Raw genomic sequence first — 115,343 nt, 5'->3', positions numbered from 1 at the left:
CCCGGCAGCGTGCTGGCGGATCTCATTCTACCCGCCGCGACTTCGTTGGAGCGCGAGGCTCTTATTACCGCCAGCAGTTGTCAATACCGTGGTGTGGTGCAGCATCGGCGGGTGGTAACGCCACCCCAGGGCGAGGCCCGCCCCGATGCGCAAATTGTGCTGGATCTTGGCTGTAAGCTGGGTATGGCAGAGCAGTTCTGGCACGGTGATCTGCACGCCAGTATCGAAGAGCAAGCCCAGGGGTTGACCCCCCATCTTTGGCAACGGGTGCAGCAAGAGCCCGGTGGCCTGACCGTATTTGGTACCGCGGTTATGGATGACGATGTGGATGAGGTGACGGAAAAACTCTATGAGGTGAGGGGCTTTCCCACCCCCAGCGGCAAGATTGAGTTTGATGCCGAGGAGTTGCGTCAGGCGGGTTATGATGGGCTACCCACCTACAAAGAGCCGGTGGAGAGCCCCCTTGCTACCCCCGCTTTGGCCCAAGCATACCCCCTGGTGCTCACCACGGGGGGGCGGTCGGTGGCCTACACCCACTCACAACAGCGCCGCTTTGCCTCTTTACTGGCGCGAGATCCCCTACCACGGGTGCAGATCCACAGCCATGAAGCGGCCAAACGGGCCATTGCCCATGGTGATACAGTCACCCTCTCCTCACCCCGAGGGGCCATTACCATGGTCGCCCAGGTTGATGACACCATCCGTCCCGGCATTGCCCATGCCTATCATGGTTGGGCCCAGGCCAATGTCAACCGCCTGACCGAGGATGATCTTTCCCTTGATCCCATCAGCGGCTTTCCGGCCTTTAAATCTTCGCTCTGCCAGATTGCCAAGGCCGACTAGCCGCCGCAAACGCCCCCTTAACCATCCAGCCACCGGTTAAGGGGGCTCCTGGGCAATCCCCCCTAGCGTGCCCCCCTTCCCTTCGCCCTGGTGCGGGCTTAACCATTGCGCCAGAGCACAATCCTATGCATAGTTGGCACGGGTCATCTTGGGCAATCCCCACAACCAAACAGGCCGAGAAAGCAAACCACTATGGCTGGCAATCCGCAACCACACGAAAACCTCTCATGGGGCATAACCCTATTGGCCGTGCTGCTGCTGGCTCTATTATCGGTGGCGCTCAATCTCTATTTTTGGCAACCCCCGGTGGGCTCGGATGATCTACACTATTTTCAGCGGGCGATGGGGGCATTACCCCTCACCCAAGAGCCGGTTCAGCATGGTGCCCTACGTCTCTTTTTAACCCTGTTAATTCAACTGCCCAACCTATTATTAGGGCATGGTTACACGCTGGAAGCCTTTTATACCGCCATCGGTTTCCAATCTGTGCTGGGATTTTGCGGGGTGGCCCTGTTTGCCTTTGCTGCGGCACCCAGTCGCACTGCCGCCCTGCTCACCCTGCTGTTTTGGGTCACCAGCTATGCGGCGCTCCTCACCCAAGCCAAGCTGGTACCCGATGGCTTTGGCACCGCCATCGCCTTTTTTGCCACCGGCCTACTCTATGGGCTGGCCCTGCGCTGGCCCGTGTCACCCACCAGCCACCTGTTTCGACTAGGGGTCATGACGGCGGGCTTACTGCTGTGGGGGGCATTTTCCATCCGCGCCACCTTTGCCCCTTTTATTCTCAGCGCTCTGTTATTGGGCCTTTTTAGTTACCATCGCCGCTATCTTATGCCCTATCTGCTGTTAGGGCTGCTGCTGGGCAGCGCCATTGAGCTCTTTGCCCTGTGGCAGATTTTTGGTGATCCGCTCATTCGTCTGCACACCCTGCTTGGTTATGGCACAGGCGGCATCGAGGGCACCATCTTTGCCCAACAAGACCAAGCGTCCCTCTCCACCGGTCAAGCTCTATGGTTGTTGGCATTGCGTTTTCCAAAACTGCTTTACAACACGGGCTCAGCAGAAGTTTTTTTCTTTTTATTTGGTGGCTTAGGAACTTTAACATGGCTGCTACGCCGCCCAGGCCGTGCGCCATTAAGCAAGGCTATGTTGCTGCTGTTGGGTTTTGGCGCCCTCGCTTTTGCGGTAAAGGGTGGCGATTTTTCCCGCCCTTATCTGCGGGAGAGCCTTCGCTACTATCTGCAATGTTTACCCCTTTTTCAATTAGCCACCGCAGAATTGCTATTACTGGCAACCCCGTGGTTACTGAACCGTTGGCACCCCCGCATCGGCTTTAAGCCTGCGACCTTGGCTACTTTCGCGGTTGCCATGGGATTGATTGGGCTTAACCTGTGGACGCTCAATCAATCCACTCATCTGGCGAAAAATGGTAACACCGGCCAGTTGACCATTCTGCACCGCCTCAACCAGTTACCCACCCCCCCAAACCCCACCCTCTATGGGGATGGTACCAACCTGTTTCCGCTGTTTTTCCCAGCGGGCAGCCCATGGCAGCATCAAAAACAGTTTACCCAGCATAGCCAACCGGGTTATTTGCTTATCGACTGGCGCAAACGTAACTATATGCTTAAGCTTGGTTATGCCTATGGCAAAAACACCCACCAGCTCTATGACACCATCGCCCACTCCCCCCATCTTTACCGCCACCAAAGCGGGCGCTGGCTTTACGATCTTTTTTTGGTAGAGATCCCCCCCATCCAGCGGGCCAGCACCCCCCTACCCACCGATGGTTTTACCCTCACCGATGCCAAAGGCGAGCAAAGCCCTTGGTCGCAGCCCTTGCAACTTACCCAAAACCAGTCGGTTCACGCTTCGGCCCTGGCCATTGCCCTGCCTGGGCAACAGCTACTGCGCCTCCATTTTCGCGCAAAAACCCACATGACCTCAGCCACCCTCCAGGTCATGTTACGCTACACCCACGCCGATGGCCAAACACACCAGCAATTTATGGGGGAGTCGGTAGCCGACAAAACGTGGCACGATTTTTCCCTCTGGACCTACCTACCCGTGGCAGGCCACAGCCCCGATCTCTTGCTCAAGCTCAGCCATGGCTCAGCGGAGATTCAACTGCAAGCCCTGGAGCTTTTAGAACGCCACCCTCTAGACCAGCTGGAGAACAATCAACCTCAGTGGCAAAGCACCTGGCAGCCCTAAACACGAGCGGATCTTTCCAAGCAAACCGGTGAGCATAAGGTGGGCGGCCCAAACACCAAGGCAGCCCAACCTTGGCCTACGTCATACAAAAAAAAGTGGGCCTGTTTGCCCCCCACACTGCACACTGTGTTTGATACAGAACAGACCAATTTGTATGAAAATGAGCTTACCGGGGCTTCGCCCCAGACCCCACGGGGGCTTCGCCCCTCGACCCCACCAGAGGCAGCGGCCCCTGGACCCGCAATACTCCATAAAAAAAGAGAGCACATCGGCCCCCTACCCTTTTTTATAGCCTTCGGTAAGTTAATCCCCCCTTTGGATCTTTTCAAATGTCGCTAACCAGCTATCAAAAAGCGGGCATTTTTGGCGTATTTTATCAATGCCAATCTCTTCGGCCACCGAAATTCCTGTCGTTGTCTTGAGAAACTTTCTAGTTCCGCACCAATCATCCAGTCGTTTAGAGGGAGCGGTCTGGGGACTATTGTTGATCGCCTCGGGAGATCCACATGCTGAAATAACCTTCGAAACGACAGAGACATCTTTGCCCAAATACTTTGCAAGGATAGCCGCATCGCTAAACAGCAACGCCTCGAACTCATGAACCGCCACAAAAGGTATAAATCTTCGTTCTACCTGTTGCGCTGCAAAAAGCGAAAAAACCTCTAACTTGGTCGCCTCATTGATCGTTTGCGCAATGACGGCGGGAGGAGCCTGTGCTGGCACGTCATCAAGGCCCGGCCACTCTTTTGTTCCATAATAATCTATCAGCGTTGTCACATAGGTGTCCGGTCGTTGCTTAAGGTGGATACCCAGATCCCCCTTAACCCGAGAAAAACGAACATCTCCACCCTTTTGCCCGGGCTTGGAACACTGTTGCGCATGCATGTAGATTTCTTTACACCCAAGATAAGGCGCTAAAATTTTTTCTATAAAGAGCTGTTCCGTCTTCCCTTCAACAAGGGCGTAAACCTCAATAAAATCACTCATAAACCGGACCTCCAACAATCACGTTTTTGGTCCAGAGTTCCCCAACTGAATACGCTTCCAACCAAGCTGTGAACGCCTCTTCTTTCAGACGCTGGAATGTTGATGCGCCATCTTTACGATTGACAACGATAATATCTTCAATACCAAATTGATCAATCAATGCAGGGGATTGTGTCGCCACAATGACCTGAGTTCGTTTAGCTGCTGCCTGAATCAACTCCGCAAGAACCACGATTGCAGCAGGATGTAGACCCAATTCCGGTTCATCAATGATAATGGTAGAAGGCGGTCTCGGTTGCAACAGTGCCGTGGCAAGGCAAATAAAGCGGATGGAACCATCTGAAAGATGGTAAGGCTGCATGGGGAAATCCGATCCTTTCTGGCTCCAGCTTAGACGGACTTTTTCAGCCTCACCCAGTTTCTGCACATCGAGTCGGAAGTCATCAAAAAAAGGCATGACTAAGCGGACTGCATCCACAATTTGCTTATAACAATCTGGAAAATAACCATCATTTTTAAGGCGCAGAAGAAATGGTGCAATATTCGCAGCATCGCCTCTAAGATTTTGATCATCCTCAATGATCTCTGAACGACGCATCGACGAAGTGGCGCTGGTATCATGAAAGTGGTAAACCATCCAATGCGAGATGGCATCATAGACAAAATGGCCTATTCCACTCCCCGCTCCACGTGAGGCTCGCTCATTACGCTCATCATATAAACGGCTTTCTTCCGATGCGCTGCCGTATGAACGCCAATTATTCGTTAAATAATTTCGTTCTTCACAAATCAGGAACTTTTCGTCCGCTGTTGGGGTAAGCTCAAACCTATACCAATTACTCCCCTTTGCATGATTACTACGCGATGCAAACTCAAACTGCATGTTGATCTTTGGGGTAACTTTGGGACCATTGAAAAGGAAAGAGTCCGCTCCACCACGCTCAAGAATAAACTTACTGAAATTTTTCTGTGTCATCGCCATCAGCATACGAAAGATCTGTACAAAATTACTCTTCCCCGCGCCGTTCGCACCAATAATCACATTAAGGTTGCCTAACTCAAATTCATTAAGATCCTTGATGGATTTAAATCCCTTTACGGTCAATGTCTTTAAAGCACCCTGCATAGCACGAGTCCCCTGAAAAAAGCCGGTATGGGCTTGTCTGCCTACCACGAACATTCGACCGTTGCATAGGCGAATCCTGCCAAACGGCCCTAAAATCTATTCTGATCCGAGAAACACCCTAGAAATAGTACCCGACCACCGTCGCCCATCAAAGGGGGGGCGCGTCTCGCTCCCCAGGATAACCCTCGCAAGGGGCACAAACAAGCTTACCGGGGCTTCGCCCCAGACCCCACGGGGGCTTCGCCCCTCGACCCCACCAGAGGCAGCGGCCCCTGGACCCGCAATACTCCATAAAAAAAGGGAGCACATCGGCCCCCTACCCTGCCTAACAACGGGGAGCCATGGCTCCCCGCTTACAATCACTTCAATTTGAGCAGCTTCAACGCCGCAAAAGGGCTATCCTGGGGTCCATCATCGCAACCACACGGACCCTCATTCAAATTGGCCCCACACTGCGCACAAATCCCCTTACACCCCTCCCCACAAAGGGGCACCATGGGCAGATGCAACAACAACTCCTCATCCGCCAACGGCGCAAGCGTAAAGAGGTCATCCTCTAAATAGACCGTCTCATCGGTCACCGCCAACTCACCCATACTGCCGTTGTTGGGATCCACCCCCGTGGCGTACCAACGCTCCACATCCCCCTCCAACAGACGCTCAAAATCCACCAAACAGCGGGAGCAGTTCATAGAAACCGTGGCCGTCACTGTGCCGGTCACATGCAGCTTGCCTCGTTCAATCTGAGCCTTTAAATCACAGTGAGCATCCTGCACCTGCGTGGTCTCCACCGCCTCTTGCAGCCCCTCCAACAAGACCGCAGGTACGATACCCTGATAGTGCCGCACATGATGACCCGCCGCACTGATGGGCAGCTTAATATGACTGAGATCCTTATCCATGGGGACGCGCTCCAACAAGCCGGAACTGAGAGACAAGGTTAAGCAGGGACACAACGCCCCCGCTTAACCCCTTACCAGATAGATAATCAACAGGCCGACGATCATCAGCGTCAAACCCGTCTGCCGCAACATCGCGTCGGGCAACGCCATCATACGCTCAACCCAAGAGCGCATCTGCCCCGGTGCCAAAAAATAGGGAATGCCCTCGATGATAAAAACAAGCCCTAGCGCGGTTAACAGATCGTTCACTGCATACCCATGGGGTCTTTAGTGTTAAAGCCTTCCCCCTTTAAACCCCCAAAAAAACCATCGGGGGGGAGAACCAACGTGGTGTTGCCCTCTAAAATGGAGCGTTTATAGGCATCCAACGTACGCAAAAAGCGGTAGAACTCAGGATCCTTATTAAAAGCATCCGCATAGATCCGGGCCGATTCTGCATCACCTTCACCACGCAACGCTTCCGATTTCTCATAGGCCTTTGCCAAAATCACCTCACGCTCACGATCTGCCTGGGAGCGTATCTTACGGGCCTCTTCCTCCCCTTCCGCGCGATACTGCTTGGCCTGCCGCTGACGCTCGGTCTGCATGCGCGAAAAAACCGACTCCTCGTTCTTTTTCGGCAAATCGGTGCGTTTAATACGTACATCAGCAATGGTAATACCAAACTGTACCGCCTGCTTATTGGCTTCATCCGCAATGGCGGTCATCAATTTGCTGCGCTGTCCAGAGACGATCTCCATCATATCGTACTGACCCAACACCTTACGCAGGCTCGAATCAATAACATCCTTCAAGCGTTTGTTGGCCTCGTACTCATTGCCCACCACCTGATAATATTTCAATGCATCGGTAATACGCCACCGGGCATAGTTATCCACAGTCAGGTTTTTCTTGTCCTTAGAAAGCACGCTGGTAGGATCTTGATCGTAGTTGAGAAGCCGCGTCTCCATACGTTTAACATTTTGAATAAGCGGCAATTTAAAATGCAAGCCCGGCTCTGTTATCACCGCCACTGGACGCCCTAACTGCAACACCAGCGCCTGCTCCGTCTGGTGCAGCGTATAAGCCGACATCGACAGCACAAACAGTAGGCCCGCCACCAACAACAGCACACCACCGGTTAGTGTATTTTGATCTTTAACATTCATGATAGATCCTCCCTCAAGGCTGCTGCTGCGGTGTTTTGCCGCTGCCAAAAATGCGTGAATCCAGGGGGAGATGCGGTAATACCCCTCGCCCGGCTTCAGGAGAGATGATCACTTTATTGGCCCGCGCCATAACCTCTTCCATGGTCTCAAGATAGAGACGCGTACGGGTTATGTCCTTGGCCTTTTTATACTCGACATAGAGGTTGTTAAAGCGCTCAACATCACCACGCGCCCGCGCCACCTTGGACTGCTTGTAAGCTTCGGCCTCGTTGATCAACTGGGCCGAAGTACCCATCGCCTTGGGTAGAATATCCGCACTGTACCCTTGCGCTTCGTTGACCTTACGCACTTTATCCTCGCGTGCACTGGCCACATCTTTAAAGGCGTCAATCACCTCTTCAGGGGGCTGTACCTGCTGCAACTGCACCCCCTCAATCTGATAACCCGAGCGGTAGCTATCCAAGATTTCTTGAACAAGTTCCCGTGTTTGCGTCTCAATCTGCTCCTTACCACTGGTTAGAGCTTCATCAATCTTGTTTTTACCCACCACCTCACGCAGTGCGGTTTCCGAGGCTTGCCGGATCAGCAGCGAAGGATCACGAATCTCCCGTCCCCGCGTACCGCTGACCACATCCGAAACCTGAAACAGCGAATCCGCTGCATCCTTGATTTTAAACTGCACCGACATGTTGATATCGATAATGTTCTCATCACCGGTCAACATTTTAGACTCTGCCGGCACGTCGATCTCACGGCTGCCATTAGAGCGAAAACCAATCTCAATGCGCTGGTTTTGCAGAACTTTAGGCTTTCCTTCCACACTTTCGATGGGCCAGGGTAGGTGCATGTTTACACCGGGACCTGTTGTCTCAACATATTTCCCAAAACGCACCACCACCGCCTGCTCATTGGGGCCCACGGTATAGATTCCGGTGGCAAACCACCCCACCAGGACAACCCCCAAGATAAAGATTAGACTGAGTTTTCCACCCGGGAGATTGCCACCACCAAAACGATCTTTAGCGGCACGCAGTATCTGCTCCAGGTCGGGCTGTTGCGGATTGTTGGGACGTTGACCCCATGGGCCTTGGTCGCCACCGTTTCCGTTCCAGGACATATCGAACTCCTCACGATGAAGGGTCTAAAAAGGGATAATGAGACGGGCTCTACAACCAACAAAATAGCACGCCAGTTGAGGATTATTTCCCAGCCTCGCCGGGATGTAAAGGGTTGTCTGCTGCGGCAATCCAAGAGAGTGCCATCAGCGCGGCGGTTTCGGTGCGCAACAAACGCGGCCCAAGATTGCGTGGTGCCACCCCTCTTGCGCGAAAAATCGCCAGATCCTGCTCACCCCACCCCCCTTCTGGGCCCACAAACAGTTGCACAGCCCCCTGTAGAGGCTCCCCCAGCAAGGGGGTTGGCGACAGATCCAGATACCACTGGGCCATGCCCACGCCCTGTTCGATGGCCTGCTCCAACGTCAGGGGTTCACCGACCCTAGGCAAAACAGCGCGTCGACACTGGCGGGCGGCACGCTGTAGAATACGCACCCATCCCCCCTGTTTTGCCAATGCCGGGGCATCTTCATGGTAGGATTTTTCGGTGATCACCGGATAGATAGCCGTCGCACCCAGCTCAACCCCCTTTTCCAAGATCCATAAAAAGCGTTCTCGGTTGGGCATGGCCTGCATCAACACACGGGGGGCTGGCGGTTCGGGAGAGTAGCTCAGGGTTGCAAAAACCCGCATAGAGTGCCCATCAGCCAGCAAACGCGCCCGATAAAAACACCCCGCATGGCAGACGGTAAAGAGCTCCCCCACCCGCGCCTGCCAAGCCAGCAGAGCCTGCGCCGCCGATGGGTGTAAGGGCACATCACACTCCATAGCGGTGGGGGCATGCGCCAGTTTAATTAACGTTGCAGAGCCGAAATCTTGCGTGCGCAATGGTGGATAACCTCTGTAAGTATACCCCGTAGAATGGTGATTTCTCGGCGATCCAGCGCCGCTCGGTTAAAGAGCGCCTTGAGGGTACCCATCATCTGTTTGTAGCGGTCCGGTTGGATAAAGTCGATCTGCATCAAAACATCCTGCAAATGGTCAAAAAACCGCACCATCTCATCTTGGCTTGCCAAGGCATCATCCCGCTGCGGATCGTGCACAGGAACCTCCCCTAGCCCCTGCCCAAGCATCAATTCATAGGCGACCAACATCACCGCCTGCGAAAGATTTAAGGAGCCCTTCTCCCCATGGGTGGGGATGGTGCAGATCCAGTGGCACCGCTCCACATCCGCTGTTTCCAGACCGGTACGTTCGGTGCCAAATAAAATGCCCACCCGGCTACTGGCAAGCTGCTGTTTTGGGTCTAAGCGCACCCCTAACTCACGAGGGCTCATGACTTGATGCCGTTGCCCACGTCCCCGCCGGGTGACGGCGACCAGATGGTTAAGATCGGCCGTGGCCGCATCCAACGAATCAAACACCTGAATGGTTGGGATGCGCGCAGCGGTACCCGCCGCCCAAGCCTCCACGTCAGGATGGGGAAAAAATCGTGGTCTGACCAAACGCAAATGCTCAAACCCCATATTGGTGATCGCCCGCAATGCGGCACCTACATTTCCCCCGTGGGAGGGGTGATCCAAAATAAACACCGGACCGGATAATGGTTCATTCATGCGATTTTCAACCACATTTAATCGACACCCTTCAGCCAATCTGCGATCAGGCACTCACCCGGATCTTTCATGAATCCCAGACGCTCTTGCTTGATTTTCGAATTTTAAAGAACTTTTTAGCGCTTGAAAATATCAATAACTATTCTTTTGCGACCTAAAAAGTCCTTTAAAATACAAATCTATTCGCGATCATCAAAGGGATTCATGAAAGATCCGGGCTGGGTGATGTTGATAACAAAACGGGATGATCCATGGATCATCCCGTCACGATCTGGCTGCCCGCGTTGGCGCAGCCTTAATCTTCGTGCAACAAGCAATCTAGGCCACCCTTGCCCCCTTTTCGTTTGCAGCGGTCCACCATGTTTTTGGCTATCGAGAGGGACATCCACACCCCTAACAGCGGCATAAACACAGATAACAGCACCTGCAACCCGCCTAACACCGTCTCACCATCATGGCCCGTCGCCAAACCATCCATGGCCATCCGCGCACCGGTACTGGTCCCCACCCAAAACAGCAGGACGATCATTCCACCCAGCACCAAGGCACTCAATAATTTAAACGCTTTCATCGCTGTCCACACCTTAATAGTTAATGCCCCCGGCGTAGACAACGCAGGTGACGGATATAGGCTGAACCGCCGAGCATACACAATTGGACACATTTCTCCTATGTCTCTTTTGTAAAAGGCGCTTCCGGCGCGCCAGACAGCACCACGCCAACCCCTGTCGCCGGAGCGAGCCCAACCCCTTGGGCGAGCCCCATATCTGCCCCCGGCACCAGCGCATCCTCAGCTGCTGCGGTCGGCTTTGTTATGGCGGCAGACAAGCTCCACGATCCAATAAATCCTGGCTGCCACTCACAGCTCAGGGCATGACCTAGCAACATGCGGGCTGTCTCTTTTGGGTAGTTCACCATCGCTTTAATGGGTAGATCGTCCAGCATGTGCGCTTCACCCTGGTGGGTGGCCGTGGTGACAATAACGGGATGGTCGCAAACACGGGCCACGGCTTTACCGATCAGTCGTTTGCTCTTCTCATCCCCCACCGTGATAATGACTGCGGCGGCGTCATTGACATGGGCCATTTTAAGCAGATGATCCTGAGCGGCATTACCAAAAATAATGGCGTGTCCCTCATCCACCCCCTGCCCCACCAGCGATTGCTGGTGTTCAATGCAGACGTAGGGATAACCCGCCTCTTGCAGCTGAATCACCACCTCCCGCCCAACAGGTCCATAACCACACACTACCACATGGTTTTTTTCCAAGGTGATGGGCACACAACGGTGGTAGCCACACACCACCAAGCGATTATGCGCCTCGCCCTTGAACGGACCCGTCGGGTCATCCGCCCCAGCATCTTTGGCCAGACGACCGCCATCCTTATGGATACCCTTCAACATAAACGGCGCAACCAGCATCGAGCATACTAAGGTGGTCACCATAAACTGGTGGACCTGGGGCTCAAGCAGCTGCAACCGCAACGCCAGTTCCAGGATGGCAAATGAAAAACCCCCGCCTTGGGCAATCGCCAACGCCGATTTTAATGCCACCTCACGGCTACCGGTAAGCCGCACCACCGCAAAGGTGATCGCAGTTTTAAAGACAATCAGCAGCAGTGTGGCCATCAAAATCCAGTGTAAATTCTGCACCGCAAAATTCAGGTCAACCTGCATACCCACGGTAATAAAAAACACACCCAGCAATAAATCCCGAAACGGCACCAAATCTGCCTCCACCTGGTGCTTGTACTGTGTTTCGGCCAGCATCATACCCGCCAGCAATGATCCCAAAGCGTAAGAAAAGCCCAAGGCATGGGTCAGCAAGGCCGCCGAGACCACCACCATTAAAATAGAGGCGACAAAGGCTTCCTGAGAGCGCATTTCACTCACGGCGGCCAACAAGCGTGTCACCCCAAAACGCCCTACCACATAAATAATCGCAAACGCGACCAACGCCCCAACCACCGTCTCCACCAGCAGCAAGGCTATGTGCGTTTGTGTATGCATACCCAAAAAACCCACCAGCAGCAACATCGGCACCACGCTGATCTCTTGAAACAGCAAAACCCCTACCGTGACTTGACCATAGGGCTTACCGATGTCCTTATTTTCATAAAGGGTCTTGAGCACAATTGCCGTAGAGGAGAGCGCCACACTCAAACCAATAACCAAGGCGCTTGGCATGGCCATGGTATACATAGAGATCGCCCCAAAACAGACAATGAGCGCGGTCAGCCCCACCTGTAGGCCACCCACCAAAAAAACGGCATGGCGCATCTGCCTAAGGCGCTGCAAGGAAAACTCCAACCCCACCGTAAACAGCAGGAACACCACCCCCATCTCCGCCACATCCCGCAACAGACCCGATTGGTCATAATGAAAACCAAGGGCTCCTGAAACCACCATCCCTGCCAGCACATACCCCACCAACAGTGGCAAGCCAAAGCGCCTAAGCAGCAGCGCCAGCCCCACCGATATGGCAGAGGTCAAGGTTATAAGAAGCAGATAATCGTGCATCACAATCCTGTACTCACCAAAAAAAGCCCACTACGTCCGATTGTACGGGCTATGTCTATAAGACCTCAAATTTTTCATATGCTCCCTTGTTTTCAAATGCTTGTCCAGTAGCTTTAAGCATAAGCTTGGCATTTATCCCATGGGATCCTCAAAAAAAACGAGGTTTTGTAAATTTTTGTTAAAGCTCCGCCCTGTGATGCCGAAAAGAACCCCATAAAGATCCTGGATGGATGAGTACCTATAAAGGGCCGTCGCCCCCATGGAAGGTGAGAGATAACGGTCTTCAGGTGAAGGACGAAATCGATGAATACCATCCAAAACATGCCCGCAGGAGTATCTGGTTCAACATCGCAGCAGGTTGCACGCTCCCCTAAAGCCCAAGTTGCCCAGGGAAGCGGCAAATCTGGTCAGGAGCAAGTAAAGGCGTTTATCAGTCGACAAACAAGCCAGGCGGCTAAGCAGGCTGCACAGAGTGGGAAACAAGCGTTTCAGCGCATCATGCCTGAACCCCCCTCACCGGGAGAGATGCAGCAAGCCCGCGACGAAGCAACACGGGTAGCACGGCGTATCTACGCCAACAACCCGGTTCGCCAGTTCACTGAAGGTAGTCGCGTTGCCGACGCCTATAAACGCCAGCAGCAGGGTGTGAATATAAGCGCTCCCCCACCCTCGCTTGCAGATGCTTTCGCCTAACAAATAGTGAAAAGGCAGGCTTAACAGCCTGCCTTTTCTCGTTTCACACCCTAAAATAGCCTGCCGCCAACCTGCGTGCCGCTCAACGCTACCCTTAGGTGATCAATTGAAAATGGTCACTGCCCTCACCCGACACCATAATACGCTCCTCCTCGGGGATTGGATCGGGTTTGGGCCAACGTCCAGGCACCGGTTCTGACCGGCATAGAATCGACTCCTCAGGCTGATCATCACGCAAATCAGGCCGATCAAGCACATTTAAACCCGGTGCGTTGCAGGTAAACTCAATGGGAATACCGTTAGGGTCATACGAGTAGATCGAGTGAAAATAGCCATGGTCAATCAGATCACTACAGGGTATCTCAGCCCCCTCCAAGCGACCCATCATATCCCACAAGCGGTTATCGTTCTCAACCCCAACAGAGATATGGTCAAAAGCAAACGGCCCATCCACCGGATCACCATGGCGACGTAGGGGTAATTTTTTTACTTCAGGCCACTCAAAAAAGGAGATCCGAGAATCCCCTGACACTTCAAAAAAGTACTGCCTGTAACCTGGTCGGCCATAGGCATAGACCAAGCGCATGCCTAACAGATCCCGCCAAAAGCGCACCGTTGCCTCGATATCCTGCGTCGCAAATGCGACATGATGCAAACCGGTATATTCATACAGACTCATTGTTCCAACTCCAAGCAAGCTCACTTGTAACAGAGACGAACGACCCATAACCTGCACAAGGGCTTTGAATGCTTATGGATAGATAAAGTTGCCTTAAAAAAAGTACTCATTCACTACCTATTTAATCAACCCCTTATTTTCAATAAAAAAACCCGGCAGCCATAGACTACCGGGTTTTTTATTTAACACACCCTATGGATCAAGCAGCGTGAATAGGGATCACGCCATTGTTCTCATAATTTTCAATTTCATGGAAATTGAGGTAACGGTAGAGATCGGCCGCAAAGGGATCAATACGATCCTTAGAGATGGCCAGATACTCGGCAACGGTGGGTAATTTACCCATCATTGCCGTCACCGCGGCCAGCTCAGCGCTGCCCAGGTAAACCTGCGCACCTTTGCCTAAGCGGTTGTCAAAGTTACGGGTCGAGGTGGAGAAAACCACCGAATTATCCCGCACCCGCGCTTGGTTGCCCATGCACAGGGAGCAGCCGGGCATCTCCATACGCGCACCTGCTTTGCCAAAGATGCTATAGACACCCTCATCAATAAGCTGCTGCTCATCCATACGGGTGGGAGGCGCGACCCACATGCGACCGGGCACCTGGGGCTGACCATCCAGCACCTTTGCCGCCGCACGGAAGTGACCAATGTTGGTCATGCAGGAACCCAAAAACACCTCATCGACAGGATTACCCGCCACTTCACTGAGCAGTTTCACATCATCGGGGTCATTGGGACAGCAGACCACGGGCTCTTTGATCTCGCTTAGATCAATTTCAATGATCTTGGCGTACTCGGCATCGGCATCGGGTTGCAACAGTACCGGATTGGCCAACCAAGCCTGCATCGCCTCAATCCGTGCCTGTAGGGTCTCTCTATGGCCATAACCCCGCTTGAGCATATTTTTGATCAACACCACGTTGGAGCTGATATACTCGATCACCGGGGCTTTATCCAGATGTACGGTACAGGCCGCAGCGGAACGCTCTGCGGAGGCATCCGCCAATTCAAAAGCCTGTTCCACTTTAAGATTGGGCAGACCTTCAATCTCCAGCACACGTCCGGCGAAGATATTTTTCTTACCCTTTTTCTCAACCGTCAGCAGCCCTTGCTGGATGGCCGCCCAAGGAATGACGTTCACCACATCACGCAGGGTAATACCGGGTTGCAGCTCACCTTTAAAGCGCACCAGCACCGATTCTGGCATCACCAGCGGCATGGAGCCGGTGGCGGCGGCAAACGCCACCAGACCAGAGCCCGCAGGGAAAGAGATCCCAATGGGGAAACGGGTGTGGCTGTCACCGCCGGTACCCACCGTGTCTGGCAGGCAAAAACGGTTTAACCAGCTATGGATCACGCCGTCACCCACGCGCAACGCCACCCCACCACGATCTTCAAAAAACTGACCCAACGTATTGTGGGTTTTAATATCCACTGACTTAGGGTAAGCCGCCGTGTGGCAGAAGGACTGTACCGTAAAATCAGCGGTATATTTTAGACACGCCAGTTCTTTGATTTCGTCGCGGGTCATGGGGCCTGTGGTATCCTGCGAACCCACCGTGGTCATCTTGGGCTCACAATATTCACCAGGACGCACACCCACCTTACCCACCGCCTTGCCCACCATCTTTTGCGCCAGGGTATAACCCTTGCCGCTATCGGCGGGCTGCTCTGGATCGGTAAACAGCTTGATGGGACCCAAGCCCAGGGCATCACGGGCTTGCGTGGTCAATTTACGGCCGATAATCAGGTTAACGCGGCCACCGGCACGTACTTCATCGGCCAAGGTGTTAGGCTTGAGCTCAAAGGTGCTCAGCACCGCACCATCGCGTGTGATTTCGCCGGTTTTGGTGTTGATGGTGATCACATCACCGGTGTTCATGCCGGTCACATCACACTGGATCGGCAACATGCCCGAATCTTCTGCTGTATTGAAGAAGATCGGTGCAATGGTCCCACCAATCACCACCCCACCGGTACGCTTGGCCGGTACATAAGGGATGTCGCTGCCGGTATGCCAAATCACCGAGTTGGCCGCCGATTTACGGGATGAACCGGTCCCCACCACGTCGCCCACATAGGCAACGGGGTAGCCCTTGCTCTTGAGCTGCGCGAGCTTATCTAGGGCATCGGGCATGCGCGCCACCAGCATCGCTTTGGCATGCATGGGGATATCCGGACGGCTCCAAGCTTCTGAAGCGGGAGAAAGATCGTCGGTATTGGTTTCACCTTCCACCTTGAAAACCGTTACCGTAACCTCTTCGGGCATCTCGGGGCGGCTGGTAAACCAAGTAGCATTGGCCCAATTTTCCATGACTTGACGGGCACTGGCGTTGCTCTTGGCCTTGGCGGCTACCTCTTCAAAACCATCGTAGACCAGCAGGGTGACAGAGAGCGCCTCAACGGCACCGGCCGCCAGCTCGGCATCATCCAGCAGATCCACCAAGGGTTTAACGTTATAACCACCGATCATGGTGCCCAACAAGCGGGTAGCCTCGGCACGATCAATCAGTGAACAGGCCACACTACCCTTAGCCACCTGACCCAAAAACTCTGCCTTAACTTTAGAGGCATCATCCACCCCAGGAGGAATCTGATTTTTAATCAGCTCCAACAGGGTATCTTCTTCTCCAGCAGGGGGATTTTTTAGCAGTTCCACCAGTTCCGCGGTCTGCTGGGCGTCCAAGGGAAGCGGGGGCACCCCTTCGGCTTCACGTTCGGCGACATGTTGGCGATAAGCTTCAAGCATTGAAAACCTCCATTGTGGCGCGTCCATACGCGCCGGACACTGGCTTTGGAATGCAATATGCATCCCTGTTTAACCCTACCCTCGTTTTCATCACCATGATGAATGGCAGGGATTTTTTCCGGATAGCTCTATATAGGCAACTTAACCCCGGATGTAAAGCCCCGTTTCTAACGGAGTCGCAATCTTCCTGCTCACCCCCAGCGGGAGCGGGCAAACATTACCAGCCTAAGTAGGGTTGCTGCTGGCTTAATTTCATAAACAGAGTACCGGTGCTGCTGGAGATCTCTTTAAAAAAGCGATCTGACCAATGCCGGTTTTGGTGATACTCCATCACCTCGGTGATTTTGATCTTTTCCCGTGCCAACCAATCCACCGAACCCAAACCGTCCACCAAACCCAGGGTCACGGCTTGCTCACCGGTCCAGATGAGCCCGTTAAACAGCTTGTCGTCGTCCGCCTTCAAGCGCTTACCCCGACCTTTTTTTACCACCTCAATAAACTGCGCGTGAATCTGGTTAAGCAACCCTTGGGCGTGGGCCTTTTCAGCGCTATCCACTGGAGCCAGGGGGTCCAAAAAGGCTTTATGGTTACCAGCGGTAAGCGTGCGATTTTCCAGCCCCACCTGTTCGGCCAGTTTTTCCAGACCAAACCCCTTCATAATCACTCCAATAGAGCCAACCAGGGTTGCTTTATCGGCGTAGATCTCATCCGCAGCGGCGGCCACGTAGTAACCCCCGGAGGCACACAGATCCTCCAAAGCGGCATAGACCTTAATCTCTTTATGTTCAGCCCGGAGCCGCACGATTTCATCGTAGATCATGCCCGCCTGCACAGGACTGCCACCTGGACTATTAATACGCAAAACCACCGCTTTGGTATTTTCGTCCTTAAAGGCCTCTTGCAGATTTTTTATGACCTCATCAGCATCCAGATCCGACTCTGGCATGATGGCCCCCACCATTTTAACCACCGCCACATGGGGTTCACTGGCGCTGGCGCTGCTGCCCTCTTCAAAGTCACCCCGGTTGAGCAGCGCCATGGTCGCCACCAAATAAAGAACAATAAACAGTCGAAACAGATTTTTACTGCGCCGCCCCCGTTTTTGTTCATTGAGCCCCTCTTTAACCAAGCTTTCCAACATGGCCCGCTCGGCAAAACGGCTCTCCTCCATAGACTTTAGCATCTGGTGAAGATGACTCTCTGGCTCCGCAGCGCTGGGCCGAGTCGGTTGTGCCTGATCTTCCAATGATGGTTCGTGCCAATCAGCCATAATAACCCATACAATCTGTTTATGAGGGAATGCGTAAAAACCGGAAGCAGTTTACACGGTTTGTGCCGCACTTCAAACGGCTTTCAACCATGTTGACCGTTTCCATTTAATTACTAGAAAAATATGTTATTCGACACGTTCCTTGAATTGTTCGCATTTAACCACTAAGCCAACCCCAAATTTTATCGACAATCAATTGATTTTAAACACCCTCGCGCACAACGACCGACCCTTGAATCAACCGCCATGCCCAGCAACACCAAAATAATTTGGCGCTGACCCCACAAAAAGGCACCCATCGTGGTCAATGGGTGCCTTTTTTTTGATACGCCGGCTTATCATAGGGGCGTTATCGGCATCAAGCGCGCCCCACCAGTCTTAACTCATCGCCCGCATCATCCTTGAATCGTATATCGATATAATTTTTCAGTTTACTCACACAGAAGCGCATTTCGTAAACCTCGCACTCCCGGCACTCCTGACCCGAGTGATCACACAGATTATCTTTATTGGCCCAACAAGGCAGCTGGTTATCCTCAATCACGGGGCAGTTATGCTTGTTATGAAACGAGCATTTTTTACTTTCCCAACATGGGATTAACGACATCAAACGACGGATGCCCGCAATGCTGATACCGGTTTTAATCAGTTTTCGTACTTCCAGCAACCACTCCACATCCCGCTCATTAAAATAACGGGTACCAGCGTTGTTCTTGTAGGCAATAAATAGCCCTTCACGCTCATACATGTGGATTGTACGAATAGAGACCCCCAAACGCTTAGCCACCACCCCGATCTTAACCATCTGATCGGGTGGAATGCGTTCATCCGCCGACTCTTCCGCACCTACATACTCAAGTTTCGCAGTTCGTTTCGGCCAGAATTTGACGTTGTGAACCAAGGGGATCGAGCATCAATGCCTTGCTGAGCCAAGCCTCGACCTCCTGTTCAAAGAGTTCAATTACCTCGTTTTTTTGGTGATTTTCAAGAATGGATGTTCGGCCAAGGGCATCATTGAAGATGGCGCGGAAGGTATGCCAGAGCTTTCGGGCATAGGTCAAAGCGGCCAGATTGTGGGCGAGTTGATCCCGCTGGCTGCCTTTGATCGCCACCATGCTGGAGAGAACAGCATGGCGCATGGCAGCTAGGTGTAGGCAGGCGATGACTGCTTCGAAGGATCGGACGGATTCATTAAGGAAACCAAGGTGCTGTTTGGATTCCTTGTAGAAAACTTCGATTCCCCAGCGGTTGGCGTAGTGCTCGATCATATTTGACAGCCCCATTGACCGGTCTGTGGTCAGAAAGACGGCCCACTCCTTCGAGCCGGTTTTCGGATCGATCAGCCGGACGAAGAACAGACGTATAAGGCCGATTTCGGGGTGCTCTGCATCTAGGAAGGTTCCTTTGAAGCGCTTGGACCCCTTAGCTTTCCTGATCTTGCCCTTGGCAAACCGGGTGTAAAGTTCGGCACTGGTCAGTCTCTCGCCCTGGAATAGGAACTTGGTGTTGTTGCGCTTCCATCGGATCAGGGGGACCACGCCCAGATCCAGGATTTTCTTGACGAACTTAACCGATGAGTACCAAGCATCGGCGAGAAAATACTGGGCCGGAATCCCAGCTTGAATGGCTCTGGCAACCATGTCGACAGTCTGATCAAGCTTAGACATCTTGGCCGCCTCACGGTAACGCCGTCCAAGATGTGAGCGACAATCGAACCGGTAACTGAGGATGTGGAGCAGATTGCTGATCAGAGGCCGCTTTGAAAAACGCAAAGCGGCATCCAGTGGCAAGGTTCCCTGCTTGTTAACCCAGACCAAGTGGGCTGCTTCAAAACCTGCAACTGAGCGGCCGGTATTGTGGTCATGATGCCAGCAAACACCTTCAATACGATCACCACGCTTCTCTTTGACGGTGGTATCGGCAACAAGGTAGCCGGGGCCGAGATCCAGCGTTCGCCACTGGGGTAGTAACTTTTTGATTAGCGCCCAATGCGCATTCCGCCATGGAAATTGGCGTTGGAGCAACCGGTAGAAGGTATCCTTGCCTACCGCGAAGACCGACAGAAAGTGGTCGCGGCAAAAAAGGTGAATGGATGGCACCTTCAACAGAGGATGCAGGATCAGTAACATGATCAGCGTCGGAAGATCCTTCCCCGTTCGTTTGCTCCATCCGCGCCGATTGAATATCGCCTGGAAGCCAATTTCCTGGAGAAAATCGACGATAGCGTTATCTACGCCGAATACTCCAAAGGATTGGGTTTTGATCTCGTCAATCATGGGGGTAGGCACAGTAGCCTGTTCCCTGTTATGCTGATTCATGAAGCTGGCCTCGTCCCTGAGCTATCTGACTGATTCGACACCAGAATTATAGCATACACGAGGCAGCTTTGCCCTTGACTTGGTTGGCAAATATCAGTCCAATTGATCGGTCAACGAACTGCGAAACTTGAGCTACATAGTGTTGTAACATAAATAATCCCTCCAACCCCGTTGCTTTGGTCATGGGTATCACCCCCCCTTTCACACCTGTTCCCCAACAGGATAAAGGGGGTCAGCCACCGACCGCCCCCCTCTCTCAACGAATGGGAGCCAGCGCGGCCTTGTATACAATTGTAAATTTTGTAAAACAATTGATACTTTACCCTAGCAATATCAATATGCCGCTTCAATATAAATTTTCAACCTTGCGCCATTATTAGAAGATACCTATATATTAATACGTTGCCGCATATCCTTCTGTTCAAAAAAAATCTGTTTATTCACAAATTGATAGAGATTTTTCATGATCTTTTGTTGCCAAGGCCGTTTTCCCTCATTTGATTTGTAACACTATCTGTAACAAGGGCGGGTAAAAACTCTTTTTGGCTTAAAAAAAAGGGAGACCCCTACAGGGGGTCCCCCTTTTTTTCTTAATCCCTGGCAAAATGGCGCTAACGGCCACCCTTAGCGCAGGTTGTAAAACACCTTCATACCCTCAAAACGGGCCATGCCGCCCAACTCCTCCTCAATGCGGATCAGTTGGTTATATTTGGCAATACGGTCCGAACGGCTCATGGAACCGGTTTTGATTTGACCCGCATTCAAAGCAACGGCGATGTCGGCGATGGTGGCATCTTCGGTTTCACCGGAACGGTGCGAAATCACCGCCGTGTAACCGGCCCGCTGCGCCATCTCGACCGCTTCAAAGGTTTCGGTCAGAGTACCAATTTGGTTCACCTTCACCAAAATGGAGTTTGCAATACCCTTGCTAATCCCCTCGGCCAAAATTTTGCTGTTGGTCACAAACAGATCATCACCCACCAACTGGATTTTATTGCCTAAAGCCTCTGTCATCAGCTTCCAGCCATCCCAATCGCTCTCATCAAAGCCATCTTCAATGGAGATAATGGGATATTTTGCCACCAGATCCTCATAGAAGGCGACCAGCTCTTGTTTGGTCAACACACGACCTTCACCCGTCAAATCATAGTTACCGGTCTCTTTGTTATAAAACTCAGAGGAGGCACAATCCAATGCCAGCTTGATATCTTCACCAGGCTTGTAACCCGCAGCCTCAATGGCCTCCACAATCACCTTCAAGGCCTCTTCATTGGAACCCAGGTTGGGGGCAAAACCACCCTCGTCACCCACGGCGGTATTGAGCCCCTTGCTTTTGAGCACCTTCTTGAGACTATGAAAGACCTCCGCCCCCATACGGATTGCCTCTGTGCAGCTTGTCGCGGCCACAGGCATAATCATAAACTCTTGAATATCAACATTGTTATCCGCATGCGCACCACCATTGATAATGTTCATCATCGGCACAGGCAACAAGGAGGTGTTGGTACCCCCCAAATAGCGGTACAGCGGCAGGTCACACTCATCGGCGGCCGCTTTGGCTACCGCCATGGAGATACCCAGGATCGCATTGGCACCCAAACGGCTCTTATTGTGGGTTCCGTCCAGGGCGATCATCGCGGCATCAATACCCTTTTGATCAGCCACTTCCATACCCAACACCACCTCGGCTAAGACGGTATTAACAGCATCCACCGCCTTGCGCACACCCTTGCCCAAAAAGCGGCTTTTATCCCCATCGCGCAGCTCTACCGCTTCGCGGGAACCCGTGGAGGCCCCTGACGGTACCGCTGCACGGCCAAAACCGCCATCTTCGGTATAAACATCCACCTCAACAGTGGGGTTGCCACGGGAATCAATAACTTCACGACCATGGATCTCTACGATACTGCTCATCTTCGTACTCCGTCTCCGGGTAAGCGGATTTGTGGATGGCACCGGGCCATACCGTGAAATGAATAGACTCTTGTGCCCCAGATTACTGCTCCAGCGGACCGCGCCAAATCAGATCCGGCTTACGTGCCGCACGGGTCTCATCCAAGCGCCGCACGGGGGTAGTATACGGGGCGTTTTTGACAAATTCGGGACTTTCCTGCGCTTCTTTGCGTATGGCCACCATCGCCGCCACAAAAGCGTCCAACTGTTCGGGGCTCTCGGTCTCGGTGGGTTCAATAAGCAGGCACTCCGGCACCAACAACGGAAAATAGATGGTTGGCGCATAAAAACCATAATCCAACAGCCGCTTGGCCATATTTAAAGCGGTTAAACCGTAGGCGTCGGCCTCCGCTTTAAGCGTAATGATAAACTCATGGGTGGCTCTACGCTCTGCATAAGCGGGTTTAAATCCTGCCGCTGTCAAACGGGCCAGCAAATAGTTGGCATTGAGTGTGGCATACTCCCCAACCCGACGCACCCCTTGGCGGCCAATCATGCAAAGATAGGCATGCGCCCGCAGCAGCACCCCAATATTGCCGCCAAAGGCCCCCATACGACCAATGCTTTGGGGACAATCCGCCGACTCTAACAGGGCGTAGCTGGCCCCCTGTTTAACAATGCGCGGGATGGGCAAAAAGGGTTGCAGACGGGCGCTAACCCCCACCGGCCCCGCCCCAGGGCCACCCCCACCATGGGGTGTGGCAAAGGTTTTGTGTACGTTGATGTGAATGGCATCAAACCCCATTTCACCGGGGCGCACCCGACCAGCAATGGCATTGAGGTTGGCCCCATCGTAATAGAGCAAACCCCCGGCATCATGAATAATCCGTGCAATCAACCCCACCGAACGCTCAAACACCCCCAAGGTGGAAGGGTTGGTCAACATTAAACCGGCGGTCTGTGGACCCACCATACTTTTCAGGGCTTCAATATCCACATCCCCTTGGGCATTGGTGGGCACCTCACGGGTCACATAACCACACATGGTGGCGGTGGCGGGATTGGTACCGTGGGAAGCATCTGGCACCAAAATCTCCCGCCGTGCGCTGTCACCACGGGCGTCATGGTAGGCGCGGATCATGGCCACCCCCGCAAATTCACCCTGGGCACCCGCCATGGGGGCCAGCGAAATGGCCGCCATACCGGTAATTTCCCGCAGCATCTCCTGGAGTTCAAACAGCGTGTGCAGCAGGCCGGTGGCATAGTGGGGATCATCCAAGGGGTGCCGACCTAAGAAGCCGGGCAACATCGCCACTTTATTGGCTGCCCGAGGATTGTACTTCATGGTACAAGAGCCCAGCGGATAAAAATGGGTGTCTATGCTATAGTTTTTTTGCGACAGTTTGGTGTAGTGTCGCACCACTTCTAATTCAGACACCTCGGGTAAGCCGGTGGGGCTTTGGCGCAACAGAGCCTCGGGCAAGTCGGCTAAGGCCGCCTGCTGCTCGTCAGCCTCCAAGGGGGTGGCATGCTGGGGATTGATGCGCCCGGGGGTACTGCTCTCAAAGATTACACTCATGCGGCACTCCCCTGCTCACTCATGATCAACCCCAAAGCGTCGGCATAATGGTCCAGGTCACTCCGCTCTTTGGTCTCGGTACAGCACACCAAAAGCACATTTTCCATACCCGGATAGCGCCGCCCCACCGCATAACCACCCGCTATATTGACCCCAGAGAGACAGGTAAGCACCTCTTCTGCCGGTTTGCTCAGTTTAATGGCCACCTCATGAAAAAACGGCCCCTCAAAACAGCGCTCAACCCCCTCCAACAGCGCCAATCTTTGCCACAACTGCTGGGTTCTGCGATGGCAGGTAAGCGCCACATTTTTCAATCCCTCGGGTCCCAGCATCGCCATATGGATGGTGGCGGCAATGGAGAGCAAACCCTGGTTGGTGCAGATATTCGAGGTCGCCTTGGCCCGTCGAATATGCTGTTCCCGTGCTTGCAGGGTCAACACAAAGCCCTCTTTACCCTCTTGATCCAGCGTACGTCCGACGATGCGCCCCGGCATTTGCCGAGCCAAAGCCTGACGACAACTCAAAAAGCCCAAATAGGGACCGCCAAAAGAGAGGGGAACCCCCAACGGCTGCCCTTCACCACAGGCGATATCCGCCCCCTTTTCACCCCATGCCGCCGGGGGTTTAAGCAGGGCCATAGCCACCGGGTTCACCACTCCAATCACCAAAGCCCCCCGCTTATGCGCCCAATTGGTGAGAAAATCCACATCTTCCAACTGACCAAAAAAGTTGGGTTGTGCAATCACCAGCGCCTGCACCGGCTCGTCGGCATAGAGATTTAATGCACTCACCGCCACCCCACCCCGTTTGGCGCAGAAGCTGGGCTCCACCAGCTCAATGCCCTGATGGCGCACCATGGTCTGCACCACTTCCCGATAGGCCGGATGCACGGTAGCGGGCATAATCACCCGTGGCGTGCTGCCACGGGGAGCAGGGTTGGCACGTACCGCCATCAATACCGCCTCAGCCAAGGCGGTGGCCCCATCGTAGAGGGAGGCGTTGGAGAGATCCATCCCCATCAACCCGGCCATCATGCTCTGAAACTCATAGATGGTCTGCAAGATACCCTGGCTGGCCTCGGCTTGATAGGGGGTGTAGGCGGAGTAAAATTCGCCCCGCGTCACCAGCTCCCACACCGCAGCGGGTATATGGTGCTCATAGGCACCGGCACCAATAAAATTGAGCCGTCCGTCCCCTTCCCGCGCACGGGCACTTTGCAAGCGCAGGGTGGCCGCTTCGCTCTGGGGCTTGGGCACGCTCTCTAAGATGGGATGAGTATTAAGCTCAGCGGGAATTTCATCAAACAGCGCATCAATGCTCTCGACACCAATGGTGTCTAACATCAACCGCACATCATCTTCAGTATGGGGAATGAAGGGCACAGAAGGCACCTCTTCTATAAAAGTTAAGGATGGAACCTAAATATCAAACCCAGTGCCAGTAGGCTTAGGAGGCTTTATAAACCACCTGCCCATGCCGCACAAAGGGCAAGCCCACCACGCGGGCTGGCATGCTACGATTACGAATCACCACATCCACCATCTGGCCGATTTCGATGCTGGCATCCACACGGGCCATGGCGATACCCTGCTCTAGGGTTGGGGACCACGTACCGCTGGTGACGTGCCCACTGGGACGCCCATGAAACAGCACAGGCTGACCAGCCCGCAAAACCCCTTTATCGGTCAAAATCAACCCCACCCGTTGCTGGCTGGAGCCCCCCGACTCCCGCAGCAGCTCCAGATAGTCCCGCCCTAAAAACATGCGGGTGGTGGGCTCCCAAGCTACCGTCCAACCCATACCACAGGCCAGCGGATCAATCTTGTGGTCCATATCCGAACCGTACAGATTTAACCCTGCTTCCAGCCGCAGGGTATCCCGCGCCCCCAAACCGATGGGGGGCACCTGCATCGCCTGCAAGCGCGTCCATAGGGTTATGATGGTCTGCGCGGGAAAGATCAGCTCAAAACCATCCTCCCCGGTATAACCGGTGCGGGCAATGCGTCCCCCCTCGATTATGATCGAGCGAAACGTCTTGAGCGCCTCCAGCTCCACCCCAGCGAAGAGTTCTGCCACCCGTTGCTGAGCCTCAGGCCCCTGCACCGCGATCATGCCCAACTGGGGATCCAGCGTAACCGTAACCCCTTCAAAATCCTGGGCGCGATCCTGCATCCACTGCACATCCCCTTCCCGGTTGGCGGCATTAACCACCACATGGTAGTGCTGTTCGTCATCCCGGTAGACGATGAGATCATCAATCACCCCACCAGAGCTGTTGAGCATGCCGGTATAGATGGCCTGCCCTGCTTCACGGAGCTTGGCCACATCATTACACAACAAAAATTGCAAATAGGCGGTGGCCTGAGGGCCGCTTACCTGTACATGCCCCATATGGCACACATCAAACATACCCACATGTTGCCGCACTTGATGATGCTCTTGCAACTGTGAGCCATAGCTCACGGGCATCATCCAACCCGCGAAATCCACCATCTTGGCACCGGCCTCGACATGGTAGGGGTAGAGAGGGGTCTGTTGGGACATGGGTTTACTCCTATGCATCGCCTAAAGAGAGGCCGCTTTCAAGCGCCATGGCCTCTTTACGTATCCGATCCAGGGCCTTTAACTGATCCAGCAGGGGTGAAAGATGCGCCATGGGTAGCATGTTAGGACCATCACATGGGGCATGGTCAGGGTCGGGATGAACCTCCATAAACACGCCAGCCACACCCACCGCGACGGCGGCGCGGGCCAGATCGCTTACAAACCGCCGATCCCCACCCGAGGCCCCCCCCAAAGCACCCGGTTGCTGCACCGAGTGGGTGGCGTCAAAAATCACCGGATAACCGCTCTGGGCCATAATAGAGAGCCCGCGCATATCCACCACCAGGTTTTGATAACCAAAACTAAAACCCCGTTCACATAGCAGGATGTTTTCGTTACCTGTCGCGGCCGCTTTAGCCGCCACCCGCGCCATATCCTGGGGGGCGAGAAACTGCCCTTTTTTGATATTAACCGGCTTACCGGGTCGGGCAGCGGCCTGAATAAAATCGGTTTGTCGGCATAAAAAGGCGGGGGTTTGCAACATATCCACCACCTCCGCCACCGCCACGCACTGATCGGCCTCGTGCACATCGGTAATCACCGGAACCCCTACTTCGCGCCGTACCCGTTCGAGTATCCTCAAACCAGCCTCCATGCCAGGGCCACGAAAGCTCCCCTCGGAAGTACGGTTGGCCTTATCAAAGGAGGATTTATAGACCAGTTCCACCCCCACCCCTTCACAAATTTGCTTCAGCGCCTCGGCGGTACGCAGGGCGAACTCCAAGCCCTCGATCACGCAAGGCCCGGCAATCAAAGTCATGGGTAGATGGTTGCCAAAGCGGACCGTATCAACCGTGATGGTGCGCGGTGTCATGGTTTAAGCCTCCTGCCCTTTGCGCCGTTTTCTCTGCTCCAACGCAGCCCGCACAAAAGCGGTAAACAGCGGATGTGGCTCCCGTGGGCGCGACATAAACTCTGGGTGATACTGACAGGCAATAAAGAAAGGATGGTCCGGAATCTCCACCACTTCCACCAACTCATTATCGGGGCTGGTCCCTGAAAAGACCATACCGGCCTGTTCCAACTGCTCCCGATAGGCATTATTGAACTCGTAGCGGTGCCGGTGCCGTTCCATAATCTCCCCCTGGGGGTAGATCCATGCCGCCAGCGAGTCGGGTTTGAGCACACAGGGGTAGGCCCCCAAGCGCATGGTGCCCCCTTTATCGCCATCTTTATCCCGCTTTTGCAGGGTGCCGCCATCCACCCACTCGGTTAACAACCCGATCACCGGATGGGGGGTGTCGTCACTCAGCTCGGTGGAGTGGGCGCCCGCCAGCCCAGCCACATTACGGGCAAACTCCACCACCGCCATTTGCATACCTAAACAGATGCCAAAATAGGGCACTTTATTGGTACGGGCGTAGTGAATGGCCGCCAATTTGCCATGGGTGCCTCGCTCACCAAAACCACCGGGCACCAAAATGCCATCCACCCCGCCGAGTAGGGATTCAGCCTCTTCATCATGCACATTTTCGGCATCCACCCAGCGGATGGAGACCTTGGCATTATTGGCAATGCCCCCGTGGGAGAGCGCCTCGGCCAGGGACATGTAGGCATCTTTCAGCTCCACATATTTGCCCACAATGGCGATGGTGGTTTTATAGGCGGGGTTAACCACCGCCTCCAACACCGCCTCCCAAGCGCTGAGATCGGGTTCCCGCACCCCCATACCCAGATGGTCCAATACTTTTCGCGCGAAGCCCTCTTGATAGAGGGCAAAGGGGACCTTGTAGATGGTATCCTGGTCCACACAGGAGATCACATTTTGTTGATCCACGTTACAGAACAGGGCGATTTTACGTTTTTCGGTCTCGGGTACTGCACGGTCGGAGCGACACACCAGAATATCGGGTTGAATACCAATGGCCAGCAACTCTTTGACGGAGTGCTGGGTAGGCTTGGTTTTCAACTCCCCCGAGGTAGGAATGTAGGGCAACAGGGTCAGGTGTACAAACATGGTCTCCTGTTTGCCCAGATCGTTGCGGAGCTGACGAATGGCCTCCATAAAGGGTAGGGATTCAATATCCCCCACCGTCCCCCCCACCTCGATGAGGGCAATATCCACATCGTTGCCCACACTGCGCACCGCGTTTTTAATGGCATCGGTAATATGCGGAATCACCTGTACGGTGGCTCCCAGATAGTCCCCCCGACGCTCCCGCTTGATGACGTGCTGATAGATGCGTCCTGCGGTCCAGTTATTGGCCTTGCCCATGGGCAGGCCCAAAAAGCGCTCATAGTGGCCCAGATCCAGGTCGGTTTCGGCACCATCATCGGTGACAAACACCTCCCCATGTTGAAAAGGACTCATGGTGCCTGGATCCACGTTGATATAGGGATCCAGCTTTTGCATCGTGACCCGGTAGCCCCGCGCCTGGAGCAGAGCCGCCAGCGATGCTGCCGCCAAACCTTTACCCAAAGAAGAGACCACGCCACCTGTGATAAAAACAAATTTCGCCATGTCGATTCAGCCGCCACGCCTAGATTGACCCCTTATCCTAAGATAAGACATCAGGAATTCTGGGAAAAAAGAGGAAAATTGCCTCAACACCATCGCAACAACACCATGGCGAGAACGGCGGCATCATACATGATTCCCCCCCCTCAAGCCAAAGCTTTGCCTACCCATCAGAACATTTTTTAGGGCATCACGTCATCCTGTTTTTAGAGCCACCCGCACACTTTACTCAATGAAGGCGCCAGATATTCGATAACAGCCTATAATATTAGTGCTAAGTTTTTCAAACAGCGCTTGTTCAACCCTTAATGGGCAATCTCTTGCGAAGCGCCCCGGCCATCCTGGTAAGCCACCAGATCGGCGGCCACAAAGCCGATGGGGATGCTGGTCTCCACCCGCACCGGCAGGCGGCGGATATCGTCGCTGAACCAAATTTTTATCGGCGCTTTTTGACGAAAAATTTCCGAGCTCTTCAGGTGAGTATGCACCAACACCGTATCGAACCAACCTAGCGGTGTGTTTAGGCGCTCTTTTTTGATGATATCAATGCGCGCGACATAGCTTTTATGGCTATCCAACACCGGGATCAAATGGTGGGCACCCGGGATGAGATCGGGGATGGCGCGAAAGGCGTAAAAGGCCGAAAGCGGGTCGGTTACATCCCCAGGCAGATCTGTGATGGTTTTGGGGGGCTCTTTATTACGTGCCTGTACCGCTTGTTGTTTTGCCCGATTAAACGTTACCAGCGTCGTGCGTCTTTTGCCACCTTCATCTTGATTTTTAAGGTAACTTTTAGCCAGATACGCCTGCTTTTGCTGTATCCCTTCAACCCGCACAAAATCTTTGACGGGGTAGAAAAAGGCCACCATACCGATGGATTTTAAAGCCACCTCAATGGTATAGCCCTGGGGGTTGCCCTGCAAAGAGAGTGTGGAGCTTCCACCGGGCAGACCCGTCCAGTGGATATTATACTGTAGGGACTCGCCCATCGCGGCCCCTGGAGCAGGCTCCGCAGCCCCTGCCACGGTCACCAGCCAGCCGCCCAGCAAAGCCGCCATAAAAGGGATAAAGAGCTGTTTCATTCAGGCAAACCACTTAAAAAGGAAGGAGAAGACATTGTTTTTTGACCTATGAGCATGGTAAAGAAACTGCTCAGGGTAAGCGTAGCAAGTTTTACAGAGCCGCACCAGCGGTACAAGCTCAAAATCTTATTTAACCCAGGAGCCTGGTCATGCACACCATCTGCCTGGATCGCGATGGCGTGATCAACGACGATACCGATCTCTATTATGTTTTGCAGCCAGATCAACTTAAGCTGCTACCTGGTGCAGCCCAAGCCATCGCGGCCCTCAACCAAGCCCAGATTAAGGTGGTGGTCATTACCAACCAACGCTGCGTTGGCCGTGGCCTGCTCACAGAACCGCTGTTACAACAGATTCACCAGCGCTTAGAGCAACGGCTGGCACAACAGGGTGCCCACATTGACGCCATTTTTTATTGCCCCCATGATAAACAGGAAAACTGCACCTGTCGCAAGCCTAAACCGGGCATGTTATTACAAGCCCAAGCTCAATTTGGCTTTGACCCGGCGCAAACCTGGATGGTCGGCGACTCAGTGACCGATATGCAAGCCGCCGAGGCCGCCGGGCAGCCCTGTGCTTTGGTGGGTACCGGACACGGGCAGGCTTCGCAGCAGCAGCGGCCCGATCTGCCTGCCTATGCTGATCTTGCTGCTTTTGTGGATGCCTACTTACACCGCCGGCCCAGCCGCCCCATAGGATAGGAGTACACGGCAATGTTTGATAAACGTAGCGATGTGCTACACGCGGTAGAAACCGCCTTCTACCAAAAACATGTTCTGGTGGTCGGGGATCTCATGTTGGACCGCTATCTTTGGGGGGATGTTACCCGCATCTCGCCCGAGGCACCGGTACCGGTGGTACATATGCAGCGCGAAAGCCACCGCTGCGGGGGGGCGGCCAACGTTGCCAGCAATTTAGCCAAACTGGGGCTACACACCAGCATTGTAGGGTTTGTTGGTGAGGACAGCGACGGCCAAGTGCTCATCTCTGCCCTGCAAGAGAGCGGTATTGACACCCACGGCATCCTGCCCTTGGCGGGGTGGTCAACCATCACCAAAACCCGTGTCATCGGTGGCCACCAGCAAATTTTGCGCATGGACCGCGAGACCCCTCTGGCTGACACTGCCCACGCCAGTCAATTGCTCCACCAGCAAGTAATGCCCATGTTGGAGGGAGAGCAGCGCCCCCACGTGATCATTCTCTCCGACTATGCCAAGGGGGTACTCTCCTTTGAGTTGTGCCAAGCGCTGATTGTGCGGGCGCGCAACTTGGGCATTCCGGTATTGGTGGACCCCAAGGGGCGTGATTATGCCCGCTACCGCCACGCCACCGCCCTCTCCCCCAACCGGGGTGAACTGCGTGGCGTGACCGGGGTTGAGGATGGCGACCTAAACACCCTGTTGGATGCAGGAGAGTCCTTGCGTCAATCCCTGGATGTGGCCTTTCTAGCCGTGACCCTCTCCGAGCAAGGCATCGCCTTGGTGGATGGTTCGGAGCATCCCCGCCGTATCCCCGCCATGGCGCAAGAGGTCTATGATGTCTCCGGTGCGGGGGATACCGTCATCGCGACCCTTGGGGCGGGCTTGGCGGCAGGCTTAACCCGCTTGGATGCCCTGCATCTTGCCAACTTGGCCGCCGGGGTGGTGGTAGGTAAGTTGGGCACCGCTGCCATTGATCTTAATGAGCTGCGTGGCGCCCTACTCACCGATGCAACCTATGAGCAGTCGGACAAAATCGCCAACTGGGCCCACGCCAAACAGCAGATCGCGCGCTGGCACGCCCAAGGGGAGAAGGTGGTCTTTACCAATGGCTGTTTTGATCTTCTGCATGCTGGGCATGTCACCTATTTGGAGCATGCCCGCCGCTTGGGTCAGCGCTTGGTGTTGGGGCTTAATACCGATGCCTCGGTGAGCCGCCTCAAGGGGCCGGAACGCCCCTTGATTCAAGAACAGGATCGGGCCCGCGTGTTGGCCGCTTTGGCTGCGGTGGATTTGGTGGTACTGTTTGAGCAAGATACTCCGCTGGAGTTGATTGAACAACTACGCCCGGACATACTGGCCAAAGGGGCGGACTATCGCGAAGATCAGGTGGTGGGGGGGGATTTGGTCCGTCGTTGGGGGGGCCGTGTGGCCCTGGTGCAACTGGTGCAAGGCAGAAGCACCACCGGTATTGTGCAGCGCATCTCCGCGCAAAAATAGAGAGGCTGACGAGCATGTATATTGTAACAGGTGGTGCGGGTTTTATTGGAGCCAACATTGTGGCCCAGCTCAATGCCCAAGGTATTCGTGAAATCCTGGTGGTGGACAATCTGGAAAAAGCGGATAAATTTCTTAACCTACGCGATTTAGAGATCGCCGATTTTATGGATAAACGGGAGTTCCGCGAGCATCTGGAGCGGGACATGTTTGTCAACATGCCCATTCAGGCCATTTTCCATCAAGGCGCCTGCTCCGATACCATGGAGTATGATGGTCGCTATATGATGGACAATAACTTTACCTACTCCAAGGTGCTGCTGCACCGGGCGGTGGAGTGGAAAGTGCCTTTTGTGTATGCCTCCAGCGCGGCAACCTACGGAGCCAGCGCCCGCTTTGTCGAGTCACCGGAAAATGAGCGCCCCCTCAATGTGTATGGCTACTCCAAGCTGCTGTTTGACCGCTATGTACAGCGCAATATGAGCAAAATTGAGAGCACCGTGGTGGGACTGCGCTATTTTAATGTGTACGGCCCCCGTGAAGGGCACAAAGGTAAAATGGCCTCGCAAGCTTTTCAATTGCGCAACAAGGTGCTTGCCGATGGTGAGGCGAAGCTGTTTGAGGGCACCAATGGCTATGCCAACGGCGAGCAATCACGCGATTTTATCTTTGTTGAAGATGTGGCCCAGGTCAATCTGCATCTGGCCCACAGCAGCCAGCCGATCAAAGGGGTGTTTAACCTGGGTACAGGTAAAAGCCGCAGCTTTAATGCCGTCGCCCAAGCGGTGATCCATAGCCTTGGCCAAGGCCGTATTGGCTACTTCCCCATGCCCGCAGGCTTAAAAGACAAATATCAAAACTTTACCCAAGCCGACATGACCCTGTTCCGGGCGCAAACCGGTTATACCGCGCCTTTCACCGAGCTAGAAGATGGGGTGAAAAAATATATGACGGCCTTACAGGAAACCCCGTGAGCATAAGCGCCACAGAATCGCCGATCCTGATTATCGCCCCAGCCTGGGTGGGGGATATGGTCATGGTCAGCGCTTTAACCTGCCATCTGCAACGGCAGTTTCCAGCCCGACCCGTGGATCTGTTGGCACCCGCCTGGACACTGCCCATCGTGCGGCGTCTGCCCCATGTGCGGCATGCCTTGGAGATGCCCTTGGGGCATGGCGCTTTTGCCCCGCGCCATCGCTGGCGTCTGGGTGTTGCATTGCGTGATCAATCTTATGGTCAGGCCATTATCCTACCCCGCGCCTGGAAGAGCGCTCTGCTCCCCTATGCCGCACGCATTCCTCAGCGTACCGGTTTTTTGGGCGAACTGCGCTATGGCTTGCTCAATGATATTCGCCCTCTAAACAAAGCCCTGCTACCCCGCACGGTGGATCGTTTTATGGCGTTGGGTACCCCGGCCCATCAACCGTTTACACCACCCGCCCTGCCCCAGTTGGCTTTACGATACAGCGCCCAAGCGGGGCTCAAGGTACTGGCCCGTTTCACCCCAGAGGCACCCCAACAACGCCCTTGGGTGGCACTCTGTCCAGGGGCCGAGTATGGCCCGGCCAAGCAGTGGCCTGCCCACCATTTTGCCCGCACCGCGCAAGCGATTTTGGGCGAAGGGTATGGGGTTATGCTGCTGGGTTCCCGCAAGGATGCTGCGCTTACCGCGCACATTTGCGCCCAACTGCCCCCCTCGCCTCACCTGTTGGATCTGGCCGGGCAGACCAGCTTGGATGAAGCGGTGGATCTGCTGGCGGTGGCGCAAACGGTCATTACCAACGATAGCGGCCTGATGCATGTTGCCACAGCGGTTGAACGCCATGTGATCGCCCTGTATGGCTCGTCGGACCCAGGTCACACACCCCCCCTAACCGAGCAGGCCGACCCCCTCTGGCTAGGGCTACCTTGTAGCCCCTGTTTTAAGCGGGTATGTCCTGAAGCTCACCTTAACTGCTTGCAGCAGATCACCCCCCAGCAGGTGCTGGAGCGGTGGCAGGCCCAGCGTGAACGCCTAAACCATGGCCGCTAGCCCCCTGCCCCTGCACCAACGTCTCCGCCACAAGCTGGAGTGGTGGACGCTCTCCACGCTGCTCAATGGCCTACAGCGGGGCACCCTGGCGCAGAGCTTAGCACGGACCCGGCGGCTGGCACGGCTGGCGATGCCTCTGTTAGCCAGCAGCCGCCACTGGGCGGAGTGCAACCTGCAACTGGTCTATGGGCCTAACCTAACTGCCCCCCAGCGGCAACGCTTGATAACCCTCGCCTTTGAGAATATCTTTCTTAGTCATATTGAGGCGTTGCGGGCCTCTGAGATCCATTTTCAGGCCACCGATTTTACCCCATTGCAACAAGCGATGGCCTATGATCGCGGCATATTAGCGTGTAGCATGCACCTGGGGGCGTGGGAACCGGGCTTGGTGCAGATGGCCCGCCAACCGCTGCCTTTAACGGTACTCTACCGGCATGCCAACAATCCTCACGTAGAGGCGCTGTTTGGCCAGATTCGCCAGCAGAATGGTTTACACATGGTGCGCCGCGATCATCCGCGCCCCACCCTGCAAGCCGTCAAAGATAAACAGATGGTGGGCTTGATGGTGGACATCAACACCCTGCACCATGGTGTGGCCGCCCCTTTTATGGGGGTAGTGGCCCAGCACCCCCCTGGCCCCATAAAATTGGCGCGTAAATTTGCCGCGCCTTTGTTGCCCATGGTGGCCGTGCGCACGGCACCGGGTGTGGCCAAGCTGATCATTCAACCCCCCATTATGGCGCAGCCGGATGAGAGCGACAGCCAACTGATGACCCGCGTTGTGGCCAGTTTAGAACCCTATATTTTAGAGTATGCGGAACAGTATAACTGGCTGCATGGCCGCTGGCGGGCACGCCCCGATGGCACGGTGTGGAACCGCTACACCCCCCTTACAGAGATCCTTAAAGCCCGCACCACACCCTATCTCACCCCATCGCCACGGGTGCTGGAGTTGATTGCATGAGTCGCCTGCTGCTGGTTAAATTCTCCTCCATGGGCGATTTAATCCACATGCTGCCCGCCGTTACAGACAGCCTACGGGCCATCCCCCACCTTCAGTTGGATTGGTTGGTGGAGGAGGCTTTTCAGGCCATTCCAAGCTGGCACCCTGGGGTTGGACAGCGCCATATCATAGGGCTCCGGCGCTGGAAAAAGGCGTTTTTTGCCAGGGAAAACCGCCAGCAGATGGCACACTTTATCGCCTCGGTACGGCAGACCCCCTATGATTGTGTAATCGACGCGCAAGGCTTGATGAAAAGCGCTTTGACCGCACGGTTGTGCGCACCGGGCACGCCCCTACACGGCCCTTCCAAACAGTGGGCCAGGGAGCCCCTCGCCTGCCACCTCTACCACCATCGCCATGGTGTGGCAAAACCGGGACATGTGATCACTCAACTGCGTCAATTGATGGCCGCGTCCCTGGGCTACAGCATGCCCACCACCCCGGCGGATTTTGGGATTGAGCGCAGCCGCTTGCCCGCCTGCCCCCCCTGGTGGCAGGATCATGAGGGGGCACAAGCCACCACACCTTATCTGATTTTTTTACATGGCGCCGGTTGGAGCAGCAAAGCATGGCCCGAGCCCTATTGGGTCGAACTGGCCCGCCAGATGGGCCAACAACACCCCCTGCCCATCCTCTTACCCTGGGGTTCTGTCGAGGAGTTTAACCGCGCCCAGCGCATCGCCGCCCAGGCCCCCATGTGTCAGGTACTGCCCCAACTCAGCATGGCCCAGGTGGCCGCCTTGATTGCCGATGCCGCCGCCGTGGTGGGGTTGGATTCGGGCTTTGCCCATTTAGCCGCCGCCCTCAACACCCCCCACATCACCCTTTATGGGGCCACCAATCCCGACTACTCCGGGGTTGCCGCGCAGCGCGGTGCGCTGCTACGCTCCAGCCGGGCCTGCGCCCCATGCATGCAGCGGCGCTGCCCCCTGTCGCTTGAAGAGCAAGGGGCGCTCGCCCCGCCCTGCTTTACGTCGCTGCCCCCCGCCCACATCGCTACCGCCCTAACCCAACTGCTGGAGCGCCATTGATGAGCCCCAAGCTGCCCATAAGTGGGGTGATTATCACCCTCAACGCCGCCCATCAACTGGAAGAGTGCCTGCAATCGCTGGCCTTGTGCGCGGAGATTGTGGTGGTGGATTCCGGCTCCAGCGATGGCACTCAAGCGCTAGCGGCCCGCTATGGCGCACGGATTATTGAGCAGCCGTGGCTCGGCTTTGGCCCACAAAAACAGTTTGCCACCCAACAAGCCAGCTACCCCTGGGTACTCTGTTTGGATGCCGACGAACGCCTCTCAGCCCCTTTACAACAGAGCATCGTAGAGCTTTTTAGCACACAGCCCCCCGCGCAACATGCCTATCAGATGCCCCGCTGCAACCGCTTTATGGGCCGCTGGTTGCGCCATGGTGAGGGCTACCCAGACCCCAATTTACGCCTGTTTCATCGGGATTATGCCCATTGGAGCCAAGACCCCGTGCATGAGCATGTGGTGGCCCTTGGTGCTGTAGGCAACTTGGCGGGGGATATTTTGCACCACTCAGAAGAGGGGTTGGAGTGCTATCTGAACAAACAAAACCGCTATACCAGCCTGCAAGCTGAAAAGCTGGCTCAAGGTAAGGCAATTTCACCCCACAAAATTTACCTAAGCCCCCTGTTTCGTTTTATAAAATTCTACCTGCTACGACGGGGGTTTTTGGACGGCCTACCCGGTCTATTGCACATCCTTATTGGCTGTTTTAACAGCATGATTAAATATGCCAAGGCTTACCATCATCAGCAAAACCCGACGCATTGAGTAAATTTTATGCATCTATGCCGTAACGCCCACGCCACAGAGATGGCGAGATGGCGAGTTGGCAAGTTACGGTCTTAAGTTTTGTGACAATGATATTTTTAGTGATAAAACACGGGACCACTGGATAGAAACACACCAAAGAACGGGTGCCTTGCCTGAAATAAAGAGGGCCTTCCGTAGGAAGGCCCTCTGTTCGGCATATTGCCTTAAAGAATAGAGTATGTGCAACTCTTACTGACCCGGTTTCTCTCGGCGGGTTCTTTATCGGCCCCTGCATGATTGTTTTTTACGGTTAGTTACTGTTTTTATTATTAAACCGCATTTTCGCAAGGTGCCGCTATGAGCTATTTCAGTGGCTTTTTTACCACTATTTCATAGATCAATGCAAGCGAAAAGCAGCGTGTACGGTGCATTACCAAGTTTTTTCCCAACCCAGCATAACAGCCGTCATGCTTTCACAATGCCCCCTAAAACTAACAAAAAAAGAGTCCTCTCACCATTAAAAAGATTTCAATCTCATGTGTATCTTACCACTTTTTCCTGAAAAAAGATCCACGCCCATACAACCGCCTACTCTTGCATCAAATCTGCACTATAATAACTATAGATGCGTATTAAAGCCTCAATTCCTGCATAAAAAGTGGGCAAGTGAATATTTTCATCCGGTGCGTGACATTTTGCATCGGGCAACGCGAAGCCGATGAGGATGGGCATCGCGCCTAAGCGCTCTTTCAAGGCGGCCACAGCGGGGATGGTCGCCCCCTCACCGATCAAGAGAGGGGCTTCACCAAAGGCCTCTTCCAAGCCACGCCGCACGGCGTGTAAAAGGGGGTGTGCGCCATCCACCCGCAAACCAAAACCTGAGCCGGGCGCATGCTCAATCTGCAAATGGGCGTGAGGGGGCAGATGTTTGTAAAGATGCTGCTCGACCACCCGGCTCACATGGGCGGGATCTTGATTAGGCACCAAGCGCATGGAAAGTTTGGCGTGGGCTTGGGCGGGTAGCACCGTTTTCATACCCTGCCCGCAATACCCCCCCCAGAGACCATTTATTTCTAGCGTAGGGCGCATCCACAGCCGCTCCAGCAGTGCATAATCGGGATCGCCCCAGCTTTGTGAAAGGCCAATGCCCTGCCGCCATACTGTTTCGTTAAAAGGGATGGCTTGCAACTCGTCAGACATGGCGGGGCTAATGGGCAGCACACCGTCATGAAAGCCCTCGACCAAAATGCGCCCCTCGTCATCTTTAAGGGTGGTGAGCAAGCGGCTGAGCATCTCTAAGGGGTTGGCAACCGCCCCGCCATAGGTACCTGAGTGCAGATCGCGGCTGGCACTGCTGAGGGTGAGCTCCATAAGCGCCATACCCCGAATGCTGGTGGTAATGGCAGGCTTGCCAATATCCCACATGGCTGTATCGGAGAGCAGCAGCAGATCGCACGGCAACGACGCCCCATAACTGGCGAGAAACTGTTGCAGATGGGGGCTACCGATCTCCTCTTCACCCTCCACCAAAAAGATCAGGTTGTAGGGGATCTCGCCCCCCTGCTGCAACAGTTGGGCGATGGCGGCGATGTGCATCATCACCTGCCCTTTATCGTCGGTGGCCCCCCGCGCAAACAGCCGATCTTGGCGCACATGCGGCGTGAAGGGGGGGGTGGTCCATCGCTCTACAGGGATTTCAGGTTGCACATCATAGTGGCCATAGATCAGCAGGGTAGGCGCTTGGGGGTTAACCATGCGCCGTGCCACCACATAGGCGGGGGCCCCCACAATGGGCAGTAGCTCGACCTCTGGCATACCGGCCCAGCGCAGCAAATCAGCGGTGTAGTTGGCACACCGGTCTAGATCGGCGGCATAGGCTGGATCTGCTGAGATGGAGGGTATTTTAAGATATTCGATCAAACGCGCCAGATAATCTTGGCGTTTGTGGGCATCCGGCAGGGGGGGCCGTTGCGCAAAACCACTCACTTTTTGTCTTTCTTATCTTTAAAATCTTTCGGGCTCATAATTTGTTGCACTTGGGCACAGCCGACGGCCAGATCCTGCCACTGATCCGGCATGCTCAACTGCACCAGGGTGGAGGTTTTTATCAGCCCAAAACCATAGATGCTACCCTGTTTATCGGGTCCGACTAAAAAGGAGAGCAGCAACTCTAAACCGGGATTATGCCCCACCAACATCACCCGCATCGCACTTTTGCTCACCCCATTGAGGACCAGCAAGAGATCTTCTAACGAGGCCCCATAGACACGATCATCCCAAAGCAGGATTTTTTTCTTAATACCCATCTCTTTAGCAATAAACACCATGGTCTGTTTGGTGCGCTCGGCGGGGGAACAGATAACCAAATCGGGTTGAATACCCTGTTTGGCCATCCAACGCCCCATACGGGGGGCATCTCGGCGGCCACGCTTGGCAAGGGGGCGCTCAAAATCGGTAGGGGCATCGGTATCCCATGCAGATTTGGCATGGCGAAGCAGGATTAACTCACGTCCCATTCTTTCAGCTCTCACAATAGACGATAAAACGTTGAACCATCACCTTCTAAACGGTAGGCACCAAACCTACCCCAGAAAGGCCAAGGCAGCAAAAATTGGCGGCGTCTTATAAATACCGCGCCCGCAACAAAGGGCCACTTTACACCAAAGCATAGGCAAAAACACCATGCTTTTCACGTCACCATCAAAATATAGTCATCCTATCGTAACATTACAAATCACCCAAAAACCCCTTACACTTCTAACTTTATCTTTTATTTTTAACGCAATATGAACGATATCCCGCATAACTACATGCCGTGATCGGCCTCATCAATACAGGCTAAAGCCGCCGCACCGTCCCGCATTCATCATCCAACCAGCCAACTCAGCATTGCCGCCACACAGACCGACATCGCCCAACGTGGCTTGGCTGATATTAATGTAACCCAGTCGGCCATACACCACCTAGCCCTTTTTCGACCCCACCCTATCCAACCAATCGCCCAACAGAGCCCTGCCCCACACAGGGACGCACCGCCATGGTCTACGGCATAACACCTTGCCTCCCAACCGGGCTATGCTACTCTAGGCACACCTGTGACCCCAGAGGAAACTTACCCATGCGTGTGGCCATAATTCGACAAAAATATACCGATTTTGGGGGCGCGGAGCGTTTTCTCAAACGGGCGGTAGATGCCCTTTCCCAACGCGGGGTAGCCATCACCATGCTGGCCCGAGCGTGGCCCCCTGCGGCTGACCGCCGCATTATCAACCCCCGCTATTGGAGCCGCACTGAAAGGGATCGTGGTTTTGCCGCTGCGGTCTGCGCCCACCTGCAGCAAGAGTCCTTTGACCTTGTGCAATCCCACGAGCGCATTGCCTGCTGTGATCTATACCGGGCCGGTGATGGGGTACACCGAGAGTGGCTAATCCAGCGGGCTAGGATCTTAGGCTGGCAGGCCAAAGTGGCCGATCAAATGCCCTACCACCGTTATATTTTGCAGGCTGAAGAGCGCCTCTTTCATTCACCCCAGCTCAAAGCGGTGGTGTGCAACTCCGCCATGGTCAAGCAGGAGTTGATGGACCATTTTAGACTACCTGCGCAAAAGCTCCATGTCATCTATTCAGGCATTGATTGTGCGCGGTTTCATCCCGATCTCAAAGCCCATCGCAGCGCCGTACGGCAGCAGTGGCAGATCCCCTTAGAGGCCCCCCTGCTCCTATTTGTCGGCTCAGGTTTTGCCCGCAAGGGGGTCAATGCCCTGCTGCAAGCGATGACCCTTATGCGGCAGAGCGCCTATCTCTTGATTGTGGGCAAGGATAAGCAGCAAGCCCGTTTTCAGCGCCGCGCCAAACAGTTGGGCCTAGCCCAGCGGGTACGTTTTTGCGGGCCACAACAGAGTGTATTGCCCTTCTATGGAGCCGCTGACGGGGTCGTTTTACCCACCCTTTACGACCCCTTTCCCAATGTGGCCTTAGAGGCCATGGCGTGCGGCTTGCCCTTGCTCAGTTCCACCAAATGTGGGGCCGTGGATTTGGTGGAATCGGGGTACAATGGCTGGCTATGCGATGCCCTAGACCACCACACCATGGCGACCCAGTTGGATGCCCTGTGCGACCCTCACATGGCGGTACCCATGGGTCAAGCGGCCCGCCAAACAGTCTTACCCCTTACATTGGATGCCATGGCCACCAGAATGGAGAGCCTTTACACCTCGCTGCTGGATTCTCCCCTTCCATAAGCTGGAAAACTTTAGAGGCTGCGCTTTCTCTTTGACCAAACCTATAAATCAGAGTACAAGTGTGGGTTTTTCTATAACTCAACGCTTTCTCTGGCGGAGCTCCATCCCATGTCTCAGGACGTTTACCCCATCGAAAAACTGCGTAATATTGCCATTATTGCCCACGTGGACCATGGCAAAACCACCTTGGTGGATAAGCTGTTGCAGCAGTCTGGCACCCTCAAACAGCGCGGAGAGGCGACAGAACGGGTGATGGACTCCAATGACCTGGAAAAAGAGCGCGGCATCACCATTTTAGCAAAAAATACGGCCATTTATTGGAACGGCTATCGTATTAACATTGTGGACACCCCCGGACACGCCGATTTTGGCGGTGAGGTTGAGCGGGTACTCTCCATGGTGGATTCGGTGCTGCTGTTGGTGGATGCGGTAGAAGGCCCCATGCCTCAAACCCGGTTTGTCACGCAAAAGGCGTTTGCTCAAGGGTTGCGCCCCATTGTGGTGGTCAACAAAATCGACCGTGATGGGGCCCGCCCCGATTGGGTGCAAGATCAAACCTTTGATCTGTTTGATAAACTGGATGCCACCGACGAACAGTTGGATTTTCCGATTATCTACACCTCGGCCCTGCGCGGCTTTGCCACCCTGGACCACACCCAAGTGACCACCAACATGGATGCCCTGTTTGAGACCATTATCAAGCATGTCTCTCCACCGGATGTGGACCAAGAAGGCCCCTTCCGTATGCAGGTTACAGCGCTGGATTATAACAGCTACGTGGGCATCATTGGGATTGGTCGTATTGCCCGTGGTCGCATTAAGAGCAATAGCCCGGTGGTGCTCGTTGACGCCGACGGCAGCCAACGTAATGGCCGCATGTTGCAACTGTTCGGCTTTTTGGGGCTGGATAAGGTGGAAGTGCCCGATGCCAAAGCTGGCGATATTATCGCCTTCACCGGCATTGAAAAGTTGCGTATCTCCGAGACCATCTGCCACCCCGATGCGGTGGAGCCTCTGCCCCTATTGTCGGTGGACGAGCCCACGGTTAGCATGACCTTTCAGGTCAACGATTCACCCTTGGCTGGCCGTGAGGGTAAATTTGTTACCAGCCGCCAACTGCGGGACCGTTTGATGCGCGAGTTGGAGACCAACGTAGCCCTACGGGTCGAAGAGTTGGATGATCCCGATAAATTTCGGGTCTCGGGCCGTGGTGAACTGCACTTGGGAATTCTCATTGAGAACATGCGTCGCGAAGGTTACGAGTTAGGGGTCTCCCGTCCTGAGGTCATCGTCAAAGAGATTGATGGTGAAAGACGCGAACCCTATGAACAGCTGACCGTCGATATTGACGAAACCAGCCAGGGCAAGGTGATGGAAGCCCTTGGTGAGCGTAAGGGTGAGTTGGTCAACATGGTGCCCGATGGCCGTGGCCGCGTGCGCTTGGACTATATGATCCCCGCGCGGGGTTTAATCGGTTTTCTGACGGAATTCCGCACCATGACCTCTGGTACTGGTTTGATGTACCACGTGTTTGACCATTTTGGCCCCTATATCAAGGAGCCTATTGGGCAGCGCATCAACGGTGTGTTGATTGCCAAAGACCTAGGGGAGACCGTAGCCTTTGCTCTGTTCAACTTACAGGAGCGTGGCCGTCTGTTCTCCTCACCGGGGGATAAATGCTATGAAGGCATGCTGATCGGCATTCACAGCCGTGGCCAGGATCTGGTGGTGAACCCCATGCGGGCTAAGCAACTGACCAACATTCGCGCCGCTGGTTGTGACGAAAACATCAATCTGGTGCCGCCCATTCGCTTTAACCTGGAAGAGGCGTTGGAATTCATTGATGACGACGAGTTGGTTGAAGTAACGCCCAAAAGCATCCGTCTACGTAAGCGGTTTTTAAAAGAGCATGAGCGTAAGCGCTCGTCTAAAAAGGCTCAATAAACCTCATTGACATTCTCTACCCTGCAAAGAGCGGCCCCCTGTGGCCGCTCTTTTTTACATTCCGCGTTTCTCCCTCCTTTGCCATTATTGCCCCCACCGCCCATGGTACACACCAGCCATGGAACCGCCGAAGCGTCAGAGGGCGTTGTGCCAGCATGCTCACCCCTTTCGGTTTGGTTTCCTGCTTGTTACGCAACAGATGGCCGTCTATCACGGAACCACGAAAAAGCGCATGCCTCAGCATCCCCTTCATTTGTATGCTATTGCCACCTAATATTCGGTCTAATGGCGATAATTTTTCACCAAAAAATCATCTATATGAATATCTCTTCATCGTCACATACTATCCCGGCTCACTTAACCAAAACGTTACAACGATAGGATGTTAACATCACATATATAGCCTATTTTCTAGGGCAGTTGATCATGCCATTTTGTTCTTTTTCGAACCAGGGAGTTCTACATGAAAAAGCTGTTTGTTGCTGCTGCTATGGTGAGTATGGCCATGGCGGCTCCACAGGCCGAAGCTCGGGATCAGATCCGCATTGTCGGTTCTTCCACCGTCTTCCCCTTTGCCACCACCGTGGCGGAGCAGTTTGGACGCTCCACCTCTTTCAAAACCCCCGTTATTGAGTCCACTGGCTCCGGCGGTGGTTTAAAGCTTTTCTGTGCGGGTCTGGGTTTTGATCATCCCGACATTACCAACGCTTCCCGTCGCATCAAAAAGTCTGAAGTTGAGCTGTGCGCCAAAAACGATATTAAAGAGATCGTTGAAGTCAAAGTTGGTTATGACGGTATCGTGTTGGCCAACTCTAAATCTGCCCCATTAATGAGCCTGAGCCTGCGTGACATCTTTATGGCCACCGCCAAGATGGTGCCAGACGCCAATGGTAACTTGATTGCCAACCCCAACATGACCTGGGATCAAGTCAACCCCAAGCTGCCCAAGACCCCCATCATCATCTTTGGCCCCCCTCCCACCTCGGGGACCCGGGACGCCTTTGCTGAGTTGGCCATGGAAGGCGGTTGCAAAACCTTCCCCGCCATCAAAGATATGAAAAAGACCGATAAGAAAAAGTACAAGGCCCTCTGCCACGGTGTGCGTGAAGATGGTGCCTATGTCGAAGCGGGTGAAAACGATAACCTGATCGTGCAAAAGCTGGTTGCCAACCCCATCTCCATGGGTATCTTTGGTTACAGCTTTTTGGAGCAAAACGCCGACAAGGTGCAGGGTAGCTTGGTTATGGAAACCACGCCTACCTTTGAAAACATTGCTTCGGGCAAATATCCTGTCTCCCGCTCGCTCTACTTCTATGTGAAGAAAAAGCATGTGGGTCTGGTCCCCGGCATCAAAGAGTATCTTGCCGAGTTCTCCAGTGACAAAGCTTGGGGTGACGATGGTTACTTGGCCGATAAAGGCTTGATCCCTATGCCTGCGGCTGAGCGCAAAAAGTTTTCGATGGATATCAAAGAGCTGGCTCCTCTTACCCTAGAGTAAGCGGATAAAGCTTGGCCTCATAAAGGGGGTGATCTTACGATCACCCCCTTTTTTGTTGTCCGCGACTCTGGGCTCCAGCAAAAGGGGAGCTGAATATATCCAGCCTAGGCCAAGGCAAGAGGGCTGTTTAGCGCCCCCCTTGCCCTGACTTAAGCCGAGGGTGCCCGCGAGGCCTCTCAGCTTGACCCAACATCCCTTCCCTCTCCAGCTAAGCCCGCAGCACCTGCACCGGCAAGATGACCCTTTGCCCACAACGACGTGGGGTGAATTTCGGATCCCCCAGGGATGCTAAAAAAAAGCCCCATAAAGGAGCTTTTGCTTAAACCCACGGGTCTCTTTTAAACAGCTATTCCGCAGCAGGGGGCACCACCGGCAGACCAAATATTTTCCACAGTTGCATGCCACCCCGGTAATAGAGCAATTTTTCTTTGGGATAACCAAGCTCAATTAAGCCACGGATCGCTGTGGGCGATTGGCCACACCAAGGACCATTGCACCAAAGCACCAGATACTTGGCCTTGGAAAAATCTTTATCCACCACCCCAAAATGGGACAACGCCGCTTCAATAGAGAGCTCATCGGCGCCAAGTTGAGGAGACACCTCAATATAGGGTACATTGATGGAGCCTGGAATGGTCCCTTTGGCGTGCCAGTCTGGGGAGCGGGCATCCACCAACACCCCGCTGCCATCGGCCAAATGGGTGGTCATAAATTCCATCAACTCCACCTCACCAATGGTCCGCACCCCATCGGCTACCGTCATGGGCACCGCACAGAAGGGGGGGCATTTGCGGGAAGTTTTATCAAACCCCTCATCAATAACGCCGTTGGGATCCTGATTGCGGATCACCTGAACCATGCCACGGCCATGCTTGACCTCAAACGACCCTACCGTGCGAGTTATATTAACCTCCAGAGGGGCCGTATTGCCCGCCCCCCCTTCTTCACCATCCCCCGCTATGGCCGTTAGGGCCGTTAGGGCCACACATAAAGCCATGCACCCGCTCACCACGCGCTTCATCATTTTGCTATCCATCCTTTTGCTGGGGTAAGATTACTTGCCATCACAGGTGTTGGGATTGTGCGGTGTAGGGTGTCGAGCCATTTCCCATAAACACAGCAACGCTCCCATGACGCCTGGCTATCCCCTACTCTTTACTGGGTTATTTTTTAAGTTGAGTCACATTCATCATGCACTCTGCCATTTTACAAAGGCAAAGGTTTTTGTATGAGAAAGCGCGCAGCGTACCCCAGCGCAGCGGGTAGTGTAGGCCATGCCCAACCCTCAAAGGGCCATCAGCAAGGGTAGACGCTTACATTGGGGGAACTCAAAACGGGCTCGCAACGGCCACAGAACATCCGCAGATGTTGCCCTCCTTAGCCACAGCCTGGCGCACCATAAAAAAAGGCTGCCTTCCAGGATGGAAAACAGCCTTTTCAATCACACTCACGCCACCTTTACGGCTTGGCCTACAGCAAACTATGGCACTTAAACAACCACCGTGGAGCTGGTCAAGTCCCCTTTGGGTCGTTTGCCGTGCATCTGCTTACCTTCGATGATGTAATAAACATTCTCGGCAATATTGGTGACATGATCCCCAATACGCTCCACATTTTTGGCAATAAACAGCAGGTGGGTATAGGGCGATATGTTCCGTGGGTTCTCCATCATATAGGTCAAATATTCACGGAAAACGCTATTAAACAGCTCATCTACCTCTAGATCTTGACGCCATACACTCATCGCCATCGCGGAGTCATTCTCTTGAAAAGCTGTCATCACGGTCTTCACCATCGCTTGCACCGATTTGACCATCATATTTAAAGCACTAATACCTGAACCAGGAGGATTTTGCACCAAAGCCAGCGCCCGTTTGCTGATGTTGGCACTCAAATCACCCATCCGCTCCAGGTCTGTCGCGGTTTTCATGATGGAGACCACCCGGCGTAGATCATCCGCCTTGGGCTCACGTAACGCCAAAATCCGAATAACCTGATTTTCGACCTCCCACTCTAGCTGATCAATCTGTTGGTCCTGCTCAATGACCTTTAGGGCATCTTCTGCATCTAAGCTCGCCACCGACTCAATGGCTAACGATAGTTGAGAGAGCACATTTTCAGCCATCTGCAAGACCAACGCGTTGACATCTCTTAACTCTTTGTCAAAGGCTTGCATGGTATGTTGATTGGGCATGGTTCCCTCCTTTGTCCTAAGACTCATCCAAAGCGGCCTGTAATATACCCCTGAGTCCGCTCATCGGAGGGGTTGGTAAAGATCTTTTCCGTATCATCAACCTCAACCAGATCTCCAAGGTGGAAAAAGGCGGTGTATTGGGAAACACGTGCCGCCTGCTGCATGGAGTGGGTTACGATAATAATGGTATAGTTATCGCGCAGCTCATCAATGAGCTCTTCAATTTTTGCCGTTGCAATGGGATCCAAAGCCGAGCAAGGCTCGTCCATTAGGATAACCTCAGGGCTTACCGCAATGGCGCGGGCAATGCACAAACGCTGCTGCTGACCACCGGAAAGACCATTCCCCGGCGAATCCATGCGGTCTTTAACCTCTTTTAGCAGGCCGGCTTTTTCCAATGAGTTGATCACGATTTGATCCAACTCATCTTTATCCTTAGCCAAGCCATGAATACGCGGCCCATACGCCACATTGTCATAGATGGATTTGGGAAAGGGGTTCGGCTTTTGAAAGACCATGCCCACCCTTGCCCGCAATTGCACAACATCCACATTTTTATCGTAAATATCGGCACCATCCAGGGTCAAAGAACCCACCACACGACACCCTTCAATGGTATCGTTCATGCGGTTTAGGCAGCGCAAAAAGGTACTTTTTCCACAGCCCGAAGGCCCGATCAGCGCGGTGACCTGACGGGGGGGAATATCCAGGTTAATACCACGCAATGCGTTGTTTTCCCCATAAAAAACCCCGCAATCTCGCGCCTGCATTTTGGGGATAATGAGTGAGGAATCACCGTTATGTAACATCTCTGCGACCATGGTTATTATCGCTTTCCTATCGTTTGAAAACAGTGTTGTGTTGCGTAGGTCGTGCCCTACCAACGGCGCTCAAATTTCTTTCTGAGCAGCACAGCCAGCAGATTCATCAAGACCAGAAAACCCAGCAATACCAATGTCGCTGCGGCGGTCTTCTCCACAAAGCCCCGTTCGGCGCTGTCCGCCCACAGATAGATCTGTACCGGCATGACCGTTGCGGCATCCGTGGCACTGTGGGGAATATCCACCAAAAACGCGACCATACCAATCATCAACAGCGGGGCTGTTTCACCCAAAGCCTGCGCCATGCCAATGATCGTACCGGTCAAGATTCCCGGCATCGCCAAGGGTACGACGTGATGCAACACCACCTGTAAGGGCGATGCACCCAATCCACGGGCGGCATCCCGCAATGAAGGGGGTACCGCTTTGAGCGCCGCGCGGGTCGCGATGATAATGGTGGGCAACGTCATCAACGCCAAGGTCAAACCACCCACCACTGGTGCCGAGCGGGGCATATGCATAACATTTAAAAACACCGCCAACCCCAATAGACCAAAGACAATCGAGGGCACCGCAGCCAGGTTGTTAATGTTGACCTCAATCAAATCTGTCCAACCATTTTTGGGAGCAAACTCTTCCAGATAGACCGCCGTGGCCAAGCCCACTGGGAACGAGGCCAAAAACGTCACCAACAAGGTCAAGCCAGAGCCAACCAACGCCCCCAAAATACCCGCTTGTTCTGGATCTTGAGAACTACCATTGGTGAAGAAATCACGGTTAAACTTTTTATCAATGCGCCCTTCGTGTTGTAACTGTTCTATCCAGCTTATGGTGATGTCCTTAATGGGACGATCACTCTCGGGCACATCCTTGGTAAAGTAGCCTTTCAGATACATATCCACATCATCACTGGCCACCAACCATAGCTCGCGGGTGGTGCCCACCAGTTCAGGCTGCTCCAGCACCACGTCCCGCAAGGCGTATTGCGCACTGCTGCTAATCAAAGTTTTGCGCAATTCAGACTTGTCTCTACGGCTTTTGACATCCGGAAACAGCGCATAGAGCCCATTGGTATAAAGCTTACGATAGTCCGCATGCGAGAGCACCTTAGGATCGCGTTTGCCTTCAGGGTCGATAACCTGCTCGTCAAAGTGGATCTTCAGCTTGATCTGGGTCTGTTGAAAAGCCGTTAAGCCATTGCCCAGCATGGTGGTCAACAAGATCACCAGCGCAGCCAATGCCACCACGATACCGCTTATACCCAACAGCCTAAAACGTGTTTCTGAGGCACGCCGCTTTTTTAACAAGCTCAATGCTGTGGGGTTAGTGAAAGATGTGTTCGCGTGCTCAGTCATATTGCTCTCGATATTTCTGCACCACCCGCAGGGCGATAAAGTTCAAGATCAAGGTTACGCCAAACAGCGTCAGACCCAGGGCAAAGGCTGATAAGGTTTTGGCACTATCAAACTCTTGGTCTCCCACCAACAAGGTGACAATTTGCACCGTTACGGTGGTCATGGATTCCAACGGATTGGCCGAAAGCTTCGCTGCGGCCCCCGCCGCCATGACCACAATCATGGTTTCACCAATGGCGCGTGAGACCGCCAGCAGCAGAGCCCCCACAATCCCGGGCAGTGCTGCGGGTAAAATGACCTGTTTAATGGTCTCTGCCTTAGTCGCCCCTAAACCGTATGAGCCATCGCGCAGAGATTGAGGAACCGCATTGATCACATCATCGGAGAGGGAAGAGACAAAGGGGATGATCATGATACCCATGACCAAACCCGCCGCCAAGGCGCTTTCCGATGCCACATGCAACCCTATGGCCTGACCTGTATTGGAGAGAAAGGGGGCAACGGTCAAGGCCGCAAAGAACCCATAGACCACCGTTGGCACCCCCGCCAAGATCTCCAGCACGGGCTTAACCCAGGCACGCACCAACGGGGTAGCATACTCCGACATAAACACGGCAGCGAGCAAACCGATGGGTGCCGCGACCAGCATGGCAATCAGGGTAATCATCAAGGTGCCCGCGAACAGTGGTATGGCACCAAATGATCCTGATCCGCCCACTTGATCGGCCCGTAGCGCCGTTTGGGGGCTCCACTGCAAACCAAACAGAAAATCCGTGGGGGGGATTTGGCCAAAAAACAGGATCGCTTCAAACATAAGCGACAGAACAATACCCAACGTTACCAAAATGGAGAGTGTCGAACTGCCAATGAGGATAACCCGTACGACTTTTTCGACTTTATTGCGTACCCGGCTTTCGATACCCAACTGCATATAGGCAAAACTCATGGCCCCGCTAAGCACCACGAACAAACTGCCCATAAGCGTATAAAAGCTTACAGATTTCAATTCATTATATTGTTGAGATGCGATTGTAATCTGCTCACTCACACCACCCATGAGCTGACCACCAGCCGCAACAATTTTGATCTTATTCATGATCACCATGACCTGTTCGGTCATGGTTGGCCCTTCTGGTATGTTAAAATGCGCCATGACCATAGATTGGATAAGGTCAGGTTCAAAGATCAACCAACCCATCAAAATTACGGCACCTGGCAGGGCCGCATACAACCCCACAAAAGCACCGTGGTAGTTGGGTCGTGAGTGGAGCTCACTAGGATGTCTACCCTCCAGTATTTTAAAGGCGTGACGGCGTCCCATGTAGGTGCCCATTGCGAGCAGTACAATGACGAGGGTGAGTGCCGAAAGAGTCATGACGGCGTTTGGCCTTTCCCAAAAAAACAAAGAGAACCCACAAAGCAGCTAACCAAATAGTGCTTTAACCCTATATTCCCTATGGGCATCCACGCATAAATGAAAGTCCTGCCCATACAGAACGCCCAGAGCATAATGTGCAAAATATCGTTTTGAAGGGCATTCTCATGACAGCTTGGTAACATTTATCTTGCAGTTTAATGTTTCTGCCCCTTTCCCCTTTTTTCTAGCGACGCGCATCAGCAGCCGAGTTGCGCGCTAGGCGGCCATCAGCGGTTACTCGATTAGAACGTGGTCACCAGCTGACCGTCTCCAATATCCTCGGCATTCCCCCAAATCGTTGGTCAAATCCTGCCGCTTTACCATGCAGCCTTCATAACCCTTTAAATGCGAATCAGAAACCTTAGCAGGCGTAAACTCCATCTGAATTTTCACATCACCCCATACGCAGCTGACGGTTTTGGCTAATCCATTGGTATGGGCATGCTCTGGCGTGAACCCTGGAAGCTCATTAAGCCTTTTTATGGCGCCTAGTCGACATAACAGCGGCAGAAGGCCACGCTCTGCACCATCTTTTAACCCTACAACAGCGATTTTTACGCCAATGCTCTTCGACAATACATTCCCCTATATATCGGAAAATAACCTTTATTATCGGTGTTTTACGCGAAACTTAGCCATCACTAAGCAATGATGTTCAAAAAAAATATCCGGTAACAGAAGGAGTTCTTGAAAAAATATGGAACCGCATCCACTATATCAACTTAGGAAGATCTATTTCCAATCTCCATAGTGAATCTATTGAATCGTATTCAATCAAGTACGATCGCGAACCAAAGAATGAATCGGTCTGGTGCTGGGCGGGGGAAACAATCGGGCAGTGACCTATTACAGATTCTATCACGCTCATCCATGGATGTATGAGCCCCTTTTCAAGCGTGATGCGGGCAGTTACACCCCCTTGTTTCTGATACTCAAGGAATACCTGCCACGGCTCTCCCCTAGATCAGTGAACAATTATAGAAATTTGAGGCGATCATGAAGAGTCCTACAAAAAAACAGTTCCCCTTTCATATTGGTATGAGCCTCTATCTTTTGGCTGTTGTGCTTCTGCTCACGGTCATGATTTTCTTCATTGTTCACCGGCAGAGCGTTCTTACGGCGCAAAAGGATGCGATCAACCTCTTTCAATCCACAACAGCGGATATCACCCACCAATTAAAAGGGGTTCTCCGGCCAGCCATGGTGCTCAGCCGTGTGCATGCCAGCGCTCCTTCGATCAACGCACCCCTGGTGGGGGATGGTATGAACCATCCCTTTATGGCACAGTTGATCGAATCCCTTCAGGTGGATAAAAACCTATATGCCGTCTATGTTGGTTTGGCCAACGGAGACTTTATTCAAGCCATTGCCGCTGTAGAAAACCCAGGCGTCCGAGCCCTCTATGAAGCGCCAGAACAGACCGCCGTGATTGCCCGTATCATCCACGGTACGCCCCGCAAAACCTACCTGCAATTTTTGGATCATCAAGGCAAAGTACTCGAGCATCGCCAAACGGATAACCCCAGCTACAACCCGGTTAGTCGCCCTTGGTATGGCAAGGCGTTGACCAGCAAAACTTTTTCGGTGACCGATGCTTATGTGTTCAACTCCTCTCCAGAGTTGGGTATCACCGTCTCTCATGCCCTAAAAGGGGGGGCGGGCGTGGTTGGGGTTGACCTGACATTGCGCCAGCTCAATCGACTTTTGCAAGAAAAACAGATTTCCAAACACAGCCATTTGTTAATTTTTGATCAACAAAAAAGGGTGTTGGCTTACCAGGGATTCAACGGCCAAACCCCCATCCAATCTTTGACCCCAATGGATGCTCTGGGGATACCCCAGGTGACGCTGTTGGAGAATCTTAACCCAGCGAGAGAACAGGTTGAGGTCCATCCTTTTAAAGGGGATCCTTACTTATTGGTCCAGCACGCCTACACGCCGATTCCTGAACATACGCTCAATGTAGCGGTGATCTCACCGCTTTCCGATTTCACCGGCCATGTACGCAACATGCGTCAGACCATTTTGGTTTCCGTGCTGCTGCTGATGCTGGTATTGGTTCCCTTAATCATATGGAGTATCCGCAAGCTTAGTAAAGTGTTGGTGCTGCTTGCTGAGGACGCCGAGAGAATCCAGCGTCTGGATTTTGATGGAAAGTCTCCAGAAGGATCTATGATTACCGAGGTCAATCAATTAACCTCTGGTTTTGCGGCTTTGAAAGAGACCATCCTCGCACGTACCGAAGCGATGCAACGCTCCCAAGCCAAGTTGCAGAAGGTACTTGATATCTCCATATCCCTAGGGGTGGAGAATGATCATGAAGTGTTACTTGAAAAGATTTTATTGGGGGGAATTGAGTTAACCCGGGCTGATGCCGGTACCCTCTATATGCTCGAAGATGACAAACTTCACTTTAAAATTTTGCGTACCAACTCCTTGGGGATGTCCATGGGCGGCAAGAGTGGTCAGCCCGTGACCCTCCCCCCCATGAATCTTCATCATCCAGAGACCGGTGAGCCCAACCACTCCAATGTGGCGACCTATACGGCACTTACGGCCAAAACGGTCAATATTGTCGATGCCTATGACAACACCACATTTGATTTTTCTGGAACCCGTAAGTTTGATGCCGCCACCGGCTACCGTTCTCAATCGTTTCTCAACGTCCCGCTGGTGCCACGCGGCGGCAAGGTGTTGGGTGTTTTGCAACTCCTTAATGCCCAAGACCCCGTTACAGGTGCCACTGTGCCCTTTGAGGCAGATACAGTCTCCATCATTGAGGCACTGTCTGCCCAGGCTGCGGTAACATTGGAGAATAAAACGCTGTTAGAAGCCCAAAAAGCGCTTTTTGACTCCTTTATCCGCCTTATGGCCGGTGCCATTGACGCCAAGTCCGCCTATACCGGTGGACATTGTGAACGGGTACCCATTTTGGGACAGCGTTTGGCGGATTTGGCCAACCGCGCAACGGATGGCCCCTTTGCCGGTTTTACCATGAACGAAACGCAGGCCGAAGAGATGCGTGTTGCGGCTTGGTTGCATGATTGTGGAAAGGTAACAACCCCGGAATATGTGGTGGACAAAGCGACCAAACTGGAAACCACCTATAACCGTATCCACGAAGTACGCATGCGTTTTGAAGTGCTCTACCGAGATGCCCAAATTCAGTTTTGGCAGGATGTGGCACAGGGCAACGGCATGCTCGATGCGTTGGAAAAGAGTCTGAAAGAGAAGAAGGCTCAGTTGGATAATGATTTTGAATTTCTTGCTACATCCAATGTGGGCGGGGAGTATATGGCCCCTGAAAAACAAGAGCGTATCCGTCAAATTGCGCAAATTCCCTGGATGCGTTATTTTGATGATCGTTTGGGCCTTTCAGAAGCCGAGCTGTTGCGCGTAAAGGATTTAGAGAAGGTCGCCATACCAGCTCGGGAATCTTTGCTCTCTGATCGTGCTGATCATATTCTGCCACGCCTTGATCGGGATAAAGAGGTGGCAGAGTTGGAGGCACTGGGTATTACCATGCCGGTACCCGAGAACCAATATAACTTTGGGGAGATCTATAACCTCTGCATTGCCAAGGGAACCCTAAGCAATGAAGAACGTTTCAAGATCAATGAGCATGTGGTGCAAAGTATCCTTATGCTGGAGAAGCTACCCTTTCCAGAAGGGATGAAAAATGTACCCGAATTTGCCGGTGCCCATCACGAAACGATGATCGGTACAGGCTACCCCCGTGGTTTGAAGAAAGATCAGATGTCGGTTCAGGCTCGTATCATGGCCATCGCGGATGTTTTTGAGGCGCTCACAGCCGCAGACCGACCCTACAAAAAGCCCAAAAAAATGAGTGAAGCCATAAAAATCATGAGCTTTATGGTCAAGGACCAGCATATTGATAAAGAGCTGTTTCAGCTGTTTTTATCAAGTGGCCTCTATCACGAATACGGCGAAGAGTACCTGCTGGATTTCCAGATGGATGATGTGGACATCAGGCCCTATCTGGATGCATGATGCTTATTCCACCGTACCACCAACAAACAGGCCACCTTGGGGGGGCCTGTTTGTTGGTGGTTTTATAAAACGCCGTGCCAACCAAAGCGCCCAATGGCAGCGCACGCACGCGGCTCTCTTGGCAATGGCGGACACGCTCTATACCTTTCAGACTTATCAAGCCTCATGGTCTAGGGCGATTTCTGCACGGACGGTGTTGCCATTCCCCATATAGGTCAGCTTGCTAAAACTCATTAATTTAGACATCGCAATCCCCCGCCCATGGGTATCAAAGGCACGCTCTGGACTAAACTCCAGATACTGTTCCCAATCAAAGCCATTCCCTTCATCTTGAATGATAAAGTAGCAGTGTTGCGTATCGCGTCCATACTCGATACGCACCTTACGTTCCGCGAATTGGGGTAGGTTCAGCCGCCGTTCGACCTCTTCATGCCAACGACCTTCTAGATTAAGCTGGCTTTTTTCCCGATAGGTTATACCTAAATTACCATGCTCCACAGCATTGATCAGCAGTTCGTAGAGACCCACTACCACCGATTCAGGATGTGGGCACAGGGTAGAGAGCAGCCCCGTCAGATCAACCATTTGTTCCAAGGTGCGTAGTTCAAATACGCCTTGTTGCATTAATTTTAACCCAGAAACCGTCTTACGCACCTCATTTAAGAGATTTGAATAGGCGCGGTGCTCCTCACACGCGGTGGCCACCACGGCTAATAGAGCATCTTCATTAAAAGGTTTGGTAATGTAGTAAAAGGCCCCGGCCTCCAACCCTTCACGCACAGCATCTTCACTGGATTTTGCTGTTTGAAAAATGACAGGAATACGGTCCAGTTGGGCAGACTGTTTCATCTGTTTGAGCACTTCAATGCCATCAAGCCCAGGCATCATACGGTCAAGCAACACCACATCAGGTAGGGTAGGATTTTTTTCCAGCCAAGCCAGCGCCTCTGTTCCATCTTTTGCTAAATGGACCTCATAGCCCACCTCATCCAACAGCTCTTCAATAAGCTCTAGGTTGAGGGGATCGTCATCCACCGCTAAAACCACACCTTTACTGCCCATCTTCTTACCCTTAGCCAGCACGTCATCCATAGGCAATGATTATGGATTACCCTCGTTTATACCCAAAAACGACCCACACAGATACGTACAGGATCACCATCCCCCCTTGATGGCCGACGCCGCGATACGATTGATCTCTATTCCTTAATCGGAGCTGCGGTGACACTCTAGCGTTCACCCCCTCTTGGTAGAGTCACAATCAGTCGAGCACCACCACCTATTCGGTTTTCAGCATATATCGTGCCTACATGGTTGTGCATAATTTCTCGACAGATCGCCAAGCCAAGTCCTGTACCCCCAGCCCCGGTCTTGGTACGGGTTGACTGGGCGAATTGATCAAAGATCTCCTCCAACTCACCCTCGGGTATCCCCATACCACTATCCTCAACCACCAACTCCACTCCATCTACCATTTCGGGATCATTGGCTCGCCGTCCACCGCGCATTTCAATATCCCGCAGATGAATCCAAACCTCACCCTGCTCTGGGGTAAATTTGATGGCATTTGACAGTAGATTACTCAATACCTGCTGAATACGCACCGCATCCATCATAATTTGCCCATCTTGCAAGGGTACGCCGCACTTTACGGTTAACCTCTTCTCTTCAATAAGCGGGTGAAAAGATTCACACACCTCTTCAATCAAGCGGTTTAGGTCGTGCCAATTCATGGTGAATTGCATACGACCTGCCTCCAGTTTAGAGAGATCCAACAGGTCATTTAATAACAGCAGCAGACGCTGCCCACCTTTCACAATATTATTAAAATAGCGGTTCAGGTGATCCACCGTAGGCTCACCACGCTGTAATCGTTTAAGCCCCCGCTCAGCAAACCCCAAAATACCATGGAGAGGGGTGCGTAATTCATGACCAATATTGGCCAAAAACTCTTGCTTCGCTTGAGCGGCCGCATGGGCGGCTTGTTCTGCTTGGCGACGCTCCACCACACCAGCCATGGTATTGGCCATGGTGCGCAACATAGAGATCTCTTGCTCGTTGGGGGTATGATTGGGCTGCAAATAGAGGGTCATAACCCCTAACATCTTTCCACCGCGACCAAGAATCTTGACATGCACATGACCATGTAGCTCCATCTGTGCAAACTGCACGTCATGACCTGACTTCAATGAACTGTTGGTTGTAACCAACACATCCTGATCCGATTGGGCAATGCGTCCACACAGACAGGTCCCATAAGGAACTTGTGCACATTTTATCATAACGGGCGAGTTGGTTATGCCATGGGATGCCACCATGTGCAGCCGCTGCTTGTCATCATTAGCCAGCAGAATCACACCTTTTTCCAGCACATTAAACTCAGGCAATACCAACAACATCTGCAAAGAACGTTCTAAAATTTCTTCCAGCGGGCGCGGCGTCAACGAGAGCTGGGTGATATTAAAAATCACCTCTTGTAAACGTCTACCCTTTTCCACTTCCTTAATCTTTAGACGCAACGCTTTCTCAGTTTGTTCATAGCGATCTAATTTTGCTTGTAGTTGTGCATTACGTTGCAATACCGACTGTTCAAAGCGTGAGACATCAACCACCGTAATGCCTACCCGGTCGCCGTCCATCGCAAACAGGCTAAAATGTAACCAAGCCAAACCATGTTGGTATAACAGATCGGGCTCAACTGAAGCCTGCCCCTGACGCCAAAGATCCGTAACCAACGCTTGTAAATGGTTGTTCCATAGCGTTGGCATCAACTGTTCGGCACGACGCCCTTCTTCCACCTGCATCATAGCAGAGAGCAGCTTTGCCCAAGCGGGGTTCCAACGCTCGACCACACAGCTAGGATGCTGGGGCTCACCCTCCAATTTAACCACCAACATACCCACATGCATGCCCGCCAATAGACGTTCACTGGGTTCGCTGCCGGTGGTAAAAGAGCCACGGGTTTCATTAGAAGAGGCTTGCTCGCTGAGGGTACGGTTAAGTAAATGGCTTAATAGGCGTGTAAGAACATCTTCAGCTTGACAGGGGTAGAGCAACAGCTCCGCCATATTCAACCGTTCAACACGCTCTTGTTGTGCAGGCCCGGGGGGCAGCGCATGACAGAGCAAACGTTGCTCAGGATTATTGTTGCGCCACCGTATAAGCGGTTCAAGACCTGTTTCAAGGGATGCTGCGGAATAGAGTAACAGCTGCGCCTGACCCTGCATGTGTATTGCTGCTAAGGCGTTAAAATCAGGCAAAAGTGTTAACGTAAGACTAAGATCTTGTTGACAATTCAGTTCACTTAGCTGATCAAAAAGTGCTGAACCTGCTGTCTCCACAATAACGACATTCACACATTCCCCTTTCTCTCCCCCCAGCGTGTTAAAAGGTCACTTTAACCCCATACGGTTACGGTTGACCTATGTAGAGTGCCATTGGACCCATTTCCAGCTGTCACCGCCTCGTCTGTCGCGTTAGCGCGAGCAGCATCGTAGTAAAAATACGCTTTATCACAATATGTTACAGCTCTCCACGCTGAAGTAATCCCTCAAAATAGGCAATGGTTTTTCCCAAGCCCTCCCGTAAGGGGATGGTAGGCTGCCAATTTAAATGCTGTTGTGCCAACGTAATATCAGGCTTGCGTTGCCGAGGATCATCTTGTGGCAGTGGTTTGTGTACCAATATTGAGCCTGCACCGGTCAGTTCAATCACCAACTCGGCCAGCTGTTGAATGGTAAATTCCACCGGATTACCAAGATTAATGGGACCCGTCACATCATCTGGCGCATCCATCAATTTTACAAATCCTTCAATCAAATCATCCACATAACAAAATGATCGAGTCTGTTGTCCCTCACCAAACAGGGTGATAGGCTCTCCCCTTAAAGCCTGTACAATAAAGTTAGAGACCACCCGCCCATCATTTGGGTGCATGCGGGGACCGTAGGTATTAAAAATACGCGCAACCCGAATGCGCGTTTTATGCTGGCGATTATAATCAAAAAACAGCGTTTCAGCGCAGCGTTTACCTTCGTCATAACAGGCCCGTGGACCAATGGGATTAACATTACCCCAATAGCTTTCCTGCTGTGGGTGCATGGCCGGGTCGCCATACACTTCACTGGTAGAGGCTTGAAAAATTTTCGCCCCAGTGCGTTTGGCGAGCCCCAACATGTTGATCGCACCATGCACGCTGGTTTTGGTGGTCTGCACAGGATCCAACTGGTAGTGAATGGGTGAGGCCGGACAGGCCAAGTTGTAGATCTCATCCACCTCCAAATAGATCGGCAAGGTAATATCGTGGCGAATAAACTCAAACCGAGGGTGCCCACTAATGGCCAGGATATTATCCCGATCCCCGGTAAAAAAATTGTCCACACAAATGACTTCATGCCCAGCGTTCAGCAAGCGTTCACATAAATGTGAGCCTAAAAAACCGGCACCACCCGTCACCAAAATATGCTTCCGTTTATGTCCACGCACGCAAAAAACCCTCATTTATAATGGTTAAAAATGATTGAGCTCAACCCCAAGCAAGGAATGCACCCCCACCCTTACTACCACGCATCGCCATCCAGATCCACCACATCACCTTCATAATGGTCATCGTCGCCATAAGGGACAAATTGATCTTTTGTCGCTGGGCACTCAGGGCAACTCCAATCGGCAGGTAGATCTTTAAATAGGGTACCCGCAGGAATACCCATGTCGGGGATACCCTCGTCTTCGTCATAGACATAGCTGCATATCGGACAGTGCCATTTCATGCTTCAATCTCCTTGAACATCTCAACAAACAGTGCTCATCATGCGGCAAACCGGATTGTGTTTAACCCCTTAGCTCTCATCTCTACAGCTTTGCCTTCGTTTTTTCAAAAGCGTGCTGTAGTTCTTGACGCACGCCTTCAGGCAAATGTTTTTCCAGCCGCTCTAGCAGGGATTCGGCTTCGCTCATACCGCCGTGGCGGCTGGCCAACAGCAGTGAATAAGCCTGTTTAACCCGATCCGTCAACGGGGCTTCAAGATCGGCCTCTTTTAGGTAGAGGGCCGCTAAACCATACTGCGCTGCGGGATGCCCCAATTTAGCCGTCTGTTGGAGCAGACGCATGGCATAAACTTGTTTACCCTCTGGGCCATGGGTTAAGTAGAGTCGGGCAAGCCGGTATTTACCATCCATATTGCCCGACCGGGCCACCTCACCAAACAGCCCTTCTGCCCGTTTAAGGGAGGCCACCCCGCCTTCACCCTTCTCCAGCATCTCACCGAGGGCTAATTTAGACGGCATAAAGCCGGCGGCCTGCGCTTTTTCAAAATAGTGCCTTGCCAGTCGGGCATCGACGGCCACCCCCAACCCATGGCGGTAGTGGTTGCCCAAGTTATGTAAGGCGGGCACATGGCCAAGTTTGGCACCGCGCGTGTACCATTCCACCGCTTTAAAAACGTCTCGATCAACCCCATTACCCTGGAAATAGAGGGTCCCCAAATTGTTGGCCGCTTCAGCAAAGCCCTGTTCTGCGGCTTTGCGGTACCAATGCACCGCACGGTGAGCATTGGGGGCCAGCCCTACCCCCAAATGTAACATATAGCCCAAGTGAAACTGCGCCTCCGGACTCCCCCCTTCAGCACCCTTTTTTAACCACCTTAGAGCCTGCTCATAATCCTGTTTAAGAGGGGTTTTAAAGGTTAATAAAACCCCTAATAAAGCCTGTGCATCCGCCCCACCCTGTTCTGCGGCTTCACGCAAAAAGCGCTCGCCCAACTCAGGATTATAGTGGCTGTTTTCTTTACTAAGATAGATCCGAGCCAGTGCGGTTTGAGCCTGGGCTACCCCGGCACTTTGGGCATCTTGCAACAGCCGCAGGGCCTCTTCTATACTACCAAATTGACGGTTGGCATAATAGAGCATGCCAAGGTTATAACGGGCACTGTCATTGCCATATTGGATGGCCTTACGATACCACGCAGCAGCCTCAATGGGATCGGTTTCGCCCCCTAACCCCTTTTCATAAAGCACGCCAAGACTATTTTGCGCATCACCACTGTTTTGCCGAGCAGCTAACAAAAAGAGCTGTCTGGCTCGCTTATAATCAGCCTTGCCCGCCAAGCCATCCCGCAACATAACCGCCAAATTGTTCTGGGCAAAAGCGTACCCTTGAGCCGCTGATTTTTCGTACCATTGCTGCGCCAACTGGGGATTTTTTTCAACACCGTCCCCATCCAGGTAGAGCGTGCCCAGCCAGTTTTGAGAGACCATGTCCCCCTGTTCAGCAGCTTTTGTATACCACTGTGCGGCCTGATTAAGATCCTTTTCTACCCCTTTACCCTGTCGATAAAGGTCGGCCAAGTTACCCTGCGCCGGGGCATGACCCAGCAGCGCCGCTTTGCGGTACCATTTTGCGGCCTCTGCGGCATCCTCGGCAACCCCCTCACCCGCTTGGTAGATATCCCCCATTGAGGTAAGCGCGTAGACATTTTTCTGCTCGGCAGCGTGGCGGTACCACTTCATGGCCTCGGCTATATTGACCGGTATGCCCCGGCCATGACGATAAATATCCCCCAGATGATCCCGCGCCTGCACGTCACCCTGTTCCGAGGCATGCTCAAACCAAAAACGGGCCTTGGTAAAATCCTGCTCAACCAAACGCCCTTGGTAGTAGAGCAAGGCCAAATTAAACTGTGCCGAAACTTCACCCTGCTCCGACGCAAGGGTATACCAGTAAATGGCGCGTTCTGGATTAACCACCACCCCTTCACCCTGGGCATAGGCAAGCCCCAGTCTAAATTGAGCATTGGCATCGCCCAACTCCGCGCCCTTCTGTAACCAGCGCACGCCGCGACTACGCGCCACAAAACCCTGCCCCGACTTGAGCAGCGCCACCCCAGCACGATAGGCCGCACGCGGCACGCTGGCGCGGTTGGCACTGACCAGTGGTTCTAGAGCCTCTATCCAAACAACGGGGAAATGCTCGGCCATCACCAGTGGTGCCTCGGGCAGAACGGCCAAGTTACCTACCTCCATGGCAGCAGCCCGCTCGTACCACTGTTCGACCTGTTTTTGCAGTTGGGGATTGTTCTCGTTATGCTGCTCAGCCAGCCATTGGGCCATCAAAATCGCGGCAAAGGGCTGCCCCCCATCCGCACTCATTTGGCACTGTTGGCGGGTCTGCTCTGGGGGTAGCTGCGTCGCCACCACATGTCGCACCCCTAAGAGACAGAGTGCTGTGTGCCCCTCCAATACCCCCGCTTGCACAGCCTTGTGCACACGCTGTAAAACGGTTGGCCAATCAATGCTATCGCCCGTACCACGAATCTGTACCATTGCGGCAGCCAGATAGCCACTAGGCTCGCCATTTTCCCCGGCATGCAGGTACCATTGCAGCGCTTTTTTGGCATCCCGTGCGGTGCCACGGCCACGGAAATAGAGATCACCCAATTTAATCCAAGCCCAACGACTGCCCTGCCCCGCTGCGCGGCTATACCATTGAAAGGCCTCAAAAGGTTGAGCCTCTCCGCCGATACCATAATCCAGATAAAGCCCCATAAAAAACTGGGCTCGACGGTAGCCTTGATTGGCCAGTTGTAACAGGCTCCCACGGTCTGTTGGAAGCGCGACCCCATGAGGCCACAACGCGGTACGCTGCGGGCCAGCCAACAGAACATCCTCGGCCAGATTGGGCGCTGCCAAGCCAGCAGATAGGCCGGACGACATCACCACGATGAGCGCTAAAAACAGGGCAGCGCGTCTGCTCACACCTACCCTGCTGTGTCTACATTTTACCATAATGACAACGATTCCCATCCTTGGCATTGCCTGCCCGCCCTTGCATTCCAAGCCAAGGTGACGCTCACACAGATTGCTCCCTCAAAGGGCCATACTAACGGCCTTACAACCCATTGTAAAAGGGCCTTATTGCAAAATCTATCACGGTTGTTCTAACCATGTTTTAGCCAATGCGTCAATTCGTGCTTGCTGCGTTGCATTCATGGCTTTTGTGGATGACTCATAATTGATCCGCGATATCTCATCCCCAGCCCATGCCCCTAGCCGAAAGTGCATAATGGCGCGTCGTTGAGTATCACCCCCACCATCACTATGACCAAGCAAAAACCGCCCAATGGCATTATGCGCCGCACCATAGTTCTGACGCGCCGCCTGAGTATACCAGTTGAGGGCCTCGGCCAAATTTTTATCCACCCCCAAGCCATTTTCCAGCAGATAGCCAACCGCTGTTTGTGCCGGAGCAAACCCCTGTTTGGCCGAACGCACATACCAACCATAGGCGCTACCTGGATTAGCCTGCACCCCTTTGCCACGATAGTGCATATGTCCCACATTAAACTGGGCCAAGGCATCCCCGTGTTTCGCAGCCTCACCATACCACTTGAGTGCCTTTAAAAAATCAACCCGCGTGCCAATCCCCTGCGAATACATATAACCCAGACTATTCTGCGCTTGCACGTGCCCCTGATCAGCGGCCTTTTTAAGCCACTTAAAACCGTCGTCCAAACCATTTCCCAATGCGGTTTCGTCGCGCAAAGACTGACCCATACGATACTGGGCCTCCGCATCTCCCCGCCGCGCTAATCGCATCAATTGGGGCCAAGTAAGCGTGTCATAGCGCTTACCATCCACGGTTTTCGGCTGTCGCTCTGTTGGCGTCGGCGCGCCCTCCCCACCCAGCTGGTTTGCAGGCAAGATCCCACGCTTCTCATCTACGCTACCCTTCGCGGCAGGCCGTTGCAGTGGGGCCACGACACTTTTAGCGATATCCTCTTTGACATGCGCCATTGGCACAGCTTCGCGCCCTGGGGCTTGCTCAAGCGGAGCACTCTGCTCTGCGGCTCTCTTTAGCTGGGATTTCGGTGAAGGCTCGGGTACAGCCCTCGACGGATAGGCATGACGAGCTTCCGGCTCTGGCCGAGCGGTTGTGGTCGTTTCATCCTGTGCCGGGGGTTGCTGGGCCACCAGCACGGCGCTACGGTCCTCCATGGGCTCGGCTGGCTCCAAGCGCTCCGCCGTGCTGGAGCCAAAACCTGCCTTTGCATCCAGTTGGACCTCATCCACAGTTTGGGGGGAAGATGAATCCTGCACGGCAACGCCACTTGGCGGTGTAGAGACCGAAGCGGCGTCTGAACGAACCTTTTGTTTTTCCTCATGCTCTAGGTTTAATTGTGCTTTTTCAAGCTCTTTTTGCTCAGCATCTGGCACCGGCTTAGGCGCTGCGTGGATGACCTGTTTCTGTTCAACCTGGGGTTGACCAGCCGATCTCGGCGCTTGGGTTATTTGCGGGGCACTTACCATCGGCGATGTGGCGGTGGTCCGTTTTTCCAATAATTTGGCACGTAATTCCTGGGCCTGCCACTCACCCAAACGGACGGCTTCATCGGCCCAGGCGGCAAGTTGCGCTTGATCAGGAACACCGGTAGTGGTGGGTTCGGCAACCAGCGCCATGCGTGCCAAGGGATCCCCCAAGGCGGAGCCCACATTCAACCACTCCACAGCACGCTTGCCCCCCATCTTGCCATCAAACGACATTTTGGCCATGGCAGCCAGACGGCTGATGGCCAACGGCTCTCCAGCCTCACCACTACGAATTAACCACTGTTTGGCTTCTGCCCCCATCCCTCCGTGCTGATCCCTGTCCAACTGCCATAAACCATACATCGCCAAGCCATGCCCCCCCAGCGCGGCCCGTTGATACCACAGGCGTGCCAGCGGTATGTTTGCACCTTTTTGGTTGGGTAGATGTTGAAAATGTTTACCGATTAAATAGGCCGCATCCCAACGCCCCAGAGCGTACGCCTGCTGCCAATAGTCAATCGCTTTTTCAACATGACCCCCGTCACCATCCGCAATCCAACTAAGATGTCCCAACCGCATCAAGGCCGCTGCCCGTTGCTGGGGGGTACCCTGCAATGCTTGCTCATACTGCGGGACAGGACCAGTTTTACCTGAACCAGCATGTTTACCTGCCAACAGTTGCGCGTCACCCAAATCAACCAAAGGGGCCGCATTCAAGCCATGGGGCAACAGCACCAGCAGGGAAAACACCAGCCCCACCCCTGCACGCACCAAGCCCAACGCAATCAGCCTTTTGTCACCGTTTTGACAAAGGGCTAATCGCCAGCGCAAAAAAACCATCTTACGGGTATATTTTTCCATTTTTTCAATCTTTTACATTTATGGCCCAGCTGTTGCTTTTAGTACAGCGTCTCAGTAACACGACGAGATTATCACCCCTCTCTTCAGCCACGAGAAATTGGCCAACGAGTGGAGTGTTCACGGATTCCTTCGGCTCCCGTGACGAACCGGTCCTGCCAGACTGGTTGAGCCGGAGGACGGTACCTTGGAGTTGCTCCCGACCGAGGTACCTACTTTCGGGTAGGCCGGGCAGGCTTGCCACCTTTTACTTTCGCCCGGCCTACCTTTTTTTTACCCCATGGCAGACAAAAACCAAAACGCAAGCGCCCGCTTGCGGGCTCGCCCTACGGTCAAGAAACCCATCCACACACCAAAGCGACCATTGTGGCGCACATCTAGGATGAGCGCCAGAGATGCTGGTGCACAAAGTCCAATTTTCTGGAAGAAAAACAGCGAAAACACAAGATTAGTGCGTATCACCTAAGCTATAGCTGGCATCACGCAAGGTGCGGCAATCAAGAATGTGGATATCGGTGTGCTGCACGAGGATTAACCCATCATCACTCAAACGCCGCATTAGGCGTGAGAGAGACTCAGGCTTAATAGAGAGTTTAGAAGCCAGCACGTGCTTAGGCATACCCAGCGATACCACACCTTGATTGCGTACCAGCATATCCTCATCTAAACGCTCCAACAGATAATCAATAAATCGCTGTGGCGCATTTTTCAGGCTTAAACTTTCAATCTCTGCCACCAACACGTGCATCCGCATTGAGAGCGCGGCCATGATACGAAAGCAGGTCTCCTGAGATTGGTACAACATCTCCATAAAAGGGGCATTGGGCAGTTGGTAGATCTCGCTGGTTTGCAGGGCTTCTGCGGTGACAGGGTAGCTGGGGTGGTTTAAAAACATCAGCGGCAAAGCGATATAGTCCCCTGGGCGAATAATCTCAAGCACCTTTTCACGGCCATTTTGAGAAAGGCGCAAAAGTTTGATCAAACCCTTGCGCACAATAAAAAAATGGCTCGCGGGTTGCCCTTCATGGAACAGCACCTCTTTTTTATTCAGCTTTAAGCGCTCCACCGTTGGTTCAAGAAACGACCGTTGCGGTAAAGTCAGCGCCGTAAAAAGGGGGCTTTGCGAAAAAACCGGATCTTGAAAAACCTGCTGCCGCCACGCTTGCATAACCACCCCCTATTTTTAGTATTCAACCGTGACCACACACAACGTGTCGTCCCTTTGGCGACACATCGCACGTACAACAACCCAAGGGTTTAAGGGGCCAAGCAGTTTAAGGGGCATGGTGAAGAGAGTCGATGGCAACGTCATTGACATAAGTCAAGCATCGCCGTCTCATTGAGAAGCGAAAAAACACTCCACAAAAAAGGGTCCAAACGGGGCTAGAAAATATTGTTTAACGCTGTTTAAGTCACGTTGATAGACAATACCATACTGTTTTCCATACACGACCGTCGGTGGCGTTAATTGAATATTTTCAAACTCTCCAGATAGACGGGTTTGCACGCCACCCGTAATTAAGTTTGCCATTTCCCCAAAGGCATCGACCACCATAGGGTCAGTAAAGCTGTTGGCCTCTTCCCCGCTAAAGCTATTCGCCAGTGCAATAACCACATGCATGGGGGCTGATAGATGGATGCCACCCGTCAAAGCACCATTAAAGTTAACCACTGCCGTGGCCTCGGCTTCTGGCGGCACATAATCTTCAAAATCCTGTTTGATCACCGTTGGGCCCTTATGGACATCCTGGGCCAAAAAGGCGATGAAAATTTCGTTCACCGCATCGGTAATAAAACCAGAAAGCTCCTCTTTCATAAATCCAATGTGCACAACATTCATGGAGAGCTCAGGATGGCGTACCATTTCCTGAATAAGTTGGTTGGGGTTTTCCGCGTGTTTTGAAAGAAAACACTTAAATTTACGATAATTTGATGTATCCGTATGGGTAAACTGCACCCCTAATCCAAATTCATCCTGACGGGTAATGCGCCCCTCTAACTCGACCCAAGCCTCACCATCATCCGTGGGCAGTTGCAGTTGAACTTGACACGCTTCACCCAAGTGGTGCGCAGCCAAGCTTTGCCGATACTCAATGTGAACGCTGGAAAAACTGATATTTTTGGTAACCCCTTGCATTTGATGAAGACTACCCAACATCAATACCGCAGGTACAGCAATATCCAGCCGCGTTGTGGAACGCACATTACTGGTACTCTCTACGACAGGGGCATTCTCCATTTAACCTTACCTTTTTCTACTTAGTTGTGCTCATTTCATTCTAGCCTGCATCTTACAGACAGCAAATAGCCCCACACCTCCCCACCATTTTGTGGTTCAAGGGGTCCGCGCGTAATAGGGATCAATACAAGCTTAACCAGTTTTCCCCTCAACAAAAACCCTTTTATATCTCCATCCACGAAGATTTTGTCCACGACCCACATCGCCCCAATTTTTTCCACGAATAAAGCGCGTATCCACCACCCTACACCTGCAACGTATGGGTGTCTTGAAAAGCACGCCTTACGAAATTTAAAATAATATCTTTCTTTTAAACCTCATTCTTGACAACTTGTGTATTTTTCTCGCTTGAATAAACCGCGTGCCTAGCGCTCCAAAAAATGATCCGTTACCTCCTTTAACCCACCCGTGCGCAAGAGAGCCCAGCCTACTGGTGGGCAGCGGTTTAATCCCCACGCTGGGAACAGGAGGCTCAGTTCCACCCAGCCGCTCAACAGCCAGCAGCTCCCCCCTGCACCTTTTAACCCCTACCCTTTGCCATGTGCCACACTAACGTTACCCAATGGGCTCAGTCACGCCCCCAGCCACCACAAGCGGGTGACGCTGGAGCAGTCCATTCAAACAATGCAACATATCCTCAATATGGCCACACATCTGGTAAATCTCTTCGGTACTACGCCCATCAAACGGACCAATACAACGCCCCCCATGGGTTTCATAATAGTGCTCGATGAGCTCTTCGGCCTCCCACATGCGCTCACGCATACGCATGGGGTTCGCATCACCGGACAAGGCAGCGTAAATCGCCTGGGTTAGGCCAAAGGTTTCTCCATTAATCGACCAATCCAGGGGCAACTGGTCGGGCCTTTGCTGCGAAAAATGGCGATAGATGGCTGGACGGTAGCGCTGAACACCAACCACCCATGGCAACAATGAGGGATCGGGATAGGGGCCACACCACTCATTTATCGCGAGGATCATATGCTCCAGATAGGCTGCTGACTCCAGCTCTGTTAGCTTAAGGGTATGGCAAACATCTGCAAAAACAACCCATAAATGCTCTCGCCAACCCAGTGGACAACGATCCACCATGGGCGGCTTGACCTGCTGCTGCCACTGTTCCATCCAACGCTCTTGCTGCATTACCTACGGTTCCTCTTACCCATCTTGCGGCCACTAAGCTTGCCCCATCCTAGCAGAAAGGGCGCTGCATGGCAGCGCCCTTTTCCAAGAACCGGCGATGAAATGCGCTTACAGGCTGTAGGGCTCTTTTAACTTAACCACACTAAACAACGGTACAGAAGTTTCTCCAGCACTTTCCAATACCGCATGCTCACGCACCTCTAACTTGTCTTCCAAGAGCTTGCGTACAGAGTCGGTTATCACAACCAAATTACCCTGCTGGTCGGAGCGGGCCGCTTGGTGGGCCAACTCCACATTGTCACCAATCACCGTGAAATTACGGTCCCGATAGTGACTACCGATATTACCCAGTACAATACGCCCAGCATTGATCCCAATACGTACCTTAAAGCTCTGGCCGGTCTCCCCATGAATTTTAGGCAGGCTCTCAACCAACCGACAGGCTGCCGCTACGGCACGGTGAGCGCCATCATCCTGCCGGTCAAAGGAGACATATAAACCATCGTTAATCAATTTATCCACGGTTGCGTGGTATCGCACCATGATCTCACAGGCCATATCAAAGTAGCGGTTCAAAAAGGTCACCAACTGCTTGGCGTCTAAACTACGACAAATTTTGCCAAAGCCGACAATGTTCATAAACAGCATGGTACGAAACTGGTCGTCCGAAACCCCGCCCTGATCATCGTACAAATCAACAATTTTATGCTGCGAAAGGTGGCTTAAATAGTTTCTAAACGAGGCACGCTGTTGATCCAAACGACGATCCGCCAACACCCGCTCTACCTCCGCCACCACCCGATCTCCCACAAAAGGCTTAGAGATAAAGGCATGGATGCCAATGGAACGCATTTTCACCATATCCGCTTTAGAGTCGCGGGTAGTCACAAAAATAATGGGTACATTGGCGCGTTGTTTATTCTCACTCGCGCGAATGCGCACGCACATTTCCAACCCGTCTAGGTTTGGCATTTCGTAGTCAGAAATAACCAAGTTATAGTGCGTTTTCATGGACATGCCCAAACCCTGCAAGCCATCTTTCGCCTCATCCACGCGAAAACCCTGGGCGGTCAAAGCATTGCGCAGGGTGGTCCGAATAAGCTCAGAATCATCCACCACCAAAATGCGCTCGGGGCGCTCAGCCTCAGCATTGGAGCTCAGCAGACGACGAATGCGCGACACCAACTCTGGCACCACCACCGGTTTAGCCAAATAGTCGTCTGCACCTGCATCAAACCCCTTAGCCACAGCCTCCTCTGAGGTTTGCGAGGTTAGCAACAAGATCGGAATATCTTTAACCATGGTTGAACGCACATTGTGACACAGCGTCAAACCATCCATCACCGGCATCTCCACATCGGTGACAATGATATCCACATCTGCGGTATCCACCAGCGTGAGCGCCTCACGTCCATCCCACGCCTCCACCACATGGAACCCTTCTTCACGCAGAGCCGGTACCACCACCCTATGGAAAAGGTCGCTATCCTCCACATAAAGCACAGTGGGTATAGGGGGCACCAGCAGATCCATCAGCTTATGCACATCCTCTTTTTGGAACGGTAAGGTCAAAAATTGATCCGCTCTATGCTGGATCGCCTGTTCACGAATTTGAGGATTGCCGGAGAGAAAAACCACTTTGGTCCGTTTACCTAGCATCTTGTGACGTTTGATCGCTTCGCAAACCTGGATGCCATTGGCACTTTTGAGTTCTGTTCGCAGAAACACCAAGTCTGGAGCCGTCTCAATGATTTGCTCAAAAAAACCCTCACTATCCGATGTGAGTTCCTCAACCGCAAAACGTTCGCCATCTGCTAGCGCACCCATGATCATTTTGTTAATCATGGGTGTGTCCGTAATTAATAGAACCTTGGTGACTTTAAGACCCATCTGCGGTGCTCCCCCCTAGCAATCATGTCAAAAGTCAACATGCATGCTGACTTTCGACAATCCCCAGCGATTAACAAAACGGCGTTCCAAATATCCCTCATTTACATAACGACATTTCCAATTATTCAAAATTTATTGGTACAATTGCAAGACAATCTTGATAGAAAAAACGGCATCTTGTTAACCCATGTTTAACATTTCTCTACCGAATTTAGGCATGTTTGGCCTATTGATATATTTTAACTCAAGTTTCGCAGTTCGTTTCGGCCAGAATTTGACGTTGTGAACCAAGGGGATCGAGCATCAATGCCTTGCTGAGCCAAGCCTCGACCTCCTGTTCAAAGAGTTCAATTACCTCGTTTTTTTGGTGATTTTCAAGAATGGATGTTCGGCCAAGGGCATCATTGAAGATGGCGCGGAAGGTATGCCAGAGCTTTCGGGCATAGGTCAAAGCGGCCAGATTGTGGGCGAGTTGATCCCGCTGGCTGCCTTTGATCGCCACCATGCTGGAGAGAACAGCATGGCGCATGGCAGCTAGGTGTAGGCAGGCGATGACTGCTTCGAAGGATCGGACGGATTCATTAAGGAAACCAAGGTGCTGTTTGGATTCCTTGTAGAAAACTTCGATTCCCCAGCGGTTGGCGTAGTGCTCGATCATATTTGACAGCCCCATTGACCGGTCTGTGGTCAGAAAGACGGCCCACTCCTTCGAGCCGGTTTTCGGATCGATCAGCCGGACGAAGAACAGACGTATAAGGCCGATTTCGGGGTGCTCTGCATCTAGGAAGGTTCCTTTGAAGCGCTTGGACCCCTTAGCTTTCCTGATCTTGCCCTTGGCAAACCGGGTGTAAAGTTCGGCACTGGTCAGTCTCTCGCCCTGGAATAGGAACTTGGTGTTGTTGCGCTTCCATCGGATCAGGGGGACCACGCCCAGATCCAGGATTTTCTTGACGAACTTAACCGATGAGTACCAAGCATCGGCGAGAAAATACTGGGCCGGAATCCCAGCTTGAATGGCTCTGGCAACCATGTCGACAGTCTGATCAAGCTTAGACATCTTGGCCGCCTCACGGTAACGCCGTCCAAGATGTGAGCGACAATCGAACCGGTAACTGAGGATGTGGAGCAGATTGCTGATCAGAGGCCGCTTTGAAAAACGCAAAGCGGCATCCAGTGGCAAGGTTCCCTGCTTGTTAACCCAGACCAAGTGGGCTGCTTCAAAACCTGCAACTGAGCGGCCGGTATTGTGGTCATGATGCCAGCAAACACCTTCAATACGATCACCACGCTTCTCTTTGACGGTGGTATCGGCAACAAGGTAGCCGGGGCCGAGATCCAGCGTTCGCCACTGGGGTAGTAACTTTTTGATTAGCGCCCAATGCGCATTCCGCCATGGAAATTGGCGTTGGAGCAACCGGTAGAAGGTATCCTTGCCTACCGCGAAGACCGACAGAAAGTGGTCGCGGCAAAAAAGGTGAATGGATGGCACCTTCAACAGAGGATGCAGGATCAGTAACATGATCAGCGTCGGAAGATCCTTCCCCGTTCGTTTGCTCCATCCGCGCCGATTGAATATCGCCTGGAAGCCAATTTCCTGGAGAAAATCGACGATAGCGTTATCTACGCCGAATACTCCAAAGGATTGGGTTTTGATCTCGTCAATCATGGGGGTAGGCACAGTAGCCTGTTCCCTGTTATGCTGATTCATGAAGCTGGCCTCGTCCCTGAGCTATCTGACTGATTCGACACCAGAATTATAGCATACACGAGGCAGCTTTGCCCTTGACTTGGTTGGCAAATATCAGTCCAATTGATCGGTCAACGAACTGCGAAACTTGAGATTTTAACATATTGATTTATATGTACTCACAAATTCAAACATGTTTTGTAGTGCCATAATAAATTATTATGTCTTGCGCCACCATGGTGCTTTTGGTATCATTCCGAGTATGTATATACGACGCACACAAACCCGCAATACAGCCACAGGCGAATCTTACTACACGCATCGCCTGGTTCAATCCCTTCGTGTCGGCACGAAGGTCAGGCAGGTGACACTCTTGAATCTTGGCCGTCATTTCGCCATAGGCCAGAATCACTGGCCCACCTTGTGTTCACGTATCGATCAACTGCTAAGCCCTCAGAAGACACTGATTTCTCTTGATTGTCCTTCGCAAGTGGAGCGGGAGGCCCAGCGTATTGTCGCGCAATTGTTGACCCGTCAGCCGGAAGCAATCCCGTCTGCCAAGGAGACGGAAACCGGCCTTTCCCCAGAGGATGTGCAAACAGTATTGGTGGACTCTCTTGAAATGAGCCGCCCCCGGAGTGTGGGGGTGGAGCAGGTGGGACTATGGGCCATGGGTAAGGCAGGGTTTACAGAACTGTTGGCCGATGTCGGACTAACCGGCCCTCAGCGAGCCGCAGCCATCGGCGCCATTATTGGACGCATGGCCGCACCTGGTTCCGAACGGGCGCTGCATAGATGGCTCAGCGCCCAAAGCGGCCTAGGGGAGTTGCTTGATGTGGACTTCGAGACCATGAGCCTGATGCAATTTTACCGAGTTTCAGACCTATTGATCAGAAACCGCGAGGCTATCGAAAACAGATTGTTTTCCAAGATTAACGATCTATTCAACCTGCCGGGCACCGTCACCTTATACGATTTGACCAATACCTATTTTGAGGGAGAGGCAGAAGGAAACAGCAAAGCTCAGCGGGGGCGCTCAAAGGAGAAGCGTTGCGACTCTCCCCTGTTGACCTTGGGTCTGGTACTCGACGGTAGCGGGTTTGTGCGCCGTTCGCAGATTTTCCCCGGCAATGTCTCCGAAGGGAGCACCCTGGAAGGGATGCTCAAAGGCTTGAATGCTCCCAATGGTGCCTTGGTGGTTATGGATCGGGGGGTAGCCACTGAGGCCAATCTTGTCTGGTTACGCGACAAAGGCTATCGTTATCTGGTGGTCAGCCGAGAACGCGAGCGGCAATTCGATTTCAACGGTGCTGCATGTATCGAAACGGCCGCAAAGGAACAGATCCACATCCAAAAAGTTCTCAGCGACGATGGCCAGGAGGTGAGGCTTTACTGTCATTCCCAACGCCGTGCGGAAAAGGAAAAGGGGATCTCCCGGCGTTTTGCCGAGCGCTTTGAAGCCGGTCTGACTAAGCTCTCCGAGGGGCTTTCCAAGCCCCGCACCACAAAGAATATCGATAAACTTTGGGAGCGCATTGGACGGCTGAAAGAAAAAAATCGTGGTATAGGCCAGCACTACCACATCGAAATCATCCCGGACGACAGTGGTTTGCAGGCCCAAGCCATCCATTGGAAACAAAAACCGCTCGATGGCACCTCGCTGACCCACCCTGGGGTCTACTGCCTGCGTAGCAACGAGACCGGCTGGGATGAGGAGCGCTTATGGCGCACCTACATCACCCTCACGGATCTGGAATCGGTGTTTCGCTCTCTCAAATCGGAATTGGGCTTGCGTCCACTCTTCCATCGGAAAGAGGAACGCAGCGATGGTCATCTGTTTATCACCGTGCTGACCTACCAGATCGTACAGATAATACGTCAACAATTGGCGGAAAAAGGTATCCACGGTCGCTGGAGCACGCTGCGAGACATCCTCTCCAGCCAGTGCCGGATTACCGCTTCATTTCGACGACCCGATGGACATTCCTTGCAGGTGCGCAAAGCCACCAGACCTGAGCCTGAACAACAGAAAATCTTCCAGGCGCTTGGAATCCATGCAAACCCAGGCGGGGTGAAAAAGATGGTCGTCTGAGCACATTTTCCAAAGAATGCACAGTTTGTAGTGCCACTCGAAAAAAATACACATCGTAAGATTCTGTATTTTAAGATCTTCTACAATAGCCTGTTAAACATGGGTTAAGAGCCCCCGCTTTCATCAAATATCACCCCCCAAGCTGCCTAAAAAATCGCCCCCGTTAAGGTTATTCACCCATCCAGGGGCTTTTAGAGCGGCCAACGGCCCTCAAGCCACGCACAAAAAAGACGCCTACCTGCTTAAGGAAAGCGTCTTCTTTTGCACCGCAGTTGTGACAAGCCCAAACCCGACTTCCCGTTTGCGGGGAACGCCCCAACTAGCGCGGAGTTACATCACGCTCATATAAGATGTCCAACCGTTTAAACAGCTCTGCTCGACCCTGATTATAACGGTCAACAAACTCCTTACTCGAAACCGCACTCTGCTGCGCCGCCTGTAACAAGCTCACCAACAGCGCCAACTGCTCATCCAGTTTTTTTAAGGAATCCCCATCCAACCCCTCGCGCACCTGACCCGATAACGTTTCGCTCATACTTTCCTGCTGAAAGCGATCCCCAGCTTGCTCATTGGCAGAGAGTTTCATACGGCCTTCTGCCAGTTTTTGACCATAGCACTGCCACTGCATGACGCCACTTTTAACCCGTCGCAAATCAAAGGGCACCGGGCCTAGATCAAAACGTGACTGTGCCTGGTGTAGGGTGGCGGTCGCCTCTTCAATGGCACCGGTCATTTTGGCAAAACTATAAATCGCGTTGGTAACACAGCGATTGATGCCCTGTGCATCAGCCACTACCCGGGCAACCGTTTTGGACGATTCAGTGGTCTGCTGCACCACCCCTTTTGCCTCACTGGTGACCTGTTGCGTATCCTCACTTTGCTGGGCCACCTTTTGCGCAAAGGTCGCCGCCTCCGATGAAGTGGTGGCAATTTGCGTGGCACCCGCCGCAGCCTCGGCCGTCGAACGGGCAATCTCACGGGCAGCAAAGTCCAACTCATCCGTATTGCGCATCACCGCATCCGAGGCCTCCGAAAGATGGCGCATATGGTCCACCACATTTTTGCTCAGGGTTTCCTGTGCCTCCACAGCCTCCGTCACATTGTTCAGCGATTGGTGGATATCATTGACCGCCGTGGCGATCTCCATAACCGCTGTCGAAGCCTGCTCGGTATGACCTTGGATCGTGCTAATTTGTTTCGAGATCATCGCCGTCGCATCGGCTGTCTGCCTAGCCAACTCTTTAACCTCATTAGCCACCACGGCGAACCCTTTACCCGCCTCCCCTGCCCCCGCAGCCTCAATGGAGGCGTTCAAAGCCAACATGTTGGTTTGATCCGCAATATTTTTAATAATCCCAACCACCTTGCCAATTTCATCTGCCGAACTGTTGAGCTGATCCACAACCTGATGGGTGTTTTTAGCCCGCACATTGGCACTCTTGGCCTGTTCACCAGCCTCATGACAGAGATGGCGCACCTGGAACACGGCATTGGCCATGCCTTGCAGGTTCTCCCCAGTCTCTCCCACCGACTGATTGACCAAATGCAGGTTGCTCTTTACCTCGGACATGTTGCTGTGCATCTGCTCCGAAGCAGCGGCCACCGTGTTAATATTCTGGCTCACCATCTCCGAAGTCTCGGCGATATCTTGCACATTTCCCGATAACAACACGGCGGCCTCTGAGGTCTCTATAGCGCGCTGTTCCACCTTATCCATGGCGACCTCAATACGCGCAAAAGCCTCCACTAATTTACTGTTGTGTCCCACCACGTCAGCCATCATCGTGCTCTGCGTGCCCGCGTCACCCTCTAACTGATCCCGCAGTGTTACCAAGCCATCGGCACACGCAGCTATGGTTTCAGCTTGTACGCTCAAGGTACCAATGCTACTGCGCAACCCCTCAACCATCTGGTTGACACCGCCTCCAATGGCATCCACCTCATCTTGACAACGCACCGGCACCGAACCACTGACATGGCCTTGCCCCACACGCTCCAATAAGGCATTGATGGCGCCAATACGCACCACCAAACTTTTGGTAAAAAATAAAGCAAACAGGGCAGCCACCATGGCAACCCCTAAAATAACGCCATCAATTTTTATCATGACGCGCTTATAATTGTTTAAAATGTGGGATACATCTTCCTCAACACGAACCATAATTACCGCGTGTTTATTGACATCTTTTAACACCAAGTCAAATACTGCTGTGCTTTTCTGTAACCGGGCGCTGTCCTCTTGATCTTTATTTTTTACTTCGACCAAAGAGATTTTTTGAACGCCGAGCAGTACCTGTAACTCTTCCAAAATTAATTCCAGATCACTCCCCAACACCACCATATTATAGGTGCCGCGCTTGTCGTTTTTATCCGCATTGCGCTTGTTGTAATAGGGGGAAATTTGCATTAAACGCACCTTGCCATCGGGAAAACGTTCAATACCATAGGTCATAATTTTTTTATCGGCTCGATCTAGTTGGTCCAGCAGTGGTGCGTTATAATTGGCCTCATCCTGACCGTTTTTCTGCTCATAATAAGAGGTCATCACACTGGGCGTAAGACGACTGTTCCAAAAAAACAACGCCCCACGTTTTTCATTGGCTAACAGGTTCCATACACTATCGGCCTGCTTTCTAACCAACTCAGAGTCCGCTTTTTTAAGCGCCGCAATAAGCTTTTTATCGGTTCGTGGGACATCTGCAATCCGCATTAGGGTATCCCCCCGTGCGGTAATCAGACTTTGTAGGTTTTTCGCGTAGGCATCATGCTTACTGCTCAGCATGCGCTCAATGGCATCATCCTGCATATTTTGCAGGAACATCAATGAAATAAACAAAATCACCACCAGTGGCAGCAAAATGGTCATCAATAATTTGACGCGCAGAGAGAGATTTTTGAAAAATTGCATGGAGTTCCTATCCTAATGAGTGCTGTAGAACCACAAAAAAAACGACCTGACTCTCAGAGACGCCAAGTCAGGTCCAGCCAACCTATGAACCCATCCCATCAACCACAGAACGCCCGATCAACCGCACCGACCCTGTCCCCTGCTCAACACCTGTTAAGCCAGCATATACCCCCAGTGCAAAATCGAGGGGACTGAAGAGATACGCTCAGCAGCCCCTCGGTTCCGCCAAAACGGTCACTCTATGGGTAGGGATTGTGCTTTCCAGTCGTTCATACCCAAGCGGTACCACTGCACGTTGCTAAAGCCTAATTTGGTCAGCGCCAGAGCCGCCTTAGGGCTACGCCAGCAGGTCAAACCGTTGCAAAAGGTGATAATCGCCTTATCCTTAGGCTGATCCATCAAACCTGCACACTCTGCTTTCAATTTTTCCATCGTCGCCGCAACGTCAGCATCATCCAACGTTGCATCGCCGGTCGCCACCTGACAGTTCACCGAACCGGGAACAGTGCCGCCACTAAAACCAGAAGCCTTACGGCAATCCAACAAAAAGGCGCTACCACTCTCCATAGCAGCCATCACCTGCTCGGAGTCAACAATGGTTACCCCATCAACGGCAGCTGGCACTTCGGGATTACCGCCTGCCTGAGCAGGTACCGACACCATCAAAGCCACCACCAGCGCCATCATCCCCATCCATTGTTTCATACCCACCTGTAGCATCATCGAACACCCCTTATTTTTTGTGTAATGAAACCGCTCTTCGATAAAGCATAACGCAGAAGCTACTCTGTTTCCACATAGAAATAGGCTTCTTTTCACCCATTATTCAAGTAGCTTTTCAATGACACGTTGGTTTACGTAACACTTTAAACCGTTCCTCACAAAAAATTTAGCCCTAGGTTGCAAAAAAAGCTGCATGCCCGGCAGGCATGCAGCTTTTTATCCCATCACAACCACCGTTTAACCTATGATTACTCACTTAATAACGGCGTTTTTGCAATCGCCTGCGTCCTAGAGGAACAGGCAGAAAGCCCGACAAATCAAGCGCCTCATGTGTTACTTAAGGCGCGCCATAAAGCCAAACTTTATTGAAAACCACTCAACACCGCGGTACCGCCATCGTAACCTACTTGGCTGGAACGCAAAACCGCCCCCCAGATGATCCTGGCTCCCCTAGGCATGAAAGGGGTTCTGCACGATCAGCGTTTCACTCCGGTCTGGACCTGTAGAAAGAATGCTGATCGGCACCCCAACCACCTGCACCAAACGGTTGAGATAAGCCTGGGCTGCGGCAGGCAGATCTTGCCAATTTTTACAACCCACAGTGGACTCACGCCAACCAGGCATGGTTTCATAGATCGGTTCAACCCGATCCAACTTAGCCGTATCGGCTGGCACATAGGCCGTCTCTTTACCATCAATACGGTAGCCCGTGCAGAGCCGCACCTCTGACATACCATCCATCACATCCAATTTGGTAATGCAGATGCCATTGAGGCCGCTTACCCGTGCCGAGTGACGCACCACCACGGCATCAAACCAGCCACAGCGGCGAGGACGTCCGGTAGTTGCGCCAAACTCATGCCCTTTTTTGGCCAAATATTGACCGTCGGCGCACTCAAGTTCTGTAGGGAATGGACCACTGCCCACGCGGGTCGTATAGGCTTTCACAATACCTAACACATAGTCTAACTTACCCGGTGCTACACCACTGCCGCTACAGGCCCCTGATGCGTTGGTGGTGGACGAAGTTACAAAGGGATAGGTCCCAAAATCCACATCCAGCAACGCACCTTGAGCGCCCTCGAACAGAATATTTTTACCCTCGGCCTGGGCCTGCTCCAGCCAAGGTGCCAAATCTTCACAATAGGGGGCCAGTTGATCCCCCATGCGTAGATAGTCATCACGAATATCGGCCAGTTGAAAGCCCTCTTCGTGATAATAATTTTTGAGCAGAAAGTTCACCAGATCGAGATTTTCCCGCAGTTTCTCTTCAAACAGTGCCGGGTTATACAGATCCACCAATCGAATACCCCGACGGGCTGATTTATCTTCGTAACAGGGGCCGATACCTCGGCCTGTGGTGCCAATTTTTTTCTCTTCGCCCTTTTTCTTTTCCCGCGCCTGATCCAGCGCATTATGGTAGGGCAAAATCAGGTTGGTACGATCAGCGATCTTTAAGTTCTCCGGGGAGATCGCTACGCCGACTTCGGCCAATTTGGCCATTTCGGCCAGCAGTGCCGCAGGGTCCAACACCACCCCATTGCCGATGGCACACTGCTTACCTGGACGGATGATACCCGATGGGATGAGATGCAGAATATATTTTTTGCCATCCACCACCAGTGTATGGCCTGCATTGTGCCCTCCTTGGAAACGCACCACCATATCGGCCTGCTCCGTGAGCAGATCCACAATTTTACCCTTACCCTCATCACCCCATTGGGTGCCGACAATCACTACATTTGACATGATTTTCTGACCGCTCTCTCTCAACAACACCCCTACCCAGTCCCCCAGGCAACGATATCTGTCTGCACCGCAGAGGATCCACGGCAACCCAATTGGACCAAAAGACCCCCTTTGGTCTTATTTCCGTCTGGCTTATAACACACAAAAGGGCCGCGTTTGAAGAGGCCCTTTTCTTATTATTCCCTATCGTGGGGGTCGCTTCAAAGAAAATTCGTCGCCATGATGTCACCTTTTTCACCACCCCACTACTGGCATGAATAGCCCCTATTTTACGGCACCACCTAAAAAAGCCTGACCATTCGGTCAGGCTTTTTTTAATTTCAAACAGTTATGCCAATTTTACTTAAGCTTGTCGATATGTTCCTGCGTGACCAGCGTCACTCCACCCTCGGTACGATAAAAGCGTTGAGCATCCAGTTGAGGGTCCTTACCAATCACCATACCATCGGGAATCACCGTATTGGGGCCAACAATGCACTTAATCAGGGTACATTTACGCCCAATATCCGCATGAGACAGAATGACAGAATCGCTCACAAAGCTGTAAGAGTTGACCCGCACATCGGTAAACAGTAAGGAGCGCTCCACGGCAGAACCCGAAACAACGCACCCCGCCGAGACCAAACTATCCACCGCATAGCCCCGCCGTGAGTCATCATTAAACACAAATTTGGCGGCTGGGCGCTGCACTTGGTAGGTCCAAATGGGCCATTTTGGATCGTACAGATCCAACTCTGGGGTAACATGGGTTAGGTCCATATTGGCTTCCCAGTAGGCATCCAGGGTACCCACATCCCGCCAATAGGGCTCTTTTTTACCATCCAAGCCCACACAACTGTGGGAGAAACGGTGCGCCATAACTTTCACTTTGGGCACCAGATAGGGAATAAGATCTTTGCCAAAATCGTGAGAGGAGTCCTCCAACAAGGCATCCCGCTCCAACTGCTCCACCAGCAGTTCATGATCGAAGATATAGATCCCCATGCTTGCCAACGCCCAACCCGGACGGTTGGGTAGCTCTGGAGGGGTCTGAGGTTTCTCTAAAAATTTGACAATCTGGTCTTGCTCGTCCACATCCATAACACCAAACTCACGGGCCTCGGCCACCGGGACCTCCAGGCACGCCACTGTCACCTGGGCACCACTGGTAATGTGATGATCCAGCATAACGCTGTAGTCTTGTTTATAGATGTGGTCTCCCCCCAAAATAACCACATATTTGGGGTGATGGCTTTCGATTAGATCAATATTTTGATAGACGGCATCGGCGGTGCCTGAGTACCAGGATTCGGCGGCGGTCTGCTGCTGGGCGGGCCATACCTCGACAAACTCATCAAACTCGGCGCGGAACGAACCCCAGCCACGTTGCACATGTTGGATAAGGTTATGGGCACGATATTGGGTCAACACCCCCACCCGGCGCATGCCCGAATTGACGCAGTTGGAGAGCGCAAAGTCAATAATGCGAAATTTGCCCGCAAAGGGAACCGCTGGTTTTGCTTCTGTGTCGGTTAGATTTTTCAAACGACTGCCACGACCACCCGCTAAGACCAAGATTAAACTCTGCCGAATCGCTTCATTTAAGTTGGCCACACCGTTTTTGCTTTTGTCTGCCATGCTAAGCTCCCATCAAAAAAGGTCACGGGTCATCTTAGGTCGCGGGTAAGCGCCTGTTGGCAGGCATGCCCGTCGACCCTATCCAATTCCAGCCAAGATGATCCATTACAACACAGGAGAGTTATCTCCTCATCACCGTATAATTGCAATCACCAACCCCCACACCCGCGCTTTTTTGCCTGAGGGACAAACCATTGTCACGCCCCTTTCATAAAAGGCGCGTATCAATAGCCCGTCGTCAACGGTCAAGCCCACCCAATTTTCCTGTTTCTGCACAGACTAGCACTAAATAGCCCATGTCGTATACAGCAGGATTGATTCTCTCGTCTGGATAATGGGCACGTGTTTTGAGCATCGACCGGGTCGTTATGGCATCTTCTTGCACTGGATCATTTACACAACTGTCAATGGGGATTAAGATGGTGCGGTTTGGCGAGCGATTCATCCGTATATCAGACTGGACGGTGTTTGAACACCTCTAGTAGATCTAGCATGTTCAACGTGCTGTTTACGCCCATGGAAACCAAAATTGATGCGTGTGCTATTTGTAACATCAGAGATCTACCCACTCATAAAAACCGGTGGTCTTGGCGATGTCGCCGCTGCTCTGCCCGCAGCGTTGATTGAACAAGGCGTTGATATACGCGTTTTGGTGCCCGGCTACCCTAGTGTGCTAGAAGGCATGCAGCGCCAAGGTGATGCTATTGTGCTGGGTGAGGTTTTTGGTCATGGTGATGCCCGACTCATACCCGGCCGCCTGCCCGATAGCGATGTTTTTTTGTGGGCACTGGACATTCCTACCCTCTACAACCGTCCGGGCAACCCCTACTTAAGCCACGATGGCCGGGATTGGGGGGACAATGCCATTCGCTTTGCCGCCCTCTCGCGGGTAGCGGCATTGATTGCCGAAGCGGGTGGTTTTTTAGGTTGGCGTCCCGATGTGCTGCACGCCAACGATTGGCAAGCGGGCTTGGCCTCGGCTTATCTGCATTTTTCTGGCAACCGTCACTGTAAAAGCATCATCACCGTGCACAATATCCAATTTCAGGGCAATTTTCCCGCCCGTGTGGTGCACGAGGTTGGCTTACCTGCCAGCGCCATGCATGTTTATGGTGCCGAATTTTACGGACAGTTTAGCTTTTTGAAAGCGGGCCTTTTTTACAGCAACTGGCTCACGACCGTCAGCCCCACTTATGCCAATGAGATCTGCACCCCTGCCTATAGCTTTGGTATGGATGGCCTGTTGCAAGATCGCGTACACCAGCTACACGGCATTCTTAATGGCATTGATTACCATGCCTGGAACCCCGAGACCGATCCTTTAATTCCCCACCCTTATAGCCGTGATACCCTAGAGAACAAGCTTCTCAACAAACGGGCTTTGCAGCAGGAGATGGGGCTGTTGGTGGAGGATGATCGGCCCCTGTTTGGTCTGGTCAGCCGCTTGACCGAACAAAAGGGCATTGATCTTATTTTGGAGGCCATTCCAGCGGTGCTCAGTGCCGGGGCCCAATTGGTTGTGTTGGGCAGCGGCCACCGCGCTTTTGAGGATCAGCTGCGCCAACTCGCCGCGCAAAACCCGCTACAAGTCGCGGTACATATTGGTTATGACGAGATTCACTCCCACCGCATCCAAGCAGGGGTCGATATTCTGTTGGTGCCATCACGCTTTGAACCGTGCGGCCTGACCCAACTCTATGCCATGCGCTATGGCACCCTACCCTTGGTCAGACGCACCGGCGGTTTGGCCGATAGTGTTACGCCCATCCATTCCGAAAACCACGGCACCGGTTTTCTGTTTGATCGACCCGACACCATCAGCCTACTTACCGTCATGTTGCAAGCCATGGGTTGCCTGCGCAACCCCACCCTGTGGCGCAATGCCCAGCAACGTGCCATGTCCATGGATTTTGGCTGGCGCAAATCCGCACGTGCCTACATGCATCTATATGAATCTGGGGCACCACCGGTCATGTAACCCCTGCATTGACAGGGCTATAATGGCTTAACTTAACCGTATAAACTAACCGCAACCCGGTTTGAGAGAGAACCCCATGACACTGGACGAGCAACTTTCCGAATCCTCGGTACACGAGCATGACCGCCCCGACTGGAACGCCACCTTCATCAAAGAGAAGTTGGTCAACTACATGGTCCATGATGTCGGTAAAGATCCCGATATTGCCAGCGAACGCGACTGGTACTACGCCGTTGTCTATTTTGTACGTGGTGTATTAAGCGAGCGACGCATTCGCCAAAACCGCTACCTGCGTGATGAAAAAGGGCGCCGTGTTTATTATCTTTCCATGGAATATTTGATCGGGCGCAACCTCATGCGCACGGTATTGGATTTAGATTTAAACATCTTGTTACGTGAAGCCCTGTCAGAATTTGAGCAGGATCTGGACACCATTGTCGCTTGCGAGGTTGATGCAGCCTTGGGCAACGGTGGTCTAGGACGTCTGGCTGCTTGTATTTTAGACTCCATTGCCAACCAAAGCTTCCCTGGCATGGGCTACGGCATTCGCTATGAGTTTGGCATGTTTAGCCAGTCCATTGAAGAGGGTATGCAGGTTGAACACCCCGAACATTGGCTGCGTCATGGCAACCCCTGGGAGTTTGAGCAGCCCAACGTAAAATATCGGGTCCGCTTTAACGGTAAGATTCTCTGTTTTAAAGATGCCGATGGCAACGACACCTGCCAGTGGGTAGACACCAAAGATGTGGTGGCCTTGGCCTTTGACGTGCCCCTCTCCGGCCATAAAACCCCCAGCATTACCAACTTGCGACTTTGGTCGGCGCGGGCTACCCGTGACTTTGATCTAAGCTACTTCAACGAAGGCAACTATGTTGAGGCGGTTAAGGATAAAGCGGTTTCTGAGAACCTTTCCAAAGTGCTCTACCCCAATGACTCCACCTTGCGCGGGCAGGAGTTACGGCTCAAGCAGGAGTATTTCTTTGTCAGCTCCTCCTTACAAGACATTATGGAGCGCTTTAAGCTAGAGAATGGCGATATTCGCCAGTTCCCTAAGCGCGTGGTCATCCACCTTAACGACACCCACCCCTCGCTGGCGGTACCCGAACTGCTGCGTCTGTTCTGCGATGAGTACGGTTTGGAGTTTGACGAAGCCTGGGACCTCTGCCGTCAAACCTTTACCTATACCAACCACACCCTGCTGCCCGAGGCGTTGGAGACGTGGCCCATCGCCATTATGGAGCATGTACTGCCCCGCCATTTACAGATTCTCTACAAGATCAACCATCAGCATCTTAAAGAGGTCAAACACCGCTACCCAGGGAATAGCACCATCCTGAGCCGCATGTCACTCATTGATGATGTGAGCAAGCGGGTACGCATGGCCCACGTCTGTATTGTGGGTAGCTATTCGGTCAATGGTGTGGCGGAGCTGCACTCGCGTCTTATGCAGGCGGGCATGTTCAAAGACTTCAAAGAGATGCGTCCTGGTGTCTTTACCAACGTCACCAACGGTATTGATCAGCATCGCTGGCTCAACATGTCCAACCCCGGGCTCTCTGCTTTGATCAAGGAGAGCATTGGCGACAAATGGGTTTCGGATCTACCCGCCTTGGTTGAACTGGCCCCCTTGGCCGATGATGCGGGGTTCCGTCGCCAGTTCCATGATATTAAGCGGGCCAACAAAGTGCGTCTGGCCCAATTGGTGGCCCGTAAAACTGGGGTAGAGCTTGACCCTTCCTCCATGTTTGATGTCCAGGTCAAACGTATTCACGAGTATAAGCGCCAGTTGCTTAACCTTATGCATGTGGTAACCCGCTACATTCGTATCCGGGATGGGGTCGAGAATGATATGGTGCCCCGTTCGGTCATTATTGGTGGCAAGGCGGCACCGGGCTACCACATTGCCAAGCAGATTATCCGCTTAATCAATGATGTCGCCAGCACCATCAACAATGATCCGGCGATCAAGGGCCTGCTTAAGCTGGTCTTTTTGCCCAACTACAATGTCTCCAAAGCCGAGATCATCATGCCTGGCTCAGAACTTTCTGAGCAGATTTCCACACCGGGCATGGAAGCCTCGGGCACGGGCAATATGAAGTTTGCCCTAAACGGTGCGCTAACCATTGGCACCCTGGATGGGGCAAACATTGAGATCTTGGAAGAGGTGGGGGATGATAACATCTTCATCTTTGGTATGACGGCAGATGAGGCCCACGATCTTCGCGCTGGCGGCTATGATCCCACCCTCTATTTTGAGAAAAATGCCGAGCTGCGCCGGGTGTTAGAGATGATCCGCGATGGTTTCTTCTGCCCGGACGATCCCGGTCGTTATAGCGATCTGTACAACAACCTGCTGTTTGGTGGTGACCACTTTTTGCTCTTAGCCGACTATGAAGCCTACATTGCCTGTCAAAAACAGGTGGAGGCCACCTATAGCAACCAGGATCGGTGGAACCGCATGGCTGTGCTCAATACCGCCAATATGGGTAAATTTTCCATTGACCGTACCGTGCGCACCTATGCGGAAAATGTTTGGAAAGTCAAACCCATGCAGCTTAAACGCTAATCGCGTTACGACACACCCATAAAGTATCCAGGGGGTGGTTAGGTAACCACCCCCTTTTTTTGCGTCGTTTTCGCCTTTATCGTGAGACAAACCATTGCATTAGCTGTTGGGCATGACCGATAATTCGATGTTTTGATCCATAAATTCCCAGCATAACCGGTGGGGAGGCCCCCCTGCATGTCTTTATTGCTAAAATTCTATGAAAAAGCGGTTTTAGATCGCACCCCCATCACCTTGGCACTCATTCTTACGCTCTCTTTGCTGTTGGGATGGTTTGCTAAAAATTTAGAAATTGATATTTCCACTGACTCCCTACTGCTGGAGAATGATGCGGATTTGGCCTATTACGAAGCCATGACCGCCCGCTACAGTGGCGATGATTTTTTAGTCATCACCTACACCCCCAATGGACGTAAGCTTTTTCATCCGGAAAGTTTGGCTGATCTGCGCACCCTGCGAAATGAAGTCGATAGCATGGAGCGGGTCAAATCGGTGGTCTCTATTTTGGATGTGCCCCTGATCCAATCCCCCCCCATTACCTTTGCAGAGCTAGATACCGGCATTCGTACCCTAGACGACCCACGCACCAACCTGCAATTGGCCGAGAAGGAGCTGCGCAACAGCCCCCTCTACCGAGACCGCTTGGTTGGGGCCACAGGGGAAACCACCGCCATTCAGGTCAATTTTTTACGCGATGCCACTTACCAACGGCTGCAAGAGCAACGCAAAGCGTTGCGCATGAAAAAGATGGATGGCGGCCTAACCGACAAAGAGAGCCTAGAGTTAGAAAAAATTGCGGCGGCGTTTAATGCCCACAAAGAGAAGTTGACCCAGCAAGAGCAGCAGGATATCGCGCATATCCGCGCTCTGCTTGAACGCCACCGTGGTGCTGCCCAGATGCACCTTGGTGGGGTGCCCATGATCGTCACCGACATTATGCACTATGTGCGTAGTGATCTGCGTGTTTTTGGCGTTGCCGTGCTGGTGGTAATGGCCTTAATCCTGGCGGTGGCTTTTGGCCGTTTACGCTGGGTTGTCATTTCGGTGATCACCGCCCTTGCCACGGCGGCCATTACCACCGGCTTTATGACCCTTGTACATTGGCCCATTACGGTGGTCTCTTCAAACTTCATCGCGTTGCTGCTTATTTTTGTGCTCTCTTTGACCATTCACCTTATTGTGCGATTTCAAGAGCTACACCGCGAAAACCCCCAACAAAATCAACGCTGGTTGGTGCAACAGACCATGCGTAGCAAGGCCACCCCATCCTTTTATATGGTGATCACCACCATGGTCGCCTTTGGCTCTTTGGTGGTCAGCGGCATACGCCCGGTTATTGATTTTGGTTGGATGATGTGTCTAAGCCTAACCGTCGCACTGATATTAAATTTTACCCTATTTCCCGCTTTGCTCATGCGTTTTCCGCTGCTGCCCTCCAAAAAGCGTAGCGATGTCACCGGTGGCATTATGGCCATAATCCCCAGCATCATCGAACGTATGGGATGGGGATTGATGTTGGGGTTTTTAATTTTAGTAGGGCTGGGCATGGTGGGGGTCAGTCAACTCTCTGTGGAAAACCGCTTTATCGACCATTTTAAGGCCGATACCGAGATTCACCAGGGGATGCTGGTCATTGACCGTGCCCTGGGGGGCACCATGTCGCTGGATGTCATTATTGACCCCCCGGCGGCTCCACCTGCACCGGTGGCCAAAGCCGACAGCATGCCCACATTGATCCCTGATATGGTCTCCAATACTGTTGCGGGTATGGAGGATATGCTCAAGGGGGAGATCAATAATTTATGGGGGGATGACACCGGGGATAGCCTGTGGGCGAGCACCGGTTTAAGCCAGGATGCAGGCATCACCGGACGTAGCCACTGGTACAACTCCATGATGGCCCCTGAGGTGATTAAAATTCATCGTTGGTTGGACCAACTTAAAGAGACGGGCAAGGTCATCTCATTGGCCTCCACGCTGGAGGTGCTTTCTGCCCTCAATGCAGGCCAACTACCCGATGACATTACCCTCTCTATTATCCATAAAAAGCTTACGCCAGAGGTAAAAGAGGCGCTCTTTACCCCCTTCCTGTCAGAAGATGGCAACCAACTACGCTTTTCGGTACGGGTCTATGAATCTGACCCAACCCTAAAGCGCGATCTGCTTTTGAAAAAAATTCGCCATGGCTTGGTTGAAGATCTGGGCTTAAAACCCGAGCAGATTCATGTTAACGGCATGCTGGTGCTCTACAACAACATGTTGCAGTCACTGTTTCATTCGCAAATCACCACCCTGGGCGCGGTGATGGTGGCCATTTTACTTATGTTTATGGCGCTGTTTCGATCGGTTAAACTGGCGATTATTGCCATTATCCCCAATCTTGTCTCCATACCCCTGGTATTGGGTAGCATGGGGGCGTTGGGGATACCCCTGGATATTATGACCATTACCATCGCCGCCATCAGTATTGGCATTGGGGTGGATGATACCATTCACTACATCTACCGTTTTGGGCATGAGATCCGCAAGGATGGTGACTATCCTGCGGCTGTAAGGCGTGCCCACAGTAGCATTGGCCGGGCGCTCTATTACACCACCGTGACCATTGCCATAGGATTTTCGGTACTTACCCTGTCGCAGTTTGTACCCACCATCTATTTTGGCTTTCTCACCGCCTGTTCCATGCTGGTGGCGCTGCTGGCCAACCTAACCCTACTGCCGCTGCTGCTCGAAAAAATACGCCCTTACCGGTTATAAGATTATCTTCTTGGTTTCCCAACAGAAAGCCCCGCTGGTGTCGACCACCAGCGGGGCTTTCTGTTGGGGCTTTGTATATGGGGAGGTTATTCTGCCTGATCGGGCATTAACACCACCCCACCCAAAGGCGGTAGGGTTAACTCAATGGAGTAGCTTTGCTCATGCCAGGGTTTCTCTTCGGCCATAATCAAGGCTTGGCCATTACCCACGTTAGAACCGGCATAGTAGGATGAGTCGCTATTGAGCACCTCGCGATAACCACTCAGCGCAGGAACCCCCAACCGATAGTTACGCCGCACCACTGGAGTAAAGTTGATCACCACCACCACATGTGTTTCGCCATCCAGACGCAGGTAGGCCGCAATGGATTGCTCCCCATCATTGGCATCTAACCATTGGAAACCTTGCCAGCTAAAATCCACTTTGTGCAAGGCGGGCAGGCGGGCATAAAGATGGTTAAGATCGGCCACCAACTGCTTCATACCGCTATGCAAGGGGTATTGTAGCAGGGACCACTCCATGACCGTGGTCGAGTTCCACTCATTACCCTGACCAAATTCCGTGCCCATGAACAGCAGCTTTTTACCCGGATGGGTAAATTGATAGAGGTAGAGCGCGCGCAGATTTGCAAAGCGTTGCCACTCATCCCCTGGCATTTTACCGATCATGGAACCCTTACCGTGGACCACCTCATCATGGGAGAAAGGCAACAAAAAGTTTTCGCTAAAGGCGTAATAGAGGCTGAAGGTCAACTTGTCATGGTGGTATTTGCGGTGGATGGGATCCTCGGCGATGTAACTGAGCGAGTCATTCATCCAACCCATATTCCATTTCATATGAAAACCCAGACCACCATTCTCGGGTGGGCGGGTTACACTGGGCCAGGAGGTCGACTCTTCAGCAATCATGAGCGCACCGGGGCACTCACGTCCCACCAGTGAGTTAAGGTGGCGCATGAACTCGACCGCCTCAATATTTTCACGCCCCCCATAGATATTGGGTATCCACTCCTCACGGGAATAATCCAGATAGAGCATGGAGGCCACGGCATCCACCCGCAGACCATCCAGGTGGAACTCATTGAGCCAAAACATGGCACTGGAGATGAGGAAGCTTTTTACCTCATTACGACCAAAATTGAAGATGTAGGTGTTCCAGTCCAGATGCTCACCTAGGCGGGGATCGGCATGTTCATAGAGGGGGGTGCCATCAAAGCGGGCGAGACCGTGGGCATCTTTGGGAAAGTGCGCTGGCACCCAATCCAGCAAAACCCCAATATGGTGGCTGTGTAGATAGTCCACAAAGTAGCGAAAATCGTCGGGACGGCCAAAGCGCCGGGTGGGGGCAAAATAGCCGGTTGCCTGATAGCCCCAAGAGAGATCAAAGGGGTGTTCGGTAATGGGCATCAACTCAACATGGGTAAAGCCCAACTCTTGCAGATAGGGCACCAGTTGATGGGCCATCTCGCGATAGTTTAGGAACTCTCCCTCACAGCCACGCTGCCAGGAGCCAGGGTGCATTTCGTAAATGGAGATGGGGGCACTCTGCCAGTCCCAATCTTTACGACGCTCCAGCCAGGCGGCATCGGTCCATTCAAAGGAAGATGGTGGGGTAATCACCGAGGCGGTCTCAGGGCGTAACTGGTTCTGCCGTGCCATGGGATCGGTTTTAAGATGGATCACACCCAGGCGATCACGCACTTCAAATTTATAGTAGCCGCCGGGCTCTAGGTCAGGAATAAACAGCTCCCACACCCCACTGTTGGGCAGCACCCGCATGGGGTGACAGCGGCCATCCCAGTGGTTAAAGTCCCCCACCACACTGACCCGCTCGGCGTTGGGTGCCCAAACCGAAAAGCGCACCCCTGCCCCATGGGCATCCTGCATGACATGGCTGCCAAGGAAATTTTGAATCTGAGTATGGTTACCCTGATTAAATAGATAGAGGTCAAAATCACTCACCATGGGCAACTGGGCGTAGGGGTCACGGTTAAGATGTTCGTAACCCCACTTATCTTTCCACATCAAACGATAGTCGTCGGCCACCTGTTCGAGCTGGCCTTGCCACTCAAAAAAGTCGCTGCCATCGATGCGCTGCATGTTGAGTACCTGCTGGGTACCCCGCTCCAGAATGCGCACCTGCTCGGCATAGGGCATATAGACCCTGACCAGCACACCACCCTTGCCATCAGGATGCCGCCCTAGTAGTTCAAAGGGGTCATGGTGACGCGCTTCAACCAGACGTTGCATCGGTTCAGAAAGGGGCTGATTCATGGTTTTCACCTTAAACACTGGGTTGGGCCAAAAGAGCCGCTCAACAGCGGATGTAGCGGTAGATGTTCAGATAGTGTTCCACGGGCAACCGCCACGAATAATCGTAGCGCATACCCGCCTGCATAAGCATTTGGAACCCATGGGGATCCTGTTTCCACAACGCAATCCCTCGATCCAGTGCGGATTCTAACCCCGCAAAGGAGGCCTCTTCAAACACAAAGCCATTGCGCTTGGAGAGTGGCAGATCACTATGGTTCCAATCAAAAACGGTATCGGCCAATCCCCCGACTTGACGCACCACCGGTACCGTACCGTAGCGTAGCGCGATCATTTGGGTGAGACCGCACGGTTCAAACAGGCTGGGCACCACAAACAGATCGACCCCAGCATAGATTTGATGGGCCAAAGCTTCATCAAACCCAATTTCCAAATGACAGTCGGGATTGTCATTAAGATCGTTTTTTAAATGCCAAAAATCGTCGTTTATACCCCGTTCCGAGGCCGCCCCAAGCAGCACAAACTGCCCGCCCATCTCCAAGGTGCGGAACAGCGCATGACGGATGAGATGCACCCCTTTTTGGGTATCCAAGCGCCCCACATAGGCGACCATGGGTTTATACACCTGTTGTAGCATCAGCCGTTCACGCAGAGCCTGTTTATTGTCGCTCTTGCGTTCCAACGTATCGCGATCATAGTGGACCCTAAGATAGGGGTCGGTCATGGGGTTCCAGGTGTCATAATCCAAACCGTTCAGGATACCGCCAAATTTATCCTGAAAACGGTAGAGGGTGTGTCCCAATCCATAGCCTTGGTCGCTGTGGCGGGCTTCAAAGGCATGCTTGGGCGAAACCGTGGTGACAAAATTGGCGTAGGTTATCGCCCCTTTGGTATGGTTGATGGCCCCAGGGGTGAAATCATCCCCCATACAGTGAACATCCCCAAAATAGTCGGCACGGTGCAGCCCTGTGGCATACAGGAGATCCCGTCCTGTGGTGCCCTGGTGTTTAAAATTATGGATGGTGTGACACACCCGTTGTCGATCCAATCCTAGAGATTCATAGATTTCATAAAGCATAACGGGGATCAACGCCGTCTGCCAATCATGGGTATGGATGATGTCTGGGCGCAGATTAGCCTTAAGCATAAACTCCAGCGCCGCCCGAGAGAAAAAGCCAAAACGGTGGGCGTCGTCCCAAAACCCGTAGTAGGTACCCCGGTTAAAAAACTGCTCTTCTGCATGGGGTTCAATAAAGTAGCTCGCCAAACCATCCACATGACCAAACCAGATGGTGCAGTTGATCACCCCACCGTTCCAGGGCACCCACAAATTTTCATAGCTAATGGCCAGATCCCAGATATGATCATAACGCATACAGTCGTACTTGGGTAAAATAACCGCAACATCGTGACCACGCTGGTGCAACTCACGACTCAGCCCATGCACCACATCCCCCAGCCCACCCACTTTAGCGACCGGGGCACACTCCGATGCCACCATCAAGATCTTCATACAACCAACCCTTAACTAAAAAGAGTGTACACCCCACCACAGAGCACGCCAATCGCATACGATAAACCCTGAGGTTGACGGAGCCCGTACCGTGCCATGTTTTTTATGACCGCAAGGTAACAATCACACGTTCGCAGCAAAAAGCCCCTTCTTCGTGTCAATAAAGAAGGGGCTTTGTAAAATCAGACCAAGACGGGCATCAACCGGCCTGGGTCTCGCTCTTCGTTGCTGGCTTTTTGGCCGTGGCGCTCTTGGCTGCGGCAGGCTTGGCCGTGGCGCTCTTGGCTGCGGCAGGCTTGGCCGTGGCGCTCTTGGCTGCGGCAGGCTTGGCCGTGGCGCTCTTGGCTGCGGCAGGCTTGGCCGTGGCGCTCTTGGCTGCGGCAGGCTTGGCAGCGGCAGATTTTTTAGGGGTGCTGGCGGCTTTTTTGGCGGCAGATTTTTTGGCCTCGCCCTCACCCGACACATCGCCCTCGCCCGACGCCTCACCCTCTTGGGCCTCGGACTGAAGCAGCTGCTCGGCTTCTAACCAATGGGCCATATCTTCACCCTGAGGACAACCACGTTCCTCCCAGATTTGATAGGCTAACTGTTCAACATTACTCGGTTTATACTGGCTCATCATTCTAAAACTCCCATTCGCATGCACGCATAGCGGTTTGCCCAATAAGGGAAACCAGCCCTTTTAAAATCAGATCTCTACAGGATCCTAAACCGTTAAAACGCCTTCTTGAAATCTGCCAATTTCAGGAAAGCAACCCCGCAAACCATGTTGTTTGCAGAGTTTTATCGCCCATCCTATCCGCGCAGAGCACCCCCTAGGAGAAGGCCACTATAATTAATCGCCCCATTAAACACTTTAATTAGTGTGGAAGTAAGAACCTTTTCCCCATATCCCTGCCTCTGTTTGTAGGCCAAAATTTGCGTAATGACAAGCAAACAGTATCCTCTGTGGTGTTTTTTCAGCCAAATGCCACACCGTTGTCGCACATAGGGTTTAAATCCTACCTCCACCGCTATTAAAAACGGGGCCCGCCCTGTGGGCAAGCCCCGCTTCTCTTTCACCCTAATTTACACGCGACTTATAGGGGTGGGCGTTCGCTATTTAACATTTTAGTCAAGCCCTTAAAGCGTGGATCTTGCACCAACGCTTCCAGATCCGCAGGCAATTTACGGCGCCAATTGGGGTGCTCATTAACGGTTCCAGGCAGGTTAACCTGCTCTTTTTGCTGCAACACATCCTCCAGCTGTACCATGAGCAAATGCGCTGGGGTACGGGCCAACATACGGTAGACCGCTTCGATCAACTCGGGGGTGGCATCGGCCTGTTCAAACTGCTCGGTCAGGGGAATGCCCACCTGCTGCAACGCCTCCCTTAACTTCATTTTATCATGCACCCGCTCACCACGGAATCGCACAGCCATTTCCTCATTGGGGTAGAGATCCAGCTGTTCTTTAACCGCCAGATCCACCCCTTCCCAAAAACCGCTAAAGGTTGGCAAATCATGGGTGGTCGCCGCAACCAACGAGCGGGTATTAAATTCGTGCGGCTGTAGAAAACGCCCCTCCTCAGCCCGTTCAAAATAGAGCAAACGGTAGGAGAGAATACCATTTTCAGCCAACTTTTCCCGGAACCCTTCAGGTACCGTACCCAGCGCCTCACCAATCACCGTACATTGGTTGCGCTGGCTCTCTAAGGCTACCAACCCTAGCAGATCCTCTACCGGATAGCGCACATAACCACCCTCTGTGGCCGGAGCCCCCACCGGTACCCAAAATAGTCTGGCCAGACTCATCACATGATCCAGACGAATGGCCCCCGCGTGGCGCATGGTATTACGCAGGGCATCAATAAAGGGTTGATAGCCCTGCGCACGCAACGCACGGGGGTCAAAGGGTGGCAGCCCCCAGTTTTGCCCCTTGGGATTAAACAGATCCGCTGGCGCACCGATGCGCATATCCCCCGCATAGGCGCTCTGTTCATTCCAGAAATCGGCCCCATCCGGGTCAACCCCCAGCGCCATATCGGCGTAGAGACCTACCGGCATGCCCTGCTGTTGTGCGCTCGCTTTGGCCTCTTGTAACTGGGTGTCAGCAATCCAGTAGAGGTAGAGGTAGAAAAACACCTCCTCCTCTTGCTCTTGCATAAAACGCCTGACCTCGGGGGAATCCGGACGGCGGTAGGGGGTGGGCCAGGAGCGCCAGCCTCCGACATCCTCGCCGGTTTGGGCGAACTGGACCGATAATGCGTTAAACACCGCCAACCGCATAAGGGCGTCACCCCCCGCCTTGACAAAGGCTCTGAACTGCAAACCCCGGGGGCTGGTTACACAGCTCTTATCCGGGGTCATATGCTTATCACGAAACACCCCATAAAGCAGCCGCATGATCGAGAGCTTCAATGCCGACACCTCGACATAATCCACCATCTCCGACTCACGTAACTTGTTCAGCAGGCGCCGCACCCCAGGCGAGTTAAGGCGGATCTGGGCCTCTTCACACGACTCCATTTCCGGCACCTGCTCGGGTGCAATATAGAGTGGATTAACATAGTGCCGACTGTTGGGCGAATAAGGACTAACCTGCTCCGGTCGGGTCAAAAACAGGGTGTGCAGCGGGTTCAAACCAATAATCCCGCCCCCATGACTGGCGGTTATCTCCACCAACTGCTTGAGATCCTCAAAATCACCAATGCCCCAGTTACGCTGAGAGCGCAGTGCATAGAGTTGGGGACTAAAGCCCCAGATGCGCCCATCATTTTTCTCCAACGCTTTGGGTAGATAACAGCGCGACGGAGCCACCACCAAGCGCATGCTGGCAAAATCGCCATCGGGCAGACCCGCCCCATGCAATTCAAACCGATAATAGCCAACCTCAAGCTTTTGATAGAGATGGAATATACGCCGCTCCAGATGCTGCCCATCCACCAAGCGCTCACCATCCAACGGCATATCACTGGGCACCACTTTGCCAGGAATGATATGCCCCGCTTCATCCACCAACACCCACTCCAACGCCTCATCCACCATCTCGGCGCCCACCACAATGGCGATATCCACCCCTGTGCAAGGATAACGGCACATCACCACCGGTGGCATAGCGCGTCGCCAAGGCTCCTCTTCTAAGCGAGTCAGGCTGGCCCGGATCTGCCCTTGATTGTCCGCAGCCAGATCCATCGCCCCCAAAAAGCTCCTTAACGAGGCATCCGGCAGGTCAAACCACTCTCCAAAGACGGTCCAGTAACCTCTATCAATACCGGCAGCCTCGGCCAACTGCCTGAGCAGTTCATGCTCATCCCCGCTGGTAGCGGGCTTGGGTTTAACCTCCACCGCCCGCTCACGGCGTTGCAAGACAAACAGCACCGCACTGCGCCCACCCATTTGATAGCTGTTGACAATGCCTGGCTGTGGCTCATCACAACCGCCACCCCTCTCCATGGTATCCAACAGCCGGGTCCAACCGCTGCCATCCTCAACCTCTGGTAGATGGAACGGTAGCGGCTCATGGTGGCTATTAAGCAGCAGCAGAAAGGTATCATCCACCTGCGCATCCCCGTAGCGGGAGAGAAATTTTTCCCCCGCCTCACCCGACAGCAGCATGCCCAAACAGAGGGTGTGCACATTATCCCAATCACACCGCTCCATCTCCCGGCCATCGGGGCGCAACCACACCACATCTTTAACCTCAAGACCGGTGATTTTTTGACCATTAAAAAAGCTATGACGGTGAAAAACCCCATGCTCACGACGCAATTTAATCAGAAAACGGGTAAAAGAGAGCAGCTCTTTGGCCTCTTCATCGTGCTCATCCCAATTGACCCAGCTAATATCATTGTCCTGGCAGTAAGGATTGTTATTGCCGTTCTGACTGCGCCCGCGCTCATCCCCCGCCACCAACATGGGCAAACCTTGCGAGAGCAGCAAACTGGTCAAAAAATTACGCATTTGACGCAGGCGCAAAATCCGTATGGCGGGCTCCTCGGAGGCCCCCTCTACACCACAATTCCAGCTATCATTGGCATCACGGCCATCCCGGTTATCTTCCAGATTATCGCTGTTGTGCTTATGGTTATAGGAGACCAAATCGCGCAGGGTAAACCCGTCGTGGGCGGTGACAAAATTGATGCTGGACCAAGGCCGCCGACCATTGTGGTTAAAGATATCGCTGGAGCCCGTCAACCGTGAAGCCAACTCCCCTGCCATGCCCTTATCCCCTTTCCAATACCGGCGTATGGCATCGCGGTAGCGGTCGTTCCACTCGCCCCAGCCTGGGGGAAAGTTCCCTACCTGATACCCCCCATCACCAATATCCCACGCCTCGGCAATCATCTTTTTGCGTGACAACAGCGGATCCTGGGCAATGGCATCCAGAAAACCGGAGTGGCGGTCAAAGTGGCCATCGGCCTCCCGCGCCAAGGTGGTGGTCAAGTCAAACCGGAAACCGTCCACATGCATCTCGCCTGCCCAGTAGCGCAGCGAGTCCATCACCAACTGCAATACCTTGGGATGACGCAGATTAAACGAGTTGCCGCAACCGGTAAAATCGCGATAGTAACGGTTATAGCCCGGCTCTAATTTATAATAGGCTTTATTATCAATGCCCTTAAAGCTCAGAGTTGGCCCTTCATGGTTGCCCTCTGCGGTGTGGTTGTAGACCACATCCAACAGCACCTCGATACCCGCCTCATGGAACACCTGCACCATGGTTTTAAATTCGCGGATGGCGTCTGGCCCGCTGGCAAACCGAGGATTGGCCACAAAAAAGGCCAACGTATTATAACCCCAATAGTTTGAAAGCCCTTTTTGCGCCAGATGCCACTCATCCACCGAGGCATGCACCGGCAGCAACTCCACCGAAGAGATCCCCAAATCTTGCAGATAGCTAATCACCTCTGGCGCACACAGGCCGGCAAAGGTCCCCCGCTGGTTTTGCGGCACCTTGGGGTGTTGCATGGTAAAACCACGTACGTGCATCTCGTAGATAATCGAATCCAGCCAATTCACATTGGGGGGTTGCTCACCACCCCAGGTAAAGGCGGTATCCACCACCACGCATTTGGGCACATAGGGGGCGCTATCCAGATCACTAAAGCTTAGATCCCCCAAGGGATCATCATAACGATAACCAAACAGCGCTTCATGCCACTGCAACTGTCCGTTAAGCAATTTGGCGTAAGGATCCAACAGCAGTTTATTATGGTTAAAACGGTGGCCATGTTCCGGCTGATAAGGGCCATAAACCCGATACCCATAGAGCTGCCCAGGACGCACATCCGGCAGGTAGCCGTGCCACACTTGGTTGGTATACTCCGAGAGGGAGATGCGTGCCGTTTCACGAAAGCCATCGGGACCAAACAGGCAGAGTTCCACCCGCTCGGCATGCTCAGAAAAGATGGCAAAATTGACCCCACGGCCATCCCACGTTGCACCTAGAGGAAACGGATTCCCGGGCCACACCCGGATAGAAGATCGGCTCACAAGCACTGCCCCTTACGCAAACATCACAATTCAAAACACCCTACTCCACCGTGGAGCAAACCGCCTAAGTGTACGACCTGAGGCCACACAAGAAAAGCTTTTCATAGGGTTTTTTCTTTTAGCGACCAATAACCATCGGTTTACTCTGGCTTACCATAGCCCCCCCCACCGGGTGTTTCAATCCAGATGGCCTGCCCCGCTGCCAAGTTTACCTGGGCGCGGCCATCCAAGGGTACGCGCTGGCCTTGGGCATGCTCAATCCACTGCCGCCCCGGCCTACCCGCCTCTCCCCCATGCAAGCCAAACGGGGCCAAGCGACGCCGCTCGCTCACCAGCGACAACACCACCGGCTGCAAAAAACGCAAGCCCCGCACCAGCCCATCCCCCCCTCGCTGTTGACCCGCACCACCCGAGCCAGAACGCCGGAAAAAACCCAATACCTGCACCCAAGGAAAACGATGCTCCATCACCTCAGGATCGGTCATACGGGTATTGGTCATGTGCACCTGCACCCCGCTGGCCCCCGCCCCTTGCGCGGTGGCACCACTGCCCCCACCGATGGTTTCATAATATTGCCCACCCTGCCCATCCTGACGACCAAACAGCAGGTTATTCATGGTCCCCTGCGAAGCCGCCGCAACCCCCAAGGCACCCAACAACACATCCACCACCCGCTGACTGGTCTCCACATTCCCCCCCGAGACCGCCGGGCTGCCTTGGGGATTAAGCATACTCCCCAAGGGCAGCACCATGCTTATGGGCTCCATACAGCCATCATTCAGGGGAATATCCTCATCAATCAGCAGTCGCATGCTATACAGCACCGCAGCCCGTGTCACCGCCGGGGGCGCATTTAGGTTCCCGCTATGACAGCCCGCTGTGCCGCTAAAATCAATATGCGCCCGCACCCGCCCCCGCTCTCGGCAGAGATCAATACAGACCGCCACCACCGAACCATCATCCATGGCATCGCTAAAGCGATAACGACGGCTCGCCGCACCCGCCAAAAAGGGTTCCAAGGCCTGTTCCATGGCGTAGCGGGCACTGTGGCGCATCTGCTCCATATAGAACTTTACCTGCGCGACACCAAATTGCTCGCAAAGCTGCTGCAAGCTCTCAAGCCCTGCCACACAGGCAGCCATCTGCGCCTGTAGATCGGCCATGCGCTCACTTATATTACGGGCCGGATAGGGGCCTTGACTCAGTGCCTCCACAATCGCCTGCCGCTGTAACACCCCTGCACGCACCATGCGCAGTTGGCGCAACACCACCCCCTCCTCCACCAAACTTGTGGCAAAGGGGGGCATTGAACCGGGTACCGTACCGCCGATGTCGGCATGGTGCCCACGGGCAGCCACAAAAAACTGGGGGGGTTCTCCCTGGACCGCCCCAAACAGCGGGGCCATCACGGTAATATCCGGGAGATGCGAGCCCCCGCACATGGGATCATTACTGGCATACAGATCCCCCGCTTCCAGGTTGTTCCCCACCTGGGCCAGCAGGTGTCGCACACTCTCGCCCATCGCCCCTAGATGCACCGGCACATGGGGGGCATTGGCCACCAAGCGCCCAGCCCCATCAAATATGGCACAGGAAAAATCCCGCCGTTCTTTGATGTTGACCGAGTGGGCGGTGCGTGCCAAGGTCTCTCCCATACGGGTGGCAATATACTGAAAACGGTGGTTAAATAGCGCCAACCGGGCAGGATCAGCCCCCTCGCTGGGGGCGGGCTCGCCAGGATTTGCCGGGACCGCCACCTGAGGCTCGGCCACACGACTAAATTGCAGCATGCCTTGCTCATCCTGCTGCATGGAAAACCCAGGCTCTAACACAAACACCGTGTTCGCTTCCACCACCAGCGCCGGACCCCGCACACGCTGCGCCACCGGCAGTTCATCCCGCTGATAGAGCGGAGTCATTTCTGGCCCCGCTGCGGAAAACCAGACCGGCACCATCGGCGGCGGCCGCGTTGCAACCGCCCGCGTGGTGACTTTGGGCCGTGCATAGCGCGGAGCCGGCAGGCTCACCGACACCTCCAGATGCACCACCTCCAGCGGAGCCGCTTCTGGGGCAAAACCAAAGCGCGCACGATGCGCCTGGGCAAATGCGTGCTGCACCGCCGCCACCGTCTCCTCTAATGGCAGGGTAAGGGTGGCATCACTGCCCACCACCCGCACGGCTACCCGCAGGGTAGCCTCCACCCCGCTGGTCTGCTCCCGCCCCTCGGCAAACAACAGCTTACTTAACTGGGCCACCCACTGATCACCCCGTTCCCGAGTCTGTGCCAAACCTGCGCCATCCAAGGGTAGTAGCAGACTCTCTACCTGGGTGCGTCGATGCGGGGTGTGGGCAATCCCATAGGCCGACAACAACCCCGCCAGTGGATGCAGATGTACCCGTGCCATACCCAGGTTACGGGCAATTCCACAAGCGTGCTGCCCACCAGCCCCGCCAAACGCCACCAGGGCATGCTGGGGCAGATCCAACCCCTGGGCAATGGCGAGGGTACGGATGGGTTGGCACATGCTCTCATTGGCAACCTGAATAAAACCCAAGGCCAGCGCCTCCACCGAGCTCACTTGCCCACCCGCCTGTTGGATCTCTGCCAATAAGCGCGCAAAACCGGCTCGGGCCGCTGCGCCATCCAGGGGGGCATCGCCATGGGGGCCAAACAGCTTGGGCATATGATCGGGCTGAATGCGCCCTAAAACCAGATTGGCATCGGTAATGGCCAAGGGGCCACCCCGCCCATAGCAGGCCGGTCCCGGCTCAGCCCCAGCCGAGTGGGGCCCCACCCGTAACTGGCGGCCATCAAAACGCAACAGCGAGCCACCCCCGGCGGCCACCGTCTCCACATGCAGCATAGGGGCTTGATAGCGGATGCCCGCCGTCTCCACCTCCAACACCCGTTCCAGGTTACCGGCATAGTGGCAAACATCGGTGGAGGTCCCCCCCATATCGAAGCCAATCACCTGCGCTTCACCCTGCTGCTGCGCCACATGGGCCACCCCCAACACCCCACCCGCCGGCCCAGAGAGGGTGGCATCTTTACCGGTAAAATGCGCTGGCGGCAACAGGGTACCGGCACTGCTCATAAAATGCAGCGGAATCGCCCCCGTCCAGCGCTGTAATTGACGGGCATAATGGAGCAAGACCGGGGAGAGATAGGCATCCACCAGCGTGGTCTGCCCGCGCCCGGTGATTTGAATGACCGCCAAGGCAGCATGGGAGGTGGTCACTTGGGCAAAGCCCATCTCCCGAGCCATCTGGGCCACCTGCTCTTCATGGGCGGGATTGCACCAAGCATGCAGCAAGACCACCGCAACCGCAGTAATGCCTTGCGCCAAAAAACCGTTCAAAGCCTCACGTACCACCGAGCCATCGGGTTGGAGCGCGGGCGTGCCGTCGGCCAACATCCGCTCAGGCACCTCAGCAACCGCTTGATAGATCTGCTCAGGCTGGCGAATCGTCAGCTCAAACAGATGGGGGCGGCGCTGATCCCCTATGGCGAGCAAATCCCGAAAACCTTGGGTAATCAACAGCCCAACAGCGGCCCCTTTACGCTCCAACAGCGCATTGGTGGCCACGGTGGTGCCTAGGCGTATCCATTGGATCTGTGCCTCGGGTAGGGCCGCTTGGGCGGGCAAGCCCAGCAAACGACGCATGCCCTCAATGGCGGCATCGGCATAGAGGGGCGATTCGGAGAGCAGTTTGATGGGCACCATCTCCCCCTGCGGGTCGATGCCCACCACATCGGTAAAGGTACCCCCACGATCCACGGCAAAGCGCCATGCTACCGCCGATGCGTCCCCTTGTGTTGGCGCAGCGCCCACAATCAACCCTCCTGGGGTGGCAGGTCTAACCAAATGGTTACCGGGCCATCATTGATCAGTTTAACCTGCATATCCGCACCAAACAGACCCTGCGCCACCACAACCCCCTCATGCTGGTTTAGCCGCTGGCAATAGTCAAGATAGAGCGCCTCAGCCCGTTTAGGCTCCTCCGCCAACGAAAACGAGGGACGATAGCCTTTGCGCATATCCGCGGCCAGGGTGAATTGTGAAACCACCAACACCTCCCCTTCAATATCTTTTACGGAGAGGTTCATTTTACCCGCTTCATCGGGGAAAATACGTAAACGGGCCACCTTGCGCACCATCTCTTCAAGCTGTTTTTCGCCATCCCCGCGCTCCACCGCCAGCAAGACCAACAGACCCCGCTCTACCGCCCCCACCACCTGCCCCTCCACCACCACCGAGGCTTCTGACACCCGCTGCACCAATGCACGCATAACGCTTTCCTACAGGTAAAAAGTAACGCCCATGTTAACGCACAGGGCCACCCGTTACCGGGTGGCCCTGTCTGCGACAAACATCTTAATATCTCGGGCTTATTCGGCGATATTTGGCGACTCTGCAACCGCTTCAATCGTGACCCGCGAGCAAAAAACATAGCCCGCATTGCGGACCGTTTTAATCAATGAAGGATCTTTGGCATTGTCCACCAAACGTTTACGCAGACGACTAACCTGCATATCAATGGTGCGCCCAAAGGGCTCTTGGTCTTTACCATAGGTAAGATCTAAAATTTGGTCCCGGCTGAGCACCCGATTGGGATGGTGCAAAAAGACCCGCAGTAGAGCGTGTTCACCGCCGGTCAACACCACCTTATTGCCGCTGGGGGCAAACAGAGTGCGCGAAGGACCATCGACTGTCCAACCCGAAAAATGGTAACTAAACTGTTCAGGATTATCTAAAATGGTCTCAGGCAGAGAGCGGGCGCGACGCAATACACTTTTGATGCGCGCCAGCAGCTCACGGGGATGAAACGGTTTGGACACATAGTCGTCAGCCCCCATTTCGAGACCGATGATACGGTCCATCTGCTCCCCTTTGGAGCTCAGAATAATAATCGGTAAGTTAGAGCGCGCCCGCAGTTCGCGGCAAAGCTGCAAACCATCTTCGTCGGGTAAAATCAGATCCAGCACCACGACATCAATCTGGGTCTGTTCCAAAATTTGTTTCATCGCGCCGCCACTGTCGGCCAACCTCACGCGAAAATCACGCTGCTCTAGATAGTCACCGACCAGCCGCAAAATATCTGGATCATCATCACAGACAAGAATCTGCCCTTCACTTGACATGGTATCTCAAACACCTTATCCAAGAAAAAACCATTCCGTTATGACCCCAGCCCATTCACCCTTGGCACCAGCTTAAAGAGGGTTTGTATAGACCATGCGAGAATAGAGGAAAACCACCGTATACAAAAACTCGACACCCCCGATGACAATCCCTACACGCAAATCATACACCTATTATCCATTTTTTCCAGCCTTCAAATGCGTAACATTGCGTAACTCAACAGAATCATTCTCCCCCTCTGTATCAACCATCGAGGCTGTGGAAGAGCGATAAAAAAACTTAACCCAAAATTTTGTTCCCCTTGCAAAATTTAACGAAACCACGCTTTTCCGACCCTTGCAACAAGTTTTTCTTAGCGAAAAATGGAGGTTTTGGCTATTCTATGTGGGTGGCAATCAAGGTGCATACATGATATGGATGGCGTCAGATGGCCTTTTGTTTCGCCTGATTACTGCGTTACGCAGACGGTACCAACGGAAGCGCTTTACCTTTTAATTCTGTTAGCTGCCTTGTGCAGCTCGTATGACGGAGGATTACATGTCCGACCCCATCAAAGTTGTCATTGATGAAGATCTTGAAGATATTGTGCCCGGTTATCTGGAGAATCGTCGCAAAGACATTCAAGACCTTGAGAAATCTTTACTGGATGATGATTTTGAAACCGCAAGCATTTTAGGACACCGCATGAAAGGTTCTGGTGCGGGGTACGGCTTTGACCAAATCACCGAAATTGGTCGAGACATCGAAATCGCTGCCAAAAATTCTAACAAAGAGGGCATTGCTGTCGGTGTTACCCAATTAAAGGATTATCTGGAACGCGTAGAAATCCGTTACGAATAACCTTATAAGCCTTGAAGTTGGGGTCCCGTGCATATTGCCATTGTTGATGACTCTCCAGATGATCGTTTGCTCTTGATGCGTATCCTTAGCAAAGCGGGTTATAGCACATTACAGCTGCACGACTCTGGCGAAGCCTTTTTACAAACCTTGGGGTTAACACCAACGGATACAGCGAGCATTGCGCCGTTTAACCCCCCCCATACCAGCCTGCCAGACATCATTTTTATGGATGTTATGATGCCGGATATGGATGGCTTATCGGTGCTACGGCAGCTCAAAGCCAACCCGCCCACCCAGAATATTCCGGTCATTATGGTCACGGGCAATGATCGCCCGCGTGATCTGGCCCACGCCTTTGAAGAGGGGGCCACCGACTATATTACCAAGCCGATTCGCCGGGTTGAACTGCTGGCACGTCTGCGTTCCATCATTAAGTTAGAGCGGGCCATGCAGCAGGTACGCAGCAGTGAAAAACGGCTTAGAGATCTTACGGCTTCGTTGGGAGAAGGTTTGTTGAGCGTGGATAATGCCCAGCGCATCATCTTTCTTAACCCCGCTGGGGAAAAGTTGCTGGAATATAGCGAGTCTGCCCTCCACCTAACCACATTAAACGAGCAATTGATTCCCCACACTTGTGGCAGTTTGCACGACCAGCAGAGCGCCGATCACATGCTGGCCGCCCTGCGTGGTGAAACCGAACAGATCAGTGGCGAAACCCTGTTTCGCACCCGCACGGGTAAGCTTATACCCATCTCTTTTAATGCCGCACCCATCCTGGATGGCCATTTTTTGAGCGGCGGTGTGCTCTCTTTTCGGGATATTCGCGATCAACGCGAAAAAGAGGAGCGGCTCAAGCTGGCCGCCAAAATCTTCAACCACAGCCAGGAAGGGCTGGTGGTGCTGGATGCTGAGCGCATAATCGTGGATGTCAACCCGGCCTTTAGCTATATCACCGGTTACACCCGCGAAGAGGTCATTGGCCGCTCGCCTGAACTGCTACGCTCACAACGTCATGATGCCGCTTTTTACCAATCTATCTGGCAGCAGGCGGAGAATCAGGGAAATTGGCAAGGCGAGATCTGGCGGCGCCGTAAAAATGGCGAGGAATTTCCCGAGTGGCTCTCTTTAAGCATCATTCGTGGTGAAAACCAGCAGATCAGTCACTATATTGGCCTGTTTTCCGACATTACCACCCGTAAAATTGCCGAAGAAAAGCTTAAACACCAAGCCCATCACGACCCGTTAACGGGCTTGCCCAACCGTTCGTTGTTAGAGGACCGTTTGCAACAAGCGGTCTCTAAGGCCAGACGCTATGAGGGCAAAATTGCAGTGCTCTATATTGATCTTGACCATTTTAAACCGGTCAATGATAACTATGGACATGAAGCAGGAGATGCCGTCTTACGGGAGATCTCAGCACGCATCCGCTATGAGTTGCGCCAATCGGACACTGCCGCGCGGGTAGGTGGGGATGAATTTGTGGCCGTGCTTACCGAAATACGTGAAGAACATTTGGTTATGGGGGTGGCGCAAAAGCTTATCCACGCCATTCAAAAGCCCGTCAACTTTGGCAACGAAAGTTTCCAGGTCGGCTGTAGTATTGGTATTAGCCTCTATCCGATCCACGGCAACAGTATCACCAAACTGCTTAAATCTGCCGATACGGCCATGTACCGCGCCAAGCAAGAGGGGCGTAACCGTTTCTGCGTGGCCACCTTGGATAAGGAGACGCAAAATCCGTAAAGCCCTCGCCCGCCCCTAACAAAATGGCGTAAACACACCGACCATCCTCCCCTTTTCCAGAAGGCAACAAGGATGTGGCTACCGCTTTGTAAAAAGCCTTTCCCTTTACCCTTTTTCCTGCATGTTTGTCACCTCTTCAAGCGCCTGCTGAACACGCCCCAATGCCGCTTGCTCACCCTGTTGCACATAACACTCGACCAAGCCTTCTTTAAAGAGTGTCGACCAAAATGTTGCCCGCTGCGCAAAGCCACCCGTCAAGCGCGTTTTTACCTGTTCACGCTGCCCGCACAACCAAAGTGCCAGAGCACCTAACTGGGCAGGCAACAGCGCTTCAATCTGCTCCCGCACCCAGCGCGCTAAAGCGGGGCTGGCGCCCCCTGTTGAAATCGCCACTGAAACCACTCCTCGCTGGATTTGGGCCGGCCAAATCAGAGAGCAATAGCGAGGCTTATCCACCACATTTAAAAAAATTTGGCGCGCTTCACACGCAGCAAACAGATTGGGTAACAACGCCGTATCGGTACCACTACAGAGCACCAACCACACCCCTTGCAACCATTTTTCAGTAAACGCTTCTGTGACCCACTCGATGGGGTATGCATCCATCAAACGTTGCATGGCGGCGGTGGGCTCGGGTGCTAACCAGATCACCTGCGCGCCTGCTTGCAGCAGCTGTTCACACTTTTCAGCCGCTTCACCATCGGCCCCGACCACCAAACAACGTCGCCCCTGTAACTGCATAAAAAAGGGCTGTGGCTTGGTCAAAAGCGGTGAATCACTGCAATTTGTCATCAAAGATATCCCTTTGTAGAGAGCAACCAAGCTTGCATGTGGCGGCAGACCCACCAAGCCGTTTTACAACCGTTAGGGCGACGAGGTGTTGAATGAATCAGCTTTTTTTTGCATAATGGGGGTTCTATTTAAGGAGGGTTATCCATGTCACGCCAGACCGACCAGCATCTCCCCAAGCAAGTGGCCTGTAACCACCCTTGTAAACCGCTGCCCTCCCCATTGCGTGGATCTGCCGACATAGACCCAGCTTGGTACGAAAACCCAACCGTGCATCAGGTTGTGGATGTACGTGAACTGCCACCCCCGCAGCCGCTGTCAGTGATTTTAGAGGCGGTGGTTGGCTTGCCTGTTGGAAAACAGCTTATTGTTTACCACAACCGCATGCCTGCCCTGCTCTACCCCCGCTTGCAGGAGCGTGGATTGTGGGCTGACACTCAAGAAGATACGGCCATCGGCGTGGTTTTAATTCGCATTGCTCACCAGCCCATCTCGGCAAATCTCCAGGCCATTGACTAATTTGCTCCCCCAAACAACAAGCGGCCAGCCCCACGAGCCGCTTACTGTTTAGGGGGATTGGCGTACCTTACTCGGCCAGCACACCCGCCAGATAATCTTCTACCGGAACCCGGATCGGCATAAAGTAGATATGGTGACCCATCTCATGGATCATATCCAACACATCCCGCGCGAAAGCCTGGTTCCAGGCTAAATCGGCTTGAAATGAGGCGGGAAAAACCACCCGATTCACCCGTGACCAGTAATTTTTAGAAGCCTCTGTCACCACCGGTGATAGCCCCCACCACACCGCACACCCTTGCAGCTGATCCGCATAGATCTGCATTAAGCGATGGTCAAAAAAGGGCTGGGTAAAAAGGCCCGCCGCGCCCGCTTCCAATTTTTGTTGGGCATACGCCAACTCATGCTGGATGTTGGTACGGTAGGGGTCCAGCGCAGCATAAACTTTAATATGCGGTGCCAGCGTTTTAAACCGCTGGATAATTTCCAACGAGTCGGGGCCGCGATGCACTTCACCCGCCACCGGTTCATCACCACTAATAACCAGCACCTCTGTAATGCCATTGGCATCCAGCACATCAAGCATGGGCAGTATCGGTTGCTCGGGCATATCCATGGCGCGCAAATGAGGAATGGCACTGGAAAAATGATCTTTCGCCAACACACAACCGTCCCAACTGCGGATTGGGTAACGAACCAAATCTGGTATGTTAATGGTGGTGATCTGGGGAAAGTGTTGGTGTACCCGTTTTATCTCATCTTTTAACACTTCAACATCTCGTGGCACCAACTCAACAGAGAGGCGACAGTTGGCATTTCGCAACGACATAAGGCGCTTTCCTTAGCTTATAACCTCGACACCTTGGGGTGCCAATTTCTATCTACCCTGAGGCATTTTGAGCCATCGCCTGACGCTATTAGCCGACACACCGCTCAACACCCCCCTCGTCCGTCCACCGAACACCTTCTCGACCGACGCCGCCTCTATAGTGCCCTAATGCAATAAAAAAAGTCCACCCCAGCCACACCCCTCATTGCGAGCATTCACAGCCACAAGGTTGGAGCCCGTCCAAACACCCTCTCACACCATACTATAGGGATTTGACGGATTGCCAAATAATTGGTCAGATCAGTTAACTCTTCGACCTTTTTTAACACTAAGCCATTTTTTGGGTACTCTTTTTCCCGCAATTGCGCGCTAAAGAGAGCAGCCTGAAAGAAGGTGGCGCACATATGCGTTCTGTGCCGCAATTGACAACCAACCCCGCCTATCAGAGAGCACTGATACTTTGCGGACAAGGGCAAGCAATCCCTGTTTTTTTAAAGCTTTAAAAGATGCTGTAGCCTATATGCACCCTCCCCCAACGCGCTGGGGAAACCTAGCAAACCGTAACCGTTCAGAGACCCCGATATCAAGCGGCTACTGGAGCCGGTAACGGCGGTACGAGGTTTCCCTTTCTCCGTTCAGCAATCACCTCAGCAAGATAGTCCCAGGGAGACACGTTCCGCAATCGGCAAGTTTCGATGACGCTAGCCAGCACACCCAATACCCGACTCCCTTCTGCCGTACGAGTTCCGTGGCTGATCAGACGCGCAATGACCCAGTGGCGCAGAGCCCGCTCCGCATCGTTGTTGGTCAGCGGCAGCCCTGGAACTCTCACAGGTTGCCAGATAACATCCCAGTCATTGAGAAGCTCAACGGCAAGGCTGCGAACTTTCTCGGACGGGGGATAATCTCTGTACAATTCGCAGTATCCCTGGAATTCTTCCAAAATCGACTCGGCAGCTGGCGGATCCGATCCATCTTTGACCTCTTCGACCATGTATTCCAGGACCTCCAATACCCTGGAGCCGAATCGTTTGCTCTCTTTATCCAGGCTTGTCGACAACCCCTTGGCTTTTCGGATCAAGTGCGCCCAGCAGCGCAGCCGCCTGGAGAAAATCCGGTAGTTCATGAGTCCATCGCTCATTAGCCAGCCTGCATATTCCTCGGTCAGGATATCAAGGACCATTTGTCGAGTCCGGCGTCCCACGCAAAACAAGACCGTATTTGCCGTCGCGAAAACCCAGAGCCACAAAGCTTGACCTTTTTGCTTCCAAGGCGTTTCGTCTACATGAGCCAGAGCGGATGCACGAAGTTCGGCAATCAGTTCATCCTGAACAGGGGCGGCAGCCAGTCCGACCTCACGTATGCAATTGTCGATGGTCCCGACACTCAACTCCAGGCCGAACCAATCGATCAAAAACTCCTGAACCTTGGAGCGAGACAACCGCATCCGTTTTGCGAGCGCAACAATGAAAGCAGCCAACATGGGGCCGACAATACGCCATTCACTCAAACTGGTTGCGGTTTTGCGTCCTGCAATCTCAAGTCTATCCCCTGTGCCGGGACCGGTACATGAAATATGGCCGCATCTACAGGCAACTTCCCCAAAAAGGTGCTTGGTCCCCTCTAGCCTCAATCCAGGCTGATCCGGGGCACCCCTTATCAGATCGATGGTCACATAGCCGATTCGAGCTGTAAATCGAGCATCCAAGGGAAGGGCAGCATCGCAGGCAGCACACGTTTCCGCTCGATGAACCACGGTACTCCGAATCGGAATTATCTGCGTTCTGCCGAATCCCTTGGCCCCAACTGGCTTCCCAGCCCTGCCTTTCGGCTTCTTGCCTGAGGAATCCGACTTACCATTTCCTGGAGCAGAGGGAGTAGAACTGCCGGATGGCCCTGGTGAATCATCTCCATCCGCATCATCGGTTCCCTTCTTCTCCACCGGCGAAACGTCCTCTTCATCCTCATCCGAAAGCGTTTCGTCTTGCTCAACTGGAATCCCAAGGTACGCCGGACGACTGCTGGGCGGCTGGGAACTGTTGTCGGGTGTTCGGTTCAAACGCTCACGAGATTCCTTGAGATCCTCCAACATTTTCCGGCTGACGGCCAGTAACTCTGCAGACGATAGTGAGGAGAGATATTCCTCATCAATCTGGAGCAGGTCGTGATCTGAAAGCTTCATGGTTCGCGCACCACATCATCGCCGGTGAATGAATCCTCGCACACATGATAACACGGGTTTCCAGGAAGAGATTTTTGCGCTTCTGCGCCCCATTGGATCCAGCGCAAAAATTCGCTCGTACCCGGGGGTGGGCGCCACAGCTGAAAACCCGCCAGAACTCTCCTCAAGGCTTTGATAGGCAAAAACAGATCGGATCGCACTCTCCTTCTGAAATTTCACATTTTCGACGAAAATCGTGTCAAGGATATTCTTTGCCATGGTCAAACAAAATTGGCGCTATTCCCGGCAGTTGACTCCTTCTCAAACGGTGAACATCCTCACTGAACGAGGGGTCTCTGAACGGTTACAGCAAACCACAGAATGCCCTTAAGGCTTGCTGCCTTACAGCGCGCGCTGCCCTACCCATTTTTCATCTACAGTCATGCTCATCTGAATTTTTTACCATTTTTTTGTTACATCCTTTTGCAACCTTGACACATATCATGTATTATGAGCGGCGTTGGCACCCTATAGGGCGTTTTTAGTGTGCTTTAAGTTGGCATAAAGCCCTAATATCGCACCAATGCTGTTTGCCTATTTTTTTTTGCCTCTTCGCATGGATAAAAGCAGATAGCGATTTTTTTTAGACTTACCATCGTCTTTAAGTACGCGAACAGGCCACGATGTACACGAGAAGTGCCATTGCCTTTAGCCCTTCATGGTAAAATAAGGCAAGGCTGGCGTGTGCCATAAAATACAACCAACCTATGTATGCGATGCAAATCATTTTAATGATTGCTCAAAACATACTTTTGGAGAGAAGATGCCGCATCCATTAACCAACCTTGCAGAATCTTTCAAGGCTCTCTCTGAGCCACTCCGGGTTCGACTTCTTTTACTCATGCTCCACGCCGGTGAGATGTGTGTTCACGAGTGCATGCTGGTCACTAAACACCCCCAAAGCACGGTTTCTCGGCATTTAGGCGCGCTCTATAAGAGCGGCTGGCTTGAGCGTCGCCGCCAAGGGGTTTGGATCTACTACTCTTTGTCCGGCAGTTTGGCAGATTGGAAACAACAGTGCATCCAAGGTCTTTTCTCCACCCATTGTGAGGATGAATGGCTGGCACAAGACACCAAAAAGCTCCGAAAAATACGTCATCAACTCGCAACGGTACCTTACGCCACAGATACCGTGCCGGATGTGGGTTGATAGAGAAACAGGGTGGTGGCGTGCATATCTGGCACTTTTATGGTTTTAACGGGCTTATGGCCGGGCAACGCAAACCCGATACAGACCACCCAAGCCGAAGCAGCAAGCCCTTGTCGTAACCATGGCTCGACACGGCGCATCACCTCTGGATTAAGATAACAGACGACCAAACCCACCTCATGCAGGGGGTGGTCGCGGAAATCACACCGCACAAAACGTAAATTTGGCGGCCCCAGCGCGCGCCTCTTTGCCCAACTGAACAGCCACGGCAGGGGGGAGAGCTCTAACCCAAAAACACGATGTTGCGGATAATGAAGGGCCAGTTGCTGGGCCAACCCCCCCCACCCACTACCCAACTCAATGATGGATCCACTCGGATAGGCAGGCAGCAAATCCGCCAACATCCGCCGCATGGTGCGGGTAGAGGGCATGGGCGGCGCCCCCGTTCGCAGGGTATACCACACAATCAACAACCCCACCACAAGCCCAAACAGCAGGAAACCCAACCCCAAAAATAGTTCACCCTCAGACAACCCTTGCACAGCACCCCCGACCCATTTTTTGTTGTTTATGGCCCTATTGTTTACAGCCTCACCCTACACAGGTTTGTTTATCTACCTTTTCCAGTGCGCCTTCCTCTCTGCATGTGTCCCCGTAAAGTTACCATACACGACCCTCTCGACTGGCAATCTTCGACCTTGTTCTGGAGCGCGTACCAATCCATAAGCCAAGAATCTGCCCGCGCAAAGCGCGGCATCCTTAATACACTTTTTCAATATAATCTAATTTTTTGGCTCGACATCAAATAAAGTTTCAGGCAGCATGTGTAACGGTTCGTAATCGCTGATATATATCTAAGCCTTTAGGGTAAAAAAGAAAATATTCTCACCTTGCTTGCATACTTCATCCATCACGCTATCGTTTCACATTCACTCTATCTCTTTTTATCGTGACTCTAATTTTTTTGATAAACAGCCATCCAAAAAAACGTGGCAAACACGCAGTGCCGCAACAGGGATTAAGGTGATGCTTCGCAGCCCTTGGTTAATTACCACGCTCGACAACAGAGTAACAACCAAAACTGCCCGGCAAACAACCAGCGCGAACGCCCTATAGACGGACAAAATGAGAACATCTTAAAGGTAATTCTTTCTTACAATTCATACAAAATACGACAAAAAGCCGTGCTGCTCCCCGTGAAATGGCATAAAACTATCTGTTAAGTCTTTTTTTTTATATTTTAAATCGGGATTTTATGCGATACTTTCCACCATGATGTTATTTAAGCAGACCCTTACGCAATCATATGACACAATATCGTGTAAATGCTTTAGGGTGTTCTGCGTAACTTTTTACACTCTAAGACATTGGCACGCTGCACTAACCTCTTTAGTCACACATCAACGCATATAGAAAATGTCGCTTTTTTTTGTCGTTTTAATGACTTTCTCAACCCCTGCACTGCGGCTTCAACTGGCGCAGTTTGGGATAAACGGCGCTACCTTGACGGACAAACAAGGGTAACAACACGCGTTGCGTGCCAAAAAGTTGGTTGTTGAATGGGTGCAAAGGGGGGGTACCTCTGGAGCCCAACCCATGCACCTATGATTTGTTTATACCCTGAAAACATCAGGGGGTTGAGACGTTGAAGCATAAACTTGCTGCGGTCAAATCCCTTTCTAAGGCAAGTTGACCCATTCCGCCAGGCCCGTCTGCCATGAGGGATAAACCTCTCCATACGGGCCTACAGAGCTAACTCCAATTATGTAGTAGAAGCCATGACACTCAAAGATCGTATCCGTACCGCCCGTGAATATGCGGGTTTTACTCAAAAAGAGCTGGCTGATCGGGTGGACATCAGCCAAACCGCCATCCATAAATTGGAGTGCGGGCGTTCCCGTTCATCACGTCGTACCGTCGCCATTGCACTCGCTTGTGGCGTCAATCCCATCTGGCTGGAAACCGGCGAAGGGGATATGATTTTAGGCGGCTCCCGTGGCGCCCATCAAGCCTCGGATATTGGTGCTCCTTACTACACTGGTGCTATGGATTTCCTGCAAGCACCGGTCATTTCTTGGGGCGACGCCAAATTTTGGCCCGATGATAAAGAGTCCATGGAGACCGACACCCCATTGGGACACGCGCCAGTGCCTCACTTTGCCAGCAACCGCTCTTTTGCGTTGAAGGTGCAAGGGGATTCCATGTCCACGGAGTTCTCCGAAGGGGATATCATTGTAGTGGACCCCGAAATGGAGCCTAAAAATAACCACTATGTGGTGGTCTTTTTGCCCATGGAGAACGATGTCACCTTTAAACAACTGGCGGTGGATGGCGGACGCCGCTATCTCAAGCCCGTTAACCCACGCTATCCCATTATGCCTATGGAAGAAGCCGCTAAGATCTGTGGCGTGGTGGTGAGCAAGTATAAAGAGTACGAATAAGGGTTTACCCTGCGCATCAGGGCTGCACCAAGGCATCTGGACGCCTTGATATAATAGGGCAAGGGCTCTCCTAGGGCGTTGCATGCCTTAGCTTGAGGGCGGTTTCACGCCGCCCCGCCCCTATCGACACCAAAAGGCCGCCATGTAACGCCCTACATGGCGGCCTTTTGCTAACGGGAATTTACCATGTTTCGCGATGAGCAACTGCAACGCTATGCCCGTAATTTTCTGCTCAAAGATGTTGGCGGTCATGGTCAACAGGCGCTATTAGCGGCTCATGTATTAATTGTGGGGGCCGGTGGCTTGGGTTCACCGGTAGCACTCTATTTGGCCGCCAGTGGGGTTGGACAACTCACCCTGGCCGATGCCGACACGGTAGAACTCTCCAATTTACAACGGCAGGTTATCCACACCACCGCCCGTTGCGGAGAGAATAAAAGTGAATCGGCAGCCACCACCCTGAGGGCCATCAACCCCGATATTAACATCACCCCCCTGCCCCTACGGCTGGAGGGCGAAGCCCTGGCCCTGGCCATTGAAGCTGCCGATCTGGTGGTGGATGCCACCGATAATTTTACCAGCCGCTACGCCATTAACGCCCTATGCGTGGAAAAACAGAAAAAATTGGTCAGTGGTGCGGTGATGGGTTGGGAAGGGCAAGTGGCGGCCTTTGCCGGTTTTCGCCCCGGTCTGCCCTGCTATCGCTGCCTCTACCCGCCAACCGAGGCGATGGATGCGCTGCAACCCTGCGCCCGTAGCGGTGTGTTGGGTCCTGCCGCTGGGGTGATCGGCACCCTGCAAGCAGCCGAGGTCATTCGTCAGTTGGTGGGGCTCTCTGAGGAAAATCTTCAGCGTGTCACCTTTGTCGATCTACACAGTTGGCGCTTTTACAGCATGACCATGCGTGCCCAGGCACACTGCCCGGTCTGTGGTGGCTGAGCCTCCACACAGCGTATGCGGCACCCCTGCTTACCCCCCCAGGGCCGTCATGGCATGGGGCGAGGCACTCTGTAAAAAGTCGTGCGCTTTGGGCTTGGCCTGCACGGCGGTCAGAATGATTTCATCCAATTGGGCATCGCTTGCCCCCTCCCGCAGGGGCGTTTTAAGATCCACCCGATCCTGCTGCCCCAAGCAGAGCACCAAGTGACCGTCGGCGGTAAGCCGCATGCGGTTACAGGTGTCGCAAAAGTGGCGGGACATGGCCGAGATCACCCCTACCTCAGCATCCCCAATACGGTAGTAGCAGGCCGGCCCTGGCCCCTTAAAACCGGTGATGGGGATTAAGGCTTGCGCCCCCACCGCCTGCCGCACCCGCTCCAAAATGGCATCACTGGAGAGATAGCTGCCCATCACCTGCTGCCCAGCCTTGCCAATGGGCATGGTTTCAATAAAACGCAGGGTTAAACCATGCTCGCGGGCAAAGGTGACCATGTGGGGGATCTCATGATCGTTGACCCCGCCCATCACCACCATATTGACCTTAACGGGGGTCAAACCTGCCTCAAGGGCAGCCAAGATGCCCGCCTTGACCTCATCTGGCGAACCCACATCCCCACAAATTTTTTGAAACCCGCTCGGGTCCAAGCTATCCAGAGAGATATTGACCCGCGCAATGCCAGCCTCTTTTAAAGCCTTGGCAAAGCGAGGCAAAAGCAGACCGTTGGTGGAGAGGGAGATCTCCTCGACCCCCGCCAATTGGTGCAGCCCGGCTACCAGTTGCGCCAAATCTTTACGCACCAGGGGCTCACCACCGGTCAAACGAAAGCGGCCTATACCCAACTGGGCAAAGCGTGCCAGCAGTCGGCTCAGTTCGGCAAAGCTCAGCCACTGTTCCCGTAACTGGCTCTCTTGTTCGGGCACGCGACAGTAGTTGCAGCGCATATTGCACTGCTCACTCACAGAGACGCGCAGATAGGAGATGGTGCGGTTAAAACGGTCCACCAAGGGCATGGCGGTTATTCCCTATCCTGAGCATCACGCACAAAGTGACCACTGCGCCCACCCGATTTTTCCAGCAAGCGCACCGCCCCAATCACCATCTCCCGATCCATCGCCTTACACATATCGTAGATGGTCAATGCGGCTACACTTACCGCCGTAAGTGCCTCCATCTCTACCCCAGTTGGGGCGGTACACTTAACCTGGGCGGTAATAACCACGCGGCTGTGGGCCTCGTCGGGTTGAAAGGCGAGCTTGACCGACGTTAGGTTGATTTGATGGCACAAGGGGATCAAGCCATCCACCTTTTTAGCGGCCATGATCCCTGCCAGACGGGCAACCTCCAGCACATCCCCCTTTTCAAACCCTTTACGCAGAATGCGATCTAGGGTTTGTGGGCGCATGGTGATCTCTCCTGCCGCCACAGCGACCCGCTCGGTGGCCGGTTTTTCGGTGACATCCACCATACGGGAGGCCCCGTTTTCATCAAAATGGGTCAGGTTGCCCATAGCGTTTCCTTAATAGTCGATGCGTTGAACCGTGACCAGCTCTCCAGGGGCATAATCAACCGCCTCGGCAGGTAGAACGATAAAACAGTCCGCGGCGGCCATGCTGGAGAGCATGCCCGAGCCCTGCCCACCGGTGGAGACAACCCCCGGCTGCTGGGCATCATAGCGGATAAGGCCGCGCTGAAAATCGACCCGATTATTTTTTTTGCGCAAACGCCCCTCCAACA

Annotated in this window: 84 protein-coding genes and 1 pseudogene (2 of these 85 cut by a window edge); 24 read left to right on the top strand and 61 right to left on the bottom strand. The window is 53.2% G+C overall.

Features of this window, described 5'->3' with window-relative positions:
* Both MMC1_RS08055 and MMC1_RS08050 read left to right on the top strand, forming a co-directional pair.
* Positions 1-843 carry the final stretch of a molybdopterin-containing oxidoreductase family protein gene (locus MMC1_RS08055; RefSeq protein WP_011713238.1) on the top strand. The gene continues 1,242 nt to the left of window position 1, outside the view, so only the last 843 of its 2,085 coding nucleotides appear in the window; its start codon lies off the left edge, out of view; the stop codon is at positions 841-843.
* Positions 844-1,035: 192 nt separating this feature from the next.
* Complete coding sequence (locus MMC1_RS08050) at positions 1,036-3,057, top strand: hypothetical protein (RefSeq protein ID WP_011713237.1); 2,022 nt, start codon at positions 1,036-1,038, stop codon at positions 3,055-3,057.
* Positions 3,058-3,360: 303 nt separating this feature from the next.
* Here MMC1_RS08050 and MMC1_RS08045 read toward each other — a convergent pair whose 3' ends face one another.
* From MMC1_RS08045 to MMC1_RS08000, 10 genes are all read right to left on the bottom strand, one after another.
* Complete coding sequence (locus MMC1_RS08045; protein WP_011713236.1) at positions 3,361-4,044, bottom strand: DUF4276 family protein; 684 nt, start codon at positions 4,042-4,044, stop codon at positions 3,361-3,363.
* Positions 4,037-5,170 (bottom strand): AAA family ATPase, encoded by a 1,134-nt coding sequence (locus MMC1_RS08040; RefSeq protein ID WP_011713235.1) that lies wholly within the window; start codon positions 5,168-5,170, stop codon positions 4,037-4,039. The genes MMC1_RS08045 and MMC1_RS08040 overlap by 8 nt, the downstream gene beginning before the upstream one ends.
* Before the next feature lie 359 nt (positions 5,171-5,529).
* Positions 5,530-6,072 carry a YceD family protein gene (locus MMC1_RS08035; protein ID WP_011713234.1) on the bottom strand — a complete coding sequence of 181 codons (543 nt, stop codon included), beginning with the start codon at positions 6,070-6,072 and terminating at the stop codon, positions 5,530-5,532.
* A 63-nt stretch (positions 6,073-6,135) separates the two neighbouring features.
* A complete protein-coding gene (locus MMC1_RS08030; RefSeq protein ID WP_011713233.1) occupies positions 6,136-6,321 on the bottom strand; it encodes a DUF2065 domain-containing protein in 186 nt (61 codons plus the stop codon).
* Positions 6,318-7,220, bottom strand: a complete 903-nt coding sequence (gene hflC, locus MMC1_RS08025; protein WP_011713232.1) for a protease modulator HflC — start codon at positions 7,218-7,220, stop codon at positions 6,318-6,320. Before hflC ends, MMC1_RS08030 begins: the two co-directional genes overlap by 4 nt.
* A gap of 13 nt (positions 7,221-7,233) precedes the next feature.
* Positions 7,234-8,337: an FtsH protease activity modulator HflK gene (hflK, locus tag MMC1_RS08020; RefSeq protein WP_011713231.1), complete on the bottom strand. Its 1,104-nt coding sequence runs from the start codon at positions 8,335-8,337 to the stop codon at positions 7,234-7,236.
* A gap of 82 nt (positions 8,338-8,419) precedes the next feature.
* Positions 8,420-9,091, bottom strand: coding sequence for an RsmE family RNA methyltransferase (locus MMC1_RS08015; RefSeq protein WP_049757641.1), 672 nt, complete (start codon positions 9,089-9,091; stop codon positions 8,420-8,422).
* A 38-nt stretch (positions 9,092-9,129) separates the two neighbouring features.
* Complete coding sequence (locus tag MMC1_RS08010) at positions 9,130-9,891, bottom strand: RNA methyltransferase (RefSeq protein WP_049757640.1); 762 nt, start codon at positions 9,889-9,891, stop codon at positions 9,130-9,132.
* A 295-nt stretch (positions 9,892-10,186) separates the two neighbouring features.
* A complete protein-coding gene (locus MMC1_RS08005) occupies positions 10,187-10,462 on the bottom strand; it encodes a hypothetical protein (protein WP_011713228.1) in 276 nt (91 codons plus the stop codon).
* Between the two features lie 98 nt (positions 10,463-10,560).
* The gene (locus tag MMC1_RS08000) at positions 10,561-12,411 is read right to left on the bottom strand and encodes a cation:proton antiporter domain-containing protein (RefSeq protein ID WP_011713227.1); all 1,851 of its coding nucleotides are present in this window, start codon (positions 12,409-12,411) and stop codon (positions 10,561-10,563) included.
* 303 nt (positions 12,412-12,714) lie between these two features.
* Between MMC1_RS08000 and MMC1_RS07995 the strand changes: the two genes are divergently transcribed.
* Positions 12,715-13,104 carry a hypothetical protein gene (locus MMC1_RS07995; protein WP_011713226.1) on the top strand — a complete coding sequence of 130 codons (390 nt, stop codon included), beginning with the start codon at positions 12,715-12,717 and terminating at the stop codon, positions 13,102-13,104.
* A gap of 94 nt (positions 13,105-13,198) precedes the next feature.
* On the opposite strand, the gene MMC1_RS07990 is transcribed toward MMC1_RS07995, so the two are convergent.
* The 12 genes from MMC1_RS07990 to MMC1_RS07935 form a co-directional block, all read right to left on the bottom strand.
* On the bottom strand, positions 13,199-13,783 hold the full coding sequence (locus tag MMC1_RS07990) for a VOC family protein (protein ID WP_011713225.1): 585 nt from the start codon (positions 13,781-13,783) through the stop codon (positions 13,199-13,201).
* Positions 13,784-13,982: 199 nt separating this feature from the next.
* Entirely contained in the window at positions 13,983-16,535 is a 2,553-nt protein-coding gene (gene acnB / locus MMC1_RS07985) for a bifunctional aconitate hydratase 2/2-methylisocitrate dehydratase (protein ID WP_041641008.1), read from the bottom strand.
* Positions 16,536-16,752: 217 nt separating this feature from the next.
* Positions 16,753-17,805 carry a signal peptide peptidase SppA gene (gene sppA / locus MMC1_RS07980; protein ID WP_011713223.1) on the bottom strand — a complete coding sequence of 351 codons (1,053 nt, stop codon included), beginning with the start codon at positions 17,803-17,805 and terminating at the stop codon, positions 16,753-16,755.
* A gap of 358 nt (positions 17,806-18,163) precedes the next feature.
* The gene (locus tag MMC1_RS19860) at positions 18,164-18,706 is read right to left on the bottom strand and encodes a MerR family transcriptional regulator (RefSeq protein ID WP_143711387.1); all 543 of its coding nucleotides are present in this window, start codon (positions 18,704-18,706) and stop codon (positions 18,164-18,166) included.
* Positions 18,660-20,123, bottom strand: coding sequence for an IS4-like element ISMasp2 family transposase (locus MMC1_RS07970; RefSeq protein ID WP_011711719.1), 1,464 nt, complete (start codon positions 20,121-20,123; stop codon positions 18,660-18,662). The genes MMC1_RS19860 and MMC1_RS07970 overlap by 47 nt, the downstream gene beginning before the upstream one ends.
* Positions 20,124-20,747: 624 nt before the next feature.
* A complete protein-coding gene (gene eno / locus MMC1_RS07965; protein WP_011713221.1) occupies positions 20,748-22,037 on the bottom strand; it encodes a phosphopyruvate hydratase in 1,290 nt (429 codons plus the stop codon).
* An 82-nt stretch (positions 22,038-22,119) separates the two neighbouring features.
* Positions 22,120-23,595 carry an aminomethyl-transferring glycine dehydrogenase subunit GcvPB gene (gene gcvPB / locus MMC1_RS07960; RefSeq protein ID WP_011713220.1) on the bottom strand — a complete coding sequence of 492 codons (1,476 nt, stop codon included), beginning with the start codon at positions 23,593-23,595 and terminating at the stop codon, positions 22,120-22,122.
* The gene (gene gcvPA / locus MMC1_RS07955; RefSeq protein ID WP_011713219.1) at positions 23,592-24,977 is read right to left on the bottom strand and encodes an aminomethyl-transferring glycine dehydrogenase subunit GcvPA; all 1,386 of its coding nucleotides are present in this window, start codon (positions 24,975-24,977) and stop codon (positions 23,592-23,594) included. Before gcvPA ends, gcvPB begins: the two co-directional genes overlap by 4 nt.
* 64 nt (positions 24,978-25,041) lie before the next feature.
* Positions 25,042-26,139, bottom strand: a complete 1,098-nt coding sequence (gcvT, locus tag MMC1_RS07950) for a glycine cleavage system aminomethyltransferase GcvT (RefSeq protein ID WP_041641002.1) — start codon at positions 26,137-26,139, stop codon at positions 25,042-25,044.
* A gap of 10 nt (positions 26,140-26,149) precedes the next feature.
* Positions 26,150-27,013, bottom strand: a complete 864-nt coding sequence (gene kdsA / locus MMC1_RS07945; protein ID WP_011713217.1) for a 3-deoxy-8-phosphooctulonate synthase — start codon at positions 27,011-27,013, stop codon at positions 26,150-26,152.
* A 3-nt stretch (positions 27,014-27,016) separates the two neighbouring features.
* Positions 27,017-28,660: a CTP synthase gene (locus MMC1_RS07940; protein ID WP_011713216.1), complete on the bottom strand. Its 1,644-nt coding sequence runs from the start codon at positions 28,658-28,660 to the stop codon at positions 27,017-27,019.
* A 302-nt stretch (positions 28,661-28,962) separates the two neighbouring features.
* Complete coding sequence (locus tag MMC1_RS07935) at positions 28,963-29,739, bottom strand: DUF3108 domain-containing protein (protein ID WP_011713215.1); 777 nt, start codon at positions 29,737-29,739, stop codon at positions 28,963-28,965.
* A gap of 149 nt (positions 29,740-29,888) precedes the next feature.
* Between MMC1_RS07935 and gmhB the strand changes: the two genes are divergently transcribed.
* Genes gmhB through MMC1_RS07900 form a run of 7 tightly spaced genes read left to right on the top strand, consistent with a single transcriptional unit; the run spans position 29,889 to position 36,764 of the window.
* The gene (gene gmhB, locus MMC1_RS07930) at positions 29,889-30,440 is read left to right on the top strand and encodes a D-glycero-beta-D-manno-heptose 1,7-bisphosphate 7-phosphatase (protein WP_011713214.1); all 552 of its coding nucleotides are present in this window, start codon (positions 29,889-29,891) and stop codon (positions 30,438-30,440) included.
* 12 nt (positions 30,441-30,452) lie between these two features.
* Positions 30,453-31,937 carry a bifunctional D-glycero-beta-D-manno-heptose-7-phosphate kinase/D-glycero-beta-D-manno-heptose 1-phosphate adenylyltransferase HldE gene (gene hldE, locus MMC1_RS07925; RefSeq protein ID WP_011713213.1) on the top strand — a complete coding sequence of 495 codons (1,485 nt, stop codon included), beginning with the start codon at positions 30,453-30,455 and terminating at the stop codon, positions 31,935-31,937.
* Positions 31,938-31,951: 14 nt separating this feature from the next.
* Positions 31,952-32,908: an ADP-glyceromanno-heptose 6-epimerase gene (gene rfaD / locus MMC1_RS07920; RefSeq protein WP_011713212.1), complete on the top strand. Its 957-nt coding sequence runs from the start codon at positions 31,952-31,954 to the stop codon at positions 32,906-32,908.
* Positions 32,905-33,966 carry a lipopolysaccharide heptosyltransferase II gene (gene waaF, locus MMC1_RS07915; RefSeq protein WP_011713211.1) on the top strand — a complete coding sequence of 354 codons (1,062 nt, stop codon included), beginning with the start codon at positions 32,905-32,907 and terminating at the stop codon, positions 33,964-33,966. The genes rfaD and waaF overlap by 4 nt, the downstream gene beginning before the upstream one ends.
* Positions 33,956-34,930 (top strand): lysophospholipid acyltransferase family protein, encoded by a 975-nt coding sequence (locus MMC1_RS07910; protein WP_011713210.1) that lies wholly within the window; start codon positions 33,956-33,958, stop codon positions 34,928-34,930. Before waaF ends, MMC1_RS07910 begins: the two co-directional genes overlap by 11 nt.
* Positions 34,927-36,000 carry a lipopolysaccharide heptosyltransferase I gene (gene waaC / locus MMC1_RS07905; protein WP_011713209.1) on the top strand — a complete coding sequence of 358 codons (1,074 nt, stop codon included), beginning with the start codon at positions 34,927-34,929 and terminating at the stop codon, positions 35,998-36,000. The genes MMC1_RS07910 and waaC overlap by 4 nt, the downstream gene beginning before the upstream one ends.
* The gene (locus tag MMC1_RS07900) at positions 36,000-36,764 is read left to right on the top strand and encodes a glycosyltransferase family 2 protein (RefSeq protein ID WP_011713208.1); all 765 of its coding nucleotides are present in this window, start codon (positions 36,000-36,002) and stop codon (positions 36,762-36,764) included. The genes waaC and MMC1_RS07900 overlap by 1 nt, the downstream gene beginning before the upstream one ends.
* A gap of 570 nt (positions 36,765-37,334) precedes the next feature.
* On the opposite strand, the gene MMC1_RS07895 is transcribed toward MMC1_RS07900, so the two are convergent.
* From MMC1_RS07895 to MMC1_RS22360, 3 genes are all read right to left on the bottom strand, one after another.
* Positions 37,335-38,732 (bottom strand): dipeptidase, encoded by a 1,398-nt coding sequence (locus tag MMC1_RS07895; protein WP_011713207.1) that lies wholly within the window; start codon positions 38,730-38,732, stop codon positions 37,335-37,337.
* Positions 38,729-39,262, bottom strand: coding sequence for a SixA phosphatase family protein (locus MMC1_RS07890; RefSeq protein ID WP_011713206.1), 534 nt, complete (start codon positions 39,260-39,262; stop codon positions 38,729-38,731). Before MMC1_RS07890 ends, MMC1_RS07895 begins: the two co-directional genes overlap by 4 nt.
* Positions 39,263-39,574: 312 nt before the next feature.
* The gene (locus MMC1_RS22360; RefSeq protein ID WP_265101295.1) at positions 39,575-39,706 is read right to left on the bottom strand and encodes a hypothetical protein; all 132 of its coding nucleotides are present in this window, start codon (positions 39,704-39,706) and stop codon (positions 39,575-39,577) included.
* A gap of 158 nt (positions 39,707-39,864) precedes the next feature.
* Here MMC1_RS22360 and MMC1_RS07885 point away from each other — a divergent pair, with 158 nt between their 5' ends.
* The 3 genes from MMC1_RS07885 (at position 39,865) to MMC1_RS07870 (ending at position 44,428) form a co-directional block, all read left to right on the top strand.
* A complete protein-coding gene (locus MMC1_RS07885; protein WP_041640999.1) occupies positions 39,865-40,986 on the top strand; it encodes a glycosyltransferase family 4 protein in 1,122 nt (373 codons plus the stop codon).
* Between the two features lie 108 nt (positions 40,987-41,094).
* The gene (gene typA / locus MMC1_RS07880) at positions 41,095-42,930 is read left to right on the top strand and encodes a translational GTPase TypA (RefSeq protein WP_011713204.1); all 1,836 of its coding nucleotides are present in this window, start codon (positions 41,095-41,097) and stop codon (positions 42,928-42,930) included.
* A 463-nt stretch (positions 42,931-43,393) separates the two neighbouring features.
* On the top strand, positions 43,394-44,428 hold the full coding sequence (locus MMC1_RS07870) for a substrate-binding domain-containing protein (RefSeq protein ID WP_011713203.1): 1,035 nt from the start codon (positions 43,394-43,396) through the stop codon (positions 44,426-44,428).
* A gap of 346 nt (positions 44,429-44,774) precedes the next feature.
* Here the strand turns inward: MMC1_RS07870 and MMC1_RS07865 are convergent, their stop codons facing one another.
* The 6 genes from MMC1_RS07865 to MMC1_RS07840 form a co-directional block, all read right to left on the bottom strand.
* Positions 44,775-45,452: a rhodanese-like domain-containing protein gene (locus tag MMC1_RS07865; RefSeq protein ID WP_143711386.1), complete on the bottom strand. Its 678-nt coding sequence runs from the start codon at positions 45,450-45,452 to the stop codon at positions 44,775-44,777.
* A 465-nt stretch (positions 45,453-45,917) separates the two neighbouring features.
* Positions 45,918-46,622, bottom strand: coding sequence for a phosphate signaling complex protein PhoU (gene phoU / locus MMC1_RS07860; protein ID WP_011713201.1), 705 nt, complete (start codon positions 46,620-46,622; stop codon positions 45,918-45,920).
* A gap of 23 nt (positions 46,623-46,645) precedes the next feature.
* A complete protein-coding gene (gene pstB, locus MMC1_RS07855) occupies positions 46,646-47,431 on the bottom strand; it encodes a phosphate ABC transporter ATP-binding protein PstB (protein WP_320407288.1) in 786 nt (261 codons plus the stop codon).
* A gap of 68 nt (positions 47,432-47,499) precedes the next feature.
* The gene (gene pstA, locus MMC1_RS07850) at positions 47,500-48,798 is read right to left on the bottom strand and encodes a phosphate ABC transporter permease PstA (RefSeq protein WP_011713199.1); all 1,299 of its coding nucleotides are present in this window, start codon (positions 48,796-48,798) and stop codon (positions 47,500-47,502) included.
* On the bottom strand, positions 48,791-50,173 hold the full coding sequence (gene pstC / locus MMC1_RS07845; protein ID WP_011713198.1) for a phosphate ABC transporter permease subunit PstC: 1,383 nt from the start codon (positions 50,171-50,173) through the stop codon (positions 48,791-48,793). Before pstC ends, pstA begins: the two co-directional genes overlap by 8 nt.
* 276 nt (positions 50,174-50,449) lie before the next feature.
* Positions 50,450-50,791 (bottom strand): YfbK domain-containing protein, encoded by a 342-nt coding sequence (locus MMC1_RS07840; protein WP_041640991.1) that lies wholly within the window; start codon positions 50,789-50,791, stop codon positions 50,450-50,452.
* Between the two features lie 420 nt (positions 50,792-51,211).
* Here MMC1_RS07840 and MMC1_RS21170 point away from each other — a divergent pair, with 420 nt between their 5' ends.
* Entirely contained in the window at positions 51,212-54,226 is a 3,015-nt protein-coding gene (locus MMC1_RS21170) for an HD domain-containing phosphohydrolase (RefSeq protein WP_011713197.1), read from the top strand.
* 156 nt (positions 54,227-54,382) lie between these two features.
* Here MMC1_RS21170 and MMC1_RS07830 read toward each other — a convergent pair whose 3' ends face one another.
* The 11 genes from MMC1_RS07830 to MMC1_RS07780 all read right to left on the bottom strand — a co-directional run bounded on the left by MMC1_RS07830 (position 54,383) and on the right by MMC1_RS07780 (position 71,367).
* Positions 54,383-55,288, bottom strand: coding sequence for a response regulator (locus MMC1_RS07830; RefSeq protein WP_041642174.1), 906 nt, complete (start codon positions 55,286-55,288; stop codon positions 54,383-54,385).
* 167 nt (positions 55,289-55,455) lie between these two features.
* Positions 55,456-57,453, bottom strand: a complete 1,998-nt coding sequence (locus MMC1_RS19855) for a sensor histidine kinase (protein WP_143711385.1) — start codon at positions 57,451-57,453, stop codon at positions 55,456-55,458.
* A 295-nt stretch (positions 57,454-57,748) separates the two neighbouring features.
* Positions 57,749-58,726 carry a UDP-glucuronic acid decarboxylase family protein gene (locus MMC1_RS07820; protein ID WP_041640987.1) on the bottom strand — a complete coding sequence of 326 codons (978 nt, stop codon included), beginning with the start codon at positions 58,724-58,726 and terminating at the stop codon, positions 57,749-57,751.
* A 59-nt stretch (positions 58,727-58,785) separates the two neighbouring features.
* Positions 58,786-58,995 (bottom strand): rubredoxin, encoded by a 210-nt coding sequence (locus tag MMC1_RS07815; protein WP_011713193.1) that lies wholly within the window; start codon positions 58,993-58,995, stop codon positions 58,786-58,788.
* 82 nt (positions 58,996-59,077) lie between these two features.
* Positions 59,078-61,978: an SEL1-like repeat protein gene (locus MMC1_RS07810; RefSeq protein WP_041640983.1), complete on the bottom strand. Its 2,901-nt coding sequence runs from the start codon at positions 61,976-61,978 to the stop codon at positions 59,078-59,080.
* Positions 61,979-62,149: 171 nt separating this feature from the next.
* Positions 62,150-64,390: an SEL1-like repeat protein gene (locus MMC1_RS19850; protein ID WP_011713191.1), complete on the bottom strand. Its 2,241-nt coding sequence runs from the start codon at positions 64,388-64,390 to the stop codon at positions 62,150-62,152.
* 445 nt (positions 64,391-64,835) lie between these two features.
* Complete coding sequence (locus MMC1_RS07800) at positions 64,836-65,555, bottom strand: Crp/Fnr family transcriptional regulator (protein WP_011713190.1); 720 nt, start codon at positions 65,553-65,555, stop codon at positions 64,836-64,838.
* 168 nt (positions 65,556-65,723) lie between these two features.
* The gene (locus MMC1_RS07795) at positions 65,724-66,626 is read right to left on the bottom strand and encodes a chemotaxis protein CheX (protein ID WP_011713189.1); all 903 of its coding nucleotides are present in this window, start codon (positions 66,624-66,626) and stop codon (positions 65,724-65,726) included.
* A 555-nt stretch (positions 66,627-67,181) separates the two neighbouring features.
* Complete coding sequence (locus MMC1_RS07790) at positions 67,182-67,769, bottom strand: hypothetical protein (RefSeq protein WP_011713188.1); 588 nt, start codon at positions 67,767-67,769, stop codon at positions 67,182-67,184.
* Positions 67,770-67,877: 108 nt separating this feature from the next.
* The gene (locus tag MMC1_RS07785; RefSeq protein ID WP_011713187.1) at positions 67,878-69,659 is read right to left on the bottom strand and encodes a response regulator; all 1,782 of its coding nucleotides are present in this window, start codon (positions 69,657-69,659) and stop codon (positions 67,878-67,880) included.
* A 244-nt stretch (positions 69,660-69,903) separates the two neighbouring features.
* On the bottom strand, positions 69,904-71,367 hold the full coding sequence (locus tag MMC1_RS07780) for an IS4-like element ISMasp2 family transposase (protein ID WP_011711719.1): 1,464 nt from the start codon (positions 71,365-71,367) through the stop codon (positions 69,904-69,906).
* 241 nt (positions 71,368-71,608) lie between these two features.
* Here MMC1_RS07780 and MMC1_RS07775 point away from each other — a divergent pair, with 241 nt between their 5' ends.
* Positions 71,609-73,438 carry an IS1634 family transposase gene (locus tag MMC1_RS07775; protein ID WP_041642167.1) on the top strand — a complete coding sequence of 610 codons (1,830 nt, stop codon included), beginning with the start codon at positions 71,609-71,611 and terminating at the stop codon, positions 73,436-73,438.
* Between the two features lie 319 nt (positions 73,439-73,757).
* Here MMC1_RS07775 and MMC1_RS19845 read toward each other — a convergent pair whose 3' ends face one another.
* The 4 genes from MMC1_RS19845 to glgC all read right to left on the bottom strand — a co-directional run bounded on the left by MMC1_RS19845 (position 73,758) and on the right by glgC (position 80,435).
* The gene (locus MMC1_RS19845; RefSeq protein ID WP_011713185.1) at positions 73,758-76,346 is read right to left on the bottom strand and encodes a methyl-accepting chemotaxis protein; all 2,589 of its coding nucleotides are present in this window, start codon (positions 76,344-76,346) and stop codon (positions 73,758-73,760) included.
* Positions 76,347-76,580: 234 nt separating this feature from the next.
* Positions 76,581-77,069 (bottom strand): rhodanese-like domain-containing protein, encoded by a 489-nt coding sequence (locus MMC1_RS07765; RefSeq protein WP_011713184.1) that lies wholly within the window; start codon positions 77,067-77,069, stop codon positions 76,581-76,583.
* A gap of 450 nt (positions 77,070-77,519) precedes the next feature.
* Positions 77,520-78,818, bottom strand: a complete 1,299-nt coding sequence (locus tag MMC1_RS07760) for an adenylosuccinate synthase (RefSeq protein WP_041640981.1) — start codon at positions 78,816-78,818, stop codon at positions 77,520-77,522.
* Positions 78,819-79,157: 339 nt separating this feature from the next.
* Positions 79,158-80,435 (bottom strand): glucose-1-phosphate adenylyltransferase, encoded by a 1,278-nt coding sequence (gene glgC / locus MMC1_RS07755; protein ID WP_011713182.1) that lies wholly within the window; start codon positions 80,433-80,435, stop codon positions 79,158-79,160.
* A gap of 532 nt (positions 80,436-80,967) precedes the next feature.
* Here glgC and glgA point away from each other — a divergent pair.
* From glgA to MMC1_RS07740, 3 genes are all read left to right on the top strand, one after another.
* Positions 80,968-82,413: a glycogen synthase GlgA gene (gene glgA, locus MMC1_RS07750; protein ID WP_011713181.1), complete on the top strand. Its 1,446-nt coding sequence runs from the start codon at positions 80,968-80,970 to the stop codon at positions 82,411-82,413.
* 76 nt (positions 82,414-82,489) lie between these two features.
* Positions 82,490-84,979, top strand: coding sequence for a glycogen/starch/alpha-glucan phosphorylase (locus tag MMC1_RS07745; protein WP_011713180.1), 2,490 nt, complete (start codon positions 82,490-82,492; stop codon positions 84,977-84,979).
* Positions 84,980-85,156: 177 nt separating this feature from the next.
* The gene (locus MMC1_RS07740; protein ID WP_011713179.1) at positions 85,157-87,736 is read left to right on the top strand and encodes an efflux RND transporter permease subunit; all 2,580 of its coding nucleotides are present in this window, start codon (positions 85,157-85,159) and stop codon (positions 87,734-87,736) included.
* 86 nt (positions 87,737-87,822) lie between these two features.
* On the opposite strand, the gene glgB is transcribed toward MMC1_RS07740, so the two are convergent.
* The 8 genes and pseudogenes from glgB to MMC1_RS07705 all read right to left on the bottom strand — a co-directional run bounded on the left by glgB (position 87,823) and on the right by MMC1_RS07705 (position 102,136).
* A complete protein-coding gene (gene glgB / locus MMC1_RS07735; RefSeq protein ID WP_011713178.1) occupies positions 87,823-90,009 on the bottom strand; it encodes a 1,4-alpha-glucan branching protein GlgB in 2,187 nt (728 codons plus the stop codon).
* Between the two features lie 40 nt (positions 90,010-90,049).
* A complete protein-coding gene (locus MMC1_RS07730) occupies positions 90,050-91,519 on the bottom strand; it encodes a glycogen synthase (RefSeq protein WP_011713177.1) in 1,470 nt (489 codons plus the stop codon).
* 199 nt (positions 91,520-91,718) lie between these two features.
* Complete coding sequence (locus MMC1_RS07725; protein ID WP_011713176.1) at positions 91,719-92,141, bottom strand: DUF2934 domain-containing protein; 423 nt, start codon at positions 92,139-92,141, stop codon at positions 91,719-91,721.
* Between the two features lie 457 nt (positions 92,142-92,598).
* Positions 92,599-94,599, bottom strand: coding sequence for a 4-alpha-glucanotransferase (gene malQ / locus MMC1_RS22540; protein ID WP_407081018.1), 2,001 nt, complete (start codon positions 94,597-94,599; stop codon positions 92,599-92,601).
* Between the two features lie 249 nt (positions 94,600-94,848).
* Positions 94,849-96,993, bottom strand: a pseudogene (gene glgX / locus MMC1_RS22535) (glycogen debranching protein GlgX); the annotation flags it as partial.
* Positions 96,994-97,133: 140 nt separating this feature from the next.
* Positions 97,134-100,826 carry a hydantoinase B/oxoprolinase family protein gene (locus MMC1_RS07715; protein WP_011713173.1) on the bottom strand — a complete coding sequence of 1,231 codons (3,693 nt, stop codon included), beginning with the start codon at positions 100,824-100,826 and terminating at the stop codon, positions 97,134-97,136.
* Between the two features lie 2 nt (positions 100,827-100,828).
* Positions 100,829-101,284, bottom strand: a complete 456-nt coding sequence (dtd, locus tag MMC1_RS07710; protein WP_011713172.1) for a D-aminoacyl-tRNA deacylase — start codon at positions 101,282-101,284, stop codon at positions 100,829-100,831.
* A 99-nt stretch (positions 101,285-101,383) separates the two neighbouring features.
* Complete coding sequence (locus MMC1_RS07705) at positions 101,384-102,136, bottom strand: response regulator (protein WP_011713171.1); 753 nt, start codon at positions 102,134-102,136, stop codon at positions 101,384-101,386.
* A 538-nt stretch (positions 102,137-102,674) separates the two neighbouring features.
* On the opposite strand from MMC1_RS07705, the gene MMC1_RS07700 reads away from it, so the two are divergent.
* Both MMC1_RS07700 and MMC1_RS19840 read left to right on the top strand, forming a co-directional pair.
* Complete coding sequence (locus MMC1_RS07700; protein ID WP_011713170.1) at positions 102,675-102,977, top strand: Hpt domain-containing protein; 303 nt, start codon at positions 102,675-102,677, stop codon at positions 102,975-102,977.
* A gap of 27 nt (positions 102,978-103,004) precedes the next feature.
* Positions 103,005-104,720, top strand: a complete 1,716-nt coding sequence (locus tag MMC1_RS19840; RefSeq protein WP_011713169.1) for a GGDEF domain-containing response regulator — start codon at positions 103,005-103,007, stop codon at positions 104,718-104,720.
* Between the two features lie 105 nt (positions 104,721-104,825).
* On the opposite strand, the gene MMC1_RS07690 is transcribed toward MMC1_RS19840, so the two are convergent.
* A complete protein-coding gene (locus tag MMC1_RS07690; RefSeq protein WP_011713168.1) occupies positions 104,826-105,512 on the bottom strand; it encodes a precorrin-2 dehydrogenase/sirohydrochlorin ferrochelatase family protein in 687 nt (228 codons plus the stop codon).
* A 144-nt stretch (positions 105,513-105,656) separates the two neighbouring features.
* Between MMC1_RS07690 and MMC1_RS19835 the strand changes: the two genes are divergently transcribed.
* Positions 105,657-106,028, top strand: a complete 372-nt coding sequence (locus tag MMC1_RS19835; RefSeq protein WP_011713167.1) for a DUF2249 domain-containing protein — start codon at positions 105,657-105,659, stop codon at positions 106,026-106,028.
* A gap of 67 nt (positions 106,029-106,095) precedes the next feature.
* Here MMC1_RS19835 and MMC1_RS07680 read toward each other — a convergent pair whose 3' ends face one another.
* Positions 106,096-106,857, bottom strand: coding sequence for a methylenetetrahydrofolate reductase (locus tag MMC1_RS07680; protein ID WP_011713166.1), 762 nt, complete (start codon positions 106,855-106,857; stop codon positions 106,096-106,098).
* Between the two features lie 583 nt (positions 106,858-107,440).
* Complete coding sequence (locus MMC1_RS07675) at positions 107,441-109,039, bottom strand: IS66-like element ISMasp4 family transposase (protein ID WP_011712137.1); 1,599 nt, start codon at positions 109,037-109,039, stop codon at positions 107,441-107,443.
* An 802-nt stretch (positions 109,040-109,841) separates the two neighbouring features.
* Between MMC1_RS07675 and MMC1_RS21160 the strand changes: the two genes are divergently transcribed.
* Positions 109,842-110,228 (top strand): ArsR/SmtB family transcription factor, encoded by a 387-nt coding sequence (locus tag MMC1_RS21160; protein ID WP_011713164.1) that lies wholly within the window; start codon positions 109,842-109,844, stop codon positions 110,226-110,228.
* On the opposite strand, the gene MMC1_RS07670 is transcribed toward MMC1_RS21160, so the two are convergent.
* Complete coding sequence (locus MMC1_RS07670; RefSeq protein WP_011713163.1) at positions 110,195-110,770, bottom strand: SAM-dependent methyltransferase; 576 nt, start codon at positions 110,768-110,770, stop codon at positions 110,195-110,197. The genes MMC1_RS21160 and MMC1_RS07670 overlap by 34 nt on opposite strands.
* 1,236 nt (positions 110,771-112,006) lie before the next feature.
* Between MMC1_RS07670 and MMC1_RS19830 the strand changes: the two genes are divergently transcribed.
* Both MMC1_RS19830 and MMC1_RS07660 read left to right on the top strand, forming a co-directional pair.
* Complete coding sequence (locus tag MMC1_RS19830) at positions 112,007-112,669, top strand: LexA family protein (RefSeq protein ID WP_011713162.1); 663 nt, start codon at positions 112,007-112,009, stop codon at positions 112,667-112,669.
* Positions 112,670-112,855: 186 nt separating this feature from the next.
* On the top strand, positions 112,856-113,608 hold the full coding sequence (locus MMC1_RS07660) for a HesA/MoeB/ThiF family protein (RefSeq protein ID WP_011713161.1): 753 nt from the start codon (positions 112,856-112,858) through the stop codon (positions 113,606-113,608).
* A gap of 30 nt (positions 113,609-113,638) precedes the next feature.
* On the opposite strand, the gene moaA is transcribed toward MMC1_RS07660, so the two are convergent.
* The 3 genes in view from moaA to moeA are tightly spaced (at most 9 nt apart) and all read right to left on the bottom strand, a layout consistent with a single transcriptional unit that may run on beyond the window.
* On the bottom strand, positions 113,639-114,619 hold the full coding sequence (gene moaA, locus MMC1_RS07655; protein WP_011713160.1) for a GTP 3',8-cyclase MoaA: 981 nt from the start codon (positions 114,617-114,619) through the stop codon (positions 113,639-113,641).
* A gap of 5 nt (positions 114,620-114,624) precedes the next feature.
* Positions 114,625-115,116 carry a cyclic pyranopterin monophosphate synthase MoaC gene (gene moaC, locus MMC1_RS07650; protein ID WP_011713159.1) on the bottom strand — a complete coding sequence of 164 codons (492 nt, stop codon included), beginning with the start codon at positions 115,114-115,116 and terminating at the stop codon, positions 114,625-114,627.
* Between the two features lie 9 nt (positions 115,117-115,125).
* Positions 115,126-115,343, bottom strand: partial view of a molybdopterin molybdotransferase MoeA gene (moeA, locus tag MMC1_RS07645; RefSeq protein WP_011713158.1) — the end only. 988 nt of this gene lie beyond the right edge of the window; only the last 218 of its 1,206 coding nucleotides appear in the window; its start codon lies off the right edge, out of view; it ends in the stop codon at positions 115,126-115,128.

It is taken from the genome of Magnetococcus marinus MC-1, from assembly GCF_000014865.1.
GTDB classification, from domain to species: Bacteria; Pseudomonadota; Magnetococcia; order Magnetococcales; family Magnetococcaceae; genus Magnetococcus; species Magnetococcus marinus.
This window is presented reverse-complemented; position numbering and strand designations above follow the sequence as displayed.

What these genes read in the sequence shown, in the direction of transcription:
- MMC1_RS08050 (WP_011713237.1), top strand. Translation starts at nt 1,036, where the DNA reads ATGGCTGGCAATCCGCAACCACACGAAAACCTCTCATGGGGCATAACC.
- MMC1_RS08045 (WP_011713236.1), bottom strand. Translation starts at nt 4,044, where the DNA reads ATGAGTGATTTTATTGAGGTTTACGCCCTTGTTGAAGGGAAGACGGAA.
- MMC1_RS08040 (WP_011713235.1), bottom strand. Translation starts at nt 5,170, where the DNA reads ATGCAGGGTGCTTTAAAGACATTGACCGTAAAGGGATTTAAATCCATC.
- MMC1_RS08035 (WP_011713234.1), bottom strand. Translation starts at nt 6,072, where the DNA reads ATGGATAAGGATCTCAGTCATATTAAGCTGCCCATCAGTGCGGCGGGT.
- hflC (WP_011713232.1), bottom strand. Translation starts at nt 7,220, where the DNA reads ATGAATGTTAAAGATCAAAATACACTAACCGGTGGTGTGCTGTTGTTG.
- hflK (WP_011713231.1), bottom strand. Translation starts at nt 8,337, where the DNA reads ATGTCCTGGAACGGAAACGGTGGCGACCAAGGCCCATGGGGTCAACGT.
- MMC1_RS08010 (WP_049757640.1), bottom strand. Translation starts at nt 9,891, where the DNA reads ATGAATGAACCATTATCCGGTCCGGTGTTTATTTTGGATCACCCCTCC.
- MMC1_RS08005 (WP_011713228.1), bottom strand. Translation starts at nt 10,462, where the DNA reads ATGAAAGCGTTTAAATTATTGAGTGCCTTGGTGCTGGGTGGAATGATC.
- MMC1_RS08000 (WP_011713227.1), bottom strand. Translation starts at nt 12,411, where the DNA reads ATGCACGATTATCTGCTTCTTATAACCTTGACCTCTGCCATATCGGTG.
- MMC1_RS07995 (WP_011713226.1), top strand. Translation starts at nt 12,715, where the DNA reads ATGAATACCATCCAAAACATGCCCGCAGGAGTATCTGGTTCAACATCG.
- MMC1_RS07990 (WP_011713225.1), bottom strand. Translation starts at nt 13,783, where the DNA reads ATGAGTCTGTATGAATATACCGGTTTGCATCATGTCGCATTTGCGACG.
- acnB (WP_041641008.1), bottom strand. Translation starts at nt 16,535, where the DNA reads ATGCTTGAAGCTTATCGCCAACATGTCGCCGAACGTGAAGCCGAAGGG.
- sppA (WP_011713223.1), bottom strand. Translation starts at nt 17,805, where the DNA reads ATGGCTGATTGGCACGAACCATCATTGGAAGATCAGGCACAACCGACT.
- MMC1_RS07970 (WP_011711719.1), bottom strand. Translation starts at nt 20,123, where the DNA reads ATGAATCAGCATAACAGGGAACAGGCTACTGTGCCTACCCCCATGATT.
- eno (WP_011713221.1), bottom strand. Translation starts at nt 22,037, where the DNA reads ATGAGCAGTATCGTAGAGATCCATGGTCGTGAAGTTATTGATTCCCGT.
- gcvPB (WP_011713220.1), bottom strand. Translation starts at nt 23,595, where the DNA reads ATGAGTGTAATCTTTGAGAGCAGTACCCCCGGGCGCATCAATCCCCAG.
- gcvT (WP_041641002.1), bottom strand. Translation starts at nt 26,139, where the DNA reads ATGTCCCAACAGACCCCTCTCTACCCCTACCATGTCGAGGCCGGTGCC.
- kdsA (WP_011713217.1), bottom strand. Translation starts at nt 27,013, where the DNA reads ATGACACCGCGCACCATCACGGTTGATACGGTCCGCTTTGGCAACCAT.
- MMC1_RS07940 (WP_011713216.1), bottom strand. Translation starts at nt 28,660, where the DNA reads ATGGCGAAATTTGTTTTTATCACAGGTGGCGTGGTCTCTTCTTTGGGT.
- MMC1_RS07935 (WP_011713215.1), bottom strand. Translation starts at nt 29,739, where the DNA reads ATGAAACAGCTCTTTATCCCTTTTATGGCGGCTTTGCTGGGCGGCTGG.
- gmhB (WP_011713214.1), top strand. Translation starts at nt 29,889, where the DNA reads ATGCACACCATCTGCCTGGATCGCGATGGCGTGATCAACGACGATACC.
- hldE (WP_011713213.1), top strand. Translation starts at nt 30,453, where the DNA reads ATGTTTGATAAACGTAGCGATGTGCTACACGCGGTAGAAACCGCCTTC.
- rfaD (WP_011713212.1), top strand. Translation starts at nt 31,952, where the DNA reads ATGTATATTGTAACAGGTGGTGCGGGTTTTATTGGAGCCAACATTGTG.
- MMC1_RS07910 (WP_011713210.1), top strand. Translation starts at nt 33,956, where the DNA reads ATGGCCGCTAGCCCCCTGCCCCTGCACCAACGTCTCCGCCACAAGCTG.
- waaC (WP_011713209.1), top strand. Translation starts at nt 34,927, where the DNA reads ATGAGTCGCCTGCTGCTGGTTAAATTCTCCTCCATGGGCGATTTAATC.
- MMC1_RS07900 (WP_011713208.1), top strand. Translation starts at nt 36,000, where the DNA reads ATGAGCCCCAAGCTGCCCATAAGTGGGGTGATTATCACCCTCAACGCC.
- MMC1_RS07890 (WP_011713206.1), bottom strand. Translation starts at nt 39,262, where the DNA reads ATGGGACGTGAGTTAATCCTGCTTCGCCATGCCAAATCTGCATGGGAT.
- MMC1_RS07885 (WP_041640999.1), top strand. Translation starts at nt 39,865, where the DNA reads ATGCGTGTGGCCATAATTCGACAAAAATATACCGATTTTGGGGGCGCG.
- typA (WP_011713204.1), top strand. Translation starts at nt 41,095, where the DNA reads ATGTCTCAGGACGTTTACCCCATCGAAAAACTGCGTAATATTGCCATT.
- MMC1_RS07870 (WP_011713203.1), top strand. Translation starts at nt 43,394, where the DNA reads ATGAAAAAGCTGTTTGTTGCTGCTGCTATGGTGAGTATGGCCATGGCG.
- MMC1_RS07865 (WP_143711386.1), bottom strand. Translation starts at nt 45,452, where the DNA reads ATGATGAAGCGCGTGGTGAGCGGGTGCATGGCTTTATGTGTGGCCCTA.
- phoU (WP_011713201.1), bottom strand. Translation starts at nt 46,622, where the DNA reads ATGCCCAATCAACATACCATGCAAGCCTTTGACAAAGAGTTAAGAGAT.
- pstB (WP_320407288.1), bottom strand. Translation starts at nt 47,431, where the DNA reads ATGTTACATAACGGTGATTCCTCACTCATTATCCCCAAAATGCAGGCG.
- pstA (WP_011713199.1), bottom strand. Translation starts at nt 48,798, where the DNA reads ATGACTGAGCACGCGAACACATCTTTCACTAACCCCACAGCATTGAGC.
- pstC (WP_011713198.1), bottom strand. Translation starts at nt 50,173, where the DNA reads ATGACTCTTTCGGCACTCACCCTCGTCATTGTACTGCTCGCAATGGGC.
- MMC1_RS21170 (WP_011713197.1), top strand. Translation starts at nt 51,212, where the DNA reads ATGAAGAGTCCTACAAAAAAACAGTTCCCCTTTCATATTGGTATGAGC.
- MMC1_RS07830 (WP_041642174.1), bottom strand. Translation starts at nt 55,288, where the DNA reads ATGGGCAGTAAAGGTGTGGTTTTAGCGGTGGATGACGATCCCCTCAAC.
- MMC1_RS19855 (WP_143711385.1), bottom strand. Translation starts at nt 57,453, where the DNA reads ATGCAGGGTCAGGCGCAGCTGTTACTCTATTCCGCAGCATCCCTTGAA.
- MMC1_RS07820 (WP_041640987.1), bottom strand. Translation starts at nt 58,726, where the DNA reads ATGAGGGTTTTTTGCGTGCGTGGACATAAACGGAAGCATATTTTGGTG.
- MMC1_RS07815 (WP_011713193.1), bottom strand. Translation starts at nt 58,995, where the DNA reads ATGAAATGGCACTGTCCGATATGCAGCTATGTCTATGACGAAGACGAG.
- MMC1_RS19850 (WP_011713191.1), bottom strand. Translation starts at nt 64,390, where the DNA reads ATGGAAAAATATACCCGTAAGATGGTTTTTTTGCGCTGGCGATTAGCC.
- MMC1_RS07800 (WP_011713190.1), bottom strand. Translation starts at nt 65,555, where the DNA reads ATGCAAGCGTGGCGGCAGCAGGTTTTTCAAGATCCGGTTTTTTCGCAA.
- MMC1_RS07795 (WP_011713189.1), bottom strand. Translation starts at nt 66,626, where the DNA reads ATGGAGAATGCCCCTGTCGTAGAGAGTACCAGTAATGTGCGTTCCACA.
- MMC1_RS07790 (WP_011713188.1), bottom strand. Translation starts at nt 67,769, where the DNA reads ATGCAGCAAGAGCGTTGGATGGAACAGTGGCAGCAGCAGGTCAAGCCG.
- MMC1_RS07785 (WP_011713187.1), bottom strand. Translation starts at nt 69,659, where the DNA reads ATGGGTCTTAAAGTCACCAAGGTTCTATTAATTACGGACACACCCATG.
- MMC1_RS07780 (WP_011711719.1), bottom strand. Translation starts at nt 71,367, where the DNA reads ATGAATCAGCATAACAGGGAACAGGCTACTGTGCCTACCCCCATGATT.
- MMC1_RS07775 (WP_041642167.1), top strand. Translation starts at nt 71,609, where the DNA reads ATGTATATACGACGCACACAAACCCGCAATACAGCCACAGGCGAATCT.
- MMC1_RS19845 (WP_011713185.1), bottom strand. Translation starts at nt 76,346, where the DNA reads ATGCAATTTTTCAAAAATCTCTCTCTGCGCGTCAAATTATTGATGACC.
- MMC1_RS07765 (WP_011713184.1), bottom strand. Translation starts at nt 77,069, where the DNA reads ATGATGCTACAGGTGGGTATGAAACAATGGATGGGGATGATGGCGCTG.
- MMC1_RS07760 (WP_041640981.1), bottom strand. Translation starts at nt 78,818, where the DNA reads ATGTCAAATGTAGTGATTGTCGGCACCCAATGGGGTGATGAGGGTAAG.
- glgC (WP_011713182.1), bottom strand. Translation starts at nt 80,435, where the DNA reads ATGGCAGACAAAAGCAAAAACGGTGTGGCCAACTTAAATGAAGCGATT.
- glgA (WP_011713181.1), top strand. Translation starts at nt 80,968, where the DNA reads ATGCGTGTGCTATTTGTAACATCAGAGATCTACCCACTCATAAAAACC.
- MMC1_RS07745 (WP_011713180.1), top strand. Translation starts at nt 82,490, where the DNA reads ATGACACTGGACGAGCAACTTTCCGAATCCTCGGTACACGAGCATGAC.
- MMC1_RS07740 (WP_011713179.1), top strand. Translation starts at nt 85,157, where the DNA reads ATGTCTTTATTGCTAAAATTCTATGAAAAAGCGGTTTTAGATCGCACC.
- glgB (WP_011713178.1), bottom strand. Translation starts at nt 90,009, where the DNA reads ATGAATCAGCCCCTTTCTGAACCGATGCAACGTCTGGTTGAAGCGCGT.
- MMC1_RS07730 (WP_011713177.1), bottom strand. Translation starts at nt 91,519, where the DNA reads ATGAAGATCTTGATGGTGGCATCGGAGTGTGCCCCGGTCGCTAAAGTG.
- MMC1_RS07725 (WP_011713176.1), bottom strand. Translation starts at nt 92,141, where the DNA reads ATGATGAGCCAGTATAAACCGAGTAATGTTGAACAGTTAGCCTATCAA.
- malQ (WP_407081018.1), bottom strand. Translation starts at nt 94,599, where the DNA reads ATGTGCCGTTATCCTTGCACAGGGGTGGATATCGCCATTGTGGTGGGC.
- dtd (WP_011713172.1), bottom strand. Translation starts at nt 101,284, where the DNA reads ATGCGTGCATTGGTGCAGCGGGTGTCAGAAGCCTCGGTGGTGGTGGAG.
- MMC1_RS07705 (WP_011713171.1), bottom strand. Translation starts at nt 102,136, where the DNA reads ATGTCAAGTGAAGGGCAGATTCTTGTCTGTGATGATGATCCAGATATT.
- MMC1_RS07700 (WP_011713170.1), top strand. Translation starts at nt 102,675, where the DNA reads ATGTCCGACCCCATCAAAGTTGTCATTGATGAAGATCTTGAAGATATT.
- MMC1_RS07690 (WP_011713168.1), bottom strand. Translation starts at nt 105,512, where the DNA reads ATGACAAATTGCAGTGATTCACCGCTTTTGACCAAGCCACAGCCCTTT.
- MMC1_RS19835 (WP_011713167.1), top strand. Translation starts at nt 105,657, where the DNA reads ATGTCACGCCAGACCGACCAGCATCTCCCCAAGCAAGTGGCCTGTAAC.
- MMC1_RS07680 (WP_011713166.1), bottom strand. Translation starts at nt 106,857, where the DNA reads ATGTCGTTGCGAAATGCCAACTGTCGCCTCTCTGTTGAGTTGGTGCCA.
- MMC1_RS07675 (WP_011712137.1), bottom strand. Translation starts at nt 109,039, where the DNA reads ATGAAGCTTTCAGATCACGACCTGCTCCAGATTGATGAGGAATATCTC.
- MMC1_RS21160 (WP_011713164.1), top strand. Translation starts at nt 109,842, where the DNA reads ATGCCGCATCCATTAACCAACCTTGCAGAATCTTTCAAGGCTCTCTCT.
- MMC1_RS19830 (WP_011713162.1), top strand. Translation starts at nt 112,007, where the DNA reads ATGACACTCAAAGATCGTATCCGTACCGCCCGTGAATATGCGGGTTTT.
- MMC1_RS07660 (WP_011713161.1), top strand. Translation starts at nt 112,856, where the DNA reads ATGTTTCGCGATGAGCAACTGCAACGCTATGCCCGTAATTTTCTGCTC.
- moaA (WP_011713160.1), bottom strand. Translation starts at nt 114,619, where the DNA reads ATGCCCTTGGTGGACCGTTTTAACCGCACCATCTCCTATCTGCGCGTC.
- moaC (WP_011713159.1), bottom strand. Translation starts at nt 115,116, where the DNA reads ATGGGCAACCTGACCCATTTTGATGAAAACGGGGCCTCCCGTATGGTG.